Below are 113,376 nucleotides of genomic sequence, written 5' to 3' on the forward strand. Positions count from 1 at the left end.
CGGTTCCGAGGGTAAGCCCGCTGATGATCCCGATGGCGTTCTCGTCCCACCACGGTGCGCCCAGTCCAGCGAAGGCGGGCACGAGGTCGACCGTTGCCGGGGAAGCGTTCTCCGCGAGGCGGAAGATTTCGGCCGCGTCAGTCCCCAGCAGTTCGGCGAGCCACATCGTTGTGCCGCCGGTCGAGAGAATGTTGCCTTCGAACGCGTGGGCGATCCGGCCGGCACGAGACCAGGCAATCGTGTCGGTCAGCCCGCTGACGATGCTTCGACTGCCGAGACCCATGACGGATGATCCGGTGCCGTAGGTGACTTTCACGGAGCCTTCTTCGCGGACGCCGTGGCCAAAGAGCGCCGCGTGCGAGTCGCCGAAAACGCCCAGGACGGCTGCACCGCCAAGGTCGAGCGCACGCAGAGGTCCGCTCGTTGCGTCCGAATCTACGACGGTCGGAAGCGCCGCGAGGGGAACGCCGAAGGCGTCAAGGAGGATCTCGCTCCATTCCCCGCTGCGGTGGTCGAGCAGCTGGGTGCGGCTGGCGTTGCCGCGCTCAATGCTCCGACCGCCGGTAAGACGGTGGATGAGCCAGGCGTCGACGGTGCCCAGCGTGATCTCACCGGCGTTTGCGCGACGACGGTCCGGGTCGATGCGGTCGAGGATCCAAGCGAATTTGAGCGCGGAGAACATCGGATCGACTGGAAGCCCTGAGATGTCCCGGATCTCCTGCCCGATCATCGAGGCTTTGAGGCGCTCCGCTGCTGGCGCGGTTCGGCGGTCTTGCCAGCCGAGGACCGGACTCAGCGGTCGGCCGGTCGCCGTGTCCCAGACGACCGCAGACTCACGTTGTGTGCTCAACCCCACGCCAGCCACCGGCCGGTCGATCTGGGAGCGAAGCGATCCGAGCACAGATTGGACGGAGCGCGCGATATGCTCGGCGTCCTGCTCGACCCATCCAGCCTGCGGGTGGCTCAGGCCGAGGGGGACGCTTGCGGTGGCGAGGATCCGGCCTGAGGAGTCGAGTGCGAGCCCCTTGGTCGACCCCGTGCCCTGGTCGACGCTGAGGATCACGCCGTCGCGGATGGTGTTCATCGTGACAATGCTCGCAGGGCGGCGGCCCGGATGTCAGGAGCGGTCAGGCCGGCGTTCTCCAGCAGGAAGTTCACGCTTCCGGTGGGAGCGAATTCGCGGAACCCCAGGATCTCAACGGGCACGAGCTCTGGTCCGCCCGCAACGCTGGCTGCCACGGCCGCGCCGAGACCGCCGGCCACGTTCGCCTCTTCAACGGTGACGATCGCGCGTGTCTCATGCGCCGCCTCTGCGATCGCCTCCGCGTCGAACGGGGAGAGGTAGACGGCGTTCAGGACGCGGACCGAGGTGCCCTCCGACTCCAGGGAGTCGGCCGCGCGCAAAGCCCGCGGCACCATCGTTCCGGCGGCCACAATGGTCACATCTGTGCCCGGGCGTAGCTGCTGGAAGCGACCCCGCTCCAGCGTGGTCGTCTCGAAGGCCAGGTCGGGGACCTTGAACCGGCCGACGCGGATGTAGGTCGGTCGGGGATTCTCGGCGGCCTGGCGGATCGCAGTCCGGGTCTGGCTGCGATCGGCGGGGATGACGATGTCCAAGCCAGGCAAAGCGCGCAGCCAGGAGAAGTCCTCGATCGAATGATGTGTCGGGCCGAGTTCGCCGTACGCAACGCCCGGGCTCATTCCGCAGAGGATAACCGGCAGTTGGCTGTACGCAACGTCGGCTTTGACCTGTTCGAGGGCACGTCCGGTGAGGAACGGGCCGGCGCCGCAGACGAACGGGACGAGCCCGGCATTCGCGAGGCCGGCGCCAACACCCACCATGTTCTGCTCGGCGATGCCGACATTGATCAGGCGGTCGGGGAAGCGCTCCCGGAATCCGCCGAGGTTGCTGGAACCCACGGAGTCGTTGCACACGGCGACGACGCGCTCGTCCTTCTCCGCGAGGGCGATGAGCTCCTCGGCGAAAGCGACGCGGTTGTCGAACGTCTCGATCGAGGTGTCGGTGGTGGTGGTCATGCCAGTTCCTCCAATGCCTGCTGGACCTGCTCAACGGAGGGCACCTTGTGGTGCCACTCGACGCGGTCCTCGATGAACGAGACACCTTTGCCCTTGATGGTGTTCGCGATGACGGCGACGGGCTTGCCGGTCGTCGACGGGCCGAACGCTTCCAACAGCTGCGAGTAGTCGTGGCCGTCGATCTCCCGCACCTCCCAGCCGAACGCGTCGAGTTTCGCATCGAGCGGGTCGAGGCGGTTCGTCTCTTCGGTGCGGGCGCCCTGTTGGAGTCGGTTGCGGTCGACGACGACGGTGAGGTTGTCCAAACCGAAGTGCGCGGCCGACATGAAGGCCTCCCAGTTGGAGCCCTCCTGCAATTCGCCGTCGCCGGTGACCACGATCACGCGGCTGCCGTCCTTCTTCAGCTTCGCTCCGATGGCGGCGCCCACACCGACGGGGAGGCCGTGACCCAGCGGACCGGTGTTCGTTTCCACACCGGGGACCTTGTTCCGGTTCGGGTGTCCGTTCAGCGGCGAGAGCGGCTCCATGAAGGAGGAAAGCCGGTCAGCGGAGAAGAACCCGGCGTACGCGAGCGTCGAATAGAGAGCAGCGGAGCAATGGCCCTTGGAGAGGATGAGCCGGTCTCGGGCAGCCGCGGTCGGGTCCGCGGGGTCGACATTCAGCACTGCGAGGTAGGCGACGGTCAGAATGTCGGTGACCGAGAAATCGCCGCCGATGTGGCCGAGTTGCGCCCGGTCTATCATCGTCACGATCGAGCGTCGGATGCCCTGCGCCCACGCGTGCAGCAGCTCCCCGCGCGCATCTGGGTCAGCGCCGGCGATCGCGTTTCGGGCGGCGAACCAGCGTCTGCGAGCGTCTTGATCGACCACGAGAGGTGGAGGGGTCGGCACGGTGGTCATCGTTCTTCTTTCCGGGCGTGAGCGGTGATCTTCGCGAACATGTCCTCGAGCAGGTAGCGCACATCGACGCTGTCGGCGACGCGCACCGATCGCCCTTCAACGGGGATGTTCGTCATTCGGGCGCGTTCGTCGAACACGCGAACAGGATGGTCTCGCCAGACCGCGCCCAGCGGGTTGAGCACGACGCTGACGGCAGGAGAGTCGCCCAGCGACCGATATTCGATCTCGGGGTCGACGTACTTCGCGTTGAACTCCTTCAGTTGACGTACGAGGTACGCCCCGAGCTCGCCCGCGGGCGCGACCCTCTCGTCGAGCTCGGCATAGCCGACGGAGACCATCTGGTAGACGTTCATCGGGATCTGCCAGACCCTCAGCCGCGACTGGAAGACCACGTTCGCAGCGGCAATGTCGTTGGAGAGATTGAACTCGCCATGCTCGCCGCCGACGATGTCGTCATACGGGGTGCCGCCGATCCAGACCACGGTCAGTTCGGGGTTGTCGGCAATCGAGGGCTCGAGCAGAAGGGCGGAGGCCATGTCCGTCAGCGGGCCCAGGAAGATGACGAAGAGCGGGCCAGGCTGGGCAGCGGCGTCGATGATCAAGCGAGCGCCGGCAGAGTCCTGCGGTGTCGAACTGTCCGCGAGCGCACGCTCAGCACCGTTCGCCACCACGGGAGGGTTGTCGAGTGCCAGCAACTCGAGCAGAAGCTCGATCTCGTCGCGGCTCTCCTGGGTGCTGCGCGTCGTGCGTCCTTCACCGAAGTGCGCCGCGATCACCCCGTCGATCTGAAGGGACGGGGACAGAAGCGCGTGGACAATGGCGAACTGGTCGTCCGCCTCGTTCTTGGCGTCTGTGTTGATGATCAGGCGGCGTTTCACTGCGGCTCCGAAATGAATGAATAGCTATTCACGGACAAGATTTCATTCATACTGGCATGGATCGATCCCCTCCGGGGAAGAAGTGGACCTTGTTGCGCAAAATGTTTCTAGTGGAGTGTCTTCGGGCTTAGTCTCGCCGAGACCTCCTTTTCAGACGGACGAGACCATGTTCATGTACTTCCCCGCGTCGACGCCAAAGCCGTTTTGCGCGCGCATCGTTAGCGAGTCCGCTCGTTATCACTGGAGACCCACAGTTGTGGTCTCCAGTGACGACGCTGCCGCAGCGCTGCGAGAGGGCAGCGGCGTGGACATTGCGATCTGGAACCTGATGGCACTCGGGGAGGCCCCCGGGGCCAGCACATCGACGGCGTTCACGCGGCTACTCTGCAGCCTGGTGGAAGAGCACACACTCCGACTCTTTGAACTGGAACTGTGCTGCATCGACGACCTCGCGCTGCAACTGTGCGAGGCGGCGAAGCCAGCTATCGCCGCGAGCCTCGCGACCGTGAGGTCGCAGATTCAGGTCAACGTCGTCCGCGCCGCCGAGAGTGAATACTCAAACGCGCTTGTACCCGCATAGCGCAACGTGCTCGGCAAGGACCTGCCTATTGATCCACCCCATATGGTCTCTACACAGAGACCCGAGATTCACATGAGTAAGGAGACGCGACGGTGCGCACGTTCGACCAGTACGCCAGATTCGGGGACGCCCTGGACAACCCGGAAGCGGGCGCCCTTCTGCAGCGCACCATCCCCGAAATCCTGAACTCGTCACTTGCGACGGCGCTCCGGGACTTCCCACTTGGCGGTTTCCTCCGCTTCGCTCTTGCGCCTGACACTGAGAAGGTCAACTCGCTTTTGGAGCAGCTCGCGGTGATCGAAGACCGCACTCCGCTTCCCGAGGAGACCCCCGCGATTCATCCGCGCGCGGACTACGAGACTGCCGACACCCCTCAGGCAAGCGCGGTGGTCACTCTCCCGACGACCGCGTTCGTCAACAAAGCGGCCGAGATCATCATCGACGGCCCCTCCCACAGAAACCCGTTCGTGGATGTCGAGTTCTCGGCACAGTTCACGTCCGCCGACGAGAGTCTGACCGTCGGAGGCTTCTACGACGGGGACGGCAGCTACGTCCTCCGATTCCTTCCGCCAGTGGCTGGCACCTGGGCGTTCACCACCATGTCGAATGCGCGTTCGCTCGACGGCATCTCTGCCACGCTCGCCGTGGCACCCAGCGATGCGCCGGGTCCAGTGCGTGTGGGGGATCAATACGGCTTCGCCTACCGCGATGGCACACCGTTCACCCCGATCGGGACCACCGCCTACGCCTGGACGCACCAGCCTGAGGCGCTTCAGAATCGCACCGTCGAGACGCTCGCGGACGCGCCGTTCAACAAGCTGCGGATGGGCCTGTTCCCGAAACACTTCATGTACAACTCGAACGAGCCCGCCGACTTCGTCTTCCCGAAGAACCCAGACGGGTCGTGGGACACGGAACGCTTCGACGTCGCCCATTTCGCGAAGCTCGAGGCCCGGATCCGCCAACTGGACGAGCTCGGTATCCAAGCCGACATCATCCTCTTCCACCCCTACGACCGGTGGGGATTCGCCACGCTCGGCAAGTCAGTCGACGACCGCTACATCCGTTACGTCGTCCGGCGCCTCTCCGCTTTCCCGAATGTGTGGTGGTCGATGGCCAACGAGTACGAGCTCCTTGTCCACAAGCGCCCCGAGGATTGGGATCGACTCGCCGAGCTGGTACGCACCGAGGATCACGCCGACCACCTCCTCTCCATCCACAACTGGTCCGACCTGTTCGACTACTCCGCCCCCTGGGCAACGCATGCCAGCATCCAACGCGGCGACGCCGAAATGGGCAAGCGCATCGACGAATGGCGATACACCTGGGGCAAACCCGTAATCGTGGACGAGTTCGGATACGACGGCGACCTCGACGCCGGCTGGGGCAACCTCACCTCGGAGGAAGTCGTCGACCGGTTCTGGTCCGGAATGGTGCGCGGCGGCTACCTCACTCACGGAGAAACGTTCTACCGCGACGCCGAGGAGATCTGGTGGTCCAAGGGCGGCACCCTCATCGGCGACAGCGTCGCCCGCATCTCCTTCCTGCGCCGCATCGTCGAAGAGTCGCCAACCGGGCGGATCGAACCGCTTCCGTCGGACTGGGACGCGGCATGGGGTGGCGTAAAAGACCAGTACGCCCTCATCTACTTTGGTCGCCACCGTCCGCGCTTCCGAGATGTGACGATCCCGGAGGGTATGAAGGCGAGGATCGAAGTGATCGACGCATGGAACATGACGATCGACACTCTCGACGGTATCCATGAAGGGACTGTGCGAGTCGACCTTCCCGCCCGGCCGCTAACTGCCATCCGCCTTCGATCGGCCTGAACCTCCAGCCGAGTCGACCCCCTCAATGAGTCGACGCACCTCCCGAAGAGGCGACCAGTGCAGTTCTGCTGGTCGCCTCTTCGATGGGGCAGCACGGCAGCCACCTGATCATCACTCAACATGCAGTGCGCGTTCTAATCGGTCTCGTTCTTTGCCGATTTCGCTCCGCGAGCATACGCACGCCTGCTCCTCCGACCGATGAACCCGTCACCGTGGCGTCCCGCATGTGGCAGGGGAAGGTGCTCCGCACCTGCGATCCTCAATCCTCGTAGTATCCGGTGCCGGAACCCCCGCCCTCCGGGTCAGCCGCACGTCGGCGCACTGCGCCGAAATCGGCGAAAGAACGATGAGGGAGGTAGGGATCATGGGCGGCAAGGTCAGCACCCGAAGCGCGGAGGAACGACAGCACGAAGCGGAGGCACTGCACGCGTCGATCGTGGAGCAGGTCCAACAACTCGTCGACAGCGGTCAGTGGCGTGTGTTCTTGGAGTTCGCCCGCTCCTTCCACAACTACAGCCTGAATAACCTCCTTCTGATCTTGTCGCAGGACCCGGACGCCACGATGGTGGCCGGGTTCCGGCAGTGGCAGGCTAACGGTCGACAGGTACGCAAAGGCGAGAAGTCGATCAAGATCTTCGGGTACCGAGAACGGAAGACCAGCGGTGATCACGAGATCGACGAAGCCCGCGCGAGCGACCAGCGGGTGGTGCGGTACTTCCCGACGCTGTCGGTGTTCGACATCGCCCAGACCGACCCAATCGACGGGGCGCAGCCGCTGCCCGAGGATCCGACTCGACGACTGATCGGAGACGACGACCACGGCGTGATCGCTCCCCTGACGTCTCACCTCGAGGCGACCGGATGGAGCATCCACAGGGCAGCACTAGCCAGCGCGAGTGGATACGCCGATCCCGGTTTGCACCGGGTGACACTCGCCGAGAACCTCGCGATCGAGCAGGCCGCGAAGACCCTCATCCACGAGACCGCACACATTGAGCTCCACCACATCGACGACGTCGACGAGTACCGCACCCACCGCGGCCGCATGGAAGTCGAAGCCGAGTCAGTTGCCTTCGTCGTCGCAGGCCTGTCCGGTTTCGACACCAGCGCGTACAGCGTCGGCTACATCACCGGATGGGCCGAGAATGACGTCACGGTCATCCGGGACACTGCGTCGCGCGTGTTGAAGACGGCTCACGCGATCGCGCGGATCATCGAGCAGTACGAGTAGTCGGCCTGAATAGATCAAGAACCCCAACCCATCTTGGGCTGGGGTTCTTCTCTGTCCGGATGAGCGCGGGCGGCGACGATACACGCGATTGGAACAGGGATGTGGGAGAACAGCGAGGAAGGAGGAAGCGAGACAAAGTCAGACAGAAATGAATAAGCGGAGGAACGAAAGCGAAGAAGAGACGAAGGAAGGGATAAGCACAAAAGGATGAAGAGGACAAAGAGAAAGAGCGAATGCACGTAGGCACTCTTCGAGATGTGCGCGCCGAGCGCGCGCCAAAATGAGCGCGCAACCGGAACGTGTAAGTGTGAGAGGTGGAGTGGCGCGCTGGAAGCGCGGGCAGGCGGCCCAAGGGGTCAAGCAGGCGGTGCGCTATGCCTTCGGCGGTGTCTGTGACGCGACCTTGACTGCCAAGACCGCCGACGGCGCTCTTGCCGCCGCGGGGTATGCGGATGCGGTGATGAGCCGGCACATCGTCGAGAACGCCGCCATCCGCGACGATCTGCTCACCCGGTCCCAGTTGAAGGATTGGGTCGACGGTGTCGACCCGCTCACCGGTCAGCGGCGGGGCCGGGATCTGGAGTCGCCGGTCGCGGATCTGATTCTGGATGCGACGATCAACGCACCGAAATCGTTCTCGATCGCAGCGATGCTGGACCAAGAACTAGCGGCCGCGTACGAGGATCTGCAGGACCGGTTGCGGGACCGGATCATCAAGCTGTGGCAGACCGAACTAAACGCCCGACGCGGCAAGCAAGGGGCCGTCCGCGAAGGGCTCGCCCGTATCGAGGTCGTCGAGCTTCGGCATGAGCGGTCGCGCTCGTTGGACCCGCACAAGCACCGCCACCTCTGGCTGAATGTCAAGGTTCAAGGTCTCGACGGGAAGTGGTCGAACGTCGACACTCGCGTCGCTCTCCGGTTCCAGAACGTGGTCAACGCTGAAGGTGACCTCGCCTCCCGGACTGACCCTGTCTGGATGGCAGCGCTCGCCGCGAAGGGGTTCACGCTGGACTCGGATGGGGAGATCGCGCAGCTGCAGCATCTGGTCCGGCCGCTGTCGAAACGGTCGACTCAGATTGAGGCGAACAAGGCGAGCCACCTGCGTGCGTGGAGGGAACAGCACCCCGACGAGGAGCCGTCCTTTTCGGTGCTGACCCAGATTGATCAATGGGCCTGGGCGGCCGGGCGGCCGAACAAGCCGGGGCAGCTGAACGAGGGCGATTGGGAGTCAATAGTGATCGCCGAGCTCCTGCACGCCGACCCGGAGCTTGGTCGACCAAGGAGCGACGTGGCGTTACGATCAGTCGTCATTGATGACCTCGACGTTGAGCTCCTAGCGGCTAAGGCAATCGTGGACGCCGATGCCCGGTCGACAGGCACAGGTGGTCGGTTCAGTGACATGGATATCCACGCCGGAGCGATCCGAGCGATCTCCTCGAGTGGCGTGATTGCCGATCGGTCGCAGCTCGCTGACCTGGTCGACGAGGTGGTCTCCCTCGCCGCCCGGACTCACACGGTCACGCTCCTGTCGGAGTCAGATGTTCCCGCGCACGTCAAGCGGCGAATGGCGACCTCGACGGCGTCACTTAAGGCCACCGTCGCTCATCGAACTGAGTCGCTGGCTGTACCGGGCGAGGTGCTGCCAACTGGCGAGATCATCGCGGTTGCAATCGCGATCGAACCTGAACGCAAGCTCGACCAAGGGCAGGCTCGAGGCGCCTCTTCGATTGCAGGATCGGACCGGATCGTAGCAGTCTCGGGCGCGGCCGGAAGTGGTAAGACGACAATGCTCAAGGTGGCGGGCGCTGCTCTTCGTCGTCGCGGCCGGCACATGATCATCGTCGCACCCACAAAAAAGGCGTCCGCTGTCGCGGGTCGCGAAGCGGAGAGCGCATCGTCATCTCTCCACCAGCTGCTCCACGACTACGGCTGGCGGTGGATCAGAAATCGAGCCGGGGCAACTGAGTGGTCCTGCTTGCGCGTCGGCGAGATCGATCCGACAACCGGGGCTCAGTATGCGGGCCCCCGGATCGCAATCCGTGGTGGCGATCGAATCGTCGTGGATGAAGCCGGAATGCTCGACCTCGAAGCCGCTAACGCACTTCTGGACATTGTGTCTCGAACAGGCGCAGGCGTCGCACTAGTTGGAGACCAATATCAAGCCCTCCCGGTTGGGCATTCGGGCGCGATGGCGCTCTTCTGGCGTCGCGCAACTCGTCAGGTCCAGCTCGACACGATTCACCGCTTCAAGGACCCGGCGTGGGCGGACCTGAGCCTCAGATTCCGCAACCCGGACAGCCGTGACGCCACGGAGGTTGCCGAAGAGCTCGTTCGAACCGGCCACGTCGTCGTCGCACACAATGACTTCGAAGCCCGTAGTTCGATGGTCGCAGCGTGGTTCGAGGCCGCCCGCGCGCGACAGAGCATTGCGCTGGTAACCGCGACACATGCCGAAGCACAGTCCGTCAACGAGGACATCCAGAGCCTCCGCATCGCCGACGGGTCAGTCGACACGACGAGTCGAACGTTTGGACAAGCGGCGCAACCGGTATTCGTTGGTGACATCGTCCAGACGCGACGAAACGACAGCGCAACGGATGTGCAGAATCGCCAGAACTGGGTTGTTAGGAGTGTCACAGCCGACCACGTAATGCTCGCGTCAGACCGGGATTCGACCGATTTGCGAAAGATCACTCACGAGTACGCCGCCTCGCACCTCCACCTCGCCTATGCCACAACCGTCTACGGCGTCCAGGGCGAGACAACGGACAGATCGTTCGTAGGTCCGGGTGTCGATGCTGCGGGTTTCTACGTTGGGCTGACGCGAGGCAAGCAGAACAACGTTGCAGCGGTCGTTGCGACCACCCGAGCGTCGGCCGTCTCTGAACTCGTCGAGACGATGCAGCGGCGCCCTGTCGAAGAGACTGTTGAAATGTCGCGAGCAGCGGCACGGACGGAACTCCTCCGCGCTGCTCGGCTCCAAAGCGATCCCGTCAGCGCCGCCGCGACGGAACGGACCACAGGCCCGGCGCTGCGATGAATCGATCGGCTAGTTGACGGCCAGCCCGCTTAGTCGTAGTTGCCGGCCAACGCGGTTCGCACCATCAAGGTTGCCTCCCTGCGCGTCGAACCGGAGGAGGGCTAAGCCGAGAACGTCTGCACGGTCCTGAGCCTCCGGCAGAATACCCCCAGATAAGAAGAGCAATGGGTAGCGCCCATCGGCAGATGCCGTGGCCGCGGCCTTTTCAACCGCGTCAAGCCCAAGGTTCCCGCGTCGATTGTCCACCCAAGCAAGAAACCGGCTGCTGTAGAGATCGCAGATCGGTTTGACGGGGTCGGAAGCAACGACAACATCGGGTGCCCCCAAGTAGGTCATCCACTTGCGACAGAGCTCGACAGCTTCTTGATCCGAAGCTCTCCAAGGTAATGGCTGTGGCAGGTCAAGCATGCACCCAGTGTGCACCCAACCGCCGCGCTAGACGTCGCGAGCCAGTGGCGCTTTCTACGCCGACCCCTGCCACCCGGCAACGACGTCGTCAATATGTTTCGGGAGACGTTCCAAGTTATGGGGGTCAGTCCAGCTCGACATGAAATCGGGGTCGTTGCTCTTTGGCGGAACGAGAACGTCCCGGATTCGCACAGCTGCAGGGACCCCTACGCTTACGCCGGTTACCAGCGCGTGTTGCTGAGCGAGTCCGGGCAGCTGATCGAGCAGTGCCCGCGAGCTCAGCGCTGTCGCGTGACGGAGAAGAGCCTGGTCAGCCTCATGGGTGAGCCGATGAGCGATGACCGTCCCGCATTGGGCGACTACGGTTTCGCTGAGCTCACTTGGCCGTTGACTCGCGAGAAGCAGGGACAATCCGAACTTCCGCCCCTCCTTCGCGATTCGCTCGAAGACCGAGGTTGAGCGACTTCCTGCTCCGCCAACCTCTCGTCGCGCGGGAATGAAGCGATGCGCCTCTTCTAATACAAGCAAGACCGGATGAGCAGCGCGTGGCTCACTTCTCACCGCGAAGTCGAAAAGTATGCGGCCCAAAAGCGCCGTGACGTTCTCTAAGACATCGCTGGCAACAAGGCTTAGGTCGAAGATCGTGACTGAAGCGCCTTCGCCGTGCTGCGATGCTTGGTGCCGGTAGTTCGCCGCTGCGGGCCAGTCCGAAGCTTCCTCGCCCTGGGTGGGATCTTCGCCCATAAGGATCCGGAGGTACGAGCCAAGAGGGTCGGAGTGCTTCTCGATCCGAGTCATGAAGTCATAGCGGCCGTCTGCGAGCAATCGACTAAGTCGCATTTGCAGAGTGGCCACATAGCCAGCGATCTTGTTGTCGTTCGCCTGTTCCAACTGGACGCGGTTGGGTAGGAAGTAGTCGCAAAGCTGTTGTAGATCGTAGTAAATCGGTGCATCGAAATCCGCACCGGCAGCCCCACTCCCTAGCCCAAGATCATTGAGCGCTGCGCCTACTTCCGTTTTGAGCTTGCGTGCAAGCTCTCCAATAACTTCTCTGTGCTTTGGAGTTAGAGGGGCCCATTTGGGGTTGTCGGTAAGCCCGGAGTTTGTCAGGGCTGATGACACGAGTTGAGCCATGGCTTGCCATCTCGCTTGAATTGGCGAGCTCTGCTTCGCCTGAAACTGGATTAGTCGGTCCAGGTCGGCGAGTTGTCTGAATGTCGGCCCCTCTGCGTCCTTGGTGTTGGTGAAGTTGGATTCGACTATGGCGATTGTGCTGCGCACGTTGTCGAGTCGATCGGCCTCCACCTGTGACGTTGCGCCGGAGACCCTCGCATCTGCGACGGCCCTCTGCAGCACAGGCGCTTGAACACCTTCACTTGCTCTAAACAGGGCCAGATGTTCTTCGTTGTTCATGAACCAATGCGGCAGAAACAACGCAGAGTCGGTTCCGGGCGCTGGACCCAGCACGACGGTCCTAGTCCTTCTACCACGCGGCGTATCTGCGGCAAACGACTGCGCGTACTCACCGTTGATGTCGAATACGACGATGTGGCCGCTCGGTATGTCCTTTTCGAGCAGGCTATCTACCAAGGCGGTGACCGTGCAGGACTTGCCGGATCCGGTAGAGCCGACAACTGCGCAATGATGTCCCAAAAGAAGGTTAGCGTCGAGAAACACATCCTGTTCCGCTGCAATCGCAGCTGAACCCAGGCGCAACGACGCGGTCTTGTTGGGCAAGAAGATGTTTCTAACCTCCGCCGGCGTCGCCGTTCGAACGGGCGCGTGAAGCGACGGATACGCCGTAAGCCCGGACTTGAACTCGTCACCCTCGAAACGACCCACTACCGCGGCTTCCAGCTCGTAGGCGGCTTGATCGTCTTCGCTTAGGAGGCTCCGAGTTCCGTTCGATTCATTTCGGCTGACGATGGAAACGCCGGTCACGATCGCGACGACACGATGAGCACCCGCAGGTGCCGTGACGTAGGAATTCACGACTCCAACCGTCTGAAGGCCGTCGGGACCAACCTTGGTGAAGCCCTTCGCGCCAATATCGAGCGACACACGGAGTATCGCGCTTTGCACGGCCGTCACTCGACCGATGACCCCTACATCACTCATTCCTCGTCGCCACCGTCATCATCTGATGTCCCAGCGGTGCCGCTAGCAGACGTGATCTTTTCAAGCGACTCGACGAGTGTCATGATCGCGGCTGGCGCATTTACCTGCAAGTCAAGGCCCGGCTCTGGCAACAAATCGACGAGATTAACAAACTCGCCGGCGGGTCCAGTGAGCACTGCAATTCTCGAATCATCCGCTCTTGCCAGGGCTCCGAGCGGGGTCTCACGCGTCGGAAGAGCCCTCCCTTCAAGGGTGCTACCAACCAAATCGTCATCCAGAACTGCCTTGGCAAGGTCCGTCTTTTCCAGAATCGCATAAGGGTCAACCGCAAGTACGTTGATCGCTGGGTTGATCGCCAAGCTTCTAAGGAGAATGCGATTGATGTGAGGGTCGCCAAACCCGTACCCGACTGTGAGAACTGCCGTGTCGTTCTGTTGCACGGCATCGCTAAGAAGCCGCATTAGGTCTGAGTAAGGGTATGAGAGCGAGTCACCCTCTTTTGCCGTCGTTGGGTAGATAAGTACTGGTTCCTCGACCGAAGCTGTCCCCGCTTCCACCTGGACAACCTCCAGAGTCGTGACACCGGCGGTATCTCCGATCTTCGTCTTCCAGTTCACGCTTCCGTGGATCTTGTGGAGATAGAGAGCACTTTCAGCACGTGCCACTACCTGCTGCGATGTGGTCTCCACCCGATGAAAATCGAGACCGTAGTAGGCGAGATTCAATCGGCGATCAACGGTCCCACTGAATCCATCGATGTACGGGTAACCAAGTTCATCCAGCGCGCGCTCGATAACCAGGTCGTAATTCGTCGTGAAAATCTTTGGTCGCGGGAGGTTGGCGCGACGGCTCCTTACAATCCGCGACAAGAACTGCCGATGGGCAGCGAGCGGGTCGGGTATGCCGCAGTTCGAACTCGGAATGATGCACGCGTTGGCGAATGCCACGTTGATCTTGCCCTTGAGGCGACCGATTTCCTCTTTGGTGAAGCCCTTTGCGTCTTCGCCGGTACCGAATGTCACCTCGGCGAGGCCAGCTTGGTCGGCTAGTGAGGCGGCGAGCTGCAGACCGTTCAGCAACTTTTCCAGATCGCCGCTATCAGTCGGATTTAGGAAGGCCAAGAGTTCGGCATCGCTGCTGTCTAGCGCTTGACCCGCTTGGCCGATGAGCTCTTCCACAGCCGAGTTGTCCAGATTTCTCGTTTGCGGTGACCCCAGATGAAACGACGCCCCTGACCCCACAAGGACAACTAGATTTTGAACCTGGAGCAAAGAAGCGATGTGGTCTTTCGCTACGTGGCTGTCCTGCGGGCTCAAACGAGACTTGACTACGCCACCAACCAGGAAGAGTCCCGGCGCCGCATTCCCGCAAGTTGGATCAGTCACGTTGCCCCCATCAATGGCGCAACGAACAGAGCGCCGAAAGCCAAGCTATCGGTTGAGTCGCCGATCCTCCGGTTCTCGACCCGTCTCGGCAGACGTGTCGTGGGTTAGTCCGATTTGAAGTGAGACGGACTTGAATACGCGTGGGGTGGGACCAGCGAAACGGTCCCACCCCACGCGCGAAACCCTTACGCCCGCGAGGCGCCCTGAGTTTGTGACGCTCGAGCAAGAGCCGGCCCCGTTGCTGACACCACGGGGCCGTCAGCTTTTGGGGCGCGGCGGGTGACCTCTGCGGTCGTGTAGCGCAGGGACGGGCCGACGCTGTCGGCGACGACTTCGGTGGCGGCGCGGGGTTCGCCGGTGGCCTGGTCGGTCCAGTGGCGGAACTCGAGGTTGCCGTTGACGATGACAGTGTCGCCCTTGGCGAGGCTGGCGCGGACGTTCTCGGCGGTGCGGCCGAAGACGGTGGTGCGGTGGTACTGGGTGTCGCCGTCGACCCATTTTCCGTCTTCGAGCTTGCGGTCGGTGACGGCGACGGTGAACTTGGCGAACTTGGTGCCGTTCTGTGATTCGCCGTAATCGGGGTCGGCGACGAGGTTGCCTTCGATGCTGATCGGGACTCGTGTGCTCATCGTTCTGTTCCTTTCAATTCCGCGGCCACTCCTTGGGTCGCCTTCACTTACACGTTCCGGTTCGAGAGGAAAAGATGCGCGCAAATGGCGCGCAATCTGGGACGCACGACCTACCCTCCGGCGTGGCTGCGGCCGATCCAGTCGGCCCACTCTGTCGGGACGGCGTCGTCGCCGGTTTGTGGGAGTTCGGTGTGACCGTTGTGGCATTCGCCGTTGTACCAACTTGCCAGCCGCGGAATGGCGACGGCGAGGCGTTCGTGCCAGCCGATGGGTCCGTAGCCGGCGTCGAGGCTGTCGTAGGAGACGAGCCAGGCGGTGTGTAGTGCGGAGAGTTCTTCGACGAGGGCGCCGTGCTTGAACCAGCACGGCGGGATCTTCCGCGAGGCGAGGTTGTAGCGGTGGGTGAACCAGACCACCCATTCCCGGAGGTCGGTCCAGACCTCCGGGGCGTCCGCGTTTCCGAGGGTGCGCCAGTTGATGACGCGGATACCAAGCATCCCCGGCGACTGCCGAGGTGCTTGGTCCCACCCCTCGGCCAGTGTCGCGACGAGTACGTCCTGGGGGATGCCGTCGTCGTCGGTCATTGCTGTTCCAGCGACGCTTCGATGTAGTGGGCGATCTTGGCCTGCAGCCTTGCGATGGCCTGCAGGGACGCGGTGCGGCGGGAGACGAACCCGGAGAACACACGGTCGCGGTCGATGAGCTGGTGCACGTATTCGTGGCAGCGCGGGTGGAGCGCCGTCAGGTCCTCGTGCTGCTCCTTGGCGGTCCAGCCATGTGGCGTCTCGGTGACGCCACGGTAGTCAAGGTGGTGCAGCTCGAGGGAGTGGGAGCCACCTGCGCCGAGGCAGAGGGCGCAGCGGATCGTGCCGTTGCGGTGTTCTTCCTCGAGGAACCAGTGGTCGCGGCGCGCGAACCACGCTCCGGAGCGTAGGTAGTTGGTGCGGTAGGTGTTGTCCCGGGCGGGACGGCGACGGTTGGACATCAGTTTCCCTCTCCCGCTGATCCTCGGCGATCGAGCGCGGCTTGGTACTGTTCGGCGAACACGACCTGCTGGTCAAGCTCGGTGAGCTTCTTCCCCGTGCTTACCTGGCGGGCGTCGTCACGGTCGGTCCAGCCGCGCAGGTCGAGGAGGATGCCTCGCCTGTTGCGGTAGGCGAGCAGTCCGACGGTCTCGGGCATGCGGCGGATCTCGTCGATCGTCATCACCGGGACCTTCTCGTTCTGCACGTTCGTGGACGATCCGTTGTCGTTGTACGAGTGGCCGGTGTTCCGGATCCGCCGGTTCCCGAGAAGAGATTCGATGTCCCGTAGGTGGTCGACGTCAGATGCGCCGCCGAGCAGGAGCTTGGCGGTGGCGGCCGACCAGATCGTGTCGGCCTCGGACCGAGACCAGGCGGTCTCAGCCTGCGACAACGCCTGCAGAACAACGATCGTGGATATCCCGATGCCGCCACCATCTGCCATGATCCGCGGCAGTGCGGGCCAGGAGAACATGTTCGCGATCTCGTCCAAGATCAGTGCGAGCGGGAGATCCAGCCGCGACCCGGGCGAGGCGAGGGCTTTGCGGCGTGCGGTTTCGACGATGTCGTCGAGGATCGCGCCGAGGAACCCGCCGACGGAGCCGGCGCCGGCGCCGGTGCCGATGAGGTAGAGGCTGTTGGAGCCGGCGAGGAACGCGTCGAGGTCGAACTGCTCCCCCGGTCCGGGCGTCATCGCCTTCCGGATCGACGGGATGGAGAGGGGGCGGAGGGCGCCGAAGACTCCGAACCAGGAGTTCGCCAGGAGCTTCTCATCGCCGTTGATGATCGCGTCCAAGTCTTCCGACCAGCCGGGCGACCCCTGGTTGGCAAGCACGCTCACGGCTTCGCGTGCGAGCCGCGGGTTGGAGCCCCACCGCGCCAAAGCATCGGTGCCACGCTCCGATACTGCTGCAGCGTGGAGCAGTCGGGAGAGCACCGAGGAGGACACTTGAGCCCATTCCTGGTTGGTCTTCGACGCACCAAGGGCGGTGCCGGCGATGATCGCCTGCCCTCGCTGGTCCGCCACGAGAGGGTCCTCGCACCCTGCGACCGGCGAGATCCGGAGCGCGGAGCGGACGCCGGTGAGCTCTTGGGGATCGAACACGGTGACCTCGCCGACGCGGGCGCGTTCACGCATGGTGGCAGAGAGGTTGTCGTTGCGGGTAGAGGTGGTGATGAGCGGGCCGTCCCAGTCGAGAATGGCGTTGATGATGAACCGGTAGCCCTTTCCCGAGCGGGGCGCGCCTTCCACGACGATCGAGTCTTCGATCGACACGTAGACGTCCTGCCCGTGAGCGCTGCCGACCTTCCACCCCGCGGCGGACGGCTCAGGGTTCACCAACGATGGGCGCAGGTTCTTGGCGCGGTGGAGGGCGGTCCGGGCGGAGGTGTGCTTGCGGACCTCGCCGGGCTTGGCGAGTCCGTCACGGCCGCGGAGCTCGTGGATGAAGTGCCGGTCGGACTGTCGGTACCGAAGCCACCAGACAAGCGCTGCAGCCACGACACTCAGAAGCAGGAAGACCGCGAGGATGTCGAGCACCCGGACCAAGGTGACCGGCGCTTCGCAACCGGGAACGATAGCGAATCCACTGGGGTCGCCACCCATGGCCAGTTGGAGGCCGGCGAAGACGCTGCCGGGCTGGCCTCCCCCGCCGCAGGTTGCGATGATGGTTGCGCTGGCAATGCCGGTGGTGAGGGCGCCGGCGGCGACGATGGCGAAGAGGCAGTAGAGCGCGAGCTGGGTCCAGGACGAGCCGTGAGTTCTCATGCTCGCTCACCGCCCATGGCGTCAGTGCGGAAGATCCCGAGTTCGTAGTCGGTACAGATGTTGCGCACCTTCGCGACCCGGTCTTGACCGATCTGCCAGAGCCCTTCGCCTTTGTGGAGTTTGCGGACCAGGTCGGCCTGGGTGTCGTTCCAGCCGAGAATCTCCCGCGACCGGGCGATCTCCCCCGAGTGCTGCGCATACGAGATCCGGGTCTCACAGTCCGCCAAGAGGCCGAGCGCGCGGGAGTGGAGGGCGCTGTTGCGATCGCCTAAGGCGTCAAGGTCCGCGACACGGTGCAGCAGGTACCAGTTGGAGGTGCCGAGGTGGCGTGCGACCTTCTCGTCCTCGACCCGGTCGGCGAGGCCGTCGCCGCCGGAGACGTCGTTGAGGAGTTCGACCGCAGCCTCTTCATGGATGATGACCCGCGCCTGCCGGTTCGCACCCAGGCTGGAGCGGCGGATCCAGTTCGCCGTCGCCAGCCGGGCCAGCGCCTGCGCTTCGGGGGACGCGCCCTTCAGCGCGGAGGTGTCGACGACCATCATCGGTGCGTCGGCGTCGAACCGGACGGTGGAAGGGCCGTCGAAGAACCCGGTGAGATCCCCGGACACCATCCGGCGCAGGGAGTGTGCGAGCCGGTGGCCGGCCTCCGCCACCTCGACCGGGAGCGCCTGGTCGGGGTCGACGAGTCGGTTGTAGACGTGGGTGATGGTAACCGTTGACTGGCCGCGGAGAGCGTCGAGTGCGACGTCGAGGGCGGTGTGCTCGACCGGCTCCAGGTTCCCGCCTTCCCGGAGCCGGCGGATGATCGTCTTCACCGTCGCCCTACGGTACTGGAGCACGTTCTGGTTCCAGTCCTCATCCGAGAACGAGAGGTCCCGAGGCCCCTCATCAAGCAAGTTGATCCGGGCGGCTTTACCGGGCCCGACGGAGATGGAGGTGCCGCCGACGTAGGCGGCGACGCGCACCCACTCCCCGTTCGGGTCGTGCGGGACCGCGACCTTCCGCCCCAGCCGGGCCAGCCGGGAGGACCAGGACTTCGCGAGCATCGACTTTCCGGTGCCCTTCACCCCGAGGATGGCAACCGAGTGGGAGCGGACGGCCTCAGCCGAGTAGGCGTCCCAGGGGTCGAAGCAGAACGGGGCCCGGGAGAGCAGGTTCTCGCCGATGTACGCCCCGGTGAGGATGTCGCCGGTCTCGGCCAGGAACGGGTACGCGCCGCCGAGAACCTTGGAGCTGCAGCGGTGTGCGGGTGGGGTGGCGCGCAGTGGGCCACGCAGGTTGTGCGGCCGCTTCCACCCCCACGCCGGCATCTTCGACGCCGGCAACTCCGTGCTCTGAAGCTTCCACGACGAGTCCTTGTCCGTCGTGGCGGTCTGGCGGTGGCGGCCGTTGGCTCCGGGCTTCTCGTTCGCTGGGATGCGGCCGATGACCGTGTTCGGCTTCATCGCACTCACTCCCCTTCCAGCGGAACAGGCAACGCCGCGGTCACGAACCCGGCAGCCTGTTGCCCCGACATCGACGCCAACACCAGCCGTGCCGGGTGCGACGCCTGCTCAATGTCCGTGCGGGCCTTGGCGAGGGCGTCCTTGGACTCGGCGGAGATGGTGACGAACCCGCGGTACTGGACGTCGCCGAAGCCGTCGACGAGGTCGTGCTCCCGAACCGCCAGGTCCTCCTCCTCGCGGAGGTGGGTGAGCGGGATCCGGGACGACAGCTTCATCCGGATCGTCGCGGCGGTCTCCATGTCGGACTGGGCCCGGTTCAGCTGGGCCAGCGCCTTGTGCGTCGCCACCGGCCGCACCTGCAGGGTGATCACCCGGGTCGCGTCGCCTGCGTAGAGGAGCGGTTCGAGGAACCCGGTGCGCACGTCGGTGCGGGGCCATTCGGCGACCCAGAACGTCTGGTGCCAGGACTCATCGACCCGCAGCGCATCCCAGCCCTCGTCGATCCCCATCACCGGCGACGGCGCAGATACAACACTTGAGTCCTGTTCACGCCGTGTGGCCGCCGCCACGGGGTCAGCGGAGAGCGCGTTGAGCTCGTCGAGCTCATCGGAGGTGAGCCAGCCGGCCGGGGTGAGCCGGGCGTGCTCCATGGCGGTCTCGATCCCGGCCACCCGCTCCTTGAGTACAGCGGCGAGCCCGGTCAGCCCCTTTCCGGCGTCGCGGATGGCACCGTTGAGGGCCGCGGTGTCGAAGGTGAGCGTGATGTAGTTGGTGAACCCCATCGACCGCTTCGACGCCGCCTGGGTCAACGCCCAATACTCGCAACGCAGCTCGGCGGTGACTTGCGGGTCGTGCTCGTTCTCCCGGACGACGAGGTAGTCGCGGAGCTCGTTCGAGGAGGCTCGGTCGACGCGGATCCGGATGGTGGTCTCGCGAACGCCGGGGAGGTTTTCCAGGGAGCTGAGCCATTCGACGAACCCGTCGTAGGCGGCTTCTTGGGTGCCTTTGTCGCGGAGCGCCCATGCCTTGGACCCGACGCGGACGGTGACGGAGGCGAGACGGCCGCGGGCGTTGTAGATGAACCCGCCTGCGCCGGGGATCTGGACGATCTGCACGTCCCCGAGCGCACCCGGCAGCAGGAACTTGGAGGTCACGACCGGGGTCGCGGCGGCGACCTTGGCGTGGCCAACGTTGAGGGAGGCGATGGTGACACGGAACCAGACATCTCGACGGAACACGGTCTGCCCCGCCATGCTCCGCAGCAGGTAACGGGTGGCTTGGGCGACGATCACGATGACCGGTTCGCGCCGGTAGGTGGCGAGGGCGAAGAACACCACGACGGCGACGATCGGCAGCATCACCCAGATGGCGTTGCTGTCGATGAAGAGAGTGGAGAGCAGGATCGCGATGGCCGCGCCGATCACGACCAGCTGCATGAAAGTGAGGCCGAGGAAGATCCCGCGGCGTTCCCGTGCGGCGAAGCGAACCCGGGGGGCGCCTTCCTCGGTGATGATCTGGTCGGCGGTGAGGGTGGTCATGCGTTATCTCCCAACCTTGATGACCCGTGCCGCGGTGCGGACGGGCGCGGAAGCGGTGCTGGCACGCGAGAACTGGTCCCGGACCGAGAAGCGGTGATGGAGGGCGGTGCCGACCTCGGCGCCGGCGAAGGAGACGAGCTTGGTCGCCCACAAGGGGCTGAAGGCGGCGGCGATCACCGCGCCAGCGGCCACCAGGATCACGCCGATGCTCAGGCTCGTCTTGGTCAGCTCAACCGCGAGGAGCACGACCCCTGCAGCGAGTGGTTTAGCGATCAGGAGGCCTACGGAGAGGTTCATCCAGCGTTGCGCCCAGGCGGTGAGCTTGGGTTGGCCGATCATCATCAGTCCGACCGGCGCCATCGCCGCCAGGGCGAGGAGCCCGAATTCGCGGATGGACATGGCGATGAACAAGAACAGGGAGGCGATCATCATCAGCCCCACGACCATCAACGCGATGACGTATTCGCCGACCGCGTCGGGGCCATGCGCGCCCTGGGCGGCCATCGTGAAGATGACGCCGTCTTGGGTGAACCGGGAGCTGTGCATGACGGCGTTGGAGGTCCGGTTGGGCAAGTCGAGTAGGCCGATCACTCGCAACAGCCCGTCGCCGAGGTTGCCACCCTGGGCGGCAGTGGTGAGGCTGCTGGTGATGTCGTCGGTGATCCCGGAAGCCTTCTGCATCCCCCACACGCAAATCGCGCTGAACGGGATGGCCAACGCGGCGCCGGCTGCGGTCCGCCCGATGCGTGACCAGTCCTGAAGGATCATCGCGATCCCGATCTGAACGAGGGCGACGATCAGGATGACCGGGGCGGTGACGGCGATCCAGAAGAGGAACTGCGAGTGCGCGATGTTCCAGCTGCCCTGGTCGATGTTCGTGTTGAACGATCCGGCGATCATCGTGGCGATGAAGTCGCCGAGGTTCTTGATCGTCGAGCCCATGAACTGCGCGAGGGTCTGGGAGGCTTGGCAGCCGAAGTCGGAGAGGAAGCATCCGTAGTTCGGCGCGAACGGATCCGGCGGGGCGGCAGCGGCGAGGATGATCATGATATTTACGCCACGTGCAGCGACTGGCCCCAGTTGATCAGCCCCGCGATGCTGCCGGCGACCGCGACGCCGGCGACGCAGCTGAGCAGGCCGATGATGCCGGCCTTCTGCACCCGGCCGTTGCTGGAGACGTGGCCGACGACGATGAAACCGGCGGCGATCAGCCCGCCGATGATGGCCAGGATGAGCACGATCGCGAACACGACGTTGGCGATCGCCTGCAACGCTCCGACGCCGGGACCGGAGAAGTCCGGACTCGGGTTCGGGACCCCGGAGACTGCGATTCGGGAGTGGACGGTGACGAGGGCTTCGTTGAGTGCGTTCATGATTCTTGGTTCCTTTCCGTGGGGTCGGTCGATGGTTCGGGTTCATTCGTCTCGCTCATCCGCCGAGCGGCGAGGTAGCCGGAGGCGGCGATGCCGAGCAGGACGACGCAGATGAGGCCGAGCAGGCCGAGCAGGTTCAGGACGAGATCCATGACCGTCACTCCCCGCTCGCGTTTGCGGCGCTCGTCGCTGACGTGGGCAGCGGGACGACAAGCTGAAGGGGCTTGCCTTCGGAGGGAATGTCGACCGTGAGCACCAGCCGGTCGACGCCGGCGGGGAGATACCAGGCCGCGCCGAAGGACCGCTCCTTGTTGTTCGGGATGGTCCAGTCGCGCGTGGACCCGAATAGGCCCTGCGGAAGCCACGGGAGGCGTGCGGCCTTCGCGGCAGCAGGTCCGTCGGCGGTGTCCAGGACCGCCGGTTCCGGACGGCCGTCAAACTGGGTCCCCTTGAGCGTCATGCCGGTGACGTCCTGGTGGGCCTGAGCCCCCTGCGAGGGCTTCCACTCGCCGATCATGGTCACCTTCATGAAGACCACGGGAGCGCCTGCCGGGAAGAGCTCCTGTGCCGAGTTCGGGAGAGTGCAGCGGCAGCCCTGCTTCGACTTGAACGTGTGGCCGGGGAAGACCTCGACGTAGACGGAATCGACGATCCCGTCCGCTGCAGGCGTTGCATCGTTCGTCGGCGTCGGCGACGGCTTGGCCGGCGCGATTGTCGAGAACGAGGGGTTCCGAACAGGGGCGGCCGCGACGCAGCCAGCGAGAGCCAGGCAAGGCAGGAGGGCAGCGATTGCGATCAGCTTCTTGTTCATCTCAATTCACCTCGGTTTCGTATCCGCCCTTCACTTTCACGTTCCGGTTGGGGGCGGGTTTTGGCGCGCATTTCGGAAGTTCGTTTCTCAGGGCACCTGAATGTGCTGGTGGTTGCAGGTATCGGGAAAGTCGCCGGTGAAGTTCAACAGCACACCGAGCGACACATGCGCACGGGACCTGCAGTCGCTTTGACCGACCGCTGACCCGTGCGGGGCGTACGGGTCCAGGACATGGATCAGTTGGACCGAGAGATCATCCGCTCCAGTGAGGGACTGGTGATTCAGGGCGTAGAAGTCGACGGCCTTGCCCTTCCAGTGCGCGGAGGCCGTGCCTGCCCCCGGAGTCATCCCGGTGCACCGCCGATTGAGGTCGCTCACCCCGACCTGCTGGAACGACTGAACGGCGACGACGATCAGCTGGAGCACGTGAGCGTCGATCGCGCAATCCGGTGTCGCGGTCCCGTTCGCCACGTTGATCACCTGCTCCTGGTACCGCGGCTCCAGGAAGTTCAGCTTCTTCGCCTGGATCGCGCCGACCAGGATCCCGGCGGCCGCATGTGCGTCCGCCGGCACCTGGCACGCACCCGCGCTCGCTCCAGTAAGAGCGGCGAGGACCTGCTCCGCTGGCGTCCAGAACGGGGCATAGTGATTCGGGTCCGCATTGATCTGCACCGCATGAGCCACCAGCGTTGGCGCGAGAGTCTGCCAGTCCGGGACATGCAGCATTCGCGTGTAGAACGCGGCGGCCGCGGACGCCGGATCCATCCGCTGCGCGGGTGTGCCATAGCCGGCACCCTGCTGGAAGACACCGATCGTGGAGTTGTCTACCGCGTCACCGTGGTCCAGGTTGCGGAGCCCGGACTCGCCGATCGCCACCATCAGCGCGAGGGTCTGCCCGCGTGGGGGAACGCTCATCTGCTGCCCGACGGTGATGATCGTCGCGGCGATCTTCAACTCGCCCGGCCCGTACCCATCGACGGTGGTGCCCGCCTCCACCGAAGGAGCCGATCCACCGCACGCACCCCCGCCGCCACCGAACCCATTGGCTCCCATCGCGATCACCAAGGTCACCGGCACGGCAACGAGCGCGACGGGAACGATGAGTATGAGGACAGCAGCGATGATGAGCAGGTTCCGCGTCGTCTTCGGATGCGACACCGCCTGCCCGACCGCCGCACCAATGCCGATCATGCCGCCACCTCCTGCTCGAGGACGGCTCGTGCGATCATCAGCAACCGCTTCGCGGTGGCAGTCCGCGCTCGCGCGGAGCCGGGATGGATGTGCAGGGTGGCGGCGATGGTGTTGGTGTCGCAGTCGATCATTTCCGCGACCTCCCGAAACCCACCGGTCTCAGGCACGCACGACACGATCATGGACCCCGTTACCGGCAGCCCCGCGTCCGCAGCCGCCAGCGCAGCGAGGACAGTCTGCGCCGTCTGGCACACCCGGTCTCTGACCGTGCGGAGGCCCCGCTTCGACAGCTGATGTGCGGTGGCGACGCGCTCAGCGTCGCCGTCCGACAGGCTGAGGTCGCTCATGACGTGCCAGTCGGATGCCCCCACGTACTCCGCAACCAGGACCATCCACCGATGAGCGTCGAACCGACTGATCATCGCGTCCAGAGGGTCGACATCCGAGTTGGACTCGATGTCAGCGGGCACGTCTTCCATCGGGACGTACTTGCGCTCGAGTTCGCGGAGAACGACGTGGCGGGTAATGCCGAACACGAAGTAATTCGGCGACCCCCGCTCCGGGTCGTAGGAGGCAGATCGGTGCCAAACCGTTTCGCGGATGCTTTGCAGAACTGCGTCAACTTCATTCGGTCGGCCCCGCATTCGGAACCGGACGAACGAGCGCATGGTGTCGACTTCACGGAGTAGCTCTGTGAGCCGGGCGTCCGCTTGAGGGCGGACTTGGGTTCCTCCAGCCACGAGATCACAACCTTCCTTGCATGGAGGTGGCTAATGCGAAGGATCGGGTTCGAGCCGGGTCGGCTCGTCAGAGATGCGCTGCTTCAGCGCGCGTGGGCGCGCGGGAGCCCTCGTAGGAAGGAACGTGGGGTGTTCTGAGCTGCGCCGGAGGTGTGGGGCGTTAGGGCGGCGCGCCCGGATTCGATGGTTGAGTGGCGACTTCGACTCTGAAGTTCGGGAGTCTCAGCCACGATGCGTCACCGTCGCCCTGACTCGAATCGCGAGCCAGGAGCTCCGGCAATCGGGGTAAGAAACAGCCGCTCCATCTGGTGCCGCACGCTACCCCCGAATGGGGGTAGTCGACAGCGGCCACGCCGACGTGAACGAGCTGTTCTACTGGCAGCCATCGCAGTGCAGGTCATCCATCGGATCGACCGGCACCAGATAGCCGTCCACGAAGTCCTGGATGACGCCGGGCTGCGTCTTGAACGGCTCGGTTACGCCAGGGCCGAGGTCGCGGTCTGGATTCCGGTCTCCAGCCATGCGATCACCTCCGCGCGCTTGTAGTACACGCGATGTGATGTGGGCTTGTAGAAGCGCGGACCTTGGTGTCGGTAGCGCAGTTGCGCGAGCGCTGCCAGCGACAGTCCGGTCAGTTCGGCCGCATCGATCGGCCGGATGTAGTCTCCTGTCATTTTGTTCTTCCTCCGTTTCGACAACTCAAATGTCGTTCGGTTGTTGTCAGAACCATACCAGGGATTCCGCGACATGACAACAGAATGCGCGCTAGGCTGTTGTAATGGCAGACTTTCGATCGGAGACCAATGTCGGCGCACGCATCAGATTGGCGCGCCGAGAACGCGGATTTCGCACGACGGCCGAGTTGGCCAGCGCCATCCCGGGCGGAAATATCACCGAGTCGATTTTGGAGAACATCGAGTCAGGCAGGAAGGCGGACTTCAGCGTCAGTCAGCTTCTGAACATCGCCCGCGGACTCGATGTCCCACTGTCGATGATCCTGGCGCCCATCAGCCGACCCGACTCGACACTCGACCTTCCGAATCTCAGTGACGACCTCGCCGGCATGACGGCGGCAGAGTTCGACTGCTGGCTATCATCGACACCCGCCAGCGCGTATCGGCCACGAAGCGCTGCCGAACGCGAAGACATTGGGACGTTGAGCTCGCTCCGCGAACTTGGAACGCTCTCGCGCGAGATCGAGCGTCTTCGCATCGTCCTCGAGGTCCAGGCAGGATCCGGCGATCCCGAACTGACTGAGGCCAGCTCGGAGATTCGCGGCCGGGTCGACCGACTGGCGGAGGAGGCCTCCCGCATCTCAGCCCTATTAGCCAGTAGCGGCGTGACCAACATCAGCGACTCGTCAGGAAACACCGAGGGCTGAGTGTATGTGAACACCGGAAGGTGCCCTCATCCACCCTCGATGAGGCGTTTCGGGCGTGGTGGCGGCGTGCCTCGAGCACGGGATCGTCCCATCAAAGCACTGCGCAAATCGACCGGCTCGGTTCGAGCGAGCCTAAGACTCCCCTTGGAGGATCGGGCATTCCGCGATCTATTTCCCGGCCAGTACACCAATCAGAAGACTGGCTCCCACGCCGGCTGCAAACGAGATAAACGCAACAACTATTTGAAATCCCCGATCGGCGCGACCGTTCTTCCGGAGTGCTTCGTTCAGCTCCGATCTCACAAGAGATTGCGCCGATAGGAGTGCGGGTCGGCTAATTGCTGCGATGTTCTCTGCGTTTTCAGCTTCCGTTTTCAGCCTGTCGACCTCTGCGAGTCGAATTCTGAACTCGTCGGTAACTTCGGAACTTAGTTGGCTTAGTTGTTCGCTGAGACGGGACAACTCGCGGATCTTCATATCCAGTGACCAGTTCCCAGGGCCGCCCGCATTTTGGCGACCACGAGGAGGCTTCAGGGTCCCATCCTCGAACAGCACACTGCTGGCGCCTTGTTTGACCTGGCGTTGTAGTTGCGCCCGCCGAGCGATAGCACCCAAGGATGTAACGGCAATGGAGACAATTGCGCCCACGATAGCGAAGGCGACCGACGCGAGAAACGTATCCACCTGAGAAGCCTCCCAATTGAAGTCGCTCGATTTTAGGACCGCAACAAGTCGAACGCGCCCGCTGAAGTGCCCCTGAACTGGGCGCTCGACCGATAAGCGTCGATGCGCCGCAGACCACTAGGCCGGCGCAATAGCCGCTAACTGATGCCGCTGTCCCTGAGCGCCAAAGCCCTTGGCGGTGTGATGTGGCAGAACTCTTCCGATGGCCTCGGGACATCACGATACGGCCGTTACCCAGTCTCACTCCGTGCCCACACTTTGCCCACAAGATTCTGAGATCCAGGTAACTCAACGAGATAACAAGAGATGCCACTTACGCGTAATTCCGCGGAAGTTGCCCTCTTTTCCAGGCGCCCTGGGGCCTCGATGGGGGTTCGAATCCCCCATTCTCCGCCACTTGTTCAGCGCGCACGAAGACCGTCGAGGATCAGTGCAAGCATCCGGGGCGAGCGGTCGTCCGGGCCGGGCGCCGCACGCCAGAGTGCGCCGGTGAGCTGGAGGAAGTCGCCCGCATCGGCGTCCGCACGGATGCTCCCGTCCGCTTTTCCCGCCGCAAGCATCGAGTCGATGGTGGAGACGACGGGCCCGTAGGTCTGCTCGTTGATGGCCTGGTGGGCACCGGGGCTGAGTGCGTCGCCGAGGCCGTGCTTGCGGCGCATTGCTTCGACGAGTTCCGTCGTCCACCGTCGGAGCGCCTCCAGAGGGGCCAGGTCGGCGAGCAGGGCCGGGGCTGTGCCGACGATCCGGGACACCTCGTCCTGGTAGACGGCCAGGACCAGCGCCTCCCTGGTGGGGAAGTTGCGGTAGAGCGTGCCCGCGCCGACGCCGGCGCGCTGGGCGACCTGGTTCATGGAGGTGGCGCCGTCCTCGGCGAAGGCCTCCCGCGCCGCCGTGAGGATGCGGGCGCGGTTCTCGCGGGCGTCTGAGCGGACCACTGCGTATCTCCCCTTGCTATCTGGAGAACTCTCCATTACCGTATCTGGAGAATTCTCCACATACTCTAGAGGAGCCCCATGCAGTACATCAAGCTCGGCACGACCGGCCTGGACGTGTCCCCCATCGCGATCGGCGCGATGACCTACGGCGAACCCGACCGCGGGCACCCGGTCTGGTCGAAGGGCGAGGACGAGGCCCGGCCGCTGATCCGGCACGCCCTCGACAAGGGGATCAACTTCTTCGACACCGCGAACCTGTACTCGCTCGGTTCGAGCGAGGAGATCCTCGGGCGGGCGCTGAACGAGTTCGCGAACCGCGACGAGGTCGTCATCGCCACCAAGCTGCGCCACCCGATGCGCCTCGGCCCGAACGGCCGCGGGCTCTCGCGGAAGGCGATCATGCAGGAGGTCGACCACTCGCTGCGACGACTCGGCACGGACTACATCGACCTGTATCAGATCCACCGCAACGACCACACGACCCCGTGGGAGGAGACCCTCGAAGCCCTCCACGACCTCGTCAAAGCTGGCAAGGTCCGCTACCTCGGGGCGTCCTCGATGCACGCCTGGGAGTTCGCGAAGGCGTTGCACCTGCAGAAGCTGAACGGGTGGGCGCGGTTCGCGACCATGCAGGACCACTACAACCTCCTCGCCCGTGAGGAGGAGCGCGAGATGATCCCGCTCGCCCTGGACAACGGCGTCGGAACGATCGTCTGGAGCCCGCTGGCACGCGGCCGCCTCGCCCGCGGGTGGGACGACGCCCGCTCCACCACGCGCTCGAAGACGGACGGCGCCTACGCCGACACCCTCTACTCCCCCGAGCAGGAGGAGTCCAACCACGCCATCATCGACGCGGTCGGCCGGGTCGCCGACGCGCACGGCGTCAGCCGCGCGCAGATCGCCCTGGCCTGGCTGCGCCGCCAGCCCGTCGTCACCGCACCCCTGGTCGGCGCAGGGTCCATCCGGCAGATCGACGACGCGGTCGCGTCCGTGGACGTCGAACTCGGCGAGGACGACGTGCACGCGCTCGAATCCCCCTACACGCCCCGCTACGACTGGCAGGGCATCTCCGACGAGGCAGAGCTGGAGGCCATCCGCCGTCGCGTCCCCGGGATGGCCCTGTGATGCGCGCACACTAGAGTGAGCCTCCCCACGACCGAAGGGGCGGACATGACCGACGGGATCGACCCCAGCGCGCCGCCGAGCGGCACCGGCTGCGTCGAATGCGAGGCCGAGGGCGGCTGGTGGGTGCACCTGCGCCGCTGCGCCGCGTGCGGGCACGTCGGCTGCTGCGACGACTCGCTCTCGCGGCACGCCCGCGCGCACGCCGCGGCGACCGGGCACCCCTACATCCAGAGCTTCGAGCCGGGTGAGGACTGGTACTGGGACTTCCGCACCGACCAGTACGCGGAGGGCCCGGAGTTGGCTCCCGCGACGAGCCACCCGGAGGATCAGGGCGTTCCCGGACCGGCGAGCCGGCTGCCCGCCGACTGGCGCACCCTCCTCCAGCGGCGGGCGGACGCCGAGTGACGCCCTACCTGGACAAGTCGGCGCCGGAGGCCTGGCAGGCCGCACGAGCGTGGTCCGTCGTCGTAGCGGAGGGCGCGCTCGCCCACGGGCTGACGGCGCAGGAGGTCGAGCTCCTCAAGGTGCGGGCCTCCCAGCTCAACGCCTGCGCCTACTGCCTCGACCTGCACTCACGGGAGGCCAGGGCGGCGGGCGTCCCCCAGCAGAAACTCGACATGCTCCCCGCCTGGCGGGACGCGGAGCTCTACGACGAGCGGGACAGGGCGGTGCTGGCCATCGCGGAGGCGGCGACGCTCCTGCCGCTGACCGAGGACGCCCGCGCGGACCTCGTCGGGGCGCGTGCGGTGCTCGGGGAGGCCGCGTACGTCGCGGCCGAGTGGATCGCGGTGGCGATCAACGCTTTCAACCGCATCTCGATCCTCAGCGGGCACCGGGTGAACCCGCGGGACGGGGAGGGGCGGCTGGTCCGCTGACGCCTCGGGAGGTCGCCGCCCACCCGAGCGAAGGAGTCGTGCCGCGACACGCGCGAGAGACTCCTTCGAAGCGCCGTTGGGCAGGAGATCTCAGGGAAATCTCCTGCCCAAGCCACGCGCCTGCCTCAGCCCCCGTACTCCGTCACGGTCTCCGGCCCCTGGTGCGTCGGCGTCACCGGATTGCCGGTGTCGTTGACCACGTGGTCGATCGTCCCGGCCTTGTTCAGCGACACCGTGCTCAGGTCGTGCAGCCGCACGCCCGGCGTCAGCGGCACCTCGAACGCGCGGCTCGCGTGGAGGGTCGGGTCGACGTTCGTGTAGATGTAGCTGCCCGCGCCCCAGAGCTCGTGCGTCTTCACCGTGTCGGCCACCTTGTACGCGGCGTAGCCGAGCGTCCCGTCGTGCTGCCAGGCGGCCTGGTCGGGCGCGTCGTACGGCAGCTCGTTCTGGAAGAACACGGTCCGGCCATTCTCGCCGTTCCAGATCACGTTGTACTTCTGGAAGTGCTCCACGAACAGGCCGGTGGCGGTGACGTCGTCGCCGTTCACGATCAGGCCGGTGTCGGAGGTGTTCTGCGTCCAGCCCACCCCGGTTCCGTGGTCGGCGCGCCAGAGCCACAGGTCATCGAGGAGCACATGGTCGCTGTCTACCTGGACCCCGACTGTCGCCTTTCCGGCGTGCGGGCCGCCGACGCGCAGGAAGACGTCCTGCAGCGAGATCGGGTCGGCGGCGGTCGAGCCGCCCTGGCCGCGCTGGTGCTTCGTGCCGACCTGGACCAGGACGTCGGAATTCACCGGCCCGGCGTCCACAGTGAGCCCGGCGACGTCGACGCCGGGGACGTCGTCCACGACCAGCGGCGTCGAGCCGTTCTCCGCGGTGAGCGTCGCGAGGCCGAGGCCCAGCACGACGGTGCCCGCCCGCTTGATGTGGATCGACCGGTCGACGGAGTACACCCCGGGCGTCAGCAGAAGGTTCTTGCCTCCGGCGAGCGCCGCGTTGATCCGGGCGATCGAGTCGCCCGGCTTGGCCACGTAGAAGTCGGACAGCGGGATGGTGCGCCCGGCGGAGCCCGCCGACGTCCAGCTCGGGCCGCTCGAACCCGACGTCGCGGGCGGCACGACGACGGAGAGGCCGCCGGCGCCCTGCACGAGGTATGGCTTCTCGCGGGAGGCCGGCGTGCTCGCGAGGCTGGTGTACGGCGGCGTCGGGAAGCTCTGCGCGGGCGCGCCCTGCACGCCGGAGAAGACCTGGTTCCACACCGCGTTCGACCAGCCTCCGATCGACGAGTCACGCACGTAGAACTGCTGCTGGCTGCCGTTGACGATGGTCGCGCTGACCTTCGAGTCGGCGAGGAAGCCGCCGCTGGCGTACTGGGGACCTGCGGTGCAGTAGTCCATCAGCGACATGCCGCCTCCGGTGATGTCCATCCGCCGCATCGGAGCGGCCTGCGACACCGCCCAGAACTCGGTGTTCGTCTGGCAGCCCGAACCGCCGGCGACGGCGATGTGGAGGTTGGAGATCGACCGCCAGAAGTTGTCGAGCGCGATGCACCCGCTCCCGTCGGTGAAGCAGCGGTTGTACACGTCGACGGAGCCGTTGATCGTCACATCGTCGGGCGACGCGCCGAGGCCGGCGACCTCGGTGTAGTAGCCGACCTGGAACCGCAGCGGGTTCGCCGGGGTGCCGTAGGTGCCGGGGGCGAACAGCAGGGCGTACCGACCGGTGCCCATCTCGTCGTTCACCTGCTGGGCGGCGATCGCGTCGACCTTCGCCTGGATCTGCGACTGCGGCATGTCCGGCGTGAACACGATGACGTTCGGGCCGAGGTCGGGACCGGGCGGGGCCGGGGACGCGACGGCGCCCTGAGCGGTGGCGAAGACGCCGAGGACGACGGCGGCAGCTGCGGCTATCGCTGCGATGCGATAGCCGCGGCGCCGGCCGGTTGCGTGTTGTGACGATGTGGGCACCGATGAACCTTCTTCCCTGGAAAAAGACGATGCGGCGCCCCCGAAGCCCGAGTGTCGGTCCCCCGACGGACGCCGCTGACCGTCGAGAGTGCAACGCCCAGCACTGTAGAACCGGCTGGCCGGTATGTCGAGACCCGAATCCCCGCCCGGCTCACCGCACCTCGAACCCGGCCGCCAGGAGGTCGGCGTCCCGGGACGACGGGCCGACCAGGAGATCGAAGGCGCCGGGCTCGACCTTCCGGTCGCCGGCGGCGTCCACGATGGTGCACTCGGCCACCGGCAGCGTCAGGCGCACCCGCGCCGACTCGCCCGGCGCCAGCTCCACCTGGCAGTACGTCTTCAGCTCCTTGTCGGCCCAGCTGACGCTGGTGACCTGGTCGCGGACGTAGACCTGCACCGTCTCGCGCACCGGGCGGTCGCCGGTGTTCGTCACCGTCACCGACGCTTCGATGACGTCGCCACGACCGAGCGAGCCGGCGGCGAGCGTCAGGTCCGCATACGTCACCGTCGTGTACGACAGGCCCTGGCCGAACGCCCACGCGGGCGCCTGGGTCAGGTCCGCGTAGCGGTCGCCGTGCTGGCCGCGGAGCTGGTTGTAGTAGGTCGGCTGCTGGCCGACGTGGCGGGCGAACGAGATCGGGAGGCGGCCCGAGGGCTCGACCCGTCCGGCGATGAGCTCCGCCAGGGCCTGGCCGCCCTTCATGCCCGGGTTCGCCGCCCACAGCACCGCGGCGGCGCGCGACACCGACGGCGGCAGCACCAGCGGCTTGGAGGCCAGGAGCACGACCACGACGGGCTTGCCGGTCGCGATCATCGCGTCGAGCAGCGCGTTCTGGCCGCCGATCAGCTCCAGCGTCGCGGTGGAGCGGCCCTCGCCGACGAGCTCGATGCGGTCGCCGACGACGGCCACCACGACATCCGACGACGCAGCGGCAGCCACCGCCTCGGCGATCAGGTCCTCATCCGGCGCGCACGGCACGACCACGGGAGGCCGCGGCTGCCCGTCTTGGAAGGTCGCACCGCGGGGGTCGTCCTCCAGTGTCAGGATGTCGGCGCCGCGCGCGTGCGTCACGGTCCAGCCGTCGATCGCGCTCAGCCCGTCGAGCACGGTGGTGATCATCTCGCGCGGCTGCCCGTCCAGCCATCCGGCCTGGCCGGAGCCGCCGGCCCAGTCGCCGAGCTGGGTCTGCGCGTCGTCGGCCAGCGGGCCGACCAGGGCGACGCGCAGCGGCGAGGACGACGCGAGCGGCAGCGTCCCGTCGTTCTCCAGCAGCACGATCGAGCGACGGGCGATCTCCAGGTTCAGCTCCGCGTGCTCTGCACTGCCGACCACCTCATCCAGCGTGGGCGACGGGAGGCGAGGGTCCTCGAACAGGCCGAGGTCGAACTTCAGCGTCAGGATGCGGGCGACGGCGGCGTCGAAGGCGTCCTCCGCGAGCAGTCCCTGCGCGACGGCCTCCAGCGCTCCCTCGTAGAAGCCCGGGGTCGTCATCACCATGTCGTTGCCGGCCTTCACCGCGGCGGCCGCGGCGTGGGCGTAGTCGGGCTGGACCTTCTGCTCCCAGACCATCCGGCCGACGTTGTCCCAGTCGGTGATGAGCGTGCCGGTGTAGCCCCACTCGCCGCGCAGCACCTCGCTGAGCAGCCAGTCGTTCACGGTGATCGGCACGCCGTCGGTGCTCTGGTAGCCGAGCATGAACGTCCGGCAGCCCTCGCGGGCGACCCGCTCGAACGGCGGCAGGAACCAGCTCCGCAGCTTGCGCCGCGAGATGTCGGCCTCGCTCGCGTCCCGGCCGCCCTGCGTCTCCGAGTAGCCGGCGAAGTGCTTGGCGGTCGCGAGGATCGCGGTCGGGTCGTCCAGGCCGTCGCCCTGATAGCCGCGGACCATCGCACTGGCGAGCTCGCCGATGAGGTACGGGTCCTCGCCGAACGTCTCGCTGATGCGTCCCCAGCGGAGGTCGCGGGCGATGCAGAGCACCGGGGAGAAGGTCCAGTGCACGCCCGTCACGGCGACCTCCTCCGCGCTGGCGCGGGCGACGCGCTCGATCAGCTCCGCGTCCCACGACGCGGCCATGCCGAGCTGCGTCGGGTAGATCGTCGCGCCGGGCCAGAACGAGTGGCCGTGGATGCAGTCCTCGCCGACGAGCAGCGGGATCCGCAGCCGGGTCTGCGCGGTGAGCCGGTTGGCCTCCAGGATGCGCTCCGGGGAGGTGTGCAGGATCGAGCCGACGTGACGGCGCAGGACGTGGTCCGCCAGGTCGTCGCGCGCGTCGAGCTGCAGCATCTGGCCGACCTTCTCCTCCACCGTCATCCGGTCGAGGAGGTCGCGCACGCGCTCGGCGGTCGTCAGCGACGGGTCCTGGTACGGGAGTGCCTCCTCTGCGGGAACGGTGGTGGTGGACGGGAGGATCGAGGTCATGCCGTGCTTTCCGGGGTCGCTGCGGCCGAGGCCGCGGTGGTGGTCGTGCGCACCTGCGTGACGGCGGCGTTGACGTTCATGCCCTTGCGCTTCATGGCACGGGCACGCTCCCCCGCCGAACGCAGGCGCGGGTTGACGTACTCGTCGATGCCGAAGTTGATGAGGGCGAGGGAGACGCCGAGCAGCGCGATGCACAAGCCGGCGGGGACGTACCACCACCAGTAGTCCGGGAACGCGTTGTTCTGCTGCGCCCAGAACAGGATGGTCCCCCAGTTCAGGTTCGACACCGGGATGACGCCGATGAACGCGAGCGTGGTCAGGCCAAGCACCGCGGCCGTCATAGTGCCGACGAAGCTGGAGGCGATGATCGCCAGCAGGTTCGGCAGCATCTCCACCAGGATCACCCGATGCAGCGGCTCACCGTTCGCCCGCGCGGCCTGGATGAAGTCCCGGTTGCGCAGCGACATGGTCTGCGCGCGCAGCACGCGGGCGCCCCACGCCCAGCCGGTCAGGCCGAGCACAGCGGCGATGAGCGGCAGCGGCGGGTCCTGAAACTGCGAGGCGACGATGATCATCAGCGGCAGGCCCGGGATGACGAGGAACACGTTTGAGAGCGCCGATAGTGACTCGCTCTTCCAGCCGCGCAGGTAGCCGGCGGTCACGCCGACGACGATCGCCACGACCGTGGCCATGATCGTCGCCAGGAAGCCGACGACCAGCACGCCGCGGGTCCCGTAGACGAGCTGGCTGAAGACGTCCTGGCCGATGTGCGTCGTGCCGAGGAGGTGCGTGAGCGACGGCGGCTGCAGCGTCTCCTTCAGGTTCTGCGCCTCCGGGTCGTACGGGGCGAGCAGCGGGGCGAAGATCGCGACGAGCACGAACACGCCGAGGATGATCAGGCCGGCGGCCGACTTCGGGTTGCTGAACATGGCCAGGGAGGCCCTGAGCTGCGACCAGAAGGTGGTCTTCTTCGGCGCAGGCGGCTCGGGGGTCACCGCCTGCATGAAAGCGGTCTGGGGCATCGACATGATCAGGCCTCCGTCTGGCGAGTGCGCGGGTCGAGGATGGCGTACGCGATATCGGCGATGATGTTCGCGATCAGGACGGCGAGCACGAGCACCAGGAAGATGCCCTGCATGAGCGCGTAGTCCTTGGCGTTGGTCGCGTTGAGCAGCAGCAGGCCGATGCCGGGATAGGAGAACACCATCTCCATCACGATCGTGCCGCTGACGATGAAGCCGAGCGCGAGCGCGAAGCTCTGGATCTGCGGCAGCACGGCGTTGCGGGCGGCGTAGCGCCACAGCACGCGCCGGTCGGGCATGCCCTTCGCCTGCGCGACGGTGATGTAGTCCTCGTCGAGCACGGTGAGCATCATGTTGCGCATCCCGAGCACCCAGCCGCCGATCGAGACCACCACGATGGTGGCCATCGGGAGGGCGCCGTGCGAGAGCACCTGGCCGATGAAGTCGGCGTTCCAGCCCGGGTCCACGCCGAGCTCGTAGGCGTGCCCCGCGGGGAACCAGCCGAGCGTGGTGGAGAAGATCGCGATGAAGATCAGGCCGAGCCAGAAGTACGGGATCGTGCCGAGGAACGTCGTGATCGGGATGAAGACCTCCAGCTTGCCGCCGCGCCGCCAGCCGATCACCGCGCCGAGGCCGGTGCCGATCAGGAAGGAGACCACCGTGGCGAAGCCGACCAGGCCGAGCGTCCACGGCAGGGCGGAGGCGATCGCGTCGCCCACCGGCGCCATGCCGGTCGAGATGGAGACGCCGAGGTTGCCGTGCAGCAGCATGTTCCAGTAGTCGAGGTACTGCTGCCAGAGCGGCACCGACTTGTCGACGCCGAACAGGAGTCGCAGCGCCTTCTCGGCGTCCGGGGTGAGCTGGCCCTGGCTGCGCGCCATATAGGAGGAGACGGCGTCGCCCTTCATCAGGCGGGGGATGAAGAAGTTGATCGTGATCGCCGCCCAGAGGGTGAACACGTAGAAGGCCACGCGGCCTCCGATGAACCGCCACGGGACGCGGACGCCGCGGCGCTCCGCCCGGGTGGCGGTCGTGCCGACGAGGGTCGGGTCGAGAGTCTCTGCACTCACAAGGCACCTCCTGCAGTCTGTGCGCTGAGGGCACCGAAGTGCTTCTCGGGGTCGGGGGACGCGGCGCGGAGCTCGCGGGTGTACGGGTCCTGCGGACGGAGGATGACGTCGTCGGCGGGGCCGTGCTCGACGATCCTGCCCTGGTTGAGGACGATGATCTCGTCGCTGAAGTGGCGCGCGGTGGCCAGGTCGTGCGTGATGTAGAGCACGCCGAGGCCCTCCTCGCGCTGCAGGTCGGCGAGCAGGTTCAGGACGCCGACGCGCAGCGACACGTCGAGCATCGACACCGGCTCGTCGGCGACCAGCAGGGTCGGCCGGGAGGCCAGCGCCCGGGCGATGGCCACGCGCTGCCGCTGCCCGCCGGACAGCTCGTGCGGGCGGCGGTCGATCACGGCGTCCGCGTCGAGCTGGACGCGGCGCAGCAGGCGCCGCACCTCGTCGTCCACCTCGCCCTTCGGGACCACGTGGTCCAGCCGGAGCGGGCGCTCGATGTGGTGCCGGATCGTGTGCGAGGGGTTCAGGGAGGCGAACGGGTCCTGGAAGACCATCCGCAGCTGCTGGCGGTACTGCCGCAGCCGCTTGCCCGACTTCGGGATCGGGGCGCCGTCAAGCAGCACCTCGCCGCGGGTCGGTGTCTCCAGCTGGGTGAGGATCTTCGCGATCGTGGACTTGCCGCTGCCGGACTGGCCGACCAGGCCGATCGTCTGGCGCTGGCCCAGCGTGAAGCTGACGTCGTCCAGGGCCTTGAGCTGCCCGGAGCCGCGGACGTTGTAGATCTTGGTGACGTTTCTGAACTCGAGCGTCGTCATCGGACGACCACCCCTCTCTCGCCGGTGAGGCGCGGGAACGACTGCAGCAGCTTCTGCGTGTACTCGTGCTGCGGGTTCGTCCAGATCTGCTCGGCGGTGGCGAGCTCCACGATCTCGCCGTCGCGCATGATCGCGATCCGGTCGCTGATCTCCAGCAGCAGCGGGAGGTCGTGCGTGATGAAGACGACCGAGAAGCCGAAGTCGTGGCGGAGCTGGGAGATCTGCTTGAGGATCTCGCGCTGGACGAGCACGTCCAGCGCGGTCGTCGGCTCGTCCATGACCATGAGCTGCGGACGGAGGGCGAGGGCCATCGCGATCATCACGCGCTGGCGCATGCCGCCCGAGAGCTCGTGCGGGTAGGAGCGCACCCGCTGGCCGCCCACCTTGACGATCTCCAGGAGCTCCACGACGGCCGCGCGGCGCTCGGCCTTGCTCATCTCCGGCCGGTGAACCTGGAACACGTCGTCGAGCTGCGATCCGATGGTGGCCACCGGGTTGAGGGCGTTCATCGCCCCCTGGAAGACCATCGAGGTCTTGTCCCAGCGGAAGCGGCGCATCTGCTCCGCGTCGAGGGCGTTGATGTCGATGTCCTCGCCGCCCTCGTCGTGGAAGACGACGCTGCCGCTGGTGATGACCGCCGGCGGCTTCAGGAGGCGCTGCACCCCGTAGGCGAGGGTGGTCTTGCCGCAGCCGCTCTCGCCGGCGAGGCCGACGATCTCGCCGCGCTTGATGTCGAGGGAGACGTTCTTGACCGCCGCGACCGGCGGGTCGACGTCGTACACGACCGAGAAGTCGCGCACGGAGAGAAGGGAGTCTGTCATGGCGTCGCTTTCATGCTGTCCGCGGATCGCCCAGGGCGGACGGCGGCACGAGGCCGCCGCCCACCCCGAGCGGGTTGGGTGAGGTCGCTCCGAGCGACTACTTGCCCGCGGGCTTCAGGTTCATCAGCACCTGGACGGCCGACGGCTGGGTCGGGTCGGCGGTCGCGTACTGGTCCTTCTCGCTCGGCCAGCCGACGAACTTCCGGGTGTTGTACTCGGCGAGCTGCGGGTGGGTGCCGATCGGGATCGCCGGGACGTCGTCCACGAAGATCTTCTGCAGCTTGTCCAGCGCGGCGGTGCGGGCGCTGTCGTCGGACGCCTGGGCGTACTCCTTCAGCAGGGCGGTGGCCTCCGGGTTGCTGTAGCGCCCGAAGTTGTCCGAGACCTTGCCGTCGGCGGCCTGGTCGAGGTAGCTGGAGTTCATCACGTCGTCGTAGATGTGCCACGGGTTCGAGCCGGAGCCCGTCCAGTGCAGCACGGCGTCGAAGTTGCCGGAGGCGACGTTGGCGAACCAGGTGTCGGCGTCCGGAGTCGCGACCTTCGCGTCGATGCCGAGCGTGGTCTTGAGCTGCGTGGCGACGAGCTGGATGCCCGTGACGTAGTCGTTCCAGCCCTGCGGGTCCTGCAGGGTGAAGGAGACCGCCTTGCCGGACGGGTCGGTGAGCGCGCCGGACTTCCAGGTGTAGCCGGCGTCGGTCAGGACCTTCTTGGCGCCGTCGACGTCGATCTTGAAGGTCTGGTCCTTGTAGTCGGACGCGATGTACTGGTCACCGGTCGGCTGCGGGATGCCCGTGACGTTGGTCAGCTCGGGACCGGCGTTGCTGCGCGCCGTCGTCGCGTGCGCCTTGCGGTCGATGACCATGTTGACGGCCTTGCGGAGTGCCACGTCGTTGAACGGGGCCTTCGCCGTATTGACCACGATCATGTCCGGGCTCAGGACGTTGGCGCCCCAGAACACGTTGTGCTTCGGGTCCTTGTCCACGTAGTTCTTCTGGTAGTCCGTGATGAAGATCTGCGCCCAGTCGGTCTCGCCGCTCTGCAGCGCGCGGAGGAGGCCGGTGTTGTCGTTGTACTCCAGATACTTGAGCTGGGCCACCGGGACGGTGCCGCCCCAGTAGTCCTTGCGCGCCTGGAGGACGACGCCCTGCGACGAGAAGGTCTTGATCGTGTACGGGCCGGTGCCGACCGCGTTCGTCACGGGGTCCTTCGTCGCGTCGGAGACGGACTTCCACTGGTGCTCGGGGACGATCGGGACCTGCAGCACGTCGCCCTGCTTGACGAACTTCGACTCGCTGAAGTTCAGGACCACGTTGTCGCCGTCCTTCTTGACGTCGGTCAGCTTGAGGCCGCCGAGGTCGAGAGCCGGAGTGTTCTTGATCAGGTTGTAGGTGAAGACGATGTCGTCGGCGGTGAACGCCTTGCCGTCGCTCCACTTGACGTTCTTGCGCGGGGTGACGGTGAGCTGGGTGTAGTCCGCGTTCCACTGCACCTTCGAGGCGAGCCACGGGGTGGTCTCGTTCTTGCCGACCGGGTTGACGATCGCGAGGGGCTCGTAGATCATCCGGTCGTAGCCGAGCGACATGCCCGAGCCGGTGGTGATGAACGGGTTGTTGATCTGGGTCGCCAGGATGGCCGCGCCATCCGGCTTGGCGACGGTGAGCGAGCCGGTGCTGGCGGTGCTCGCCCCGGACTTTCCGTCGGACGAGCAGCCGGTGAGCGCGAGTGCGCCGACGGCGGCGATCGCCGATGCCGTGATCAGGTACTTCCTAAGCCTCATTGCTTCTCCTTCGTGGCGGGCACATCCGTTGTGCCCTGGTGCTGCGGAATGTCGGCTGACGATAACTTGCTTACTGGTCAGAAAGCAAGTTGGTTGAGGTGAGGTTACTGGCTGGTAAGCTCGGCCGCAACCAGCACGGCAGGAGGGACGGCCATGGCCATCAACGGCAGCACCACCGGCACCCGTCCGGAGACCGAGCAGAAGCGCATCGACATCCTGCGCGCGGCGATCGAGACGTTCGGGGCCAAGGGGTCCACCAACGGCACGCTCGCCGACATCGCCGAGCAGGTCGGGATGACGCACGCCGGCGTCCTGCACCACTTCGGGTCGAAGAACAACCTCCTGCTGGAGGTGCTGGAGTTCCGCGACAGGGACGACGTCGCCCACCTCGCCGACCAGCACATCCCCGGTGGCCCAGCGCTGTTCGCGCACCTCGTCGCCACCGCGCAGCGCAACGCGCTTCGGCCGGGAATCGTCCAGGTGTTCACCGTGCTGTCGGCGGAGTCGGTCACCGAGGGACACCCGGCGACGGCCTACTTCCAGGAGCGCTACCGCAACCTCCGGGCCGAGATCGACGCCGCCTTCCGCGCGCTCTGCGCCCAGGAGGGCGTGACCGATCCGGACACGATCGACCGGGCCGCGGCGTCCATCCTCGCCGTGATGGACGGCCTCCAGTTGCAGTGGCTGCTCGATCCGGCGTCGGTGGACCTCGCGGGGGCCAGCGAGTTCGCCATCGAGGCGATCGTGAACGGGGTGCTGCGGCCGGGGCCCGGGCTGACCACGTACGTGCGGGGCGCCTGAGCGGCACCCCTCTCAACCCAGCAGGATCTCCGTCCACGACACGGCGGGGAGCTCGATCCGCAGAAGGTCGCCGTCCCTGGTGTGGGCGAGGTCCGCCAACGCGACGCGCTCGGGGTCGTCATGCGTGTTGGCGGCGTCGATGTCGGCGTCGCTGAGCGTGCGGACCGACACCGCGAGCCCGTCCGCCGCGGCGCCGAGGGCGGTGAGGTCGATGACGAGCTCGGTGGCGGTGTCGACGGCGCGGTTGACCGCGTAGACGGCGTAGCGCCCCGTCGCCTCGTCGAAGGCGGCGACGGCGTCCACCAGCGCGACCTCGCCGAAGCGCTCGGTCCGGTAGGTGTCGGAGGCGACGGCCACGTCCAGGGCGACACCGCGGGCGTGCGCGGAGGTGGCGGCGAACGGGAAGAAGGTCGTCTGCTTCCAGGACGCGCCGCCCGGCTCGGTCATGATCGGAGCGATCACGTTGACGAGCTGGGCGAGTGAGGCGCTGGTCACCCGGTCGGCGTGCTTCAGCATGGTGATCAGGAGGCTGCCGAACACCACCGCGTCGGCGACGGTGTAGGTGTCCTCGAGCAGCCGCGGCGCGATCGGCCAGTTGTCGACGCCGGTGATCCGGTCGACGTTCTCGAACCGCGTGTTGTACCAGATGTTCCACTCGTCGAACGAGATGTCGATGCTCTTGTCACTGCCCCGGACGGCCTTCACGTGGTCGGCCGTGGCGATGACGCTGCGGATGAAGTAATCCATGTCGACGCCGGAGGCCAGGAAGCTGCCGAGGTCGCCCGTGTTCTCGTAGTAGGCGTGGCAGGAGATGTAGTCGACGTGCTCGTAGGTCTCGGTGAGCGTGACGCGCTCCCACTCGCCGAAGGTCGGCATCGACGAGCTCGAGGAGCCGCAGACCACCAGCTCGAGGTCCGGGTCGTACGCCTTCATCGCGCCGGCGGTCTTGGCGGCCAGCCGGCCGTACTCCTCCGCGGAGCTGTGGCCCAGCTGCCACGGCCCGTCCATCTCATTGCCGAGGCACCAGATGCGGACGTCGAGCGGTTCGGTCCGGCCGTTGGCGATGCGCCGGTCCGAGAACGCGGTGCCACCACGGTGGTTGGCGTACTCGAGCAGGTCGAGCGCCTCCTGCACCCCTCGGGTGCCGAGGTTCACGGCCAGCATGAGCTCGCTGCCGACCTTGTCGAGCCAACTCTGGAACTCGTGCAGGCCGACCTCGTTCGTCTCGGTCGTGTGCCACGCGAGGTCGAGCCGCCGTGGCCTCAGTTCGCGCGGTCCCACCGAGTCCTCCCACCGGAAGCCGGACACGAAATTGCCTCCGGGATAGCGGATCGTCGAGACGCCCAGCTCCTTGACCAGCTCGATCACGTCGGTGCGGAAGCCGTCGGAGTCCGCCGTCGGATGCCCGGGCTCGTATATCCCGTCGTAGACCGCCCGGCCCAGGTGCTCGAGGAAAGAGCCGTATAGCCGGGGGTTGATCGCCCCGATCGTCGCGGCGGGCTGGAGGGTGAGGCGTGCAGTGTGCATGTGTTTCTTCCGGTGATCGTGTTTCGGTCAGTGTGCGGCCGGCGCGGCGAGCCGACTTGCGTGCTCTCGGTAGCGGTGGGCGACGGGGTTGGCGACGCGGAGCAGCCCCGTCGGCGACTCCACCAGGTCGTGGAGGCCCATCGTCAGGAGGTGGTCGGCGCGTGGGCGCTGGGTGTGGCGCCAGGTCCACTCGTACATGTCGAAGAGCGGCCACCAGGTGAACCCCACGATGTCCGCGCCCGAGGCACGCATGTCCTCCACCAGGGCGAGTGACGCGTCGAGCCAGTCGAGGCGTTCCCGCACGGTGCCGGTGACGCACGTCTCGGTGACCATGACGGGCGCTCCGTAGCGCGCGCCGAAGGACGTGAGCGCCTCGCGCAGGCCGTCGGTTCCGCGGTCAACGCTGGGTCGCGGGTCGGCGAACCCGCCGCTGTGGCGGACCCCCGGCTCGAACAGCTCGGTGGAGTGCCGCGGGTAGTAGTTGACGCCCATCACGTCCGGCTCCACCGCGTTGTCGCGGAACCACTGCAGTTCGCCGTCGGGGATGGCCGGGGCGATCCGGTCGAGCATCGGATGCCGGGCGTCGACCCGGCCGGTGACCAGATCCTCGACCAGGTGCACCTGATGCCGCAGGCGTTCCGCCTCGTCGCGGTGCTCGGGAGCGCTGTCGTCGCCGACGAAACTCATGGCGGCGTCGACGTGCACGAACGTCGCTGCCGCGCCGACGCGCTCGGCGAGCGCGCGCTGGCTGCGCACGAATCCGCGAGCCAGGTTGGCGGCGATCGCCGCGAAGCCCGCCGCGCCGGTGAGGTAGGGCGGCCAGTAACCGTACTCCCCGCAGAAGAGCGCGTGGATGACCGGCTCGTTGACCGGCGTGTAGTCGAAGACCCGGTCGCCGTAGCGTTCGCCGAAACGTGCGGCGTACTCCTCGACATGCTGCGGGTAGTCGGCGTTCGCGAACTGGTCGTCCAGCCAGACCGGCGTCCCGTAGTGGAGCAGGTCGATCACAGGACGCAGGCCGGCGGCCAGCTGTGCGTCGACAGCCCTGTCGGTCCAGTCCCAGTCCCATCGGCCGGGCTCCGGCGCCACGCGGTACCACGGGACACCCCAGCGCAGCAGCTCCGCGCCGACGCCCGCGGCGAGCGCGAAGTCGCCGGCGAACCTCTCGTAGTGCTCGGTGAGCTCGTACTCGTCGATGGCCCGCTCCTCCGGCCGGGACTGCGGGACGAAGGTGTCCTCGATCCCGAGGCCGAGGCGCAGGCGGCCGTCTTCGAACCAGCGCGGCGCCATCACTTGAGCCCCGTGGTCGCGACGCTCTCGATGAAGCGGCGCTGCATGATCAGGAACATGACGGCGAGCGGCAGGACCGCGATCAGCGACCCGGCCATCATGGTCCCGTAGGGGATGATGCCGCTCGGGCCGGTCAGCAGCGTGAGGCCGGAGGTGATCGTCCCCATCTCCGGAGACGTCGTGAACACCAGCGGCCAGAGCAGGTCGTTCCAGTTGTTCACGAAGGTGAAGATCGCGAGCGTCAGCAGCGCGGGCACCGCGTTCGGCAGCACGATGCTGCGGAAGATCCGGAACTCGCTCGCGCCGTCGATCCGCGCGGCGTTGTCGAGATCGCGGGGCAGGGCGATGAAGAACTGCCGGAGGAAGAAGATCCCGAACGCGTCCGCCGCGCGCGGGATGATCAGCCCGGCGAACGTGTTGACCCAGCCGAGCTGCGCCACGAGCTGGTAGACGGGGATCAGCGTCGCCTGGAACGGGATCATCAGGCTGGCGACGATGACGATCAGGAGCACCTTGCTGCCCCGGAAGTCGATACGCGCCAGGGCGTAGGCGGCCAGGGAGTCGAACACCAGCGCGAAGAGGGTGACGCCTCCGGCGAAGACCACGCTGTTGAGGAAGAGCCTGGCGAACGGCAGGTCGTTGAAGATCTTGGCGAAGTTGTCGAGCGTCCAGGCGCCGGGCCAAAGCGTCGGCGGGAAGGCGTTGATCTCGGCGGCCGGCTTGAAGGCGGTCAGCACGATGACGATCACCGGCAGGAGGACGATCAGCGTCAGGACGAGCACGGCGGCGAACAGCAGCCAGCGCTCCGCCCTGCGACCCAAGCGCGGCCGGGGCGATCGGGGCGTCGTCCGCGCCGGAGCGGAGGCGCGCTGTGCAGTGGTCGACGTCATGCGATGTCCTTCTCGCGTCGTCCGAAGAACCGGAACTGGATGAGGCTGAGGATGAGGGTGGCGGCCAGCAGCACGTACGAGAGGGCCGTCGCGAGACCGAGGTCGAGCTTCTTGAAGCCCTCCTGGTAGATCTCCATCACGACGGTCTGCGTCGTGCGGTACGGGCCGCCTCCGGTCATCACGTAGATCTGGTCGAAGGCCTGCAGCGCGGCGATCATCGCGAACACGACGACGAACGCCAGCGTGTTGCTGAGCTGCGGGAGGGTCACGCTGATGAATCGGCGCCAGGCGCCCGCGCCGTCGATCTTCGCCGCCTCGTAGAGCGACTCCGGGATCTCCTGCAGTCCGGCGATGAAGATGACCATGTAGAAGCCGAAGTTCTTCCAGATCGCGACCAGCACGACGGTCGGCGTCGCGAGCACGGGGTCCTGGAGCACGTTGCCGAGCTGGATCCCCGCGCTGCGCAGCCAGAAGTTCAGCAGACCGACCTGCGGGTCGAGCAGGTAGCTCCACGCGAACGCGGCGACGGCGAGGGAGACGATGAACGGCAGGAAGAGGGCCGTGCGGAAGAAGCCCCGCGCGAGCAGCCGCTTGTTGGTGAGCAGGAGCGCGAGCAGGAGGGCCGCGATGAGCGCCGTCGGCGTGAACATGACCGTGTAGACGGCCGTGTTGCCGAGGGTCGCGAGGATCTGCGGGTCGGTGAAGATCCGCACGTAGTTGTCGAACCCGACCCAGTTCTCCGCGCCGAACCCGCTCGCGTTCGTGAAGGAGAGCCGGAGCGCCGAGAGCATCGGCCAGCCCACGAAGGCGATGAGGATCACGAGCGCGGGGAGCAGGAACAGCAGCGCCGTCCTTGCCCTGCCGCGTCCGGTGCCGCGGCGGCCGCCGAGCGGCGCCGGCGGCCGGTAGGGGCGCCGCGTGCGGGTGCGGGTGAGACTGGTCATGGTGACTTCCGTGGAGCTGTCGTCGGGAGTGCGGGCCGTCGTCCCCGGGCGAGGGGCGACGGCCCGCGGGTGGGTCACTTGCCGAGGGCCTGTTGAGCCTTGGCGGAGGCGTCCTTCAGCAGGGAGGCCGGGTCGCCTCCGGTCAGCGCCTTCTGGGTGGCCTCGTCGACCGCCGAGAGCACGTCGGTGCTGTTCGCGATGCCCGGCAGGAGCGGGCGCGCGCTGCCGGCGATCTTCGTCAGCGACTCGACGACCGGGTTGGACGAGACCGCGGAGGCGGGGATGTCGGTCCGCAGCGGCGGCCAGCCGGAGCCGAGCGACCACTTCGTCGCGACCTCCTTGGTGAAGAAATAGTCGAAGAACTTCTTCGCCGCGGCCTGCTTGGTCGGGTCGGCCTGCGCGGTGACCGCGGCCGAGATGCCGATGGCCGAGGAGGCGGAGGCCTTCGGGCCGGCCGGGATCCCGGCGATCCCGTAGTCGATGTTGTTGGACTGGGCGACGCCGGCCATCCACGGGCCGCCGATCTCCATCGCGGCCTTGCCGGACGAGAACAGCTTGTCGGACCCGACACCGTCGAGGCCGGTCGGCGAGATCTTGTCCTGGATGACGGCCTTCGACCAGTAGCTCAGCGTCTCCTGGTTGGCCGCCGAGTCGACGACCGACTTCGAGCCGTTCACCAGCTCGCCGCCGTTGCCGTAGAACAGGCTGGCCCAGACTCCATTGCCCACCGTGGCGTGATCGGGGAGGGCGAGGCCGTACTGCCCGGTCGTCGGGTCGGTGAGCTTCTTGGCGTCGGCGACCCACTCGTCCCACGTGGTCGGGAAGGTGGCGATCCCAGCCTTCTGGAAGAGCGTCTTGTTGTAGATCACCGAGAGCGGGACAAAGCCGGTCGGGACGCCGTAGTACGCCCCGGCGACCTTCTCCATTTCCACCGCGCGCGGGTTGAGGCTGGCGTTCTTGACGTCACCGGCGTAGAAGTCGTCGAGCTTCGCGAAGGCGCCCTTGCTCGCGTAGACCGGCAGGGTCTCGGCCGGGACGGCCACGATGTCGGGGCCCTTCTTCGCCGAGAGGGCGGGGAGCAGGGTGTCTCCGATGACGGCCCACGTCTTGGTGGTGGTCGTGATGGTGATGTTCTTCTGCGACTTGTTGAAGTCGGCGACGATCTGATCCAGGACCTTGCCGTCGGCCTCGGTGTAGCCGTGCCAGAAGGTGAGGTCGACGTGACTGTCGGACGACGCCGCGCCCGTGCCCGAGCAGCCCGCCAAGGCCACTGCCGCACCGGCCGCGAGCGCGACGGCTGCGATGAGTTTCTTCATTGAATGCCTCTCAGGTCGACCGGCGACGGGCCGATCTCCGGGTTTACAACGTTGAATTTTCAACGTTGTATCGGATTATAGGAGCATCCCTTTCGAGATGTCAATCGAGTTCAGAGAGCGGGGATCGCTGCGGTCGAGAGTGACGATTCGCGGACGACCGTCGCGAAGGGGACTTCGATCTTGCGCGGTCCGCCGACCCTCCCTCCGCGGTCGCCGATGCGCTCGATCAGCGCGTCGACGGCGCGCTGGGCGATGTCCGGCCGACCGGGATCGATGGTGCTGAGACTCGGCATGGCGAACTGCCCCTCGATCAGATTGTCGAAGCCGATGACCGCGACCTCATCGGGCACCCGGACGCCCTCCTGATTGAGCACGCGCAGGGCGCCCAGCGCCAGCTCGTCGTTCAGCGCGAAGATCGCGTCGAACGCGACGCCGGACTCCAGCAGCTGCCGGGTGGCCGCCGCCCCGTCCGTGCGATGCCAGCCTTCGCGGAACACGACCAGCTCGTCCGCGGCGTCGATGCCGCGGTCCTTCAGCGCGGCGTAATACCCCTCCAGGCGCAACGCGGCCGAGCCCACCCGCTCGGCGACGTGGGCGCCGAGCACGGCGATGCGCCGGCGACCGATGTCGATGAGGTGCTCCGTCGCGGCGTACCCGCCTTCCACGTTCTGCATCACCACGTGATCGGTGGGGCCGCCGAAGATGCGCTCGCCGAGGAGCACCAGCGGATAGTCGACGTTCAGGGAGTCCACGTCGTCCATCGACACCCCCAGCGGCGAGAACATCAGGCCGTCCAGCATCGACAGCCGCGAGCCGCGCAGCAGTTCCAGCTCCGCGTCCCGGTCTCCCCCGGTCTGCTCGATCAGGGTCACGAAGCCGAGCTTCCTGGAGGCCTCGAGCACAGCGTCGGCGAGCTCGGCGAAGTAGCTGAAGCTGAGCGACGGGACGGCGAGGCCGATCACCCCGGTGCGCCCCGCCCGCAGGTTGCGAGCGGCGAGATTCGGCTGGTAGCCGAGCTCGTCGATCGCGGCGAGCACCCGCTCCCGCGTCGCCGCCTTCACGAATTCGTAGCCGTTGACCACGTTGGAGACTGTCTTCACCGAGACGCCGGCGGCGCCGGCCACGTCCTTCAGTGTCGCGACCATCGGATGATCCCCCTCGCTTTCGAAATGCGTTGGTAGTCAATTTACAACGTTGATAGCATTCGGCGATGCTTGAGACCACCATCACCCTCGACCGCTCCGCCCACGTCGCCACCATCGACCGGCGCATCTTCGGCTCGTTCGTGGAGCACCTCGGCCGCTGCGTCTACGACGGCATCTACGAGCCCGGGCACCCGACCGCGAACGAGGACGGCTTCCGCCTCGACGTGGTCGAGCTGGTGAAGGAGCTCGGCGCGACCACCATCCGCTACCCCGGCGGCAACTTCGTCTCCGGCTTCCGCTGGGAGGACAGCGTCGGGCCGCGCGACCAGCGTCCCGTGCGCCGCGACCTCGCCTGGCACTCCCTGGAGACCAACCAGGTCGGCCTGGACGAGTTCTCGCGCTGGCTGAAGCTGACCGGCTCGGAGCTGATGCTCGCGGTCAACCTCGGCACCCGTGGCATCGAGGAGGCGCTCGGCCTCCTGGAGTACGCCAACCACCCGTCCGGCACCGCCCTCAGCGACCAGCGGATCGCGAACGGAACGGTCAAGCCGCACGGCATCCGGATGTGGTGCCTCGGCAACGAGATGGACGGCCCCTGGCAGACCGGCTACATGACCGCCGACGACTACGGCAAGCTCGCCGCCCGCACCGCCCAGGCGATGAAGGCGGCCGACCGGCACCTCGAACTCGTCGCGTGCGGTTCCTCCGGCTCCGGGATGCCGACCTTCGGCGACTGGGAGCGCACCGTCCTGGAGCACGCCTACGACAACGTCGACTTCATCTCGGCGCACGCCTACTACCAGGAGCGCGGCGGCGACCTCGGGTCGTTCCTGGCCTCCTCCGTGGACATGCAGTACTTCATCGACACGGTCGTCGCGGCGGCGGACCACGTCGGCAGCAAGCGCAAGAGCGCCAAGAGGATCGCCATCTCGTTCGACGAGTGGAACGTCTGGTACCTGGACGAGCACCAGGCGTCCCAGGAGGTCAACGACGAGTGGCGCATCGCCCCGCGGCAGCTGGAGGACGTCTACTCGGTCGCCGACGCGGTGGTCGTGGGCAACCTCCTGATCACGCTGCTGAAGAACCACGACCGGGTCCGCAGCGCCTCCCTCGCCCAGCTCGTGAACGTGATCGCGCCGATCATGACCGAGCCCGGCGGCGCGGCCTGGCGGCAGACCACGTTCTTCCCGTTCTCGGTGACGAGCCGGCTCGCGCGCGGCGAAGTGCTGCGCCCGGCCGTCCGCACCGGCAGCTACGAGACCGCGGTGCACGGCTCCGCGGACGTGGTGGACGCGGTCGCGACGCACGACGCCGCGACCGGCGAGTCCGCGGTCTTCCTGGTGAACCGCAGCCTCACCGAGACCGAGACGGTGACCATCGACGTCCGCGACCTGGGCGCGACCGCGGTGCGGGAGGCGCTCAGCCTGTTCGACGACGACGTGTACGCGAAGAACACGCTGGCCGAGCCGGAGCGCGTCGGGCTGAGCGCGAACGGCACGGCGAGGGTCGCGGACGGCGTGCTGACGGTGGAGCTGCCCCCGGTCTCCTGGACGGCGGTCGCGCTGGGCTGACCGCTCGGCGGATTTGGCGCGACGGCCGTCCTGCATGTTAGATATGGGAGTGACCGGCAAGATGCTCTCCCAGCTCTGCGCCACCGTGGCGCTCGCGGCGGTGACGCTGTTGATCGGCCGCTCGATGCACGATCTCGCCACGGTGATCCTGTTCGCCGTGGGTGTGCTGGCGACCATCCTGTCCGCCTTCCGGGTGCGTTCGCTGCGCGTGAAGCACCTCGCCGAGGCCGAACGCCGTGTCCCCCAAAATGCCGCTACAAACGACCCCGGGAATCCGTCAGACTCGACCCGATGAGCAACCATCAGGGGGTCGGCACGAACGTGTCGAGGGGGACTGTACTCCGCCCGCATCGCGACCTGTTCGCGCGCGGGCTCACCGCCGTGCTCGCGCTGACCACGCCGGTGTTCGCTGTGCTGTACTGGCTCACCATCCCGAACGGCGAGTGGAGGTACGTCCTCTTCGCCCACGTGCTGGTCGTGCTGGCGACGATCCTCGGCGTGTACGCGTTCCTCAGCGCGACGATCACGATCCAGGCGGACGGCATCCGGGAGCGCGGCTTCTTCGGCCGGACCCGGTTCGTGCGGTCCGTCGACGTCGGCTCCGTCCTGATCGTGCGCCTCTACGACGGCAGCACACTGGACACACTCCCCCAGCTCTTCATCACCGGGCGCGACGGCCGCGTGCTCATCCGGATGCGCGGGCAGTTCTGGTCGGTGGACGACATGGAGCGGGTCGCCGAGGAGCTCGACGTGCCGGTGACACGGCCGGAGGACTTCCTGACCATGACGCAGCTCCGGCGCCGGTCGCCCGAGCTGCTGTACTGGTTCGAGCGGATGCCGCGGTTCCGCTAGGGCGGGTCAGACGTCCGCGTCCGTCGCGATCGCCAGCGCGGGCGCGTCGGTGCGGCTGGAGGGCAGCTCCTCGAAGCCGAGCCGGCGGTAGAACGCCATCGCGCCGGTGTTCGTCGGCGACATCCGGAGGAACACGCCCGGCACGCCGCGATCGTTCAGCGCGCCCAGGAGCTCCCGGATGAGCCGGCGCCCGAAGCCCTGGCCCTGCAGCTCGGGCAGCAGGTCGATGTGCAGGTGCGCGGGGTACCGGTCGGCCTCCGGGACGATCGCCTCATGCTGGTCGAGCCCGAACCCGATCGCCTCCCGCTCCTTGGCGGACGGCGCCGCGTCCACCGGGTAGCGCTCGCGGAACCCGGGGAGCCAGTGCTCGTCGTACCAGTCGGCGAACGCGTGGCTGTCCGCCACAGCTATCACGTATCCGGCGACCCGGTCGCCGGTGTCGACCACGAACGCGAGGTCGGGCTGGTACTCCACATAGGGCCCGGCGAAGACGTCGGGCAGGAGGTCGTCGCTGGAGTAGAGCCCGCGCGCGTCGGCACCGCTCGCCCCGGTCCTGACGCAGATGTCGTAGACGTCCGCGCGGTCGGCCGGACGGTACGGTCGGATCGAAGTCACCGTGAAAGTATGGCAGCGTGACCTCGTCCACCGTCGCAGGGCCGCTGAGCAAGGGCCGGCTCACCCCTGGAGCCGCCGACGCTGTGCCTGTCCGGATCGAGCGGCGCGCTCCGGGTGAGGCGGCCGCCGCGTTCGTGCGGCACTACTGGCTGCCGCGGTGGTCCCTCCCCGCCGGCGCGAGCGTGCGCGAGGCGGTGCTGGAGTATCCGACCGCGAACCTGGTGATCGAGGCGGACACTGCGGCGCTGTACCGGGCGAGCCGCGGGCTGTCCGGGAGGACGCTGACCGGCGACGGCTGGGCGTTCGGCGCGCTGCTGCGACCCGGCGTGGCGCGGGAGTGGGTGGGCGGCTCTTTGCGTGGAGCTCCCGCGGTGATCCCGCTCGACGCGCTCTCGGTACGGACGCTCACCGACGCGGTCGGCGCGGTGCGCGAACGGCTCGCCGACGACGACGCGGAGGGCGCGATCGCGGTCGTCGAGGCCGCGCTGGGCGGCCTCCCGGCCCCCGACGCCGACGCGCGGCTGGTGGACGCGATCGTCGCCGCGGTCGAGTCGGACCGCGAGCTACGCCGGGTGGAGCAGCTCGCCGACCGGTTCGCGATCGGCGTGCGCCGCCTGCAGCGGCTCGTGGCCGGGCACGTCGGATTCGGGCCGAAGTGGCTGATCCAGCGCTACCGGCTGCAGGAGGCCGCCGCAGCCCTGCGCGAGCCGGAGCCTCCCGCGCTCGCGCAGCTCGCGGCCGAGCTGGGCTACGCGGATCAGGCGCACTTCAACCGGGAGTTCAAGGCCGTGGTCGGCCTGACGCCCGGCGCGTACGCGGCCGAGAGCCGGCGCACGTGACGCAGCGCGATCCCGACGCCCTGCTCGCCCCGTGGCGGGCGCGCTGGGCGCTGACGCCGGACGGTGCGGCCTTCGCCACACCGTCGAGCGTGCTGCAGCCGGTGGTGCGGGAGGGCAGGGCGGCGTTCCTCAAGCTGGCGACGCACCCCGAGGAGGCCGCGGGCGGGCGCGTGCTCCGCTGGTGGGACGGCCGCGGTGCGGCGCCGGTGCTCGCCGCGGAGGGCGACGCGCTCGTGCTCGCGCGCGCGACGGGCGGCCGCTCGCTGGAGTCGCTGACGGCCTCCGGCGCGGATGGGGACGACGAGGCGACCCGCATCCTCTGCCGGGCGGCGCTGCGCCTGCACACGGTGACCGACCGGCCGCGACCGGAGGGCCTGGTCGACCTCCCGCGCTGGTTCGCCGAGCTCTTCCAGCACGCCGCCGACCGACCGCATGCCCACGACGGAATGTTCGCCAGCGCGGCGGCCGAAGCCCGGGCGCTGCTCGCCTCACCGGACGGCGACGTGGTGCTGCACGGCGACATCCACCACGGCAACGTGCTCGACTTCGCGGGCGACGGCTGGCTCGCGATCGACCCCAAGCACATCCACGGCGATCCGGGCTTCGACCTCGCGAACATCCTGTGCAACCCGTCGGCGGAGGTCGCGCTCGCGCCGGGACGGCTGGAGCGCACCGTGGCGGTGATAGCGGACGAGACCGGGATCGCGCGGCGGCGGATGCTGCGCTGGGCGCTCGCCTGGGCCGGGCTGTCGGCGGCGTGGTCGGAGCGCAGTGCCGGTGACGCGACGATCGCGATGGGCATCGGGATCGCGGCGATGCGGGCGCTGGACGCGCCTCCGGCTACGTCTTCGCCCGGGCCGCCGCGCTGAGGAAGAACGGGTGCGGCCGGGCGCTCTCCTCCGCCAGCTTGTACGCCAGCGGCGCCCAGACGATGACCGCGACGCCGGCTCCGAGCAGGAGGCCACCGATCGTGTCGCTCAGCCAGTGCGCGCCGAGGTAGGTGCGGCTGATCGCCATCAGGATCGCCCACGCGCCGCCGACGCACCACACCCAGACGCGCGGGAACAGGATGCCGAACACGACCGCCATCGTCGCCGCGTTCGCCGTATGCCCGGACGGGAATGAACCCGGATCGGCGACCACCAGGATCTCCGACGGGCGCGCCCGGCCGACCGTGTGCTTGAGGACCTGCACGCAGACCACCGACACGACGCTCGCGATGGCGAAGAAGCCCGCGCCCCACGGCCTCCGGAAGGCCAGCAGCAGCAGGAAGATCACGACGGGGATCACCACCGAGCCGACGATCCCGCCGCCGACCCAGTCGAAGAACAGGGCCGGGACGGTCCACACCGGCGACCGGTGCTCGACCACTTCGGCCATCCACTCCAGGTCGACGACGAACGGCTCGGTCGGCCGGAACGCGATGATCGCACCCATCACCAGCACGAGGCCGATCGCCACCGACGCCGAGATCAGCGGCCAGCGGCGCTGGATGCGCGCGGCGGTGTGGAGGGGAGGCGACGCGGTCATGGGATCACGCTAGCGCGGCCCGCCGCCTCAGTGCCCGAGCGCCGGCACCGTCCGCGGCCGCACGACCAGCCACAGCGACCCGATGGACACCGCAGCGCAGATCGCCATCATCGCGCCCATCGGCCCTGCGCTCCCGGTGCCGAGCAGGCCGACGATCGGAGAGAACACGCCCGCCGCGCCGAAGTTGAGCGCGCCGAGCAGGCTCGCCGCCGTCCCGGCCTCGTGACCGTGGTTGTTCAGCGCCAGCACCTGCACGCACGGGAAGCCGAAACCGCAGGCCGCGATGAAGAACCACAGCGGGATCGCCACGCCCCACAGCCCGGCGTGGGCCTGGTCGAGCACGACGATCGCGACCGACGCCACGAACATCACCGCCGTCGAGACGGCGAGGATCCACTGCGGCCCGAAATACTTGGTCAGGCGCGACGCCGACTGCACGCCGATGATGATGCCGATCGAGTTGACCGCGAACAGGAGGCCGTACTCCTGGGGCGTGAAGGCGTAGAGGCCCTGAAAGATGAACGGGCTCGCCGACAGGTACGAGAACAGGCCGGTGAAGTTCGCGGCTCCCACGATCGCGATGCCGACGAAGACCCGGTCGCTCAGCACCGAGCGGTACCGCTGGCCGACCGTCGAGTGGCCGGCGTCGTGCCGGCGCGCCTTGGGGAGGGTCTCGGTGATCCACAGCGACACGCACGTGATCACGAAAACGCCGTAGCAGGCGAGCACGACGAAGATGCCCCGCCACGGCATGACCAGAAGCAGCCACGACCCGATGACAGGGGCCAGGACGGGCGCGAGCCCGTTGACGAGCGCGAGCCGGCTCAGCATCCGCACGAGCGGACGCCCGCCGAACAGGTCGCGGACCATCGCCATCGCGACCACACCGCCGGCGGCGGCGCCGATGCCCATCAGCGCGCGGGCGATGCCGAGCAGCTCGACGTTGGGCGCGACCGCCGCTGCGAGGCACGCGAAGATGTGGACGCCGGTGGCCGCGATGAGCGGGATGCGGCGGCCGATCTTGTCCGACCACGGGCCGACCAGGAGCTGGCCCAGGCCGAAGCCGATCGTGGTCGCCGTCAGCGTGAGCTGGATCATCGCGGTGGAGACGTGGAAGTCGGACTCCAGCGTCGGCAGCGCGGGCAGGTACATGTCGATCGTGAACGGCCCGAGTGCGGTGAGCGCGCCGAGGATCAGGATGTACGCCAGGCGCTGGCGGCCGGTGAGCGAGTCGCCGGGATGCACGACGGTGGTCACGAAAAGAGTCCTTCTGCTGGAGGGCGTGTGGGGAGGGGCACGCGTCCGGCACTGGACGCAAAACGACAGCACCGCGACGGGATCGCGGTGCTGGGAGCCGCCCGTTCGAATCGATTCGATCGCGGGCGCGTGTCCATACTAGCGCGTTCCGGGCCAGAATGTGAACGTGCGCATTGCGGCGTTTCCGCGGCGCCGACGGAAGACGACACAGAGAGCGAGTGACATGACCTTCTCCATCGCCATGATCGGCGCCGGCCAGTTCGCCGGGCAGTTCGCGAAGCTGTTCGCGCTGCACCCCGGCGTGAGCGCGGTGTACGCCACCGACCTGCTGCCGGAGCGCGCGGAGCGGCTGGTCGCCGAGTACGGCCTCGACGGCGCCCTCCCCTCGTTCGAGGCCGCGCTCGAGGACCCGCGCGTGGACGCCGTCGCGATCTTCACCCAGCGCTGGACGCACGGCCCGCTCGTCGTGCGCGCCCTGGAGGCCGGCAAGCACGTCTACTCGGCCGTCCCGATGGCGATCAGCGCCGACGAGATCGCCGCGATCATCGACGCCGTGCGCCGCACCGGCCTCACCTACATGATGGGCGAGACCAGCCACTACAACCCGGCCACCGTCTACGCGCGGTCGCAGATCGCGGAGGGCGCCTTCGGCCGCGTCTTCTACGCCGAGGGCGACTACGTGCACGACATGGACCTCGGCTTCTACGACGCCTACCGGTACTCCGGCGGCGAGGCCTGGAAGGCGACGGCCAGCTATCCGCCCCTGCTCTACCCCACGCACTCGATCGGCGGCATCCTCGGCGCGTGGGACACGCACGCGGTCAGCGTCTCGGCGATCGGCGTCACCGACGACCGCGGCGACGGTGTCTTCGACCGCGAGGTGAGCATGTTCGGCAACGACTTCTCGAACGCGACCGCGCTGTTCGAGGTCGCGGGCGGCGGGTCGTTCCGGACGAACGAGTTCCGCCGGGTCGGCTATCCGTCGCACATCCGGGAGTCGCGCTTCCGCTTCTTCGGCACGGACGGCAGCTTCGAGCAGCTCGCGACGGTCTCGCACCGCACCGACAAGGAGGGCGTGACGGACCTCACCGAGTTGCTGCAGCCGAAGCCGACGCTGTCGCCGGACGACCCGTCGCTCGCGCACGTCTCGCCCGCGCTGCGCGACGCGTTCACGTCGGGCAGCGCGCCCATCCACGACCGCACGCGGCTGCCGCGCGAGTTCGACCACGTGACGAACGGGCACGAAGGCAGCCACCACTTCCTCGCCGACGACTTCGTGCGCGCGGTGAACACGCGCACCCTCCCGCCGGTCAACGCCTGGCAGGCCGCCCGCTACACCCTCCCCGGCATCGTCGCCCACCAGAGCGCCCTCCAGAACGGCGCCCGCCTCCCCATCCCCGACCACGGAGACGCCCCCCAGTAACCATCCGTTCCGGAGTTGTGTACGCAACACGCCGGGCGCGGGCGTACACAACTCCGGAAGAGATTGAGGGGCTACGGGGCGGAGGGGGACGCGAGGAGCGGGGTGAAGGCGAGTTCGGCGGCGCCGATGAGGAGGATGTCGCTGCCGAGGGCGGCGCGCGTGATGGTGAGGGTCTCGGCGGAGGCGGCGAGCGCCTGCGCGGCGACGAGCGCGGGGAGCCGCTCGGGCGCGAGCTCGTGCAGCGCGCCCAGGAATCCGCCGAGCACGATCCGGTCCGGGTCGAAGACGTTGGTCGCGTTGCGCAGCGCGGTCGCGAGGAAACCGAGCTGGCGGTCCACCTCGGCGAGCACAGCCGCGTCGCCCGCCGCGACGGCCGCGCCGAGCGCCCACGAGAGCTCGTCCGGGTCGGCGGAGGCCAGCCCGAGCACCCGCAGCAGCGCCCGCTGGCTGACCTCGGTCTCCAGGCAGCCGATCGCGCCGCAGTGGCAGCGCACGCCCACCGAGTTCACCAGGGTGTGGCCGAGCTCGCCGGCGTAACCGCTGATGCCGGTCAGCGGCCTCCCGCCGACGATGACGCCCGCGCCGATGCCGGACGCGCCGCCGTTGACGTAGACGAGGTCGGCCGCGCCCTGCCCGGCGCCGAACAGCCGTTCGGCGTTCGCGCCCAGGCTGGCGTCGTTCGCGGCGGCGACGGGATAGCCGGTGGCCGCGGCGAGCTCGGCGGCGAAGGGCTCCTCCGCCCACTCCAGGTGCGGGGCGAGCCGGACGACGCCGTCCTCCTCCCGCACGAGTCCGGGCACCGCGACGCCGACGCCGACGACCCGGGAGGCCGCGGCCAGCTCGGGCCGCAGCCCGTCGATCACGGCGGCGGCGATGGCGGCGGCCTCCGCGGCGGTCGGCACGTGCCCGGTGGGATAGCGCACCCGGCGGTGCACCTGCGCGTCGAGCCCGACGACGCCGACGGTGACCGCGTCGACCTCGGGGTTCACGGCGAGCGCGACGACCCGGCCGTCGGCGGCGACGACCGGGGACGGCCTCCCGACCCGGTTGCTGGTCTCCGGCTCGCGCTCGCGCACCAGCCCGAACTCGGCCAGCTCGGCGACCAGCGCGCCGATGGTCGAGCGGTTGAGCCCGGTCGCCTGCGTGAGCGCGGAGCGCGCCAACGGCCCCTCGCGGTGCACCATCCCGAGCACGGCGGAGAGGTTGTGCCGCCGCACCGTGTCGAGGTTCGTCCCCGCCGTCGTCCTGCCGTTCATGGTCCCGGTCACTGTATTACAGGTCCGAGGGTGCGGCGGACCTCACCATGTTTCGGGTCGCGTCCCCACGGGCACCGCCTCCGGCCGCTCGACCGTGGAGGTCAGCGTGACGACCTCGTGCCGGCCGCCGGCGGCGAGCGCGGCCTCCATGATCTCCAGCACGTGGAAGGCCAGCTCACCGGAGGCGCGGTGCGGCCGGCCGGTCTCGATCGCGCGGGCCAGGTCGGCGAGGCCGTAGCCGCGGCCCGCGTCGGCGTAACCGCCCGCGACCTCCACCTCCCGGAACTCGCGGTCCTCCGCCGTCGCGACCGACACCGGGTCGGAGAAGTGGTTGGGGTCGGGCACGGCGAGGGTCCCCGCCGTCCCGTAGACCTCGAACAGCGGCACGCGGGAGGCCCACACCTCGAACGAGACGGTCACGGTCGAGACCACTCCGGAGGCGTGCTCCAGGATCGCCGTGACGTGCGTGTCCACGTCCACCGGCAGCGCGGCTCCCGCATTCGGCCCGGTGGCGACCGTGCGCACGCGGTCCGACCGCCGGGTCGCCCCGGACACCCGGACCACCGGCCCGAAGAACGTCACGAGCGACGTCAGGTAGTACGGCCCCATGTCGAACAGCGGGCCGCCGCCGGGCTGGTAGTAGAACGCGGGCGCCGGATGCCACAGCTCGTGACCGGGCGCCGTCCACGCCACGGCGGCGCCGAGCGGCACGCCGATCCTGCCCTCGTCGAGCACGGCGCGCGCGGTCTGGATGCCGGTGCCGAGCACGGTGTCCGGCGCGCAGCCCACCCGCAGCCCGCGCGCGGCCGCGTCCGCGAGGACCGGCGCCGCCTCCGCCGTCGTGAGCGCCAGCGGCTTCTCGCCGTAGACGTGCTTGCCCGCCGCGAGCGCGCGCAGCGCGATGTCCGCGTGGGCGAGCGGGATGGTCAGGTTGAGCACGACATCCACGTCGGGATGCGCGAGCAGACCGTCCACGGTCATCGCCTCGACGCCCTGCTCGGCCGCGACGGCACGCGCGCGTTCGAGGTCGAGGTCGGCGACCGCGCGCAGGCGCAGGTTCGGCAGTTTCGGGAACTCCGCGAAGTACTGCGCCGAGATGACGCCGACGCCGACGACCCCGACGTTCAGCGGGCGGCCCACAGCAGCCCCCGCTCGATGATCGTGCGCACCGGCAGGGACTCCACGATCTCCAGCCGGTGGCCGGGGGCGGAGACGAAGATGCGGCCCTTGCCCCACTGCCGCGTCCAGATCGCGGGCGCGGTGACCGGGCGGTTCCAGGCGTCCCACGGCCGCACCGTCTGCGTCGTCGTGGCCAGGACGTCGTTGTACTCGTCACTCAGCACCCAGTACTGCTCGGTCTCCAGGTCGAAGTCCGCGATGCCCGCCGTGATCGGGTGGGAGGCGCCGTACTCGGTGATGTTGACGGTGTACGGGATGTAATTGTCCGACTGCTCGCCGATGCGCTCCGCCGGGTCCTTGCCCGCGTGGTGGGCGAATTGGCCGCCGATCATGTGCAGGTAGTCGGCGTTGTTCCGGTACGCGTCGGCGATCCCGCCGTGCCAGCCGCCCATCCCGGTGCCGTTCAGGATCGCGCGCTGCAGGCCCGCGAACTCCGCCGGCTCGATGGTGCTCATGGTGTTGATCTGGAGGACGAGGTCGACCGTGTCCATGAACGCCTCGTCGGTGTAGACGGCGGGGCTCTCCTCCACCCGCACGGCGAAGCCGTTCTCCTCCAGGAACGGGATGAAGAGGTTCGTGGTCTCGACGGGCATGTGCCCGTCCCAGCCGCCGCGGACGACGAGGGCTTGTCTGGTCATGGTTGGTCCGTTCTGTCCGCCGAGGCGGCGGATAATCCGCCCAGTCGGCGCTTTTCGGGGTGGTTTGCGCCTTCTCGACGCGCGGGCGGGGGTCAGGAGGTGGGGGTCCAGGCGGAGGCTGCGGCGGCGGAGCGCTCGACGGCGTCGAGCACGCGTTGGATGTGCAGGCCGTCCGCGAAGGACGGCTCGGGGTCTGCGCCGCTGGTGATCGCGTCCACGAAGTCCGCGATCTGGTGGCTGAAGGCGTGCTCGTAGCCGATCGCGTGCCCGGTCGGCCACCAGTTCGCCATGTAGGGATGCTCCGGCTCGGTCACGATGATCCGGGTGAAGCCCTGCTCCCCCGCCGGGGCGGTGGCGTCGTAGAACTGGAGCTCGTTCATCGCCTCCAGGTCGAAGGCGATCGCGCCGCGGGAGCCGCTCAGCTCGATCCGCAGCGCGTTCTTGCGGCCCGTCGCGTAGCGGGTCGCCTCGAACGCGCCGATCGCGCCCGCCGCGGCACCGTCGCTGAGCCGCGCCGTGAACCAGGCGGCGTCGTCCACGGTCACCCGGCCGCGCTCGCTGGAGGCCGTGCCAGAGAGCCCGACCGTCTCGCCGAGCAGCGGCCGCTCCTCGACGAACGTGGCGAGTGTGCCGGAGACCGACTCCAGCCGGGAGCCGGTCAGGTGCTCGACCAGGTCGATCGCGTGCGCGCCGATGTCGCCGAGCGATCCGGAGCCGGCGGCCTCCTTGTCGAGCCGCCAGGTCATCGGGCCGTTCTCGTCGCTCAGCCAGTCCTGCAGGTAGAGGGCGCGCACCTGGCGAATCGCGCCGAGGCGGCCCTCCTGCACCAGGCGGCGCGCGTAGCCGATCGCGGGGACGCGACGGTAGCTGAAGCCGACCATCGAGCGGACGCCGCGCTCCGCCGCGCGCTTGGCGGCGGCGACCATCGCCTCCGCCTCGGCGACCGTGTTGGCGAGCGGCTTCTCGCAGAGGACGTGCTTGCCCGCCTCCAGTGCGGCGATGGCGATCTCGGCGTGCGAGGCGCCCGGCGAGCAGATGTCGATCACGTCGATGTCGGGGTCCTCGACCGCGCGCCGCCAGTCGGTCTCGGCGCGCTGCCAGCCGAGCTTCGCGCGGGCGGCCTCCACGCGTTCCCGGTCGCGGCCGACGATCGTGGACATGACCGGCTCGGCGGCGAGGTCGAAGAACCGCGGCGCGACCCGCCAGCCCTGGGAGTGGGCGGCGCCCATGAACCCGTAGCCGACCATCGCCACCCGCAGCTCGCGTGCCGCTGAAGTCATCCGTCCCGCTCCTTCGCATGTTGTCCTGGTGGACGCTAACGAACGGGATTTTCACCCCGCAAGTTTCTCGCCGAGCTTGGAAAACTTTCGTAGACGCGTCAGCGCGGCGCCGCGGTGGAGTCGCGCACGACGAGCGAGGTCGCGAGCTCCAGCCGGGTGTTCTCGACGGCCCCGGCACGCAGGCGCAGCGCGGTGCGCGTCGCGACCTCCGCCATCTCCTGCAGCGGCTGCCGGACCGTCGTCAGCGCCGGCCGCGCCCAGGAAGCCGGCGCGACGTCGTCGAAGCCGACGATCGACACGTCGCCCGGCACGTCCAGCCCCAGCGCGAACGCCGCGTCCATCGCCCCGAGCGCCTGCAGGTCGTTGCCGCAGACGATCGCGGTGGGACGGTCGGTCCGGCCGAGCAGGCGGCGCGCCTCGCGCTCCCCGTCCTCCCGGCGGAAGTCGCCGACACCGGCCAGCCGCGGGTCGAACGGGAGGCCGGCCTCCGCCAGCGCCGACTGGTACCCGGCGACCCGGGCGCGCGAGCACTCCAGGTCGGGCGGGCCGGAGACCACCGCGATCCGGGTGTGGCCGAGCCCCAGCAGGTGCCGCGTCGCCGCGACCCCGCCCGCCCAGTTGGTGGCGCCGATCGCGGGGACGTCCGGCGGCGGATCGCCCGCCGGGTCCACGACCACGAACGGGATGTTGCGGGTGCGCAGCTGCTGCCGGTGCTCGGCCGTCAGGTTCGAGAACTGCAGGATCACCGCGACCGGCTTCCGGCTGAGCACGCCGGTGATCCAGTCGCGTCCGGGTTCGAGATGGTCGCCGAGGGCGGAGAGCGCGAGCACGAAGCCGGCCTCGCGCGCGATCCGCTCGACGCCGCGGATGATCTCCACCGACCACTCGCTCAGCAGGTCGGCGACCACCAGCTCGACCAGTCCGCCGCGCTCCGGATCGGGGCCGCGGCGCGCGTAGCCGGAGTCGTGCAGCAGCTTCTCGACCCGCGCCCGGGTGGGCGCGGACACCCCCGGCCGGCCGTTCAGGACCTTCGACACCGTGGACAGCGACACCGCCGCCCGCTGCGCGATCGCCTCCAGCGTCGGACGGCTCGGCGCGGACGGTTGAGGCATGGAGACACTGTGCCACAATGTCGGCCAGGCTTTCGCGCCGTTCCCCGAAACGTTTCCGCCCTCCCGAGGAGAACCATGCCGCTCACCGACCTCACGCTCGCCGAACTGACCGACTTCCGCCCGGAGGTCGAGGAGCCCGCCGACTTCGACGCCTTCTGGGAGGCGACGCTCGCGGAGTCCCGCGCGGCCGGCGGCGAGGTGCTGCTCGCGCCCGCGACGACCCCCGTCACACAGCTCATCGTGGAGGATCTGACCTTCCCCGGCTTCGGAGGCGAGCCCGTGCGCGCCTGGGTCTCGCGCCCGCTGCACGCGGACGCACCCCTCCCGGCAGTCGTCCAGTACCAGGGCTACGGCGGCGGCCGCGGCCTCGCCGGCGAGAACGTCGACTGGGCGCTCGCGGGCTACGTGCACGTGTTCATGGACACCCGCGGCCAGGGCAGCGGCTGGGGCACGGGAGGCGGCACCGCCGACCCGCACGGCTCGGGCCCGGCGACCCCCGGCTTCATGACGCGCGGCATCCACGACCCGCGCGAGCACTACTACCGCCGCGTGTTCACCGACGCGGTGCGGGCGGTCGACGCGGCCCGCGCCCTGCCGTTCGTCGACCCGGCGCGGATCGCCGTGACCGGCGGCAGCCAGGGCGGCGGGATCGCCCTCGCCGCCGGCGCGCTGGCGGACGTGCAGGCGGTGCTGCCGGACGTCGCGTTCCTGTGCGCCTACCGGCGCGGCGCGGAGGTCGCGGTCGGCGGGCCGTTCCAGGAGCTGGCCACCTACCTGTCGGTGCACCGCGACGAGGTCGACGCGGCCTTCCGCACGCTGTCCTACCTCGACGGCGTGAACTTCGCCCGCCGCATCCACGCACCGTCGCTGTTCTCGGTGGCGCTGATGGACACGGTGGTGCCGCCGTCCACGACCTTCGCGGCCTACAACCACCTGGCGGCGGACGACCGGACGATCGAGGTGTACCCGTTCAACGACCACGAGGGCGGGCAGGCGGCGCACTGGCATCGGCAGGCGGCGTGGCTGGCGGCGCGGATCTGAGCGACTCGACGTGGCGCGGAGTGGCGCTCGGGCGTCGGGGCTGGTATAAGTTTATCGAAACAACAAATCACCGACGACGCTGAAGGAACCTTCCATGAGCCTCACCCCCACCCGCGCCGACAAGTTCTCGTTCGGTCTGTGGACCATCGGCTACAACGGCACCGACCCGTTCGGCGGCCCGACCCGGCCCCAGCTCGACGTGGTGGAGGCGGTGACCAAGCTCAGCGAGCTCGGCGCCTACGGCCTCACCTTCCACGACGACGACCTCTTCGCCTTCGGCTCGACCGACGCCGAGCGCCAGAAGCAGATCGACCGCCTCAAGCAGGTGCTCGCCGACACCGGCGTCATCGTGCCGATGGTCACCACCAACCTGTTCAGCGCGCCCGTCTTCAAGGACGGCGGCTTCACCTCCAACGACCGCGCCGTCCGCCGCTTCGCGCTGCGCAAGGTCCTCCGCAACCTCGACCTGGCCGCCGAGCTCGGCGCCAAGACGTTCGTGATGTGGGGCGGCCGCGAGGGCGCCGAGTACGACTCCGCCAAGAACATCCAGGCCGCACTCGAGCGCTACCGGGAGGCCGTCAACCTGCTCGGCGACTACGTCACGGACAAGGGCTACGACATCCGCTTCGCGATCGAGCCGAAGCCGAACGAGCCGCGCGGCGACATCCTGCTGCCGACCGTGGGCCACGCCCTCGCGTTCATCAACTCGCTGGAGCGCCCGGAGCTCGTCGGCCTCAACCCCGAGGTCGGCCACGAGCAGATGGCCGGACTGAACTTCGCCGCCGGCATCGCCCAGGCGCTGTACCACGGCAAGCTCTACCACATCGACCTCAACGGCCAGCGCGGCATCAAGTACGACCAGGACCTCGTGTTCGGCCACGGCGACCTCCAGAACGCCTTCGCGCTCGTCGACCTGCTGGAGAACGGCGGCCCGAACGGCGGCCAGGCCTACGACGGCCCGCGCCACTTCGACTACAAGCCGTCGCGCACCGAGGACATCACCGGCGTGTGGGACTCGGCCGCCGCGAACATGCGCACCTACCTGCTGCTGAAGGAGCGGGCGGCCGCGTTCCGCGCCGACCCCGAGGTGCAGGCGGCGCTGGAGGCCTCCCGCGTGACCGAGCTGTCCCAGCCGACGCTCGGCGCGGGCGAGAGCTACGACGACCTGCTCGCCGACCGCAGCGCGTACGAGGACTTCGACCCGAGCGCCTACTTCGGCGCCAAGGGCTTCGGCTTCGTCCGCCTGCAGCAGCTCGCCCTGGAGCACCTCATCGGAGCCCGCGGCTGACGCCACCCGTGTGATGCCGAGGGGCACGTCGTTGTCGCTTTTCCGCGTGGAAAGTGACAACGACGTGCCCCTCGGTGCCTGATTCTTGAGAAGTGAGGTGAGTTCGTGACGCTGGTCGCGGGAGTCGACTCGTCGACGCAGAGCTGCAAGGTGGTCGTGCGCGACCTGGAGACGGGCGCGCTGGTGCGAACCGGCCGGGCCACGCATCCCGAGGGCACGGAGGTCGACCCGGGCGCGTGGTGGAGCGCGCTGCGCTCGGCGCTGGAGGCCGCGGGCGGCCTCGCCGACGTGGCCGCGATCTCCATCGCCGGCCAGCAGCACGGCATGGTGGTGCTGGACGCGGAGGGCCGCGTCATCCGCGACGCCCTGCTCTGGAACGACACCCGCAGTGCGCAGGCCGCGCGCGACCTGATCGACGAGGTCGGCGCGGAGGCGTACGCGGCGCGGGTCGGAGTGGTGCCGGTGGCCTCCTTCACGGCGACCAAGCTGCGCTGGCTGCGGGACGCGGAGCCCGCCAACGCCGCGCGGGTGGCGGCCGTCGCGCTCCCCCACGACTGGCTGACCTGGCGGCTTCTCGGCTACGGCCCGGCGGACGAGAGCCCGCTGGGACCGGACCTGGAGGCGCTGACGACGGACCGGTCGGACGCGAGTGGGACGGCGTACTGGAGCGCCGGGACCGGGGCGTACGACTTCGAGCTGTTCGAGCGGGCGCTGGGGCGTGCGGGGCGGGAGGCCGGCGAGGCGGGCGCGGGTGTCATCCTCCCCCGCGTGCTCGGCCCGGCGAACTCCGCAGGCCGCACGCCGGACGGCGTCCTCGTCGGCCCCGGCGCCGGCGACAACGCGGGCGCCGCGCTCGGCCTCGGCGCCGCGGACGGCGACGTGGTCGTGTCCATCGGCACCAGCGGCACCGTCTTCGCCGTCACCGACGCCCCCATCGCGGACGCGACCGGGACCGTCGCCGGATTCGCCGACGCGAGCGGCCTCAGCCTCCCCCTCATCGCGACGCTCAACGCCGCCCGCGTCCTGAGCTCCATCGCCGACCTGCTCTCGGTGGACTTCGACGCCCTCGCCGACCTCGCCCTCTCGGTCGAGCCCGGCGCGGAGGGCGTGGTGCTCGTCCCGTACTTCGAGGGCGAGCGCACGCCGAACCTCCCGGACGCGAAGGCGAGCCTCCACGGGCTCACCATCGCGAGCACGCGCCCGGCGACGTTCGCGCGCGCGGCCATCGAGGGGATGCTGTGCGGCCTCGCCGACGGACTCGACGCCGTGCGGGCGGTCGGTGTGAGGGAGAAGCGCATCCTGCTGATCGGCGGGGCGGCGCAGAACCCCGCGGTCGCGGCCATCGCGGCGCAGGTGTTCGACGCGCCGGTCGTCGTGCCGGCGCCGGGCGAGTACGTCGCCGACGGCGGAGCCGTGCAGGCGGCGTGGGCGCTGACGGGCGAGCGCCCGTCGTGGACCGTGGAGTCTGCGCCGCCGCTGGCGGTCGACACGCGGCCGGTGATCCGGGAGCAGCGCGGGCAGTACCTCCCGTAGGCCTGCCCCTGACGGAGGGGATCCGAGCGCCAACCAATCGCGAGAGCAGTCAACGGAGGAGATCGGCGCACTAGACGGGCCGATCCCCTCCGTTGTGCTTGGCGCCGGTGATCCCAGAGCAGCACCGGCAGCCTCGCGCCCGCGGCTACCGGAGGACATCCCAGCCCCAACCAGTCCACAGAGCAGTCAACGGAGGAGATCGGCGTGCTAGCCGGGCCGATCTCCTCCGTTGCGCTTGGCGCCGGTGATCCCGGAGCAGCACCGGCAGCCTCGCGCCCGCGGCTACCGGAGGACATCCGAGTCCCAACCCGTCCACAGAGCAGTCAACGGAGGAGATCGGCGTGCTAGGCGGGCCGATCTCCTCCGTTGCATCTGGGGCGACCGGCGTGCTTCGGGTGGCGGTGCTGGGAGCGGAGGAGATGGGGAGGCCGGGCGGCCCGATCTCCTCCGTTGACTGTCGAGGAGGGGGTGGGGTGGCCCGATCTCCTCCGCTGCGTTCAAATGGGGCGATCCGGGAGCAGCGCGGCCAGTTCCTCCCGTTGGGCTGTCGCTAACGGAGGACATCCGGTGGCTGACCGGCGGAAACAGCAGTATACGGAGGTGACCGGCGCGCTAGGCGGGCCGATCTCCTCGGTTGCGTTCGGGGGCGGCCGGGCGTGCTCCGGGTGGCGGTGCTGGTAACGGAGGAGATGGAGCGGCTGGGAGGCCGGATCTCCTCCGTTGACTGTTGTGAGGGAGAGGCCGCGGGCCGTTGTCCTCCGTTGACTGTTGTGGGGCCCGTTCTCCTCCGTTGGCGGCTCAGATGCGGCGGGCGAGCTCCGCGCCGGCGGCCGCGGCCCAGCGGAGCGGGTCCGCGATGGCGGCCGCGGAGTCGCCCGCGAGCTCGCTGAGCGACACCGCGCCGGCGAGGCCGCGTGGCTCCGCCGCGATCGAGCCCGCCGCCAGCAGCGCCGGGATCCCGGCCGCGCGAGCCAGCCCCGCCACATACTCGGGGACCTTGCCCGCCGCCGACTGGTCGTCGTACCGGCCTTCGCCCGTGACGACGGCATCCGCACCGGCCACGATCGCCGGCAGCCCGAGCGCCTCCCCGACCGCCGCCGACCCCGGCGCGATCGTCGCGCCCCAGGCGAGCAGGCCGAAGCCGGTCCCGCCCGCCGCGCCGGCGCCCGGCGTCGCGGGGTCGACGGCGACCCCGGCTTCGCGGAGCACGTCCGCGAATCGCGCGAGTCCGGCCTCCAGCGCGGGCACATCCGCCCGAGCCGCGCCCTTCTGCGGCCCGAACACCGCAGCCGCGCCGGCCGGTCCGAGCAGCGCGCTGGTCACGTCGCTCAGGATGCGCGCCCCTCGCGCGGGAAGCGCGCGCAGACCGAGCTCGACGCGGTCGAGGCCGGCGAGGCCGCGATTCCCCGGGACGACGTCACCCCCGGACGCATCGAGCAGCCGCGCACCGAGCGCCGTCAGCATCCCCGCTCCCCCGTCCGTGGAGGCGCTGCCGCCGATCGCGAGCAGCAGTCCGGTCGCACCCGCGTCCAGCGCGGCCGCGATCGCCTGGCCGAAACCGGTGGTCTGGGCGTCGAAGGGGGCCAGCGCCGGCATCAGCCCGATCCCGCTGGTCTCGGCCAGCTCGACGACGGCGGTCCCGTCGGGCAGCAGGAGCCAGCTCGCGTCGCGCGGAACGCCGTCCGGTCCGGTCACGCGCACGGGCCGGCGGGTCGACCCGGGCACGGCCACCTCGAACGCGTCGAGCGTGCCCTCGCCGCCGTCCGCCATCGGCGCGAGGACGACGCGGTCGCCGGGACGCACCGACGACCATCCCGCGGCGAGCGCCGACGCCACCTCCGCCGCGGTCGCGGAGCCCTTGAAGGAGTCGGGGGCGAAGACGACGGTGCTCATCTGCACCACCCTGGCACAGTTCCGGGGACCGCCTCTGGCATCCCGCCGCCGAGAGGACGATGATGCTGCCCATGAACGCACCATCCGGTCCCCGGCCATGAACCCGTCACCCGGCCGGGTTCAGGCCGTCTACCTCACCCTGCTCCTCGGCAACACCCTGGCTGCGTCGTTCATCTGGGGCATCAACACCCTGTTCCTGCTCGACGCCGGGCTGACCAACTTCGAGGCGTTCGCCGCGAACGCGTTCTTCACGGCCGGGATGGTCATCTTCGAGATCCCGACCGGCGTTGTCGCCGACACCATCGGGCGCCGCGCCTCCTACCTGCTCGGCACGATCACCCTGTCGCTGTCGACGGCCTTCTACTGGCTGCTCTGGCTGTGGCATGCGCCGTTCGTCTGGTGGGCGCTGGCCTCCATGCTGCTCGGGCTCGGCTTCACCTTCTTCTCGGGCGCGGTCGACGCGTGGCTGGTGGATGCGCTCTCCGCGACCGGCTACACCGGCAGCCTGGAGACGGTGTTCGGGAGGGGGCTCGTCGTCACCGGCGTGGCGATGTTCGCCGGGTCCGTGCTGGGCGGCGTGATCGCGCAGGTGACGAACCTCGGCGTGCCGTTCCTGCTGCGGGCCGCCGTGCTCGTGCTGATGTTCGTCTTCGCGTTCGTCGCGATGCGCGACGTCGGCTTCACCCCCGACAAGTCGATGGGCCCGCTCAAGGCGACCAGGAACATCCTCACCCAGTCGATCGAGCACGGGATGCGGAAACGCTCGGTGCGCTACATCATCCTGTCGGCGCCGTTCGCGTCCGGGGTCGGGATCTACGCGTTCTACGCCCTCCAGCCGTACCTGCTCGAACTGTACGGCGACCCGAAGGCGTACTCGATCGCCGGGCTCGCGGCCGCCATCCTGTCGCTCGCGCAGGTGGCGGGCGGCATCCTGGCGCCGCGGCTCCGGCGCCTGTTCGCCAAGCGGACGACGACGATCATCGGCGCCTCGCTGTGCAGCATCGTCATCCTGGTGGCGATGGGACTGACGGCGTTCTTCTGGTTCGCGGTGGTGCTGCTGGTGATCTGGGGCTTCGTCTTCGCGGTGGCGGGCCCGGTTCGCCAGGCGTACCTGAACGACATGATCCCGTCGAAGCAGCGCGCAACCGTGCTGTCGTTCGACTCGCTGTTCGGGAGCCTCGGCGGCGTGGTCATCCAGCCGGCGCTCGGACGCGCGGCCGACCTGTGGGGGTACGGGACGTCGCTCGTCATCGGCGGGGCGATCGAGCTGATCGGGATCCCGTTCCTGCTGGCGAGCCGGCGTCAGGACGACCCGTCGGACTCGGCGGGGCTGCGCGGGGAGGCTGGTGCGGGCGAGGCCGGGGAGGCGGCGCCGAGCGTGCCGTGAGCGGGCAGTACCTCCTGTGGCGCCGTCGCTAACGGAGGACATCCGAGGCCCAGCGGGTCGAAAAGGCAGTCAGCGGAGGAGATCGGCGCGGTGGGGGTGGGGATCTCCTCCGTTGTTACGGCGCGCGGGCGGACGCGTTGCAGTCAGCGGAGGAGGTTGGCGCGGTGGGGGCGGGGATCTCCTCCGTTGTTACGGCGCGCGGGCGGACGCGTTGCAGTCAGCGGAGGAGATCGGCGCACTGGGGCCGGGGGTCTCCTCCGTTGCGTTCGCCGCGGCGCCCCTGGTCCGGTCAGCCCCGCACGATCCGGCCGCCGCACAGCCACGCGGCCAGGCAGAGCACGCCGTTCACGGCGAACACCCCCGCGAAGGCGGCGGGCGACGCGGCGCCGCCGAGCGCCGAGAACGCGATCGCCGTCGTGGCCAGGGCGATGGCGGAGCCGGTGGAGTCCGCGATCGACAGGGCCGAGCTGTTGAAGCCCTGGTCGGCAGGGGTCGAGTACTCCAGGGTGAGGACGCCGAGGCGCGGGTAGAGGACGCCCATTCCGGCGCCGGCGAACGCCCAGCCGACGACCACGATCACCGGGGAGGCACCGGTCAGCGCGGTCACCAGCAGCGATGCGATCGCGATGGTCAGGCCGAGGGCGCCCAGGCGGGCGGCGAGGCGGTGGCCGATCGCCGGGAACCGGCCCTGCGCCCAGGAGGCTGCGGCCCAGCTCAGGCCCGCGGCGGTGAGCGCGAGACCCGCGACGGCCGGGGACGCGCCATACTGCGTGACCATCAGCAGCGGGACGTAGACCTCCGCCGAGAAGAACGTCCCCGCGACGATCGCCCGCAGCAGGACCACGCTCGGGAGACCGCGGCGCGCCAGCAATGTCCCCGCCGGGATCAGCGGCCGCAACGCGGCGACCGCACCCGCCGCCGCGAACGCCGGGACCAGCCACTGGACGGGTCCGCGCGCCTCCGCGGCGAGCGTGAGCGCGAGGACGGCGACCGCCACGAGCGTGGCCAACCCCGCCCGCGCCAGCTCGCGCCGACCTCCTTCCGGTCGCTGGTCGGGACCGTGCAGGCCGCGCATCGCGGGCACGACCATGAGCATCGCGAGGACGACCAGGGCCACGACGCCGAGGAACACCCACCGCCAGCCGACCGTCTCGGCGACGGCGCCCGCGATCACCGGGCCGATCAGCGACGGGATGACCCACGCGGCGGCGAATCCGGCGAAGATGCGGGCGTGCAGCCGCGGCGGGTAGACGCGCGCGACGATCACGTAGAGCGCCACGGTGAGCGCGCCGCCGCCGAGCCCGTGCACGAGCCGTCCGGTGACGAACAGTCCCATCGTCGGCGCGAGGCCGGCCAGGATGAGGCCGGCCGCGAACAGCCCGACCGACGCGAACAGGACGGTGCGCGGGTTGCCGCGGTCGCACCACGTCCCGGCCACGACCATGCCGACCACGCCCACGGCGAGCGGCCCGGCGAACGCGAAGGCGTACAGCCCGGCGCCGTGGAGCTGATGGCTGACGCTGGGCATGATCGTCGTCACCGCGAGCGCCTCGAAGGCGGCCAGCGTGACGAGCAGGCACATGCCGATGCTCACCCAGCGGTAGCGCGGCGCGAGCACGCCCTCCGGCTTGGCGAGGCGCCCGGCCGTGGCGCGGTGGCGCTCTTCGGTGCTCATCCGCCCGGCCTCCCCGCGCTCCCGGGAGCCGCCGTCGACTCGCGGAGGATCAGCTCCGGCAGCAGGCTCGCGGGCCCCGGCACCGCGCCGCCCTCGATCTCGGCGACCAGGCGCTCCACGCTGCGGCGGCCGAGCTCGGTGAAGTCCTGCAGGACCGTGGTCAGCGGCGGCCAGAAGTGCGCCGCCTCCGGGATGTCGTCGAAGCCGACGACGCTCAGGTCCTCCGGGATGCGCCGGCCGGCCTCGCGGGCGGCGTGGTACACCCCGAGCGCCATCTGGTCATTCGACGCGAACACCGCGGTGGCGTCGGGGTCGCGCACGAAGGACTGCGCAGCGCGGTACCCCGACTCGGCGGACCAGTCGCCCTCCAGCAGCGTCGGCACCGGCAGCCCCGCGGACTCCAGCTCGTGGGCGTAGCCGGCGACGCGCGCCTGCGCCTCGAACCATCCGAGCGGACCGGTGAGGTGGAGGATGCGGCGGTGGCCGAGCCCGATCAGGTGCGCGGTCGCGGCGCGCGCCCCGGCCTCCTGGTCGACCGTCAGCTCGCGCTCGACGTACTCCGACCCGCCCTGGAGCGTGACGTACGGGACGCCGATGCGAGCGGTCGAGATGTGCTCCAGCACCAGGTCCTGCGGCGCGATGACGATGATGCCCTCCACCGCCTGCGCCAGCAGATGGTCGAGCGCGGCGGCGATCCCGGCGTCGGTCAGCTCGGGGATCTGGGCGACCGCGAGGTAGTACCCGGCGTCGCGGGCGGCGCCCTGGACGGCGTTGATGCTCGACACCGGCCCGTAGAGGGCCGCAGCGGTGGTGGAGAGGACGCCGAGGGTGCGCGACCGCGCGGTGACGAGCGCCCGCGCCGCCCGGTTGGGGCGGTACTGGAGCTGCTCCATCGCGTCGAGGACGCGCTGCCGGGTGGAGTCCCGGATGCTCGGGTGGTCGTTGATGACCCGGGACACAGTCTGGTGCGAGACGCCGGCGAGCAGCGCGACGTCGCGGATGCTCGCGGCGCGGACCGCAGGATCGTGGGGCACGGCCCCATTATCCGGGACATCGTGGTGCTCCGGCGCGTCCGCGCGACCCGCAGCCCCGCGGATGGCGAGGCCGGCCACCTGCGACACCAGGGAGTCGGCTGTCACGACCACGACCACTGACGACTCACCCGCGGCGGCGCTTCCTCCGGCGCGCGACCACCCCGACGAGCACCGCGATCACCGCGATCCCGGCCGGGAACACGAGGTGCCAGCCGGCCAGCACGAGCAGCCCCGCCGCGAACACGACCGACAGCACCGCCATCCACCACCCCGGCGAGCGGGTCGGCAGCAGGACGATCGCGCTCGCCACGCCCAGGCCGTAGACCGCCGCCGCGATGCTGGTGTGCACGAGGATGAACGGCTGGAGGTCGCCGCTGGCCAGCACCACGACCGAGTACAGCGCCATGACCACCGCGGACAGCAGGAGCCCTCGGCGCGCGACGGCGCCGTTCTCCGCGCCGCGGCCGAACCAGGCCGGGAGGTCGCCGTCGCGGCCCATCGCGGCGCCGAGCTTGCTGAAGGCCGCGAGGTAGGCGTTGAAGACGCCCGTGACGACGATCGCGGCGATGACCGCGACGACCACGCCGCCGCCGGAGCCGGTCGCGACCGAGACGAGGTCGAGCAGCGGAACGGCCGACGTGGCGGCGTGGCCGCCCAGCACCGCGACGGTGACGGTCTGGATCGCGAGGTACGCGACCGACACGATCACCAGCGCCAGCGCGGTCGCGCGCGGGATGTCGCGCCGCGGGTTGCGGAACTCGCCGCCGATGCCGGCCACGGCCTCCCACCCGGCGAACGCCCAGATGTAGAGGCTCATCGCGAGGCCGACGCCCGACCAGCCGTGCGGGAGCAGCGGCTGGAGGTTCTCGGCTCGCGCGTGCGGAGCCGCGGCGGCGAGGACGAACACGAGCACGGCGACGAGCGCCCCGGAGAGCACGAGCTGGACGGACGCGGCGAACCGGACGCCGAACGCCGTCACCGCGACGGGCACGACCATCAGGGCGATCGCGATGACGACGGTCTGCACGGCGTCCCCGCCGATCACCGCCACGACGTACCGCGCGGTCATCAGGGCGGCGATGGGGGCGCCGATCGGGGTGCCGAAGAAGAACCAGTAGCTGACGATCCGCGCGGAGGTCGGACCGAAAGCGCGGCGGGCGAACGTCGCGACACCGCCCGCGTCCGGGTGGCGGCGGGCCAGCGCGGCGAACGTCGCGGCCAGCGGGACGGAGATCAGCGCGAGGGCGGCGACCGCGAGGATGGCGCCCGGTCCGGCCGCGGCGGCGGCGAGCGCGGGGAGGACGAGGATGCCCGTGCCGAGGACCGCCGCGACGTAGAGCGCCGTGCCGCCGGCGACGCCGAGGTGCCCGCGGTGCTCGACGGGCTCCGCCGTGGGCACGCGTGTGGCGGAGGGAGCGCTATCGGTCACCGGACCATCCTGCCGCGGACCACCGACATCCGCCGTTCATCCGCGGCCACGTCGCGGCGATCCCCGGCCAATCGCGCCGAGGTCCCGCCGAGGGGCACGTAAACGCCCCCAAAACGGCGTTTCAGGGGCGTCTACGTGCCCTTCGGCGACTGGTCACTTCGTCAGGTCGTAGAGGGTGGTGCCTCCCACTGTCGTCGCGGTGAAGTTCTTCTCGACCCAGGAGGCGATGGCGCTGGAGGCGCTGCTCCCGCCGTTGGCCTGGCCCACCCCGCCGGCGATGAAGTAGTGGATCTTCCCTTCCTTCACGTACTGCTCGAACTGCGCCAGTGTGGGCGACGGGTCGGAGCCGTTGAAGCCGCCGATCGGCATCACGGCCTCCTGGGTCGCCAGCTGGTAGCCCGCAGCGGAGTTGGAGCCGATCGCCGCCGCCACCCAGGTGTAGGAGGAGGCGTCCGCCTTCAGGAGGGCGCTGAGCTGGGAGCTGACGGTGCTGGAGCCGAGGAGACCGCCCATCCCGCCGCCGCCGGCCGCGCCGGTCGCGCCGCCCGGTCCGCCCAGGGTGCCCGTGGCCCCGCCGGCAGTGCCGCCGCCGCCCGTGGTCCCGCCGGTCGCGCCACCGGCCCCGCCGGCCGTACCGTTCGCGCCCGGGAATCCGCCCTGCCCGAACCCACCTGGCGCCCCCTGCCCGCCACCGTTCGGCGCCCCGCCGAACCCGCGGCCGCCACCCGGCCCGCCCATCGCCCCCGCCACGGTCGGCCCCGCGGTCACGATCGACCCGCTGTGCCCCGTGGTCACGGTCTGCAGCGTGTACGCGGTCGGCGCGAGCAGCGCCGCCACCAGCGTCGCGGCGATGGTCGCGCCCGACAGCGCCCGGCTGCGCGGGGGAAGGAGCAGCAGCACGGACGCCGCGAGCGCGACGAGGAGGACGACCACCTTCAGCCACGGGAGCCAGGAGGTCGCGCGGTCCAGCAGCACCCACGCCCACACCGCCGTGCCGAGCATGGTCACGGCCGAGAGGATGCGCACCCACAGCCGGTCCCGCGCTCCCCAGGCCGCGGAGGCGCCGATCGCGACGACGCCGGCGAGCGCCGGGGCCAGGGCGACCGTGTAGTAGGCGTGGAAGATGCCCGCCATGAACGAGAACGCCACCGCGGTCACGATCAGCCAGCCGCCGAAGAGCAGGAGGGTCGCGCGGCGGGCGTCGGTGCGGGCCATCCGGCGGCCGAGCACGAGCGCCACGACGAACAGCACCAGCGCCGCAGGGAGCAGCCAGGTGATCTGGCCGCCGATCTCGTTCTCGAACAGACGCAGGATGCCGGTGGCTCCCCACATACCGCCTCCCGTCGCGCCGCCGCGGCCGCCGGTGACGCTGCCAGTCTCGTTGCCGGTGAGGCGGCCGAGCCCGTTGTAGCCGAAGGTCAGCTCCAGGAAGCTGTTGGTCTGCGAGCCGCCGATGTAGGGCCGCAGCGAGGCGGGGACGAGCTCGACGATCGCGACCCACCAGCCGGCCGCGACGACCACCGCGCCGAGCGCGGCGAACAGGTGGCCGAACCGCTTCGCCCAAGAGACCCGCGCCGCCGCCAGGTAGACGCCGGCGAGCACCGGGAGGATCAGGAACGCCTGGAGCTGCTTGGTCAGGAACCCGAAGCCGACGGCGACGCCCGCCCAGATCACCCAGCGGATGCGGCCGGACTCGATGCCGCGCAGGGTCAGGTAGGTCGCCAGCGTCAGCAGCAGCACGAGCAGCGCGTCCGGATTGTTGAACCGGAACATCAGCGCCGCCACCGGGGTCACCGCCAGCACGCCGCCCGCGAGCAGCGCGGTCCGCGCGCTGAAGTTGCGCCGAACGGTCAGGTACACAAGCCACACGGTCGCGACGCCCATCAGCGCCTCCGGCACGAGGATGCTCCACGAGCTGAGGCCGAAGACCCGCACCGAGAGCGCCATGATCCAGAGGCTCGCCGGCGGCTTGTCGACCGTGATCGAGTTCGCGGCGTCGCTGGAGCCGTAGAACAACGCCTCCCAGTTCACCGAGCCCGCCTGCACCGCAGCCGAGTAGAAGGAGTTGGCCCAGCCGCTGGCGGCGAGGTCCCAGAGGTAGAGGAGAGCGGTGACGGCCAGGAGGCCGAGCAGCGCCGGGCGCTCCCAGGCGGCGGCGTCCTCCCGGCCGCGCACGAGGCGGCGCAGGCGGGCGCCGAGGCCGCGGCGCGGCGGGGTGGAGGCGGCGGGAGGAGCCGGCGGGCTGGAGGTGGTCGGGCTGGGGGTGGTCAGGACGGACATGATCAGTTCTCCCTTTCGGTCGGGACGAGGATGAGGTCGGTGGGAGGAACTGCCGGAGGCACAGGGCTTGCGGCAGCCGCCTCGGCGACCGCCTCCCGCCTCCCCGCCCGGAACACCCACAGCCGCAACAGGACGAACCGCACGAGCGTCGCGAACAGGTTCGCCGCCGTGAGCACGATCAGCTCGACCCGGGCGGGCGCGCCCGGCGCCGTGGCGTGCAGCACCGCGAGCGACCCGCTGGTGAGCGCCCAGGCGATCCCGAACACGACCAGCCCCTGGAACTGGTGCCGCACCATCCCCGGCCGCCCGCGCACGCCGAACGTGAAGCGCCGGTTGGCCCAGGTGTTGGCGACCGCCGTCAGCAGCAGGGCGGCGAAGTTGGCCGCCTGGCCGCCGAGCACGCCGGACAGCAGCAGGTACAGCAGCGCGTACGCCGCGGTCGAGAGCACCCCGACGATCGCGAACCGCACGACCTGCCCGACGAAGCTCGGCGGCGTCGGCGGCGCGAACGGCCGCCTCCCGAGCTCGGCGTAGACGGCCTCGATCGGGATGCGGCCGCGTGCGATGTTCGTGCCGACGCGCAGCATCCCCTTGAGGTCCTCGCGGGCGGTTCGCACGATGTCCACCGAGCTGTGCGGGTCGTCCACCCAGTCGACAGGGATCTCGTGGATGCGCAGCCCTGCCCGCTCGGCGAGGATCAGCAGCTCGGTGTCGAAGAACCAGCCGTCGTCCTCCACGAGCGGGAGGAGGCGCCGGGCGACGTCCCGGCGGATGGCCTTGAAGCCGCACTGCGCGTCGGAGAATCCGACCGACATCGTGCGGCGCAGCAGCAGGTTGTAGCTGCGGGAGATGAACTCGCGCCTGCCGCCGCGGGTGACGCGCGCGCTCCTGCCCAGCCGGGTGCCGATCGCGAGGTCGGAGTGGCCGGAGAGCAGCGGCGCCACCAGCGGCGGGAGGGCGGCGAGGTCGGTGGAGAGGTCCTCGTCCAGGTAGACGAGGACCTCGGCGGGCGAGGAGCCCCACACCGCTTTGAGGGCGCGTCCGCGTCCTTTCAGCGGGAGGTGCACGGCGACGACCCCGCTCAGCTCCGCGGCGAGCGCGTCCGCGAGGGCGGGCGTGGCGTCGGTGCTGGCGTTGTCGGCGATCGTGATCCGCCAGCTCGCCTGCACCGTGTCGGTCAGGTAGGCGTGCAGCCGGCGGAGGGACGTGTCGAGCGTCGCCTGCTCGTTGAACACGGGCACGACGATGTCGAGCGAGAGTGGCGTTGGCTGGGACATGGGAGCAACCCTGCCGCCGTTACCTCCTCGTGACCTTTCGCGGGGTTATGGCCGGTCGATGGAGGTTCTGAGGGGTTCCTATGCCGCGCCGATCAGCACGCCGCGCCGATCAGCCGGCTGCGGCCTCCCAGGCGAAGCCGTCCGGGTCGGTCGCCGCGCTGTCCCCGCCGATGACGATCCGGTGCGAGCCCGAGCCGTCCTCCGCCACGCCCGCGTCCTTGGCGAGCGCGCGCCGCTTGTAGAGGCCGAGCTGCACCGGGCTGTCCTTCAGGTCGAACTGCACGTAGGAGCCGAAGCTCTTGCCGACCGGGAGGCCGCGGGCCGCGTAGAACTGCTTGCTCGCGCTCACGTCGTCGACGCCGAGCAGCAGCACGACCGACTCGGGCTCGCGCTTGGCCGGGCCGGAGTCCTTCTTCTCGGAGGTCGCGATCTTCCAGATCGCGCCGTCCGGCGCCTGCACGGTGCCGCCGACGCCCCAGAAGGTCTTGGTGACCGGCTTGATCGTCGTGGCGCCCGCGGCGAGCGCGGACTCCACGTAGGCGTTCACGTCGGCCGGCTGCGCGACCGTGATGGACATCGTGTAGCCGCGGAAGCCGGTGGAGGGTGTGGCGGATGGCGGGCAGGGAATGTCCCAGACCGGCGTACCGTTGCACTCACCATGGCTACCGTCGAGCTCACCGCTCAGAACATCGAGTCCCAGATCACCGAGAACGACATCGTCTTCGTCGACTTCTGGGCGGAATGGTGCGGCCCGTGCCGCATGTTCGGCCCGGTCTTCGAGAAGGCGTCGCAGGAGCACACCGACGTCGTGTTCGGCAAGGTCGACACCGAGGCGGAACAGGCGCTCGCCGCGTCCGCCGGCATCACCTCCATCCCGACGCTGATGGCGTTCCGGGACGGCATCCTGGTCTTCTCGCAGCCGGGCGCGCTGCCCGCACCGACCTTCCAGGACCTGATCACCCAGGTCAAGGCCCTCGACATGGACGCCGTGCGCGCCTCGATCGCCGAGGCCAAGGCCGGGGAGTCCGCGCCCGAGGCGTGACGCTCAGAATCCAGTCGGCATCGTGACGGTGTAGGGGGCTTCGAGGGCGCGCACCTCCTCCTCCGTCAGCTCCAGGTGCAGGGCGGCGACAGCGTCGGGCAGGTGGTTCGGCTTGGTCGCGCCGACGATCGGCGCGTCCACGACCGGGTTGCGCAGCACCCACGCCAGAGCGACCTGCGCCATCGGGACGCCGCGCGCCTCCGCCACCCGCTGCACGGCCTCCGCGATCGGCTTGTCGTGCTCCTCGGAGTACCGCGCCTGGAGCGGGTCGGTCTCGCCGCGCAGCGTCTGCTCGCCCCACGGCCGCGTCAGCCGGCCCTTCGCGAGCGGGCTCCACGGGAGGCTGCCGACGCCCTGGTCCGCCAGCAGCGGGAACATCTCGCGCTCCTCCTCGCGCATCATCAGGCTGTACTGGTCCTGCATGGTCACGAACCGGGTCCAGCCGCCGAGGTCGGCCGCGTGCTGGAGTTTGGCGAACTGCCACGCCCACATCGAGGACGCACCGATGTAGCGGGCCTTGCCCGCCTTGACCACGTCGTGCAGCGCCTCCATCGTCTCCTCGACCGGGGTCAGCGGGTCGAAGCGGTGGATCTGGTACAGGTCCACGAAGTCGGTGTTCAGGCGGGTCAGCGACGCGTCGATCTGCTCCAGGATCGCCCGGCGCGACAGGCCGGAGCCGCCGGGGCCGTCGTGCATAGGGAAGTTCAGCTTGGTCGCCAGCACGACGTCCTCACGCGTGGTGTACTCGCGGATGGCGCGGCCGACGATCTCCTCCGAGCTGCCGAAGCCGTAGACGTTGGCGGTGTCCCAGAAGGTGATGCCTGCCTCCACGGCCTGGCGGAAGATCGGTGCGGCGCCCTCGTCGTCCAGCGCCCACTCGTTGAAACCGCGCGACCTGTCGCCGAAGCTCATGCAGCCCAGTGCGAGGCGGCTGACCGTCAGGCCGGTCGACCCCAGTCGGGTGTACTCCATAGTGTCGTTCTCCTCTCGCCGTCGACGTTACGCGCCGCCGCGGCACAAGAGGGAGGTACTGCGAGTACCGCGATCGGCCTACCATCGCGGCATGACCGATGCGAAAGAGAACTGGCCGGAGACGCCCTCCGGCGAGCCCATCGACACCGACGCCCTCGCGGAGGGCGAAGGCGGTGGCCCGTACGACGCCGACGGCGTGTTCGAGCCCGAGGACGACGCGGCCGCGGACGACGAGGACGACCCCGGAATCTGAACCGACCACGAGCTGTCCCCTCCCGTTCACCCTGCCCCTCTTGTCCCCCGGCCTTGTACCCCACTAGGGTGTGGTCCAGGAGCCAGTCCCGAGCTGGCGGAGGGGCGGCCTCGTCGCGCCTTCACCGGGGAAGGACCGGCTGCACAACTGGGGAGGGGTGCAGCGTGACGACCTACGAGACGCCGATCGGGAACGCGCCGAAACCGGGACAGGACATCCATCTGGTGAGATGGATCCGGTCCGCGGACGGCTGGAGCAGCGAGACCGTGCTCTGCACGTATCTGGCGGGGACGCCCTCGCATTGGGTGGTGGAACGGCACGGCGAGCGCGTGAGCCTCGACCGGGCCGAGTGGGCGCAGTTCGCGTTCTGACCCGCCTCTAGACGCCCTCTCGCGTTCCACGTTACTTTCCCGCCATCGGCCGGACCGACCGGCCACGGGGAGGACGTGCGATGCCGATCGAGGGAGTGCCGGGAGCGGGGTTCACCCCGGAGCAGATGCGGGAGGCGCTGGAGCGCATCTCCACGCCCGACGAGCTGGCGACGGCTTTCGGGACATTCGAGTTCGTCGACGGCGTGCCGCGCAGCGGGTCGGTCGCGGCGATCTACGACGCGCTCGACGTCATGCGCGCCGCGGAGGCGTTCCTGGTCGGGATCCCCGGCGCCTCGCTCGTGGCGATGCGCGCCGGCCTGCGCAGCGCGGGCGTCACCTCGCCGGACCTGATCGGGTACACCGATCCGCGCGCGAACTCCGGCGGCTACTACCTCACGCCCAACACCGAGACGACGTACGGGACCACCTTCCTCGACCTCCGGGCCTGGGGGCCGACGGTGATCGAGGCGCCGCCGCAGTCGCTGTGCGTCATCGACGACTTCTGGTTCCGCTACGTCACGGACATGGGCATCCCCGGACCGGATCGGGGCGAGGGCGGTTCGTATCTGTTCCTGCCGCCCGGGTACGACGGCGACGCGCCGGAGGGCTACTTCGTGTCGCGGCCGGCCACCTTCACGAACTGGGTGGTGCTGCGGACGCTCGGCGGCGTCCCGACGATGAAGACGACCCGCATCTACCCGCTCTCCGAGGCCGGCTCGCCGCGCGAGAACACCTTCGTGAACATCGCGGACGTGCCGCAGAACTCGGTGCACTCGAACGACCTCGACTTCTTCCGGGAGATCGACCAGCTCATCCAAGAGGAGCCGCCCGAGGCGCTCGACCCGGAGCGCGCGGGGATCTTCGCCGCGCTCGGCCTGGTGCGCGGGAGGCCGTTCGCGCCGGACGAGCACCGCGCGCGTCTCCTGGACGCCGGGGCGCGGCTGGGGGCGGCGATCGCGCGCGCCATCGTGTTCGCCCCGCGCGACCCCGCCGCGTTCTTCTGGGAGGGGAGGTCGTGGAAGAACGCCTTCGTCGGCGGCAGCTCCGAGTTCCTCCGCGACGGTGTGCGGCTCCTGGACGCGCGGACGCAGTTCCACTACTTCGCCACGGTGATCACTCCGGCGATGGCCCACGCCCAGGTCGGCGCGGGCTCGGCGTACGCGTACACCGCGGAAGACGGCGACGGCCGCACGCTCGACGGCGGCGCCACCTACACCCTCCGCATCCCGGCGGACCCGCCCGCGAAGAACTTCTGGTCGATCGACCTCTACGACACGCAGACGCGTTCGCTGCTCCAGCTCCCGGACAACCCGCACCCGGCGCTGTCCAGTCTCGCGGGCACGCTCCAGCAGGAGCACGACGGCTCGTTCCTGCTCTGGTTCGGTCCGCACGCTCCCGCGGGGCGCGAGTCGAACTGGGTGGGAACCGTGCCGGGCAAGTCGTGGTTCCCGATGTTCCGCCTCTACGGGCCGCTCGCGCCGTGGTTCGACGGCAGCTGGCGGCTCCCGGAGCTCGAACGTGTGACCGAGCCGATCGACTAGCTGCTCACAGCCCCGCCCGCGCCGCCAGCAGCTCCACCGCCACCCGCCAGTCCCGCGCCGGGATGCCGTCGCCGGTCTCCTCCTCGCCGGGCGGCCGCGCCACGAACGACGGCCACGGGTCGCCGGGGATGTGCGACTCCTCGACCAGGCCGAGGTAGTCGCCGCCGAAGTACACCTCCCATGCCGCCGTCGCGGTCGGGCTGTACATGAGCGTGAGCGGGAGCGTGCCGTAGGTGTACACGGCGTGCTGGTGGGCCAGTTCCTTCCCGGTCATGTCCGCCTCCACGTCCTGGCCCTCCATCTCCTGTTCGAAGCGTAAGCGCGTCGGGCGTCCGGCGGAAGGGATTGCTACGCCACGAAGCGGCCGTCGCCCTCGACGCCCTCGTCGTGGGTCACCGCGACCGCCTCGGCGACGACGTCGCGCATCCGTCCGCGCCGGGCGAGGGCGCTCCGCTGCCGGCCGGCGCCGCCTCCGCTGCGCAGGATCCGGTCCACCCCGCTGCGCACCAGCTCCAGGTCGCCGTAGCTGTCCAGCGCGCGCGCCGTGTGGGTGAGCAGGGCGTCGAGGGCCGCGATCGCCGTTCCCTCGCGACCGGTCACGGGATGCGGCAGTTTGCCGCCGACCCCGGTCAGCGCCGCCTGCCACTCGGCCAGCCGCAGGGCGGCGGAGGGCGTCGCGAGCGGCGCGACGCCCGAGCGCCACTCGCCGACGGCGGTGTCGACGAGGGCGCGCACCAGCGCGGCCAGCACGACCGTGTCGCGGGCGTCGAGGCAGACGTCGGCGACCCGGATCTCCACGGTCGGCTGCTTGTGCGAGACCCGGGCGTCCAGGTAGAGCATCGCCTTGTCGAGGATGACCCCGGTCTCCACGAGCAGCCGCTCGAACCGGTCGTAGGCCTCCACCGACCCGAACACGTCGGTGGGACCGGCGCTCTGCCACTGGTGCCAGGCCACGAACCGGTAGCTGGCGTGCCCGGTGTCGACGCCGCCGACGAACGGCGAGTTGGCGGTGAGCGCCAGCAGCGCAGGCAGCCAGGTGCGGATGCGGTCGAGGACGGCGACGCCCTCCTCGCGGGAGTGGATCACGACGTGCACATGGCAGCCGCAGACCAGCGTGCCCTTCGCCGTGAGCCCGTACCTGGCCATCATCTGGTCGTAGCGCGGGTCCGGTGTGGCGTGCGGGCGCAGCGGCAGCGGCGACATCGCGACCGCCACCGCCCTGGCGCCGTGCCGGCGGGCGAGCGTGTCGGCGAGCGTGCGGCCCTCCACGATGTCCGCGTACAGGTCGTGCGTGGTCAGCCGCGGGAGCGTCTGGGTCTCGATCATCTCCTGCTGGATCTCGGCGCCGAGCCGGAGCTCGGTCCCGGCGGGGGCGTCCGCCAGCGCGTACGGGGCGACCGGAGTCGCGATCCCGCGTTCATCGACCAGGAGGAGCTCTTCCTCCACCCCGAAAGTCCTCACGGAACCACTATCGGTGAGGGGTCCTCAGGGAGCAATACCCCGAATCCCGTGAATCCGCCCAGCGCGGCTCAGACCGGGAGGGCGACCCGCCGCTCCAGCACCTGCCCCGGCCAGTCCCCCACCAGGAACGGGTCGGTGCGCGTGTACCCGCACGACTCGTACCAGCGCACCAGGTCGCCGGTCCCGCCCGCGTAGCAGTCGACCCGCAGTTTCCCGACCCCCGCGGCGAGCGCCTCCTGGTGGGCGAAGTCCAGCAGTGCCCGGCCGGTCCCTTTGGCGCGGGGGTCGCGGGAGCCGATCAGGACGCGCACGTACAGCTCCGGCTCGGTGGCGGCCGGCACGTACTCGGTCGCCGCCCCGAGCGCGAGGAAGCCCACGACGCCCGCCTCCGGGTGCTCGGCGATCCACGTCCCCGGCTCGGCGACCCAGCCCTGCACGCGCGTCACCTGCTCCGGCCGCTCCGAGAACGGCTGCGTGCCCCACTGACCGGTGTTCCCGATGGTGACGAACCAGGCGATCGCGTCGTCGAACAGGCGCAGCACGGCGTCGGCGTCGGCGGGCCGCGCCGGGCGGATGGAGGTCATGCTCCCATCCTGCTGCATCGCTGCCTACACTCGCGGCATGACGGATGACGACCTGAGCGCCGGGTGGACCCTGGCGCTGTCCGGCGAGCGCGCGCCGATCGAGCGCGCTCTGGCGGCGGGCAGCCGCCTGCCGGGACCCCGGGCGAACCTCGAACTGGCGGGACGCTTCGCGGAGACCGTCGCGGAGGCGCCGGGCGACCGCGCCGCCGCGATCGTGGTGCTGGCGGGCTGGCTAGCCGCGCCGCCGCGCCTGGCCGCGCCCCTCCCCGCCGGGACGGAGGAGTTCCTGCCGGCGTGCGCGGCGCTCGCGGCCGGTGCCGTGGCCGCGCGTGCGGTGGCGGACGGCGGAACGCTCCCCGACGACGCGGTCGGCCTCCTCACGACCGCGGCCGGCGACGACCGCTGGCGCGTCCGCGAGCTCGCCGCGACCGGCCTGCAGCGCGTCCTCGCCGCCGACTGGACCGCCGGCCTGCGACAGGCCGAGGTGTGGCTGCGCTCCGCCGACCCGCTGCGGATGCGTGCAGCGGTCGCCGCCGTCGCCGAGCCTCCCCTGCTCCGCGACCCGCGGCACGCCGCGGACGCCGCCACCGTGGTGACCGCGGCCTGCGACGCTCTGCTCGCCCTCCCTGCCCCGCAGCGGCGCGCCGACGACGTGCGCGTCCTGCGCAAGGCGCTCGGCTACGCGATCAGCGTGGTCGCGGCCGCCGACCCGGAGGCCGGCCTTCCGCTGCTGCAGCGCCTCGCGGCCTCCGCCGACCCCGACGCCCGCTGGCTCGCCCGCGAGAACCTCGCGAAGGCGCGCCTGAAGCCGTTCGCCGACCGTCTCGCGGCGGCGCGGGAGGCCGTCGGCTAGCGGGCCAGCGCCTGCTCGACGTCGGCGAGCAGGTCCGCGACGTCCTCGATCCCGACCGACAGCCGGATGACGTTGTCCGGGACCTCCAGCTCGGTGCCGCGCACCGACGCGTGCGTCATCTCCGACGGGTAGCCGATCAGCGACTCCACGCCGCCGAGCGACTCCGCGAGCTGGAACACCTCGGTCGACTCCGCGAACCGCCTGGCCGCCGCCGCTCCCCCGCTCAGCGCGACCGACAGCATGCCGCCGAAGCCGCTCATCTGCCGGGCGGCGAGGTCGTGGCCGGGGTGATCCGGGAGGCCCGGGTAGTACACCGTGTCGATCCCCGGACGGCCGACCAGCGCCTCCGCGATGGCCTGCGCGTTCTCGCTGTGCCGCTTCATCCGCACGTCGAGCGTCTTGATGCCGCGGACCGTCAGCCAGGCGTCCATCGGCGCCGAGACCGCTCCCGCGGCGAACTGGATGAACTGCGCCTTCTCGGCGAGCTCGGCGTCCGCGAACACCAGCGCGCCGCCGATCACGTCGGAGTGGCCGCCGAGGTACTTCGTGGTGGAGTGCACCACCACGTCCGCGCCGAACGACAGCGGCTGCTGGAGGGCGGGCGACGCGAACGTGTTGTCCACGACGACCAGCGCCCCCGCGGCGTGACCCAGCTCGACCAGCGCGGCGAGGTCGCTGACCTTCATCAGCGGGTTGCTCGGGGTCTCGATCCACAGCACGCGGGTCCGGTCGGTCCCGAGCGCGGCCCGGACGGCGTCCAGGTCGCCGAGGTCGACGGTCGTGTTGCGCACGTCCCAGGCCCCGTGGATGCGGTTGATGAGCCGGTGCGTGCCGCCGTAGACGTCGTTGCCGAGCACGACGTGGTCGCCCGGGCGCAACACGGCGCGCAGCAGCGCGTCCTCCGCCGCCAGGCCGGAGGCGAACGACAGCGCGCTCACGCCGCCCTCCAGGGAGGCCAGCAGCGACTCCAGCGACGTGCGCGTCGGGTTGCCCGCGCGCCCGTACTCGTAGCCGCCGCGGAGGCCGCCGACGCCGTCCTGGACGAACGTCGAGGTCTGGTAGATCGGCGGGATGATCGCGCCCGTGGTCGGGTCGAACTCCTGGCCGACGTGGATGGCGCGCGTGGCGAAACCGTGGGTCATCGGGATCCTTACGTCGATGCGGTGGTCTGGGGTGCGAGCTATTCGCTCAGGTAGGTGAGGAGGTCCTGCCGGGTGAGCACGGCGACGGGCTTGCCGTCCTCCGTGACCAGCAGCGCGTTCGCGACGGCGAGCGCGGCCCGCGCCGCGGTGACCGGCTCGTTGACGCCGATCAGCGGCAGCGGCTCGCCCAGGTGCGCCCCGACCGGGTCGCTCATCCTGGCGCGCCCGCCGAACACGGCGTCGACCAGCGAGCGCTCGTCGAGCGCCCCGGCGACCTCGCCCATGACGACCGGCGGCTCCGCCGTCAGCACGGGGAGCTGCGAGACGCCGTACGTGTTCATGATCTCGATGGCGTCGTGCACGGTGTCGGACGGGTGCGCGTGCACGAGGTCCGGCAGGTCGCCGCGCTTGGTGCGGATGACGTCGTGCACGGTCGCCTCGTCGGGCACCTCGCTGAAGCCGTAGGAGCGCATCCACTTGTCGTTGAAGATCTTCGCCAGGTAGCCGCGGCCGCCGTCCGGGAGGATGACCACCACGATGTCGTCGGCGGTGAGGTCCTTCGCGGCGCGGAGGGCGGCGACCACGGCCATGCCGCTGGAGCCGCCGACGAGGATGCCCTCCTCGCGGGCGAGCCGCCTGGTCATGTGGAACGACTCGGCGTCGCTGACCGGGATGACCTCGTCCACCACGCTGGGGTCGTAGGCGCCGGGCCAGAAGTCCTCGCCCACGCCCTCCACGAGGTACGGCCGGCCGGTGCCGCCGGAGTAGACCGAGCCCTCCGGGTCGGCGCCGACGATGCGGACGCGGCCGTCGGAGACCTCCTTGAGGTAGCGCCCGGTCCCGGTGATGGTGCCGCCGGTGCCGACGCCCGCCACCAGGTGGGTGATGCGGCCGTCGGTGTCGCGCCAGATCTCCGGACCGGTGGTCTCGTAGTGGCTGCGCGGCCCGTTCGGGTTGAAGTACTGGTTGGGCTTGAACGCCCCGGGGATCTCCGCCGCCAGCCGGTCGGACACCGAGTAGTAGGAGTCGGGATCCTCCGGAGCCACGGAGGTGGGCGTCACCACGATCTCCGCGCCGTAGGCGGTGAGCACGTTGCGCTTGTCCTCGCCCACCTTGTCGGGCAGCACGAACACGCAGCGGTAGCCGCGCTGCTGGGCGACGAGCGCGAGGCCCACGCCGGTGTTGCCGCTCGTCGGCTCCACGATGGTCCCGCCGGGCTTCAGCAGCCCCTCGGCCTCCGCCGCGTCGAGGATGCGGGAGGCGATGCGGTCCTTCGACGAACCTCCGGGGTTCAGGTACTCGAGTTTGACGAGCACCGTCGCCGCGATTCCGTCGGTCAGCCTGTTGAGCTTCACGAGCGGAGTGTCGCCGACCAAGTCGATGATGGTCTCTGCGTACTTCACGCGGTCCACCGTAACAGGGCGGTTGCGGGGTTGCCGGTGTATTACCCCGCTCCTTCGCGCCCGCTCTCGACCGGCTAGTCTGAAATCATGCGTATCACTGGCGTGGATCTGGCACGCGGCTTCGCCCTCCTCGGTGTGTTCGTCGCACACACGGCCCCGATAGGACCGGGCAGCCCGCCAACACTCCGCTGGCTCACCATCGCGGATCACGCCACCACACCGCTGTTCACCGTGCTGCTCGGCGTCTCCGCCGGCCTGGCGACGCGGCGCGTTCTGGAGACACCGGGCGGGGTGAGGATCGCAGTGCGACGCGCCTTCTCGATCCGCGGTGTTCTCTTGGTCGTGCTCGGATTGCTGGCCGGTCTGGCAGGGGCGATGGTCATTCCGATCGTCCACTACCTCGGCGCGGTCACGCTTCTCCTCGTTCCCGCCCTCTTCCTGCGCACGCGCTGGCTGGTCCTCCTGTCAGGGGCCTGTCTCATCCTGAGTGCGTTCGCTATCGGACCCGCCACCACCCTCCGGGCCGCGCTCGTGAGGGAGGCCGCGCTCGCGGACTCGTGGGGTCTCGATCTGGCCCAGACCCTGGTCGGCTTCTTCGCCACGGACTACGGCTATCGAGTGAGCACCCTCCTCGTCTGGGCGTTGGCCGGGCTGGCGATCTCCAGGGTCGCGCTCACGGGCCGACGTCGCCTTCTCGCACTCGGTTCGACCGGCGTAGTTCTCCTCTGCGCCGCCGTCGCCGCCTCGACCATGACCCTCGGGACGCTCGAACCGCACAGCGGCTCGGCCCCCGAGCTCCTGAAGGGCCTCGGCCTGGCCTGCCTCGCTATCACCGTCTGCTGCGGCCTGGCCTCGACGCCCGTCATCCGCGCCCTGACACCCGTGACCGCGCTGGGCAGCATGACCTTGACGTTCTACCTCGCCCACATCGCCGCGCTCGGCCTGTGGACACGACTGACCGGGATGTCGGACGACAAATGGTCGATCCTCTTGGCGTTGAGCGTCGGCTCGCTCCTCGCCGCCTGGCTCATCCGGCGTCGCTGGCGTCGCGGCCCGATGGAATGGCTGATCGCCCTGGCCGCCTCACCGCGACTCGGCCGGCGCCCGGCCCCCGCCTAGACTTTCCCCCATGCCCGTGTCCGATCTCTCCCCCGTCGCTCAGGACTACCTGAAGCTGATCTGGTCGGCGACCGAGTGGTCGGGCGACCCCATCACCGTCAAGCAGCTCTCGGAGCGGATGGGCGTGCGCGCCGCGACGGTGTCCGACGGCATCCGCCGGCTCGCCGACCAGGGCCTGGTCGTGCACGAGCCGTACGGCGCGATCGAGCTCACCGACGACGGCCGCCGCGGAGCGGTCGCGATGGTGCGCAGGCACCGGCTGATCGAGACGTTCCTGGTGGAGGAGCTCGGCTACGGCTGGGACGAGGTGCACGACGAGGCCGAGGTGCTGGAGCACGCCGTCTCGGACGAGCTCGTCGCCCGCATCGACCGCCGGCTCGGCTTCCCGGCCCGCGACCCGCACGGCGACCCCATCCCGACCGCGGACGGCACGCCGCGGCGGCCGGACGCCGTCCCGCTGCTGACCGCGCCCACGGGCGTCCCGCTCACCGTCGCGCGCATCTCCGATGCCGACCCCGCCGTCCTCCGCTACCTCGGCGAGCGCGGCATCGGCCTGGACGCCGAGCTGACCGTGGACGAGCACCGCGCCTTCGCGGGCGACGTGACGGTGCACCTCGGGGACGCCGCGGTCGTCCTCGGCGCGACGGCCGCCGCGGCCGTCTGGGTCGCCGGAGCCTGACCGCTCACTGCGGCAGCAGCGTCAATGCCACCAGTGCGAGGTTGAGCACCACGACGAGCCCCGCGACGCCCCAGCCGACGACCCGCACCCAGCCGGAGTCCGCCCGCTCCCCCATCACCGCGCGCGACCCGGTCAGCCGCAGCAGCGGGATCATCGCGAACGGGATGCCGAGGCTCAGGAACACCTGCGACAGCACCAGCGCCCAGGTCGGGTCGGCGCCGAGCCACAGGATGACGACGGCCGGGATGAGCGTGACGATCCGCCGGGCGAGCAGCGGCACCCGGACCCGCAGCAGGCCGCTCATGATGGTGGCGCCCGCGTAGCTCCCGACCGAGGTCGACGCCAGGCCGGACGCCAGCAGCCCGACCGCGAAGATCACGCCGATCGCCGGCCCGAGCGCCGCGCTGATCGCGGCGTGCGCTCCCTCGATCGTGTCGGTCCCCGCGACCCCGGGCAGCGCCGCCGCGGCGAGCAGCAGCATCGCGAGGTTGACCGCACCGGCCAGCACCAGCGCGAGCACGACGTCCAGCCGGGTGGCCCGGAGCAGCGTGCGGGTCCGCCCCTCGTCGCCTCCTTCGCCGTGCCGGTCGCGGGCGAGCGCCGAGTGCAGGTAGATCGCGTGCGGCATGACTGTCGCGCCGAGCATGCTCGCGGCCAGCAGCACGGTCGGCGCTCCGTCGAAGCGCGGCACCAGCCCGGATGCCGCCGCCCTCCAGTCCACCGGGCTCACGACCAGCCCGGCCAGGAAGCCCACCGCGATCACGCCGAGCAGCACCAGGACGACCGCCTCGAACGGCCGCTGCCCGCCATGCGTCTGCACGGCGAGCAGGGCGATGGCGGCGACGCCGACGATGAGGCCGCCGACCGGGAGCGGGAGCCCGAACAGGAGGTTCAGCGCGATGGCCCCGCCGATCACCTCGGCGATGTCGGTGGCGGCGGCGACCAGCTCGGCCTGCGCCCAGTACGCCCGCCGCGCCCCCGTGCCCAACCGGGCGCCGAGGAGTTCGGGGAGGCTGCGGCCGGTGACGATGCCGAGCTTCGCGGACTGGTACTGCACGAAGACCGCGATCCCGTTCGCCGCGACGAGCACCCAGACCAGGAGGTAGCCGTAGCGCGCGCCCGCGGTGAGGTTGGCCGCGACGTTGCCCGGGTCGACGTACGCGATCGCGGCGACGAAGGCCGGGCCGAGCAGGAACCACAGGCGCAGGCGGGACCGCGCGGGCCGCTCGACGACCTCCAGCGCCACGGTGACCCTCCCCGCCCTCACTCCATTGTTAGCCCAGCCTAACAACGATCGAAGGGCACGTAAACGCCCCTAAGAACGCGTTTTAGGGGCGTTTACGTGCCCCTCGGCGGTGGGAGTGCCCGTCAGTCGCGGTCGAGGATGGCGGTCTCGGTCTGCTCGCGGTACAGGCGGGCATAGACGCCGCCGACCTCCAGCAGCTCGCGGTGCGTCCCGCGCTCGACCACCTGCCCGTGGTCGATCACGAAGATGACGTCCGCGGCGACGATCGTGGACAGCCGGTGCGCGATCGCGATGGTCGTGCGCCCGCGGGAAGCCGTGTCCAGCGCCTGCTGCACCACCCGCTCCGAGATGGTGTCGAGCGCGCTCGTCGCCTCGTCGAGGATGAGCACCTCGGGGTCCTTCAGCAGCACCCGCGCGATCGCGATGCGCTGCTTCTCGCCGCCCGACAGCCGGTAGCCGCGCTCCCCCACGATCGTGTCGTAGCCGTCGGGGAAGCTCACGATCGTCTCGTGGATGTTCGCCCGCCTCGCCGCGGCCTCCAGCTCCTCCTGCGTCGCGTCCGGCCGCGCATAGCGGAGGTTCTCGGCGATGCTCGCGTGGAAGAGGTACGTCTCCTGGCTGACCACGCCGATGTGGGAGACCAGCGAGTCCTGCTGCAGCTCGCGCAGGTCGGTGTCCCCGAATAGGATGCGCCCGGATGTCGTGTCGTAGAACCGCGGGATGAGGTAGCTCACCGTGGTCTTGCCCGCGCCGCTCGGCCCGACGAACGCGGCGAACTCGCCCGGCTCGATCGTGAACGACACGTCGTCCAGGGTGTTGCGCTCCCCCGGCCGGGCGTCCGGGTAGCGGAACACCACATGGTCGAACTCGATGCGCCCCAGGTCGCGGCCCGGGTCGACCGGCACGGCGTCCGGCCGGTCGGCGATGGCCGGCTTCAGGTCGAGGTACTCGAAGATCCGGGCGAACAGGGCGCCGGAGGTCTGCAGGTCGAGCGCCACCCGCATGAGCGCGAGCAGCGGGAACAGCAGCCGCGCCTGCACCGTCGTGAACGCGACGATCGTGCCGGCGGTGATGTCCGTCGCCCCGCCGAGGATCAGCCAGCCCGAGACCAGGTAGACGATCGCCGGGATGGACGACAGGAAGATGTTCACCATCGCGAAGAACCACTGCCCGCTCATCGACTGCGACACCTGCAGCCGGATCTGGGTGCGGTTCTCGTCCGAGTAGCGCTCGATCTCCGCCTGCTGCCGGTTGAAGCTCTTCGAGAGCAGGATGCCGGACACGCTCAGCGTCTCCTGCGTGATCGCCGTCATGTCCGACAGCGACTCCTGCGTCCGGGTCGCGATCCGCGCGCGCACCTGGCCGACCCGGCGCTGGGCGATCACCAGGATGGGCATCAGGATGACCGCCACGATGGTGAGCTGCCAGTTCAGCAGCAGCATCGCCACCAGCGCCGCGATCACCGTCACGGTGTTGCCGAGGATGCTCGACATCGTGTTGGTGAGCACGTTCGCGACGCCGCCCACGTCGTTCTGCAGCCGCGACTGGATGATGCCGGTCTTGGTCTTGGTGAAGAAGCTCAGCTCCATCGACTGCAGGTGCGAGAACAGCCGCACCCGCAGCGCGCCCATCACCTTGTTGCCGACCGACGAGGTCAGGTAGGTCTGCCAGACGCCGAGCAGCGCCGAGCCGACGAAGACCACGATCATCACCACGACGATCTCGATCAGCACCGGCATGTCCGGCGTTCCGGACTTCGGGAACAGCCCGTGGTCGAAGGCGCGCTGGGTGAGCAACGGCGGGACGACCGACAGCGCCGCGCCGATGAGCACCAGCACCATCGTCGTGATGATGGCGGCCTTGTGCGCGGCGAACAGCGACACGATCCGGCGGAACAGGTGCGGGATGCGCGGGGCTTCCGCGTTCAGCGCTCGCTGTGCGGCCGCGTCGCCGCCGCTGACCCGTGAGCGTATGGGGCCGCCGCCTCCGCCCATGCCACGCATTCCGCTCACACCGAAAGCCTACGTCGGCGCTGTGGGCGCGGCTGCCGGGCGCGTTACGCCGTCGGAGGAACGCCCCGGGACGAGGTGGAGGCGGGCGGCAGGCCCCATGCACTGCCACCCGCCTCCGGTCTGTGTCGGCCCTCAGGCCGTGGGGAGCGTCGCCTCCTCCGCGAGGCGCGCCCTCCGCACCCACTGGGAGCGGAGCAGGAACAGGCCGGCGACGACGGCCACGGCGGCGATCACCAGCGGCGTCACGCTGTCGAAGCCCGTGGAGGCCAGCGCGCCGCCGCCCAGCAGGGCGCCACCGCCGCCGAGCGGGCCGAAGGGGTTTCCGTTTCCATACATGCGTCGAAGCTTTCGGTCGTGGGTGGTCGGGACTAGGCCGCGTGGGCCGGCGGAAGGGCCGAGTCGTCTGCGAGCCGGACGGCCCCCGCGGCGATCAGCTCGCCCGCGCGTCCGTCTCCGTAGGGCGACGGGGTCGCGGCCAGCCGGTCGGCGAGCCCCGGCTCGGCGAGGACCTCCGCCGCCGCGGCGGCGATGTCCTCCCCCGGGACGACCAGCCGCGCGAAGCCGGCGTCGACCGACTCCGGGCGCTCGGTGGACCGGCGGACCACCAGGAGCGGCTTCTTCAGGACCGTGACCTCCTCCTGCACGCCGCCGGAGTCAGAGACGATCAGGTCGGCGGTGCGGGCGATGGCCAGGAAGTCGCCGTGGCCGAGCCCGCGCCGCACGTCGAACACGTCGAGCAGGCCGGCGAGCCCGAAGCGGATGGCGGCCGCCTCGGTGCGCGGGTGCAGCGAGAGGATCACGTCGGCGTCGATGCGGCGCAGCCCGTCGAGGACGCGGCGCAGCGCCTCCGGGTCGTCGGTGTTCTCCGGACGGTGGATGGTGGCGAGGACGACCGGCCGGCCCGACGCCGTGCGCTCTGCCGGCGCCGCGTGGGCGAGCGAGTCGAGCGTGGCCTCCACGACGGTGTTCCCGGTGAGTGCGATCCGCTCGGCGGGCACGCCCTCCCGGAGGAGGTTGTCCCGGTTGTCGGTCGTTGCGGCGCAGTGCAGCTCGGCGAGCGCGCAGACCACCAGGCGGTTGAGCTCCTCCGGCATGGCCCGGTCGTAGGAGCGCAGCCCCGCCTCCACGTGCACCACGGGGATGTCGAGGTAGCTGGCGGCCTGCGCCCCGACGGAGGTCGAGTTGGTGTCGCCCTGCACGATCACCGCGGCCGGGCGATGGGCACGGAAGTGGGCCGTGAGCTCGGCGATGCCCTCCGCGATCTGCTCGGCGCGCCCCTTGCCGCTCATGGCGGTGAGCCGCACGTCCGGCTCCCCGATGCCGAGGCCGGAGAAGAACTGGCCGGCCATGCTGTCGTCCCAGTGCTGCCCGGTGTGGATGACCCGGGCGCGGGGGCCGAGCGCCCGGACGACGCTCGCGAGCTTGATGATCTCGGGACGGGTGCCGAGCACGACGGCGATGTCGCCGAGCGAGGTGGGGCGGGTGGACTGCGGACGGGTGGACCGGGGCATGGTGTGCTCCTTCACGGGTGGGTGGTGCGCGGGTGGCGCCGGATGCGATGGTGTCGACTTCCGGGGTCGACACTGCAATTCTTTCGGCCGGTGTTTCAGATTGCGGGTCGGGGCGGGAGCCCTGAGCGGCCGGTGAGTGGCCAGGACCGGCGACGCGAGTGGCGGCACGCGGGGGGCCCCGGCCGTCGAGGGAGGTCGACTGCCGGGGCGGTCCTGCGGCGTGGGGCGCTTACTTCTTCGCGGCCCGCGTGCGGCGACCGATCACCGCACCGGTCGCGCCGAGCAGGCCGAACCCGGCGAGACCCAGCAGCACCGGGACCTCCTGCGCGGCGATGATGACCGTCACGGCGGCGGTCTCGCCGCCCGAGGTGACCGTCAGGTCGTTCTGGCCCTCGGCGAGGCCGGTCGCGGTCAGCGTCCAGGTGCCGTCGGCGCCCACCGTGGTGGTCTCCGGACCGGTCGGAGTGGTCACCTCGACCGTGGCGCCGGGGGTGCCGGTGCCGGAGAACACCGCGGACTTCGCGGCGTCGTCCTTGGAGTCCACCTGCGCCGTGAGCGGGGTCGCCGGGGCCGGCGCGTCGATGGTCACCGGGAGCTGGACCTTCGAGGTGATGGTCGCGCCCTTCTCGTCCTTCACCGGCTGCGACACCGTGACGTCGTTGCTCCCCTCGGCGAGGCCGTCCACCGTGAGCGACCAGGTGCCGTCCGAGCCGACCGTCGCGGTCTTCGCGCCGCCCGGAGCGTCCACGGTCACCGTCGATCCCGGCTCGCCCTTACCGCCGATCGTCACCGTCTTGGCGTCGTCGTCCTTCGCCGTGACGGCCGCGGTGACGGGCTGGATCTCACGGGAGAGGCTGAGGAGGGCTCCCGCCTTCTGCGGAGTCATCGGAGTCGAGTTCGCCGGCCCCGCGGTCTTGACCGCCTTGTAAACGTAGTCGACCTTCACCGAGGAGACGGAACCGGGGAGCTGGACGTCCGCTCCGATGCCCACGTTGTCGTTCGAGCCGACCAGCCGGGAGGCATCCATCGTGAGAGTGTTGGCCTGGAAGCCGGCGCCGACGCCCGTGACAGCGCCGATGAGGGACACCGCGGGAGCGGCCTTGCCGTTGATCTCCTGGATGCGCGGCTCGAGGTAGCCCTTCACCTGCGCACCGGCGCCGTCCTGGAACCCCCAGCCGAAGCTGTAGAGCTTGACGATCGGCTCGGTCACTGCAGAGTCGAAGACGAGGGTCTCGCTGAGGGTGTCGCAGGTCTTGACCGTGCCGAGCGGCGCGAAAGCCGGGATGCAGCCGTCTGCAACCGTGCCCTCCACCATGTGGGAGGTGCCCGCTCCCGAGATCGCGAGTCCCTGCGAGCCGCCGCTCGCGGTGACCTTTCCGGAGTACGGAGCGAGCAGCGGCGCGGAGGTGGCGGAGAAGTTGCCGGTGAGGGCGACCGTGCCGTTGGCGGCCGGGTCCGCCGCCTGGGCGGCGATCGGGTTCAGGAAAGTGACGGCCGCAGTGGCGACGATCGCGCCGGTGCCGGCGAAGAGCGTGCGGGTGGTACGCATGGGTGGTTCCTTTCAAGGCGGGTGGAGCCCGGCGGGTGACCGGGAGCTTCCGGATGAGTGCCGCTCCCTGGGGTGCGGTGATTCGAGTCTTTCGGCTGATATCTGGCGTTGCGGGTGTGGGATGCGGCGATGAGTAGTGGTTGAGCGGCCGGCGTGCACACCGTCCGCGGGCATGAAGAAGCCCCGGCCGTCGTACCCGTGGACGATCGACCGGGGCTTCCCGGGTCGGCCCCCCCACCCGAGGGGGCCGGTGCCGGCGGCGGCACCCGGAGCACGCCGCCGGAACTCTGTCAGCTCGTGCGCGACACGAGCTGTCCTGCCTCGACCGTCTCCGCGTTGCGGATGGTCTTGGCCCAGCCGGTCTGCCGGCGGACGAGCTGGATGACGGCCCGCCAGGCGACCACGTAGATCAGGTAGACGTAGACGAGGTAGCCGAGCCCCCAGCCGGCGGCGGTGCGGAGGTCGGCCTCCCGCTCGCAGCGCAGCCGGTAGAGGAAGCCCCAGATCGCGAACTCGCCGACGCCGATCACGACGTAGACCGCCAGCAGCCAGGCGCCGCCGTGGGCGAGGTAGTCCATCCGTGACCGCGTTGACGATCATCGCGATGACCGGGATCGGGTAGAAGATCGTGCCGAGCACCTGCACCCACGGCTGCAGGAGGAAGTAGGTCAGCTCCATCGCGCCGAGGTTGCCGAGCCGCGAGCTGCCCCAGATCTTCGGGATGTAGCGGAAGCACTGCATGGTGCCCTGCGACCAGCGGGCGCGCTGGACGATGTAGCGGCGGAGCGAGTAGAGCGCCTCCTGGTCGACCCAGGCCGCGGTCGTGTACGCGTTCTTCCAGCCGCCGAGCAGGAAGTGCAGGCCGAGCTCGAAGTCCTCCAGGAGCGAGCCGCGCCAGGGACCCTCGCCCTCGGCGATGGCGTCCAGCGCGGAGAGCCGGGTGAGCTGGCCGTTGCCGCCGACGTTGACGGTGCCGGTGTAGCGGCGGCTCATCTGGATGGCGGAGATCGGGCCGCGGAACTCCAGGTCCTGCATCCGCACGAAGGTGCGGGCGACGAGGTTGGCGAACCGGCCACGGCCCTCCAGCGGCTCCATCACGACGCGGTTGGACATCCGCACCTCGACCTGCACGGCGCCGATCTCGTCGGAGCCGAACAACTCGGGGCCGGCGGCGACCTCCAGCAGGTTGGCGGAGGGCCGGCCGTCCGCGTCCACGACGGCCAGGACGGTCGTCGCGCGGCGCTCGGCGGGGATCGTCTCCCGGATGATCGACCAAGCGTGGTTGAGGGCGTGGGCCTTGCCGGTGCGGGCGTTCGGCCGGCGGCGCTGGATGAGCTCCACGCCGCCCAGGTCGGAGGCGGCACGGCGCACGATGTCGGCGGTGGCGTCCTCGGAGTCGTCGTCGATGACCCAGACGGTCGCCTCCGGGAAGGTCTCGCGGAGGTAGCCGACGGTCTCGCCGATCACGGCCTCCTCGTCGCGGCAGGGCACCACGAAGTGCCACTCGAACGCGGCGGGGTCGCCGTGCTCGTCGGGCGTGCGGCGCACGAAGGGGAGGATGATCGTCACGACGTAGCCGAGGAAGACCGTGCCGGCGACCAGCGAGAAGATGATCGAGATGTCGAGGAGGAGCTGGTGGCTCACGCGGTCACCGCCTGTCCCCGGCGACCGCGGGCGGCGATCCAGAGCATGCCGACCGTGGTCAGCAGCAGGCCGCCGAGCACGATGACCGAGCCGACCAGGGTGTGGCCCCAGCCGAACCCGCTGACGCCGTCGCCGAGGGTCAGCGCGGCGATCACGACCACGCGGACGGTGTTCACAGCCTCCAGCAGCACGGCTCCGACCGTGACGGCGAACAGTGCCCGCGGCACGCTGATCCGGCCGGCCGACAGCAGCGCCGCGGCGATGAGGAGGAACGGGACGAGCAGCAGCACGATGCTGCAGGCGAGGCCGACGGTCATCGAGAAGAGCATCGGGCCGCCGGCGCCGATGGTGAGGGTGGCGTGGTCGCCGAGGACGGCGGAGGCGCCGAGCAGGGCCGGGATGGCGTGCGCGAAGAGGTGCGCCTCCAGCTGGACGGCGCGGTCGAGCAGGACGACGAGCGCGACGGCCGCGCCGGCGAGCAGGGCCGCGAGGACGAGCTGAGGGACGGACGCGCGCCGGCGGCGGCTCGGTGGGATGACGGGTGCGGATGGGCTGTCTGACATTTCGTGCTCCTGCCGGGTGGCTTCCTCCCGCCGGGTGAGCGGGAGTACTTCGATGCAACCAGCCGGAATGCCAGGGTGCGGGGGCCGCTGCCCGGATTGAGTGCCGGGTGAGCGTGCCCGCTCAGGAGTTCAGAGGTCGGGGTTCCACTCGTCTCTGAGCTGTCGCCGGTTGGAGTAGCCCAGCTTCTTCAGGAGGCGGTGCATGTGGTTCTCGACCGTCCGCACGCTCACGAACAGCCGGTGCGCCATGTCGCGGTTGCTGAGGCCGGCCTTCGCGAGGATGGCGACCTCCCGCTCCCGGTCGGAGAGGAGGTCCCCGCCGCGGTCCAGGTCGACGTGCGATCGGTGCTCGCCGATCAGCTGCGCCCGGCCGTCGTCGTCCAGCGGCTCCGCGCCGGACTCCGCGCGCAGCCGGTCGATGACGTCGACCGCCGCGGCGGCGAGCTGCGGGGCGATCAGCTCGCCCGAGCGGTCGAGGGCGGTGACGATCTGCCGCTCGTCGCCCGTCCCCATCGCCACTTTCACGTCGAACACCGCGTGGTGGAGCGGGCTGTCGATGCGGTCCATCACGGCGGAGATCTCGGCGGCCTGCTCCAGGTTCACCGTGGTCAGGTCGGTCCAGAACATGCACGCCGTCGCCAGGTGGCCGAGCGCGGCCGCGGCGGCCCCGGCCTCCCACAGCAGCTCGTCGCTGCCGGCGGGGTCGCCCTCGGCGCGCATGATCGCGGCGCGCGCGAGCTCCACGCGCGAGGGGTGCGGCGGCAGGTGGAGGGTGCCGGCCCGCTCGCCCTCGGCCAGCAGCGCCGCGGCCAGCTCCCGATCGCCGAGCTGCGCCTGGATGATCGCGCCGAGCACGAGCAGCGGCGGCTGCGGGATGGCGAAGGGGCCTCCGCTGCCGAGCCGCAGCCCCGTGCTCAGGGCACGCCAGCCGGCCTCGAACCGTCCGCGCTGGACGAGCGTCTGCGCGACGCCGAGCGCGTGGAACTGGAAGCCGAGCGGGCTCAGCTGGTCGTAGGCGTGCTCCGCGCAGCGCCGGGACCACTCCTCCGCGTCCTCCAGCCGGCCGAGCGCGAGCAGCGCCTCCGTGCGGAGGAAGTCGAGGTGGATGGAGGCGAGGGTGCCCTCCTCCAGTCCGTTGCGGGTGTCGATCCGCTCCAGCGCGTCCTCGGGGCTGCCGGCCTCCAGCAGCAGCGCGACGGCGAGGAGGGTCGACCAGGTGTGCTCGTAGTCGCTCGTGCCCGGCGCGCTCAGCCGTGCGATGAGCTCGGGGGTGAGCGGCACGGCGTCGCGGTGCAGGTTGATCGTGTCGCGCACCTTCCGCACGAAGACCGCCTTCGCGCCGAGGCGCGGGCCGAGGCCGTCCAGCCAGTGGTCGACGCTGTCGGCCTCCCCGCTCCAGATCAGCCACTGCAGCTCGAACAGCGAGAACTGGAGACGGGCGGTGACCGAGTCCCTGTCGCCGAATCGCGTCTCGGCGAAGATCCTCCCGAGCGTGTCGGCCGGGCGCCGCACGGTCAGCGTGCGGAAGTACGCGCAGGCGTTCTCGACCGTCGGGAGCTCGCTCCACAGCGCGCGTGCGGCCGCCTCCCGCACGGCCACCCGCTCCTTCACCTGTCCCGCGAACTCCGCGGACCAGCGCCAGTAGTCGTCGCTGTCGAGCCCGCTCACGACGAACGGGTCGATGGAGGTGTGCTCCCGGTCCGGCACGAAGTCGGCTCCGAAGGTGCGCTCCACGGTCTCGACCAGGCGATGGCGCCGCTCGGGCGTGAGCTGCTCGCGCAGGCCGCGGGACAGCGCGGGAGGGCTGACCCTGGCGTCGTGGCCGACCTCCGCGTAGCTCCACGAGAGGCGCCCGCGCTGGTTCAGGCTCAGCAGGATCCCGGGGTCCACGAGCCGGTCGAGCTCGCGCGGCGGCAGCGGGCCGGCCCAGGCGAGCAGCTCCAGGGCGCTCTGCTCCGCCGGGCTGAGCCGACCGGTGAGCGCATGGACGACGGAGGCGGCGGACGCCTCCTCCAGCGAGCCCACCTCCGACCAGAGCCCGTCGCGCTGCCCGATCGCGCCGGACGCGACCGCGACGTCGAGCAGGGCGGCGGCGACGCGCGGATTGCTGCCGGAGTGCGCGCTCAGCGAGACGATCAGCTCGGCGTCGGGCCGGCCGCGCAGCCGGGCGGCGACGAACCGCGACATCGCCTCGAACGACAACGGGGGCACGGCGACGTCCGCCGGCGCCCGCTCGGCCAGCAGCGCCGCGAACGGGCGCGGCGCCCCGCCGATCGCGACCGAGCAGCGTCCGACCGTGGCCACGAGCCGGGCGCCGGTGCGGTCGAGGACGGCGCGCAGCGCTGCGATGGCCGGCGCCTCCAACTCGTCGAGGTCGTCCACCAGGAGCCGGCTCCTCGGCCCGTTCAGCTCCTCGGCGAACGCGGCGACGAGCCGCTCGCCCACCGCACCGCCTCCCTCGAGCGGCACCGTCGTGGCCCCGAACGGCGCCAAGGGATCGGCGGCGGACCCGAGCCGTCCCGGCACCAGCACCGCGTCGTTCCCGCGCTTGCGAAGCGCACCGGCGAGTTGCGCGAGGCACCAGCTCTTGCCCGATCCGTCGTCGCCGACGAGGAGGACGTCCCTGCCCTGCGCGAGCAGCGTCAGCGCGGCGTCGATCGTGGATTCCGGCATGGAGCACCCCGTTTCATTCCTGCGCATGATACTCCACGGTCAGGCGTCGTGCTCTACACATCACGATCCCACCGGCCGCTCCCCCGCACGCGGGTAGAAACCGCCGTGACCTAATCGCAATGCAAGCGCTTGACGTAAACGCTTGCACAGATTTACCGGCGGGAGTACGTTGAGCCCGGGCGCACCCGCGCCTGCACCAAGAGCACCATGCTCGACACGAGCACCAAATAGCTCAACGAGGAGTGAAATGAAAGCAGCACGTCTCTCCGTGATCGCAGGAGTCGCCCTCGCCGGCCTCGCACTTGCGGGATGCACCGGCGGCGGTTCAGGAGGCAGTAGCGCGGGCGGAGACGCCGGCGCCAACCTCGACAGCAAGGGCCCCATCACCTACGTGCAGGGCAAGGACAACTCCAACGTCGTCCGCCCCCTGATCGACAAGTGGAACGCGGCACACCCCAGCGAGAAGGTCACCTTCAAGGAGCAGACCGACCAGGCCGACCAGCAGCACGACGACCTCGTGCAGCACTTCCAGGCGAAGGACCCGAACTACGACGTGGTCGATGTCGACGTCGTGTGGACGGGTGAGTTCGCTGCGAAGGGCTGGCTGCAGCCTCTCACCGGCAGCCTGAAGATGGACAACTCGAAGCTGCTCGCGCCGACGGTCAAGTCGGGCACGTACAACGGCACGCAGTACGCGGCGCCGCAGACGTCCGACGGCGGCATCCTGTACTACCGCAAGGACCTCGTCTCCACCCCGCCCAAGACGTGGGATGAGATGCTGAAGGACTGCGACGTCGCCAAGGCGAAGGGCATCGGCTGCTACGCCGGTCAGTTCGCCCAGTACGAGGGCCTGACGGTGAACGTGGCCGAGGCCATCAACACCAACGGCGGCACCATCGTCGGCGACGACGGCAAGACCGTCACCGTCGACAGCTCGCAGGCCAACGCGGGTCTGACCCGCCTGGTGGACGGCTTCAAGAACGGCCAGATCCCGGCCGAGGCCATCACCTACCAGGAGGAGCAGGGCCGCCAGGCGTTCGAGGCCGGCAAGCTGATGTTCCTGCGCAACTGGCCGTACGTCTACAACCTGGCCAAGACCGACGGATCGTCCACGGTGAAGGACACCTTCGGCATCGCACCGCTGCCGGGCATCTCGGCCGACAAGCCGGGCGTCTCCAGCCTCGGTGGCCACAACGCCGCGATCAGCGTCTACAGCAAGCACAAGGCGACCGCCTTCGAGTTCCTCAAGTTCCTGCAGAGCGAAGAGACCCAGAAGTTCTTCGTGACCCAGGGCTCGCTCGCACCGGTCCTCTCCTCGCTGTACGACGACGCCGGCCTGAACAGCCAGCTGCCCTACCTGTCCACCCTGAAGACGTCGATCGAGAACGCGGTCCCGCGTCCCGTCTCGCCGTTCTACCCGGCCATCACCAAGGCCGTTCAGGACAACGCCTACGCCGCCCTGAAGGGCGACAAGTCGGTCGACCAGGCGCTGAAGGACATGTCCGCGGCCATCAAGACCGCGAGCGCGGGCCAGTAGGTCCCACTACGGTCGCCGGGCGGCGGGGCCCCGCCCCCCCCCCGGCACCCCCCCCTACCGCCTTTCCTCCCGGAGGCTGCACATGTCAACGTCGAACGTCGTCGCCCCCTCATCCACGAAGAACAGGCCGCCTGAACAGCGCGCCGGAGTCAAGCACAACCGCCGCCAGCAGAGCCGCTGGGCCCTTTACCTCATCCTCCCCACACTGATCCTCCTGGCCATCGTCATCGGCTACCCGATCGTCAGCGCCGTGGTGATGTCCTTCCAGAAGGACGCCGGGCTCGACCCGGCGACCGGCCTGTTCGTCCAGGGCGGTTTCGCCGGCTTCCAGAACTACGCCCACTGGCTGTTCCAGCAGTGCCAGGGGCCGAACGGCACGACCGTCTCGTGCCCGCCGGGCAACCTGGGCTCCACCTTCTGGAGCGCCGTCGGGGTGACCTTCTTCTTCACGATCACGACCGTGATCCTGGAGACCGTCCTCGGCCTCTGGTTCGCGCTCATCATGAACCGGGCCTTCCGCGGCCGCGGCTTCGTCCGCGCGGCCATCCTGATCCCGTGGGCGATCCCCACCGCCGTCACCGCGAAGCTGTGGTTCTTCATCTTCTCGGTCGCCGGCGTCGCCAACGCCGTGCTCAACGCGCACATCCTCTGGACGAGCGACGAATGGGCGTCCCGGTTCGCGGTCATCATCGCGGACACCTGGAAGACGACGCCGTTCATGGCGCTGCTCATCCTGGCCGGCCTCCAGATCATCCCGGAGGACGTCTACGAGGCGGCGAAGATGGACGGCGCGAGCACCTGGCAGCGCTTCTGGCGCGTCACGATGCCGCTGCTGAAGCCGGCGCTGATGGTCGCGGTCCTGTTCCGCGTGCTCGACGCGCTCCGCATCTACGACCTGCCGCAGATCCTGACAGGCGGCGGCGGAGGCACAGGCCATGCGACGACGACGCTGTCCATCCTCGTGGTCGATCAGATCAGGCAGGGCTTCAACAGCGCTGCCGCCCTCTCCACCATCACGTTCATCCTGATCTTCCTGGTCGCGTTCATCTTCGTGCGGTTCCTCGGCACGAACGTGGTGCGAACGCAGGAGACGCAAGCGAAGGGAGCGAAGGGATGACCACCGTCGCCGGCCCCGCATCGGCCACCGCGGAGGCGAACGCCCTCCCCCGGACCCGCTCGAAGAACCGCACCAAGTCCCGCAACCGCAACCAGAACGTCCGCACCATCGTGCAGGCGCTGGTCATCGTGCTGTGGTGCCTGCTGCCGTTCTACTGGATGGTCGTGACGTCGTTCCGCGACGTCGGCTACACGAGCGACAACACGCCGTGGTTCACGCACATCACGTTCGACAACTACGTGACGGCGCTGTCGACCAACCTGGGCAACCACCTCGGCCAGGCGCTGCTGAACTCGCTGTTCATCGGCATCTGCGTCACCGTGATCTCCCTGGTCGTCGGCATCTTCGCCTCGTACGCGCTCGCCCGCCTGGAGTTCCTGGGCAAGGGCATCGTGCTCGGCATCATCCTCGCCGCGTCGATGTTCCCGGGCGTCGCGCTCATCACCCCGCTGTTCCAGCTGTTCACGAACATCGGGTGGATGGGCACCTACCAGGCGCTGATCATCCCGGAGATCTCGTTCGCGCTCCCGCTGACGGTCTACACGCTCGTCTCGTTCTTCCGCGAGATGCCGTGGGACCTGGAGGAGGCCGCACGGATCGACGGGTGCACCCAGGCGCAGGCGTTCCGCAAGATCATCCTTCCGCTGGCGGCGCCTGCCGTGTTCACGACCGCGATCCTGGCGTTCATCTCGTCCTGGAACGAGTTCCTGATCTCCAGCCAGCTCTCGAGCGACGCGACGCAGCCGGTGACGGTCGCCATCGCCTCGTTCACCGGGAGCCAGCCGCACCAGGAGCCGTACACCGCCATCATGGCGGCCGGTACGATCGTGACCGTCCCGCTCATCATCCTGGTGCTGATCTTCCAGCGCCGGATCGTCGCGGGCCTGACCGCAGGTGGAGTGAAGGGCTGAACCGATGCGCGTGACCGACCCGAAGGAGCTCGTCGACATCGGCCTCGGCTTCGTCGGCTTCTTCGGGGCGGCCTTCGCGATCATCACAGCCGTCTGCGAGCTGACCGGTCAACCCGCGCTGACGTGGGCGCTGATCTCGCTCGTGCTCGTCGTGATCTTCATCGCTCTGCTGCAGGCGCGCCACCGCATCGTGGCGGCGCGCCTGCGGGCGGAGGAGGCACGAGCGGGCCAGGACTCCTGACGGGGGGATCATGGCAGGAATCGAGGAGGTCGCGCGCGCGACAGGGGTTTCGACCGCGACGGTCTCGCGCGCGCTACGGGGGCTCCCCAACGTTTCCGACACGACGCGCGCCGCGGTGCGGCGTGCCGCCGACGAGCTCGGCTACGTCGCGTCGTCCAGCGCGTCGGGACTCGCCAGCGGGCGCACCCTCGCGCTCGGCGTGGTCGTCCCCTCGGTCAGCCGCTGGTTCTACACCCAGGTGCTGGAGGGGGTCGACGCGGAGCTGCGCTCGGCCAGCTACGACATGATCCTGTTCAACCTGGGCGGCCATCGCGGCGACCGGGAGCGGGTCTTCCACCGCAGCATCCTGCGCAAGCGCACGGACGCGCTGCTGGCGCTGTGCCTCGACTTCACGCCGGACGAGCGCGAGCAGCTGGCGTCGCTCGGCCACCCGACCATCGTGGTCGGCGGCCCGGTCAAGGGGCTGCGCAGCGTCGGGATCGACGAGAAGGCCACCGCCAAGGAGGCCACCAACCACCTGATCGGCCTCGGCCACACCGAGATCGCCCATCTCGGCGGCGAGGACGAGGAAGGCCTGAACAGCAACGTCCCGGTCGGCCGGCTGCGCGGCTTCGAGAAGGCCATGCGCTCGGCGCACCTCCCCGTGCGGCCGGAGTGGGTCATCCCCGGCGGCTTCTCCCTCCCCGAGGGACGCGCGGCGATGAACCGGCTGCTCGACCGCCCCGGCCCGCGGCCGACGGCGGTGTTCGCGGGCTCGGACGAGATGGCGATGGGCGCCATCCTCGCCGCGGGCGACCACGGGTTGCGCGTGCCGGAGGACCTCTCCGTCATCGGCATCGACAACCACGACTTCGCAGAGTGCTTCGGGCTCACCACGATGGCGCAGAGCCCGTTCGAGCAGGGCGCGGTGGCGACGCGCATCCTCCTGGACGAGCTGGGCGGCGGCGAGCCGCGCGCCGGGTCGGTGCGCTCATCCGCGCACCTGGTGGTGCGCACCTCGACCGCGCCGCCGCGCTGAGTCCTGCGAGTCCGTACACGCGCCGGGTGAATCGTTGCGGATTTGCACGAATTCGTCCGGATATGAACGATCAGCGTCCCGTGATCTGAAACAATAGGTCATGCGGCCGTTGGCCGATCGCGCCTTTCGGGTAGGCACGATCGACCGCCGACTGTCCGTCCGTACCGACGCTTCGGCGCGTACGGGAAGAGCCGCCCTGACTAGGACAGGGCGGCTCTTCGCCTTCTCTTGAACCGGTTCAGGTCAGTCCGCGTCGGCCAGGGCCAGGATCTCCGCCTCCTGCTCCCGCGTCTCCTGCGGGGCGTCGACACGCTTGAGGTGCTTGTGCCCGAGCATGACCAGGGCGGCGGCTATCAGCACCGACACGGCGCCGGCGTAGAACGGCGTGGACCGGGCGAACAGGCTCGCCAGCAGGGTGGCCGCCGGCGGGGCGATCGCGCCGCCGAGGAACCGGACGCCGGAGTACGCGCTCGACGCGACCGCGCGCGGCAGGTCGGTGGCCTCCATCACGCACTCGGTCAGCACGGTGTTCAGGACGCCGAGCAGCAGTCCGCCGACGATCACGCAGACGATCAGCGCGACCAGCGAGCCCACCAGGAGGCCGGCGGCGGCGAGGTCGAGGGCCAGCAGCGGCATGATCAGCCACAGCACGCGCGTCCGCGGCAGCCGCGCGGTGAGGAGCGGCGCCACCCAGACCGAGGTGATCGCGAGCGCGACGCCCCAGCCGAAGAAGATCAGGCCGAGCGTGATCGCATCCTTGACGCCGAGGTCGGCCAGCGCGAACGGTGTGTACGCCAGCAGCACGAAGAAGCCGATGTTGTACAACAGCGCGGCGGCGGCCAGGAAGCCGAGCGCGGGACGGCCGAGCGCGCGGAACGGGGCGGAGAGCTTCGTCGGGACGGGCTTCTCCGGGTTCTTCTTGAGCATGACCACGATCGCGATGAAGCCGATGGCCATCAGGGTGGCGGTGCCGAAGAACGGCCCGCGCCAGCTCCAGCTTCCGAGCAGGCCGCCGAGCAGCGGGCCGATGGCGATGCCGAGGCCCAGGGCGGCCTCGTAGAGGATGATCGCCGCCGACGTCCCGCCCGCCGCCGCTCCGACGATGGTCGCGAGCGCCGTGGAGATGAAGAGCGCGTTGCCGAGGCCCCAGCCGGCGCGGAAGCCGATGATCGTCCACACGTTCTGCGACAGCCCGGCGGCCAGCGCGAACACCACGATCAGCGCGAGGCCGATCAGCAGGGTGCGCTTGGCGCCGATGCGGCTGGAGATCCAGCTCGTGAAGAACATCGCCACACCCGTTATCAGCAGGTAGCTCGTGAAGAGCATCTCGGTCTGCGTCGGGGTCGCCTGCAGGCTGGCGGCGATGGCGGGGAGGATCGGGTCCACGAGGCCGATGCCCATGAAGGCGATGACCGACGCGAACGCGACGGCCCAGACGGCGGTCGGCTGCTTGAGGATGTTGTCCGGCTTCTGATGGGACATGGACGGGTGAGGCCTCCTAGGTCTGCAGAGAGTGAAGAGTGAACGGTGAGGTGAATGTCTCAGCGGCCGTCGACGGCTGCCGACGCCGCGGTGGACAGGTCGACGCGCGACGCGATGATCTCGACGGTGGCCCGCATGGCGGCCAGCTCGTCGTCGCGGAGGTCGGCGAACATCGGCACCAGGGCCTCCGCCAGCGTGTCGCGCCAGTCCTGGAGCGCGGCCGCGCCCTTCGAGGTGATCGCGATCTGCCAGGCGCGGGCGTCGTCCACATCAGCGATGCGCTTGACCCACTCCGCCTCGACCAGGTTGCGCACAAGCTTGGTCATCGTCGGCTGGGACACGCGGCTCTGGGCGGCGAGCTCGCCGAGGCGCATCGCGCCGACCGTCTGCAGCACGCTGAGCGTCCGCCAGGTCGCCGGGGACTCGGTGCTGCCGGTGACACGCGCGGCCAGCCGGGCGAGCCGGTGGCTCGCGACGACGAGGTCGCCGATGGTGGTGCGGAGCTGGGCGGTGTCGGTGATGGTCTCGGTCACGACAGCCATTTTATATAGCTAGCCTATATAAATCAAGTCGGCCCCCTCCTGGTTGAATCTCCGGATGACCTCCACCGACCCGGCCGGCGACGGCTCGTATCACAAGGGCCTCAAGCGACGGCACATCCAGATGATCGCGATCGGCGGCGCGATCGGGACCGGCCTCTTCCTCGGCGCCGGCGGCCGCCTCGCCTCCGGCGGCCCCGGTCTGCTCATCGTCTACGCGGTGTGCGGCGTGTTCGCGTACCTCATCCTCCGTGCGCTCGGCGAGCTGATCCTGCACCGCCCGGACTCCGGCTCGTTCGTCTCGTACGCCCGCGAGTTCTACGGCGAGAAGCTCGCCTTCGTGACCGGCTGGATGTACTGGATGTACTGGGGCATGATCGGCATCGTCGATGTGACGGCGGTCGCGCTCTACATGCACTTCTTCGGCAAGTACGTGCCCGTGCTCGCGGAGATCCCGCAGTGGGTGTTCGCCCTGGTCGCCCTGGCTGTCGTGCTCCTGCTCAACCTGCTGTCGGTGAAGGTGTTCGGCGAGCTGGAGTTCTGGTTCGCCCTGATCAAGGTGGTCGCGCTGGTCGCCTTCCTCGTGATCGGCATCGCCTTCGTGATCTTCGGCACCCCCGTCGACGGGCACACGCCCGGCTTCGCGCTGCTCGCGGACAACGGCGGCCTCTTCCCCAAGGGATTGCTTCCGCTCATCCTCGTGGTCCAGGGCGTCGTCTTCGCCTACGGGGCGATCGAGCTCATCGGCACGGCCGCTGGCGAGACCGAGAACCCGGAGAAGACGATGCCGCGCGCGATCAACACGATCCTGGTGCGGATCGGGCTGTTCTACGTCGGGTCCGTACTGCTGCTCTCCCTGCTCCTCCCGTACACGGCCTACAAGAAGGACGAGAGCCCGTTCGTGACGTTCTTCTCCTCCATCGGCGTCGACGGTGCGGACGCGATCATGAACCTCGTCGTGCTGACCGCCGCACTCTCCTCGCTCAACGCGGGCTTCTACTCGACCGGACGGATCGCCCGGTCGCTGGCCCTCCGCGGCGCAGCCCCTCGGTTCGCGCTGCGGATGAACCGGGCCGGCGTGCCCTACGGCGGCATCGTCATCACCGGCGTCGTCGCGCTGGTCGGCGTCGGCCTGAACCTGGTCATGCCGGGCGAGGCGTTCGAGGTCGGGATCAACCTGACCTCGATCGGGCTGCTCTGGGCCTGGGCGATCATCGTGGTCTGCCAGCTCAAACTGCAGTCCTTCGCCAAGGAGGGGCGGCTCACCCGGCCGGCGTTCCACATGCCGGGGGCGCCGTTCACGAGCTACCTGACGCTCGCCTTCCTCGCGGCGGTCGCGGTGCTGATCCTGTTCGACTGGCCGACGGGCACGCTCACGATCGGCACGGCCGTCGTCATCATCCCGCCTCTGCTCGTCGCGGGCTGGTACCTCGTGCGCGGCCGGGTGCGCGAACATGCGGCTCAGGAGGCGGCCGCGGCCTCCGAGGCGGAGTCGGCGCTGCGCTGAGCCAGCAGGAACGCCTGCCGCGACTTCTCGGGAGCCATCGGCCCGCGGACCAGCTCCGCCCGCACCGCGAAGCCGGCCTCTGCCAGCCGCTCCTTCACGCGGCCGGGCGACTGGCGACGGGTGCGCAGGTCGAGCTCGTGCCCGTACGCCTGTCGCAGGTGCACGACGTCCTCGTCGCCCTGCTCGCTCACCTGGAAGCCGAGCAGCAACCGGCCGCCCGGCCGGATCACTCGGGCGAACTCGGCGAACACGGTGTGCTGCCCCTCCTGCGGGATGTGGATGATCGAGTACCAGGCCAGCGCGCCGGCGAGCTCGCCGTCCCGGTACGGGAGGGCGGCCATCGACGCGACCTCGAACGGGATGCCGGGGTGGTCGCGCCGCGCGACCGCGATCATCCCGGGCGACAGGTCGACGCCGCGGACGTCCGCCCCGATGCCGGCGAGGAACGCGGACACCCGGCCGGGGCCGCAGCCGATGTCGGCCACCGCTCCCCCGCCGTCCGCCGCGACCTGCTCGGCGAACGCGGTCAGCATCGCCCGCTCGATCGGCAGCTTCTCGAGCTCGCCCTCCAGCAGCGCCGCGTAGTCCTCGGCCACGAGGTCGTACGCCACCCGAGCCTCGCGCTCGCTCTCGCCATCCACCCCGCCAACCTACAAGCACGAGGGGCACGTCGTTGTCACTTTTCCGCGTGGAAAGCGACAACGACGTGCCCCTCGATGGTCGGGTTACCGCAGGTACCGGTCGTACAGGAGGGTCCTGCGGTAGAGATCCGGCGGGTGGGCGCCGCTGTCGCGGTCGTCACCGTGCAGGAGCGCGGCCCCGAGTCCGCGCAGGGTGGAGGCGAACGTGCGCCAGGTATTCATCGTGGTTTCTTCTTCCGGTTGTGCGTCCTTGCACACCGATGCACGCGGGCAGGCGCGATCGGACGCTCTGGTGGGGTCGAGCGTCCGCGCTGCGGCCGGCCTTCGCGGTTAAACCACGAAGGGCGTCACCCCCGTCACGGGGGCGACGCCCTCCACAACGCGGAACACTCTGTTACAGAAGGAGTCCGCGTCGCGTGGCTGTGTCAGCCTGCGGTAGAAGAAGCCCCGATGGGGCGTCGACTACTTGAGGTTGACGGTGGCGCCAGCCTCTTCGAGCTGAGCCTTCGCCTTCTCGGCGGTCTCCTTGTTGGCGCCCTCGAGCACGGTGCTCGGTGCGCCGTCAACGAGGGCCTTCGCCTCACCGAGGCCGAGGCTGGTGAGGGCGCGCACCTCCTTGATGACCTGGATCTTCTTGTCACCGGCGGCCTCGAGGACGACGTCGAACGAGTCCTTCTCCTCGACCTCTTCGGCAGCGGCGCCCGCACCACCGGCGGCCGGGGCGGCCACGGCGACGGGGGCGGCGGCGGTGACCTCGAAGGTCTCCTCGAACTTCTTCACGAACTCGCTGAGCTCAATGAGCGTGAGCTCCTTGAACGCGTCGAGCAGCTCCTCAGTCGACAGCTTTGCCATGATTTTCTCCTTAGTGTGTGTGGTTACTCACCGCTTGTAGGTCCGGAAGGACTTACGCAGCGGACTCCTGCTTCTCACGCAGCGCGTCGACCGTGCGAACGGCCTTCGACAGCGGTGCGTTGAACAGATATGCGGCTCCGAACAGCGAGGCCTTGAAGGCGCCGGCCAGCTTGGCCAGCAGAACCTCACGGGACTCGAGGTCGGCGAGCTTGCCTACCTCTTCTGCGGTCAGCGGGTTACCGTCGAAGTAACCGCCCTTGACCACCAGCAGAGGGTTTGCCTTGGTGAAGTCGCGCAGAGCCTTCGCGACGGCGACGGGGTCGCCGTGCACGAACGCGATCGCGGACGGCCCGACCAGCTCGTCGTCGAACGACGAGATCCCCTGGTTGTTGGCCGCGATCTTGGTCAGCGTGTTCTTCACCACGGCGTACGTCGCGTGCTCACTGATGGACTTGCGCAGCGTCTTGAGCTGAGCAACAGTGAGACCGCGGTACTCGGTCAGCAGAACGGCGGTCGAGCTCTCGAACAGTCCTTCGAGCTCGGCGACCGTGGCTTCCTTGTTCGCCATGGCTACTCCTCGGTTGTCTTCTCGCACACCGCGGGAGCGGCGTGCGCCTCGACCGCGGGCAAAGAAAAAAGCTCCGGCGCAAGGGCACGGAGCTCGACACGCAGAGAACTGCGGGAATCACTTCACACACCTGCGCGGGCCCCACCTGAGTGAATCTTCGGACGTGCACGCACGTCAACCAGCGGTCTTTGGCTTCGTCAAGGGTACGGGATGGGGCGGGTCGCACGCAAATCCGGCGCTCCGCGGTGGGCTCGAAGGAAGTCCCCGACATCCCGCCCGAACCGCGGATGCAGCGCGACACCGGCGTGGGAGCGGTTCAGGTACACGACGTGCGAGGCGCGTGGGAGCCCACGGACCGTCTCCGCGGCGAGCTGCAGCGGATAGAAGAAGTCGCGGCCGCCGGAGACGACCAGCGCGGGCGCGGAGACGCGCGACAGCCGGTCGCGGACGTCGAAGCGCTCCTCAGCCTCCACGAGGGCGCGCAGCCCGTCCGGGTCGGCCGGGCCGGGCAGCAGCCGGGTGACCAGCTTGACTGCGGGGGCCAGCAGCGGGGCGTCCATCGTCGCGAGCGCGAGCTCGGAGGTCGCTCCGGGGTCGCCGGCGCCGAGGAGGTCGGCGTAGCGGCGCTGGGCGGCCCTGCCGTTCGCGCCGAGCGTCGCGGCTCCGGCCGCGACCACGAGCGAGCTCACCAGGTCGGGGTGGTCGACGGCGAGCTGGAGGGCGATGCTGGCTCCCGTCGAGACCCCCATGATCGCCGCGGGGGTGCGGAACCGGCCGCGCAGCATCGTCGCGTAGAGGTCGGCGACCTCCGCCATCGAGGCGCCTGGCTCCAGGCGAGCCGGGCGGCCGACGGCGTGCACGCGGTGGGTGCGCGCCGGGCCGCTGACGATGACGCGCTCGGTCAGCGCGTCCAGGCCGCGGGCGCGACCGGGCGCGGACGGCAGGCCGCGCAGGAACACCAGCGGCGGGGCGGCGGGGTCGCCGTACGCGACCGTGGGCAGGACGGTTCCGGTCACTCCCGGTCCGCTCCCTCTGGCTCGGCCTCGGGTGCGGGTCCGGGCGCGGGCGCGGGGTCCACCGCATCCTCGGGCTCGACCGCGTTCTCGGGCTCGACCATCGCCTCCTCCACCGCCGCGGAGGAGACCTCGCCCACCAGCGGCAGCCGCACCGTGAACACCGTGCTGCCCGGCTCGCTGGCCACCGTGACCGTGCCGCCGTGCGCCTCCACCACCGCGGAGACGATCGCGAGGCCGAGTCCCGTCGAGCCGGTCGCCCGGTTGCGGCTGCTGTCGCCGCGGGCGAAGCGCTCGAACAGCGTGTCCCGCAACTCCTCCGGGATGCCGGGGCCGTCGTCCGACACGGTGACCACGGCCTCCCGCGTCGCCGCGTCCACGGCGAGCGCCGCCACCACGCGGGTCCCCTCCGGCGTGTGCACGCGGGCGTTCGCGAGGAGGTTCACGACCACCTGGTGCAGCCGCGGCGCGTCGCCCAGCACCTCCACCGGCTCCTCCGGCAGGTCGATGTGCCAGACATGGTCGGGTCCGGCCGCGTGCGCGTCGCTGAGGGCGTCGATCAGCAGCAGGGAGAGGTCCACCGGGTCGCGGTCGAGCTCCCTGCCCTCGTCGAGGCGGGCGAGCAGCAGGAGGTCCTCCACCAGCGAGGTCATCCTGGTCGCCTCCGACTCGATGCGGCCCAGCGAGCGGGTGACGTCCTGCGGCAGCTCGTGCGGCGAGCGCCGGGTGAGCTCGGCGTAGCCGCGGATGGAGGCGAGCGGGGTGCGCAGCTCGTGGCTGGCGTCGGCGACGAACTGGCGGACCTTCTGCTCGCTCGCCTGCCGGGCGGTCAGCGCGGAGGCGACGTGGCCGAGCATCCGGTTGAGCGCCGAGCCGACCTTGCCGACCTCCGTGTGCGGGTCGGTGTCCTCCTCGGGGACGCGCACCGACAGCGCGACGTCGCCGCGGTCGAGCGGCATGTGCGCCACCTGCTCGGCCGTCTCCGTGACCCGGGCGAGCGGCTTCATGGCGAGCCGCACGACGAAGCTGGCGATCAGGAAGGCGAAGACGAGCCCGGCGAGGGTCACGAGCCCGATGACGAGGGTGAGCTGCTGGGTCGTCGCGGTCACCTCGCTGAGCGGGAGCCCGATGATGACGCTGTCCCCGTTGTCGAGCTGCGCCGCCGCGATGCGGTACGAGCCGAGGGCGGAGCCGAGGTCCACGGTCCTGGGCTGGGAGTCCGCGGGCACCGAGAGCAGGGCGAGGCCGTTGATCGTGACCTGCTTGGGCCCGAGCGGCTGGTCGGTCGACGGGGTGGACGGCCGGTCGGAGAGGATGACCGGCGGGAAGAGCAGGCCGCCGTTCGCGCTGCGCACCGCGCCGAGGGTGCCGGTCGGCTGGCCGGGTGTCGTCACGACACTCTGCGCCTCCGGGACGGTCGGGCCGCCGCCGTTGACCCGGTCGGCGGTGTGCTGGCCGCGCTCCAGCGCGCTCGTGAGCTGCTGGTCGAGCCGGTCCATCAGGTAGTTCTGCAGCGCGAGCACGCTCACCGTCCCGATCACCGCGCCCAGCACCGCGAGCATGGCGACCACGACGAGCACGACGCGGCTGCGCAGCGTCCAGGAGCGGAACGGACGGAGGCCGAAGCGCCGGGCGCGCTCACGGCCGGGGGTCGGGGCGCCCGCAGTGCGGGCAGCGGTCATTGCGCGGCCTTCACCATGTAGCCGGCGCCGCGCACCGTGTGGATCATCGCGGGGCGGCCTGCGTCGATCTTCTTGCGCAGGTAGGAGATGTAGAGCTCGACCACGCTGGAGGAGCCGCCGAAGTCATAGGACCAGACCCGGTCCAGGATCTGCGCCTTGCTGAGCACGCGGCGCGGGTTGCGCATCAGGAACCGCAGCAGCTCGAACTCTGTCGCGGTGAGCTGGATGGGGTCGCCGTCGCGGTGCACCTCGTAGCTGTCCTCGTCCAGCACGAGGTCGCCGACGATGAGCACCGGGTCGTCCTGGTCGGCGACGGCTGCGCGTGACCGGCGCAGCAGGCCGCGGAGCCGGGCGACGAGCTCCTCCAGGCTGAACGGCTTGGTGACGTAGTCGTCGCCGCCGGCGGTGAGCCCGGCGATGCGGTCGTCCAGGGAGTCCTTGGCGGTGAGGAACAGCACGGGCGCCTCGTTGCCGTCCGCCCGCATCCGCGAGAGGACCTGGAGGCCGTCGATGTCCGGCAGCATGATGTCCAGCACGACCACGTCCGGCTTGAACTCGCGCGAGAGCTGCAGAGCCTGCTGCCCGTTGGACGCGGTCTTCACCTCCCAGTCCTCGTAGTGCAGCGCCATGGCGAGCAGATCGGTGAGCGTGGCCTCGTCATCGACGACGAGCACGCGGATCGAGCTGCCGTCCGCACGGCGCAGGAGGGTACGGGGCTGGCTGGAGGCGCCGGAGGCGGCACGGGCGTTGATAGTCACCTTTCCCATTATGAGGAGGGGGATTGATGGTGTCTTTGTGAAAGCTATGGAGCTTCTGAGAACCGGTGCATCGACGTCGCTGCGCCGCATGTGAGCACCCTAAGCGGCACACGGCAGATCCATAGCTTCGCCATAGTGCTCGGCAATCCCCCGACCCTAGCTTCACGATGAATCACTTTTCCGACCCAGAGATATGGAAGCCAATGTTCGGGACATATCTGCGGCGCGAGCTCCTCAATCGCCGTAAGCAGACGATCATCATCGCGATCGGCATGGCGCTCGCGATCGCGCTCGTCATCATCGTCAACGCGGTCTCCGCCGGTGTGAAGGACGCGCAGGCGAGCGTGCTGCAGTCCGTCTACGGCGTCGGCACCGACATCACCATCACGCAGCCGGCCACCGCCCAGAGCGCGAGCGCCCAGCAGGGCGCCGGCGGCGGCCCGCGGTTCGACTTCGGCGCCAACTCCGGCACCGACACCGGCTCCGGCCGTCAGGTGAACACGTCCCGGCTGGAGCCCACCCGCGGCGCGACCGTGATGGATGCCGCCACGCTGACGACCGCCAAGAAGGTCCAGAACGTGCAGTCCGCGGCCGCGGTGCTGTCGCTCACCAACACCAGCTTCAGCGGCACCCTCCCCAACTTCCAGCAGCTGCGCGAGCAGCGGCAGGCCGGCGGCGGCTCCACCGCCTCCACTCCCCCGCCCACCGGCGGCGCGGACGGTGCGGGCGGCAGCTCGTTCACGGTCGACTCGTTCTCGGTGATGGGCCTCGACCCGGCCGGCA

At 69.5% G+C, this 113,376-nt stretch carries 106 protein-coding genes (2 of these 106 running past the window's edge); 33 read left to right on the forward strand and 73 right to left on the reverse strand.

Annotation, left to right across the window (positions count from 1 at the left end; genetic code table 11):
* The 4 genes in view from ABCS02_RS17835 to ABCS02_RS17850 are tightly spaced (each overlapping or abutting the next) and all read right to left on the reverse strand, a layout consistent with a single transcriptional unit that may run on beyond the window.
* Positions 1-1,084, reverse strand: partial view of an FGGY family carbohydrate kinase gene (locus ABCS02_RS17835; RefSeq protein WP_345837009.1) — the 5' portion only. It extends 419 nt beyond the left edge of the window; 1,084 of the gene's 1,503 nt are visible here — the first part of the coding sequence; it begins with the start codon at positions 1,082-1,084; its stop codon lies beyond the left edge, outside the window.
* Entirely contained in the window at positions 1,081-2,037 is a 957-nt protein-coding gene (locus tag ABCS02_RS17840) for a transketolase C-terminal domain-containing protein (protein ID WP_345837010.1), read from the reverse strand. Before ABCS02_RS17840 ends, ABCS02_RS17835 begins: the two co-directional genes overlap by 4 nt.
* Positions 2,034-2,936, reverse strand: a complete 903-nt coding sequence (locus ABCS02_RS17845) for a transketolase (RefSeq protein ID WP_345837011.1) — start codon at positions 2,934-2,936, stop codon at positions 2,034-2,036. Before ABCS02_RS17845 ends, ABCS02_RS17840 begins: the two co-directional genes overlap by 4 nt.
* Entirely contained in the window at positions 2,933-3,814 is an 882-nt protein-coding gene (locus ABCS02_RS17850) for a nucleoside hydrolase (protein ID WP_345837012.1), read from the reverse strand. The genes ABCS02_RS17845 and ABCS02_RS17850 overlap by 4 nt, the downstream gene beginning before the upstream one ends.
* Before the next feature lie 166 nt (positions 3,815-3,980).
* On the opposite strand from ABCS02_RS17850, the gene ABCS02_RS17855 reads away from it, so the two are divergent.
* The 4 genes from ABCS02_RS17855 to ABCS02_RS17870 all read left to right on the forward strand — a co-directional run bounded on the left by ABCS02_RS17855 (position 3,981) and on the right by ABCS02_RS17870 (position 10,494).
* Entirely contained in the window at positions 3,981-4,394 is a 414-nt protein-coding gene (locus ABCS02_RS17855; RefSeq protein WP_345837013.1) for a hypothetical protein, read from the forward strand.
* Positions 4,395-4,486: 92 nt separating this feature from the next.
* Complete coding sequence (locus ABCS02_RS17860) at positions 4,487-6,223, forward strand: DUF5605 domain-containing protein (RefSeq protein WP_345837014.1); 1,737 nt, start codon at positions 4,487-4,489, stop codon at positions 6,221-6,223.
* A gap of 364 nt (positions 6,224-6,587) precedes the next feature.
* Positions 6,588-7,454 (forward strand): ArdC-like ssDNA-binding domain-containing protein, encoded by an 867-nt coding sequence (locus ABCS02_RS17865; protein WP_345837015.1) that lies wholly within the window; start codon positions 6,588-6,590, stop codon positions 7,452-7,454.
* A 319-nt stretch (positions 7,455-7,773) separates the two neighbouring features.
* On the forward strand, positions 7,774-10,494 hold the full coding sequence (locus ABCS02_RS17870) for an AAA family ATPase (protein ID WP_345837016.1): 2,721 nt from the start codon (positions 7,774-7,776) through the stop codon (positions 10,492-10,494).
* Positions 10,495-10,503: 9 nt separating this feature from the next.
* On the opposite strand, the gene ABCS02_RS17875 is transcribed toward ABCS02_RS17870, so the two are convergent.
* The 16 genes from ABCS02_RS17875 to ABCS02_RS17950 form a co-directional block, all read right to left on the reverse strand.
* The gene (locus ABCS02_RS17875) at positions 10,504-10,902 is read right to left on the reverse strand and encodes a hypothetical protein (protein WP_345837017.1); all 399 of its coding nucleotides are present in this window, start codon (positions 10,900-10,902) and stop codon (positions 10,504-10,506) included.
* Positions 10,903-10,956: 54 nt separating this feature from the next.
* On the reverse strand, positions 10,957-12,993 hold the full coding sequence (locus tag ABCS02_RS17880; protein WP_345837018.1) for a DUF87 domain-containing protein: 2,037 nt from the start codon (positions 12,991-12,993) through the stop codon (positions 10,957-10,959).
* A gap of 23 nt (positions 12,994-13,016) precedes the next feature.
* A complete protein-coding gene (locus ABCS02_RS17885) occupies positions 13,017-14,198 on the reverse strand; it encodes an SIR2 family protein (protein WP_345837019.1) in 1,182 nt (393 codons plus the stop codon).
* Between the two features lie 392 nt (positions 14,199-14,590).
* Positions 14,591-15,034 (reverse strand): single-stranded DNA-binding protein, encoded by a 444-nt coding sequence (locus ABCS02_RS17890; protein ID WP_345837020.1) that lies wholly within the window; start codon positions 15,032-15,034, stop codon positions 14,591-14,593.
* 110 nt (positions 15,035-15,144) lie between these two features.
* Positions 15,145-15,618 carry a hypothetical protein gene (locus ABCS02_RS17895; RefSeq protein WP_345837021.1) on the reverse strand — a complete coding sequence of 158 codons (474 nt, stop codon included), beginning with the start codon at positions 15,616-15,618 and terminating at the stop codon, positions 15,145-15,147.
* Complete coding sequence (locus ABCS02_RS17900; protein WP_345837022.1) at positions 15,615-16,019, reverse strand: hypothetical protein; 405 nt, start codon at positions 16,017-16,019, stop codon at positions 15,615-15,617. Before ABCS02_RS17900 ends, ABCS02_RS17895 begins: the two co-directional genes overlap by 4 nt.
* Complete coding sequence (locus ABCS02_RS17905; RefSeq protein WP_345837023.1) at positions 16,019-17,824, reverse strand: TraM recognition domain-containing protein; 1,806 nt, start codon at positions 17,822-17,824, stop codon at positions 16,019-16,021. The genes ABCS02_RS17900 and ABCS02_RS17905 overlap by 1 nt, the downstream gene beginning before the upstream one ends.
* Complete coding sequence (locus ABCS02_RS17910; protein WP_345837024.1) at positions 17,821-19,269, reverse strand: ATP-binding protein; 1,449 nt, start codon at positions 19,267-19,269, stop codon at positions 17,821-17,823. The genes ABCS02_RS17905 and ABCS02_RS17910 overlap by 4 nt, the downstream gene beginning before the upstream one ends.
* Positions 19,270-19,274: 5 nt before the next feature.
* Positions 19,275-20,807 (reverse strand): SCO6880 family protein, encoded by a 1,533-nt coding sequence (locus ABCS02_RS17915; RefSeq protein ID WP_345837025.1) that lies wholly within the window; start codon positions 20,805-20,807, stop codon positions 19,275-19,277.
* 3 nt (positions 20,808-20,810) lie between these two features.
* Positions 20,811-21,854 (reverse strand): hypothetical protein, encoded by a 1,044-nt coding sequence (locus ABCS02_RS17920; RefSeq protein ID WP_345837026.1) that lies wholly within the window; start codon positions 21,852-21,854, stop codon positions 20,811-20,813.
* Positions 21,855-21,859: 5 nt separating this feature from the next.
* Positions 21,860-22,180: a hypothetical protein gene (locus ABCS02_RS17925; protein WP_345837027.1), complete on the reverse strand. Its 321-nt coding sequence runs from the start codon at positions 22,178-22,180 to the stop codon at positions 21,860-21,862.
* Positions 22,177-22,332 carry a hypothetical protein gene (locus tag ABCS02_RS17930; RefSeq protein WP_345837028.1) on the reverse strand — a complete coding sequence of 52 codons (156 nt, stop codon included), beginning with the start codon at positions 22,330-22,332 and terminating at the stop codon, positions 22,177-22,179. The genes ABCS02_RS17925 and ABCS02_RS17930 overlap by 4 nt, the downstream gene beginning before the upstream one ends.
* Before the next feature lie 5 nt (positions 22,333-22,337).
* On the reverse strand, positions 22,338-22,991 hold the full coding sequence (locus tag ABCS02_RS17935; protein WP_345837029.1) for a hypothetical protein: 654 nt from the start codon (positions 22,989-22,991) through the stop codon (positions 22,338-22,340).
* Positions 22,992-23,078: 87 nt separating this feature from the next.
* Complete coding sequence (locus ABCS02_RS17940) at positions 23,079-24,182, reverse strand: hypothetical protein (protein WP_345837030.1); 1,104 nt, start codon at positions 24,180-24,182, stop codon at positions 23,079-23,081.
* A complete protein-coding gene (locus tag ABCS02_RS17945) occupies positions 24,179-24,718 on the reverse strand; it encodes a hypothetical protein (RefSeq protein WP_345837031.1) in 540 nt (179 codons plus the stop codon). Before ABCS02_RS17945 ends, ABCS02_RS17940 begins: the two co-directional genes overlap by 4 nt.
* 680 nt (positions 24,719-25,398) lie before the next feature.
* Entirely contained in the window at positions 25,399-25,596 is a 198-nt protein-coding gene (locus ABCS02_RS17950; protein ID WP_290473096.1) for a hypothetical protein, read from the reverse strand.
* A 104-nt stretch (positions 25,597-25,700) separates the two neighbouring features.
* Between ABCS02_RS17950 and ABCS02_RS17955 the strand changes: the two genes are divergently transcribed.
* On the forward strand, positions 25,701-26,303 hold the full coding sequence (locus ABCS02_RS17955) for a hypothetical protein (protein WP_345837032.1): 603 nt from the start codon (positions 25,701-25,703) through the stop codon (positions 26,301-26,303).
* A 168-nt stretch (positions 26,304-26,471) separates the two neighbouring features.
* On the opposite strand, the gene ABCS02_RS17960 is transcribed toward ABCS02_RS17955, so the two are convergent.
* Together ABCS02_RS17960 and ABCS02_RS17965 are read right to left on the reverse strand one after the other, a co-directional pair.
* Positions 26,472-26,987 carry a hypothetical protein gene (locus tag ABCS02_RS17960; RefSeq protein WP_345837033.1) on the reverse strand — a complete coding sequence of 172 codons (516 nt, stop codon included), beginning with the start codon at positions 26,985-26,987 and terminating at the stop codon, positions 26,472-26,474.
* 401 nt (positions 26,988-27,388) lie between these two features.
* Positions 27,389-27,922 (reverse strand): helix-turn-helix domain-containing protein, encoded by a 534-nt coding sequence (locus ABCS02_RS17965; protein ID WP_345837034.1) that lies wholly within the window; start codon positions 27,920-27,922, stop codon positions 27,389-27,391.
* Positions 27,923-28,000: 78 nt separating this feature from the next.
* Here ABCS02_RS17965 and ABCS02_RS17970 point away from each other — a divergent pair, with 78 nt between their 5' ends.
* Genes ABCS02_RS17970 through ABCS02_RS17980 form a run of 3 tightly spaced genes read left to right on the forward strand, consistent with a single transcriptional unit; the run spans position 28,001 to position 29,922 of the window.
* Positions 28,001-29,047 carry an aldo/keto reductase gene (locus ABCS02_RS17970; protein WP_345837035.1) on the forward strand — a complete coding sequence of 349 codons (1,047 nt, stop codon included), beginning with the start codon at positions 28,001-28,003 and terminating at the stop codon, positions 29,045-29,047.
* A 45-nt stretch (positions 29,048-29,092) separates the two neighbouring features.
* On the forward strand, positions 29,093-29,452 hold the full coding sequence (locus ABCS02_RS17975; protein WP_345837036.1) for a UBP-type zinc finger domain-containing protein: 360 nt from the start codon (positions 29,093-29,095) through the stop codon (positions 29,450-29,452).
* A complete protein-coding gene (locus tag ABCS02_RS17980) occupies positions 29,449-29,922 on the forward strand; it encodes a carboxymuconolactone decarboxylase family protein (RefSeq protein WP_345837037.1) in 474 nt (157 codons plus the stop codon). The genes ABCS02_RS17975 and ABCS02_RS17980 overlap by 4 nt, the downstream gene beginning before the upstream one ends.
* A 125-nt stretch (positions 29,923-30,047) precedes the next feature.
* Here ABCS02_RS17980 and ABCS02_RS17985 read toward each other — a convergent pair whose 3' ends face one another.
* The 7 genes from ABCS02_RS17985 to ABCS02_RS18015 all read right to left on the reverse strand — a co-directional run bounded on the left by ABCS02_RS17985 (position 30,048) and on the right by ABCS02_RS18015 (position 39,807).
* On the reverse strand, positions 30,048-31,889 hold the full coding sequence (locus ABCS02_RS17985) for an adenylyl cyclase (RefSeq protein ID WP_345837038.1): 1,842 nt from the start codon (positions 31,887-31,889) through the stop codon (positions 30,048-30,050).
* Positions 31,890-32,040: 151 nt separating this feature from the next.
* Positions 32,041-34,308, reverse strand: coding sequence for a glycoside hydrolase family 3 N-terminal domain-containing protein (locus ABCS02_RS17990; protein WP_345837039.1), 2,268 nt, complete (start codon positions 34,306-34,308; stop codon positions 32,041-32,043).
* Positions 34,305-35,330, reverse strand: coding sequence for an ABC transporter permease (locus tag ABCS02_RS17995; RefSeq protein ID WP_345837336.1), 1,026 nt, complete (start codon positions 35,328-35,330; stop codon positions 34,305-34,307). The genes ABCS02_RS17990 and ABCS02_RS17995 overlap by 4 nt, the downstream gene beginning before the upstream one ends.
* Before the next feature lie 8 nt (positions 35,331-35,338).
* Complete coding sequence (locus ABCS02_RS18000; protein ID WP_345837040.1) at positions 35,339-36,400, reverse strand: ABC transporter permease; 1,062 nt, start codon at positions 36,398-36,400, stop codon at positions 35,339-35,341.
* A complete protein-coding gene (locus ABCS02_RS18005) occupies positions 36,397-37,209 on the reverse strand; it encodes an ATP-binding cassette domain-containing protein (protein ID WP_345837041.1) in 813 nt (270 codons plus the stop codon). The genes ABCS02_RS18000 and ABCS02_RS18005 overlap by 4 nt, the downstream gene beginning before the upstream one ends.
* Entirely contained in the window at positions 37,206-38,030 is an 825-nt protein-coding gene (locus ABCS02_RS18010) for an ABC transporter ATP-binding protein (RefSeq protein ID WP_345837042.1), read from the reverse strand. Before ABCS02_RS18010 ends, ABCS02_RS18005 begins: the two co-directional genes overlap by 4 nt.
* 97 nt (positions 38,031-38,127) lie before the next feature.
* The gene (locus ABCS02_RS18015; RefSeq protein WP_345837043.1) at positions 38,128-39,807 is read right to left on the reverse strand and encodes an ABC transporter substrate-binding protein; all 1,680 of its coding nucleotides are present in this window, start codon (positions 39,805-39,807) and stop codon (positions 38,128-38,130) included.
* 153 nt (positions 39,808-39,960) lie between these two features.
* Between ABCS02_RS18015 and ABCS02_RS18020 the strand changes: the two genes are divergently transcribed.
* On the forward strand, positions 39,961-40,608 hold the full coding sequence (locus ABCS02_RS18020; RefSeq protein ID WP_345837044.1) for a TetR/AcrR family transcriptional regulator: 648 nt from the start codon (positions 39,961-39,963) through the stop codon (positions 40,606-40,608).
* Positions 40,609-40,620: 12 nt separating this feature from the next.
* Here ABCS02_RS18020 and ABCS02_RS18025 read toward each other — a convergent pair whose 3' ends face one another.
* The 6 genes from ABCS02_RS18025 to ABCS02_RS18050 all read right to left on the reverse strand — a co-directional run bounded on the left by ABCS02_RS18025 (position 40,621) and on the right by ABCS02_RS18050 (position 47,720).
* Positions 40,621-42,135, reverse strand: coding sequence for an alpha-N-arabinofuranosidase (locus ABCS02_RS18025; RefSeq protein ID WP_345837045.1), 1,515 nt, complete (start codon positions 42,133-42,135; stop codon positions 40,621-40,623).
* 27 nt (positions 42,136-42,162) lie between these two features.
* A complete protein-coding gene (locus tag ABCS02_RS18030) occupies positions 42,163-43,425 on the reverse strand; it encodes a family 1 glycosylhydrolase (protein ID WP_345837046.1) in 1,263 nt (420 codons plus the stop codon).
* On the reverse strand, positions 43,425-44,315 hold the full coding sequence (locus ABCS02_RS18035) for a carbohydrate ABC transporter permease (protein WP_345837047.1): 891 nt from the start codon (positions 44,313-44,315) through the stop codon (positions 43,425-43,427). The genes ABCS02_RS18030 and ABCS02_RS18035 overlap by 1 nt, the downstream gene beginning before the upstream one ends.
* A complete protein-coding gene (locus tag ABCS02_RS18040; RefSeq protein WP_345837048.1) occupies positions 44,312-45,259 on the reverse strand; it encodes a sugar ABC transporter permease in 948 nt (315 codons plus the stop codon). The genes ABCS02_RS18035 and ABCS02_RS18040 overlap by 4 nt, the downstream gene beginning before the upstream one ends.
* 74 nt (positions 45,260-45,333) lie before the next feature.
* Positions 45,334-46,575, reverse strand: a complete 1,242-nt coding sequence (locus ABCS02_RS18045) for an ABC transporter substrate-binding protein (RefSeq protein ID WP_345837049.1) — start codon at positions 46,573-46,575, stop codon at positions 45,334-45,336.
* Positions 46,576-46,685: 110 nt separating this feature from the next.
* Positions 46,686-47,720, reverse strand: coding sequence for a LacI family DNA-binding transcriptional regulator (locus ABCS02_RS18050; protein WP_345837050.1), 1,035 nt, complete (start codon positions 47,718-47,720; stop codon positions 46,686-46,688).
* A gap of 65 nt (positions 47,721-47,785) precedes the next feature.
* Between ABCS02_RS18050 and ABCS02_RS18055 the strand changes: the two genes are divergently transcribed.
* From ABCS02_RS18055 to ABCS02_RS18065, 3 genes are read left to right on the forward strand one after another with little or no spacing between them, the layout of a single operon-like run.
* Positions 47,786-49,291 (forward strand): alpha-N-arabinofuranosidase, encoded by a 1,506-nt coding sequence (locus ABCS02_RS18055; RefSeq protein ID WP_345837051.1) that lies wholly within the window; start codon positions 47,786-47,788, stop codon positions 49,289-49,291.
* Between the two features lie 49 nt (positions 49,292-49,340).
* Entirely contained in the window at positions 49,341-49,586 is a 246-nt protein-coding gene (locus ABCS02_RS18060; RefSeq protein WP_345837052.1) for a hypothetical protein, read from the forward strand.
* A complete protein-coding gene (locus tag ABCS02_RS18065; RefSeq protein ID WP_345837053.1) occupies positions 49,583-50,143 on the forward strand; it encodes a hypothetical protein in 561 nt (186 codons plus the stop codon). The genes ABCS02_RS18060 and ABCS02_RS18065 overlap by 4 nt, the downstream gene beginning before the upstream one ends.
* A 6-nt stretch (positions 50,144-50,149) precedes the next feature.
* Here the strand turns inward: ABCS02_RS18065 and ABCS02_RS18070 are convergent, their stop codons facing one another.
* The gene (locus ABCS02_RS18070) at positions 50,150-50,758 is read right to left on the reverse strand and encodes an N-acetyltransferase (RefSeq protein ID WP_345837054.1); all 609 of its coding nucleotides are present in this window, start codon (positions 50,756-50,758) and stop codon (positions 50,150-50,152) included.
* Positions 50,759-50,775: 17 nt separating this feature from the next.
* On the opposite strand from ABCS02_RS18070, the gene ABCS02_RS18075 reads away from it, so the two are divergent.
* A complete protein-coding gene (locus ABCS02_RS18075) occupies positions 50,776-51,597 on the forward strand; it encodes an AraC family transcriptional regulator (RefSeq protein WP_345837055.1) in 822 nt (273 codons plus the stop codon).
* Positions 51,594-52,466 carry an aminoglycoside phosphotransferase family protein gene (locus ABCS02_RS18080; protein WP_345837056.1) on the forward strand — a complete coding sequence of 291 codons (873 nt, stop codon included), beginning with the start codon at positions 51,594-51,596 and terminating at the stop codon, positions 52,464-52,466. The genes ABCS02_RS18075 and ABCS02_RS18080 overlap by 4 nt, the downstream gene beginning before the upstream one ends.
* On the opposite strand, the gene ABCS02_RS18085 is transcribed toward ABCS02_RS18080, so the two are convergent.
* Both ABCS02_RS18085 and ABCS02_RS18090 read right to left on the reverse strand, forming a co-directional pair.
* Positions 52,438-53,127: a phosphatase PAP2 family protein gene (locus ABCS02_RS18085; RefSeq protein WP_345837057.1), complete on the reverse strand. Its 690-nt coding sequence runs from the start codon at positions 53,125-53,127 to the stop codon at positions 52,438-52,440. The genes ABCS02_RS18080 and ABCS02_RS18085 overlap by 29 nt on opposite strands.
* 27 nt (positions 53,128-53,154) lie before the next feature.
* The gene (locus ABCS02_RS18090; RefSeq protein WP_345837058.1) at positions 53,155-54,384 is read right to left on the reverse strand and encodes a multidrug effflux MFS transporter; all 1,230 of its coding nucleotides are present in this window, start codon (positions 54,382-54,384) and stop codon (positions 53,155-53,157) included.
* A 223-nt stretch (positions 54,385-54,607) separates the two neighbouring features.
* Between ABCS02_RS18090 and ABCS02_RS18095 the strand changes: the two genes are divergently transcribed.
* Positions 54,608-55,807 carry a Gfo/Idh/MocA family oxidoreductase gene (locus ABCS02_RS18095; RefSeq protein WP_345837059.1) on the forward strand — a complete coding sequence of 400 codons (1,200 nt, stop codon included), beginning with the start codon at positions 54,608-54,610 and terminating at the stop codon, positions 55,805-55,807.
* A gap of 71 nt (positions 55,808-55,878) precedes the next feature.
* Here the strand turns inward: ABCS02_RS18095 and ABCS02_RS18100 are convergent, their stop codons facing one another.
* From ABCS02_RS18100 to ABCS02_RS18120, 5 genes are all read right to left on the reverse strand, one after another.
* Positions 55,879-57,063: an ROK family protein gene (locus tag ABCS02_RS18100; RefSeq protein WP_345837060.1), complete on the reverse strand. Its 1,185-nt coding sequence runs from the start codon at positions 57,061-57,063 to the stop codon at positions 55,879-55,881.
* Between the two features lie 42 nt (positions 57,064-57,105).
* Positions 57,106-58,203, reverse strand: a complete 1,098-nt coding sequence (locus ABCS02_RS18105; RefSeq protein WP_345837061.1) for a Gfo/Idh/MocA family oxidoreductase — start codon at positions 58,201-58,203, stop codon at positions 57,106-57,108.
* Positions 58,188-58,880, reverse strand: a complete 693-nt coding sequence (locus ABCS02_RS18110; RefSeq protein ID WP_345837062.1) for a ThuA domain-containing protein — start codon at positions 58,878-58,880, stop codon at positions 58,188-58,190. The genes ABCS02_RS18105 and ABCS02_RS18110 overlap by 16 nt, the downstream gene beginning before the upstream one ends.
* Before the next feature lie 92 nt (positions 58,881-58,972).
* Positions 58,973-60,160: a Gfo/Idh/MocA family oxidoreductase gene (locus ABCS02_RS18115; protein ID WP_345837063.1), complete on the reverse strand. Its 1,188-nt coding sequence runs from the start codon at positions 60,158-60,160 to the stop codon at positions 58,973-58,975.
* A 98-nt stretch (positions 60,161-60,258) separates the two neighbouring features.
* Positions 60,259-61,272: a LacI family DNA-binding transcriptional regulator gene (locus ABCS02_RS18120; RefSeq protein WP_345837064.1), complete on the reverse strand. Its 1,014-nt coding sequence runs from the start codon at positions 61,270-61,272 to the stop codon at positions 60,259-60,261.
* Positions 61,273-61,347: 75 nt separating this feature from the next.
* Between ABCS02_RS18120 and ABCS02_RS18125 the strand changes: the two genes are divergently transcribed.
* The 3 genes from ABCS02_RS18125 to xylB all read left to right on the forward strand — a co-directional run bounded on the left by ABCS02_RS18125 (position 61,348) and on the right by xylB (position 65,134).
* Positions 61,348-62,313, forward strand: a complete 966-nt coding sequence (locus ABCS02_RS18125) for an acetylxylan esterase (protein ID WP_345837065.1) — start codon at positions 61,348-61,350, stop codon at positions 62,311-62,313.
* A 94-nt stretch (positions 62,314-62,407) separates the two neighbouring features.
* Positions 62,408-63,601 (forward strand): xylose isomerase, encoded by a 1,194-nt coding sequence (xylA, locus tag ABCS02_RS18130; RefSeq protein ID WP_345837066.1) that lies wholly within the window; start codon positions 62,408-62,410, stop codon positions 63,599-63,601.
* 105 nt (positions 63,602-63,706) lie between these two features.
* Positions 63,707-65,134, forward strand: a complete 1,428-nt coding sequence (gene xylB, locus ABCS02_RS18135) for a xylulokinase (protein WP_345837067.1) — start codon at positions 63,707-63,709, stop codon at positions 65,132-65,134.
* A 798-nt stretch (positions 65,135-65,932) separates the two neighbouring features.
* Here xylB and ABCS02_RS18140 read toward each other — a convergent pair.
* Positions 65,933-67,027, reverse strand: a complete 1,095-nt coding sequence (locus tag ABCS02_RS18140) for a glycerate kinase (protein ID WP_345837068.1) — start codon at positions 67,025-67,027, stop codon at positions 65,933-65,935.
* 97 nt (positions 67,028-67,124) lie between these two features.
* On the opposite strand from ABCS02_RS18140, the gene ABCS02_RS18145 reads away from it, so the two are divergent.
* Entirely contained in the window at positions 67,125-68,414 is a 1,290-nt protein-coding gene (locus ABCS02_RS18145) for an MFS transporter (RefSeq protein WP_345837069.1), read from the forward strand.
* A 289-nt stretch (positions 68,415-68,703) separates the two neighbouring features.
* Here ABCS02_RS18145 and ABCS02_RS18150 read toward each other — a convergent pair whose 3' ends face one another.
* The 6 genes from ABCS02_RS18150 to ABCS02_RS18175 form a co-directional block, all read right to left on the reverse strand.
* Entirely contained in the window at positions 68,704-70,089 is a 1,386-nt protein-coding gene (locus tag ABCS02_RS18150; RefSeq protein WP_345837070.1) for an MFS transporter, read from the reverse strand.
* Complete coding sequence (locus tag ABCS02_RS18155; RefSeq protein WP_345837337.1) at positions 70,086-71,123, reverse strand: LacI family DNA-binding transcriptional regulator; 1,038 nt, start codon at positions 71,121-71,123, stop codon at positions 70,086-70,088. Before ABCS02_RS18155 ends, ABCS02_RS18150 begins: the two co-directional genes overlap by 4 nt.
* A 124-nt stretch (positions 71,124-71,247) precedes the next feature.
* On the reverse strand, positions 71,248-72,552 hold the full coding sequence (locus ABCS02_RS18160) for an amino acid permease (RefSeq protein ID WP_345837071.1): 1,305 nt from the start codon (positions 72,550-72,552) through the stop codon (positions 71,248-71,250).
* Between the two features lie 153 nt (positions 72,553-72,705).
* Positions 72,706-74,832, reverse strand: a complete 2,127-nt coding sequence (locus ABCS02_RS18165; protein ID WP_345837072.1) for a glycosyltransferase family 39 protein — start codon at positions 74,830-74,832, stop codon at positions 72,706-72,708.
* Between the two features lie 2 nt (positions 74,833-74,834).
* On the reverse strand, positions 74,835-76,109 hold the full coding sequence (locus tag ABCS02_RS18170; RefSeq protein ID WP_345837073.1) for a glycosyltransferase: 1,275 nt from the start codon (positions 76,107-76,109) through the stop codon (positions 74,835-74,837).
* A gap of 109 nt (positions 76,110-76,218) precedes the next feature.
* Positions 76,219-76,686 carry a glyoxalase gene (locus ABCS02_RS18175; protein WP_345837074.1) on the reverse strand — a complete coding sequence of 156 codons (468 nt, stop codon included), beginning with the start codon at positions 76,684-76,686 and terminating at the stop codon, positions 76,219-76,221.
* Between the two features lie 81 nt (positions 76,687-76,767).
* On the opposite strand from ABCS02_RS18175, the gene trxA reads away from it, so the two are divergent.
* Positions 76,768-77,151, forward strand: a complete 384-nt coding sequence (trxA, locus tag ABCS02_RS18180; protein ID WP_345837075.1) for a thioredoxin — start codon at positions 76,768-76,770, stop codon at positions 77,149-77,151.
* A 3-nt stretch (positions 77,152-77,154) separates the two neighbouring features.
* Here the strand turns inward: trxA and ABCS02_RS18185 are convergent, their stop codons facing one another.
* Positions 77,155-78,123, reverse strand: coding sequence for an aldo/keto reductase (locus ABCS02_RS18185; protein WP_345837076.1), 969 nt, complete (start codon positions 78,121-78,123; stop codon positions 77,155-77,157).
* Between the two features lie 91 nt (positions 78,124-78,214).
* Here ABCS02_RS18185 and ABCS02_RS18190 point away from each other — a divergent pair, with 91 nt between their 5' ends.
* The 3 genes from ABCS02_RS18190 (at position 78,215) to ABCS02_RS18200 (ending at position 80,288) form a co-directional block, all read left to right on the forward strand.
* Entirely contained in the window at positions 78,215-78,376 is a 162-nt protein-coding gene (locus ABCS02_RS18190) for a hypothetical protein (protein WP_345837077.1), read from the forward strand.
* Positions 78,377-78,540: 164 nt separating this feature from the next.
* A complete protein-coding gene (locus ABCS02_RS18195) occupies positions 78,541-78,747 on the forward strand; it encodes a hypothetical protein (protein WP_179607925.1) in 207 nt (68 codons plus the stop codon).
* Positions 78,748-78,827: 80 nt separating this feature from the next.
* Positions 78,828-80,288: a DUF1254 domain-containing protein gene (locus ABCS02_RS18200; RefSeq protein WP_345837078.1), complete on the forward strand. Its 1,461-nt coding sequence runs from the start codon at positions 78,828-78,830 to the stop codon at positions 80,286-80,288.
* Between the two features lie 4 nt (positions 80,289-80,292).
* Here ABCS02_RS18200 and ABCS02_RS18205 read toward each other — a convergent pair whose 3' ends face one another.
* The 3 genes from ABCS02_RS18205 to ABCS02_RS18215 form a co-directional block, all read right to left on the reverse strand.
* Positions 80,293-80,562: a hypothetical protein gene (locus ABCS02_RS18205; RefSeq protein WP_185278434.1), complete on the reverse strand. Its 270-nt coding sequence runs from the start codon at positions 80,560-80,562 to the stop codon at positions 80,293-80,295.
* Between the two features lie 74 nt (positions 80,563-80,636).
* Positions 80,637-81,749 carry a glutamate--cysteine ligase gene (locus ABCS02_RS18210; RefSeq protein WP_345837079.1) on the reverse strand — a complete coding sequence of 371 codons (1,113 nt, stop codon included), beginning with the start codon at positions 81,747-81,749 and terminating at the stop codon, positions 80,637-80,639.
* 68 nt (positions 81,750-81,817) lie between these two features.
* A complete protein-coding gene (locus tag ABCS02_RS18215; RefSeq protein ID WP_345837080.1) occupies positions 81,818-82,333 on the reverse strand; it encodes a GNAT family N-acetyltransferase in 516 nt (171 codons plus the stop codon).
* A 37-nt stretch (positions 82,334-82,370) separates the two neighbouring features.
* On the opposite strand from ABCS02_RS18215, the gene ABCS02_RS18220 reads away from it, so the two are divergent.
* Positions 82,371-83,186 (forward strand): hypothetical protein, encoded by an 816-nt coding sequence (locus ABCS02_RS18220; RefSeq protein WP_345837081.1) that lies wholly within the window; start codon positions 82,371-82,373, stop codon positions 83,184-83,186.
* On the opposite strand, the gene ABCS02_RS18225 is transcribed toward ABCS02_RS18220, so the two are convergent.
* Positions 83,183-84,328, reverse strand: a complete 1,146-nt coding sequence (locus ABCS02_RS18225) for a cystathionine gamma-synthase (protein WP_345837082.1) — start codon at positions 84,326-84,328, stop codon at positions 83,183-83,185. The two genes, ABCS02_RS18220 and ABCS02_RS18225, sit on opposite strands and share 4 nt — an antisense overlap.
* 38 nt (positions 84,329-84,366) lie before the next feature.
* Positions 84,367-85,731 carry a cystathionine beta-synthase gene (locus ABCS02_RS18230; RefSeq protein WP_345837083.1) on the reverse strand — a complete coding sequence of 455 codons (1,365 nt, stop codon included), beginning with the start codon at positions 85,729-85,731 and terminating at the stop codon, positions 84,367-84,369.
* Positions 85,732-85,818: 87 nt separating this feature from the next.
* On the opposite strand from ABCS02_RS18230, the gene ABCS02_RS18235 reads away from it, so the two are divergent.
* The gene (locus ABCS02_RS18235) at positions 85,819-86,850 is read left to right on the forward strand and encodes an acyltransferase family protein (protein WP_345837084.1); all 1,032 of its coding nucleotides are present in this window, start codon (positions 85,819-85,821) and stop codon (positions 86,848-86,850) included.
* A 10-nt stretch (positions 86,851-86,860) separates the two neighbouring features.
* Positions 86,861-87,529 (forward strand): metal-dependent transcriptional regulator, encoded by a 669-nt coding sequence (locus tag ABCS02_RS18240; RefSeq protein ID WP_345837085.1) that lies wholly within the window; start codon positions 86,861-86,863, stop codon positions 87,527-87,529.
* Positions 87,530-87,533: 4 nt separating this feature from the next.
* On the opposite strand, the gene ABCS02_RS18245 is transcribed toward ABCS02_RS18240, so the two are convergent.
* The 8 genes from ABCS02_RS18245 to ABCS02_RS18280 form a co-directional block, all read right to left on the reverse strand.
* On the reverse strand, positions 87,534-88,775 hold the full coding sequence (locus tag ABCS02_RS18245; protein WP_345837086.1) for an Nramp family divalent metal transporter: 1,242 nt from the start codon (positions 88,773-88,775) through the stop codon (positions 87,534-87,536).
* Between the two features lie 122 nt (positions 88,776-88,897).
* Positions 88,898-90,778 (reverse strand): ABC transporter ATP-binding protein, encoded by a 1,881-nt coding sequence (locus ABCS02_RS18250; protein WP_345837338.1) that lies wholly within the window; start codon positions 90,776-90,778, stop codon positions 88,898-88,900.
* A 141-nt stretch (positions 90,779-90,919) separates the two neighbouring features.
* Complete coding sequence (locus tag ABCS02_RS18255) at positions 90,920-91,123, reverse strand: hypothetical protein (RefSeq protein ID WP_345837087.1); 204 nt, start codon at positions 91,121-91,123, stop codon at positions 90,920-90,922.
* 32 nt (positions 91,124-91,155) lie between these two features.
* Entirely contained in the window at positions 91,156-92,298 is a 1,143-nt protein-coding gene (gene wecB, locus ABCS02_RS18260) for a UDP-N-acetylglucosamine 2-epimerase (non-hydrolyzing) (protein WP_345837088.1), read from the reverse strand.
* Positions 92,299-92,527: 229 nt separating this feature from the next.
* Positions 92,528-93,847, reverse strand: a complete 1,320-nt coding sequence (locus ABCS02_RS18265) for a hypothetical protein (protein WP_345837089.1) — start codon at positions 93,845-93,847, stop codon at positions 92,528-92,530.
* 12 nt (positions 93,848-93,859) lie between these two features.
* Complete coding sequence (locus tag ABCS02_RS18270) at positions 93,860-95,491, reverse strand: glycosyltransferase (protein ID WP_345837090.1); 1,632 nt, start codon at positions 95,489-95,491, stop codon at positions 93,860-93,862.
* Complete coding sequence (locus ABCS02_RS18275; protein WP_345837091.1) at positions 95,488-96,054, reverse strand: hypothetical protein; 567 nt, start codon at positions 96,052-96,054, stop codon at positions 95,488-95,490. The genes ABCS02_RS18270 and ABCS02_RS18275 overlap by 4 nt, the downstream gene beginning before the upstream one ends.
* A 129-nt stretch (positions 96,055-96,183) precedes the next feature.
* Positions 96,184-98,727 (reverse strand): LuxR C-terminal-related transcriptional regulator, encoded by a 2,544-nt coding sequence (locus ABCS02_RS18280; protein ID WP_345837092.1) that lies wholly within the window; start codon positions 98,725-98,727, stop codon positions 96,184-96,186.
* Positions 98,728-98,974: 247 nt separating this feature from the next.
* Here ABCS02_RS18280 and ABCS02_RS18285 point away from each other — a divergent pair, with 247 nt between their 5' ends.
* The 5 genes from ABCS02_RS18285 (at position 98,975) to ABCS02_RS18305 (ending at position 103,551) form a co-directional block, all read left to right on the forward strand.
* On the forward strand, positions 98,975-100,264 hold the full coding sequence (locus tag ABCS02_RS18285) for an ABC transporter substrate-binding protein (RefSeq protein ID WP_345837093.1): 1,290 nt from the start codon (positions 98,975-98,977) through the stop codon (positions 100,262-100,264).
* A gap of 82 nt (positions 100,265-100,346) precedes the next feature.
* Positions 100,347-101,381, forward strand: coding sequence for a sugar ABC transporter permease (locus ABCS02_RS18290; RefSeq protein WP_345837094.1), 1,035 nt, complete (start codon positions 100,347-100,349; stop codon positions 101,379-101,381).
* Positions 101,378-102,292, forward strand: coding sequence for a carbohydrate ABC transporter permease (locus ABCS02_RS18295; RefSeq protein WP_345837095.1), 915 nt, complete (start codon positions 101,378-101,380; stop codon positions 102,290-102,292). The genes ABCS02_RS18290 and ABCS02_RS18295 overlap by 4 nt, the downstream gene beginning before the upstream one ends.
* A gap of 4 nt (positions 102,293-102,296) precedes the next feature.
* On the forward strand, positions 102,297-102,533 hold the full coding sequence (locus ABCS02_RS18300) for a hypothetical protein (RefSeq protein ID WP_345837096.1): 237 nt from the start codon (positions 102,297-102,299) through the stop codon (positions 102,531-102,533).
* Between the two features lie 10 nt (positions 102,534-102,543).
* On the forward strand, positions 102,544-103,551 hold the full coding sequence (locus tag ABCS02_RS18305; RefSeq protein ID WP_345837097.1) for a LacI family DNA-binding transcriptional regulator: 1,008 nt from the start codon (positions 102,544-102,546) through the stop codon (positions 103,549-103,551).
* Positions 103,552-103,794: 243 nt separating this feature from the next.
* Here ABCS02_RS18305 and ABCS02_RS18310 read toward each other — a convergent pair whose 3' ends face one another.
* Together ABCS02_RS18310 and ABCS02_RS18315 are read right to left on the reverse strand one after the other, a co-directional pair.
* Positions 103,795-105,033 (reverse strand): MFS transporter, encoded by a 1,239-nt coding sequence (locus tag ABCS02_RS18310; RefSeq protein ID WP_345837098.1) that lies wholly within the window; start codon positions 105,031-105,033, stop codon positions 103,795-103,797.
* A 59-nt stretch (positions 105,034-105,092) separates the two neighbouring features.
* Positions 105,093-105,566, reverse strand: a complete 474-nt coding sequence (locus tag ABCS02_RS18315) for a MarR family transcriptional regulator (RefSeq protein ID WP_345837099.1) — start codon at positions 105,564-105,566, stop codon at positions 105,093-105,095.
* A 64-nt stretch (positions 105,567-105,630) separates the two neighbouring features.
* Between ABCS02_RS18315 and ABCS02_RS18320 the strand changes: the two genes are divergently transcribed.
* Positions 105,631-107,079, forward strand: a complete 1,449-nt coding sequence (locus ABCS02_RS18320; RefSeq protein WP_345837100.1) for an amino acid permease — start codon at positions 105,631-105,633, stop codon at positions 107,077-107,079.
* On the opposite strand, the gene ABCS02_RS18325 is transcribed toward ABCS02_RS18320, so the two are convergent.
* The 7 genes from ABCS02_RS18325 to ABCS02_RS18355 form a co-directional block, all read right to left on the reverse strand.
* Entirely contained in the window at positions 107,034-107,720 is a 687-nt protein-coding gene (locus ABCS02_RS18325) for a methyltransferase domain-containing protein (RefSeq protein WP_345837101.1), read from the reverse strand. The two genes, ABCS02_RS18320 and ABCS02_RS18325, sit on opposite strands and share 46 nt — an antisense overlap.
* Before the next feature lie 84 nt (positions 107,721-107,804).
* The gene (locus tag ABCS02_RS18330) at positions 107,805-107,942 is read right to left on the reverse strand and encodes a hypothetical protein (protein ID WP_179607953.1); all 138 of its coding nucleotides are present in this window, start codon (positions 107,940-107,942) and stop codon (positions 107,805-107,807) included.
* 240 nt (positions 107,943-108,182) lie between these two features.
* Positions 108,183-108,572: a 50S ribosomal protein L7/L12 gene (gene rplL / locus ABCS02_RS18335; RefSeq protein ID WP_055917685.1), complete on the reverse strand. Its 390-nt coding sequence runs from the start codon at positions 108,570-108,572 to the stop codon at positions 108,183-108,185.
* 52 nt (positions 108,573-108,624) lie between these two features.
* Complete coding sequence (gene rplJ, locus ABCS02_RS18340) at positions 108,625-109,140, reverse strand: 50S ribosomal protein L10 (RefSeq protein WP_055917683.1); 516 nt, start codon at positions 109,138-109,140, stop codon at positions 108,625-108,627.
* Positions 109,141-109,337: 197 nt separating this feature from the next.
* Positions 109,338-110,156, reverse strand: coding sequence for an alpha/beta hydrolase (locus ABCS02_RS18345; protein WP_345837102.1), 819 nt, complete (start codon positions 110,154-110,156; stop codon positions 109,338-109,340).
* Positions 110,153-111,835, reverse strand: coding sequence for a HAMP domain-containing sensor histidine kinase (locus tag ABCS02_RS18350; protein ID WP_345837103.1), 1,683 nt, complete (start codon positions 111,833-111,835; stop codon positions 110,153-110,155). Before ABCS02_RS18350 ends, ABCS02_RS18345 begins: the two co-directional genes overlap by 4 nt.
* Positions 111,832-112,602 carry a response regulator transcription factor gene (locus tag ABCS02_RS18355; RefSeq protein WP_345837104.1) on the reverse strand — a complete coding sequence of 257 codons (771 nt, stop codon included), beginning with the start codon at positions 112,600-112,602 and terminating at the stop codon, positions 111,832-111,834. The genes ABCS02_RS18350 and ABCS02_RS18355 overlap by 4 nt, the downstream gene beginning before the upstream one ends.
* A 194-nt stretch (positions 112,603-112,796) precedes the next feature.
* Between ABCS02_RS18355 and ABCS02_RS18360 the strand changes: the two genes are divergently transcribed.
* Positions 112,797-113,376, forward strand: the 5' portion of a protein-coding gene (locus ABCS02_RS18360) for an ABC transporter permease (RefSeq protein ID WP_345837105.1). It continues 989 nt past the right edge of the window; only the first 580 of its 1,569 coding nucleotides appear in the window; it begins with the start codon at positions 112,797-112,799; the stop codon falls past the right edge of the window.

The organism is Microbacterium sp. X-17, from assembly GCF_039615055.1.

Coding starts and splice junctions, on each gene's coding strand:
- ABCS02_RS17840 (WP_345837010.1), bottom strand. CDS start 2,037: ATGACCACCACCACCGACACCTCGATCGAGACGTTCGACAACCGCGTC.
- ABCS02_RS17845 (WP_345837011.1), bottom strand. CDS start 2,936: ATGACCACCGTGCCGACCCCTCCACCTCTCGTGGTCGATCAAGACGCT.
- ABCS02_RS17855 (WP_345837013.1), top strand. CDS start 3,981: ATGTTCATGTACTTCCCCGCGTCGACGCCAAAGCCGTTTTGCGCGCGC.
- ABCS02_RS17865 (WP_345837015.1), top strand. CDS start 6,588: ATGGGCGGCAAGGTCAGCACCCGAAGCGCGGAGGAACGACAGCACGAA.
- ABCS02_RS17875 (WP_345837017.1), bottom strand. CDS start 10,902: ATGCTTGACCTGCCACAGCCATTACCTTGGAGAGCTTCGGATCAAGAA.
- ABCS02_RS17890 (WP_345837020.1), bottom strand. CDS start 15,034: ATGAGCACACGAGTCCCGATCAGCATCGAAGGCAACCTCGTCGCCGAC.
- ABCS02_RS17895 (WP_345837021.1), bottom strand. CDS start 15,618: ATGACCGACGACGACGGCATCCCCCAGGACGTACTCGTCGCGACACTG.
- ABCS02_RS17900 (WP_345837022.1), bottom strand. CDS start 16,019: ATGTCCAACCGTCGCCGTCCCGCCCGGGACAACACCTACCGCACCAAC.
- ABCS02_RS17905 (WP_345837023.1), bottom strand. CDS start 17,824: ATGAGAACTCACGGCTCGTCCTGGACCCAGCTCGCGCTCTACTGCCTC.
- ABCS02_RS17910 (WP_345837024.1), bottom strand. CDS start 19,269: ATGAAGCCGAACACGGTCATCGGCCGCATCCCAGCGAACGAGAAGCCC.
- ABCS02_RS17915 (WP_345837025.1), bottom strand. CDS start 20,807: ATGACCACCCTCACCGCCGACCAGATCATCACCGAGGAAGGCGCCCCC.
- ABCS02_RS17920 (WP_345837026.1), bottom strand. CDS start 21,854: ATGATCATCCTCGCCGCTGCCGCCCCGCCGGATCCGTTCGCGCCGAAC.
- ABCS02_RS17925 (WP_345837027.1), bottom strand. CDS start 22,180: ATGAACGCACTCAACGAAGCCCTCGTCACCGTCCACTCCCGAATCGCA.
- ABCS02_RS17930 (WP_345837028.1), bottom strand. CDS start 22,332: ATGGATCTCGTCCTGAACCTGCTCGGCCTGCTCGGCCTCATCTGCGTC.
- ABCS02_RS17935 (WP_345837029.1), bottom strand. CDS start 22,991: ATGAACAAGAAGCTGATCGCAATCGCTGCCCTCCTGCCTTGCCTGGCT.
- ABCS02_RS17940 (WP_345837030.1), bottom strand. CDS start 24,182: ATGATCGGCATTGGTGCGGCGGTCGGGCAGGCGGTGTCGCATCCGAAG.
- ABCS02_RS17950 (WP_290473096.1), bottom strand. CDS start 25,596: ATGACAGGAGACTACATCCGGCCGATCGATGCGGCCGAACTGACCGGA.
- ABCS02_RS17955 (WP_345837032.1), top strand. CDS start 25,701: ATGGCAGACTTTCGATCGGAGACCAATGTCGGCGCACGCATCAGATTG.
- ABCS02_RS17970 (WP_345837035.1), top strand. CDS start 28,001: ATGCAGTACATCAAGCTCGGCACGACCGGCCTGGACGTGTCCCCCATC.
- ABCS02_RS17975 (WP_345837036.1), top strand. CDS start 29,093: ATGACCGACGGGATCGACCCCAGCGCGCCGCCGAGCGGCACCGGCTGC.
- ABCS02_RS17990 (WP_345837039.1), bottom strand. CDS start 34,308: ATGACCTCGATCCTCCCGTCCACCACCACCGTTCCCGCAGAGGAGGCA.
- ABCS02_RS17995 (WP_345837336.1), bottom strand. CDS start 35,330: ATGCCCCAGACCGCTTTCATGCAGGCGGTGACCCCCGAGCCGCCTGCG.
- ABCS02_RS18005 (WP_345837041.1), bottom strand. CDS start 37,209: ATGACGACGCTCGAGTTCAGAAACGTCACCAAGATCTACAACGTCCGC.
- ABCS02_RS18010 (WP_345837042.1), bottom strand. CDS start 38,030: ATGACAGACTCCCTTCTCTCCGTGCGCGACTTCTCGGTCGTGTACGAC.
- ABCS02_RS18015 (WP_345837043.1), bottom strand. CDS start 39,807: ATGAGGCTTAGGAAGTACCTGATCACGGCATCGGCGATCGCCGCCGTC.
- ABCS02_RS18020 (WP_345837044.1), top strand. CDS start 39,961: ATGGCCATCAACGGCAGCACCACCGGCACCCGTCCGGAGACCGAGCAG.
- ABCS02_RS18025 (WP_345837045.1), bottom strand. CDS start 42,135: ATGCACACTGCACGCCTCACCCTCCAGCCCGCCGCGACGATCGGGGCG.
- ABCS02_RS18030 (WP_345837046.1), bottom strand. CDS start 43,425: ATGGCGCCGCGCTGGTTCGAAGACGGCCGCCTGCGCCTCGGCCTCGGG.
- ABCS02_RS18035 (WP_345837047.1), bottom strand. CDS start 44,315: ATGACGTCGACCACTGCACAGCGCGCCTCCGCTCCGGCGCGGACGACG.
- ABCS02_RS18040 (WP_345837048.1), bottom strand. CDS start 45,259: ATGACCAGTCTCACCCGCACCCGCACGCGGCGCCCCTACCGGCCGCCG.
- ABCS02_RS18045 (WP_345837049.1), bottom strand. CDS start 46,575: ATGAAGAAACTCATCGCAGCCGTCGCGCTCGCGGCCGGTGCGGCAGTG.
- ABCS02_RS18050 (WP_345837050.1), bottom strand. CDS start 47,720: ATGGTCGCGACACTGAAGGACGTGGCCGGCGCCGCCGGCGTCTCGGTG.
- ABCS02_RS18055 (WP_345837051.1), top strand. CDS start 47,786: ATGCTTGAGACCACCATCACCCTCGACCGCTCCGCCCACGTCGCCACC.
- ABCS02_RS18065 (WP_345837053.1), top strand. CDS start 49,583: ATGAGCAACCATCAGGGGGTCGGCACGAACGTGTCGAGGGGGACTGTA.
- ABCS02_RS18085 (WP_345837057.1), bottom strand. CDS start 53,127: ATGACCGCGTCGCCTCCCCTCCACACCGCCGCGCGCATCCAGCGCCGC.
- ABCS02_RS18095 (WP_345837059.1), top strand. CDS start 54,608: ATGACCTTCTCCATCGCCATGATCGGCGCCGGCCAGTTCGCCGGGCAG.
- ABCS02_RS18100 (WP_345837060.1), bottom strand. CDS start 57,063: ATGAACGGCAGGACGACGGCGGGGACGAACCTCGACACGGTGCGGCGG.
- ABCS02_RS18110 (WP_345837062.1), bottom strand. CDS start 58,880: ATGACCAGACAAGCCCTCGTCGTCCGCGGCGGCTGGGACGGGCACATG.
- ABCS02_RS18115 (WP_345837063.1), bottom strand. CDS start 60,160: ATGACTTCAGCGGCACGCGAGCTGCGGGTGGCGATGGTCGGCTACGGG.
- ABCS02_RS18120 (WP_345837064.1), bottom strand. CDS start 61,272: ATGCCTCAACCGTCCGCGCCGAGCCGTCCGACGCTGGAGGCGATCGCG.
- ABCS02_RS18125 (WP_345837065.1), top strand. CDS start 61,348: ATGCCGCTCACCGACCTCACGCTCGCCGAACTGACCGACTTCCGCCCG.
- xylA (WP_345837066.1), top strand. CDS start 62,408: ATGAGCCTCACCCCCACCCGCGCCGACAAGTTCTCGTTCGGTCTGTGG.
- ABCS02_RS18140 (WP_345837068.1), bottom strand. CDS start 67,027: ATGAGCACCGTCGTCTTCGCCCCCGACTCCTTCAAGGGCTCCGCGACC.
- ABCS02_RS18145 (WP_345837069.1), top strand. CDS start 67,125: ATGAACCCGTCACCCGGCCGGGTTCAGGCCGTCTACCTCACCCTGCTC.
- ABCS02_RS18150 (WP_345837070.1), bottom strand. CDS start 70,089: ATGAGCACCGAAGAGCGCCACCGCGCCACGGCCGGGCGCCTCGCCAAG.
- ABCS02_RS18165 (WP_345837072.1), bottom strand. CDS start 74,832: ATGTCCGTCCTGACCACCCCCAGCCCGACCACCTCCAGCCCGCCGGCT.
- ABCS02_RS18170 (WP_345837073.1), bottom strand. CDS start 76,109: ATGTCCCAGCCAACGCCACTCTCGCTCGACATCGTCGTGCCCGTGTTC.
- ABCS02_RS18175 (WP_345837074.1), bottom strand. CDS start 76,686: ATGTCCATCACGGTCGCGCAGCCGGCCGACGTGAACGCCTACGTGGAG.
- trxA (WP_345837075.1), top strand. CDS start 76,768: ATGGCTACCGTCGAGCTCACCGCTCAGAACATCGAGTCCCAGATCACC.
- ABCS02_RS18185 (WP_345837076.1), bottom strand. CDS start 78,123: ATGGAGTACACCCGACTGGGGTCGACCGGCCTGACGGTCAGCCGCCTC.
- ABCS02_RS18190 (WP_345837077.1), top strand. CDS start 78,215: ATGACCGATGCGAAAGAGAACTGGCCGGAGACGCCCTCCGGCGAGCCC.
- ABCS02_RS18200 (WP_345837078.1), top strand. CDS start 78,828: ATGCCGATCGAGGGAGTGCCGGGAGCGGGGTTCACCCCGGAGCAGATG.
- ABCS02_RS18205 (WP_185278434.1), bottom strand. CDS start 80,562: ATGACCGGGAAGGAACTGGCCCACCAGCACGCCGTGTACACCTACGGC.
- ABCS02_RS18215 (WP_345837080.1), bottom strand. CDS start 82,333: ATGACCTCCATCCGCCCGGCGCGGCCCGCCGACGCCGACGCCGTGCTG.
- ABCS02_RS18220 (WP_345837081.1), top strand. CDS start 82,371: ATGACGGATGACGACCTGAGCGCCGGGTGGACCCTGGCGCTGTCCGGC.
- ABCS02_RS18225 (WP_345837082.1), bottom strand. CDS start 84,328: ATGACCCACGGTTTCGCCACGCGCGCCATCCACGTCGGCCAGGAGTTC.
- ABCS02_RS18235 (WP_345837084.1), top strand. CDS start 85,819: ATGCGTATCACTGGCGTGGATCTGGCACGCGGCTTCGCCCTCCTCGGT.
- ABCS02_RS18240 (WP_345837085.1), top strand. CDS start 86,861: ATGCCCGTGTCCGATCTCTCCCCCGTCGCTCAGGACTACCTGAAGCTG.
- ABCS02_RS18250 (WP_345837338.1), bottom strand. CDS start 90,778: ATGCGTGGCATGGGCGGAGGCGGCGGCCCCATACGCTCACGGGTCAGC.
- ABCS02_RS18255 (WP_345837087.1), bottom strand. CDS start 91,123: ATGTATGGAAACGGAAACCCCTTCGGCCCGCTCGGCGGCGGTGGCGCC.
- wecB (WP_345837088.1), bottom strand. CDS start 92,298: ATGCCCCGGTCCACCCGTCCGCAGTCCACCCGCCCCACCTCGCTCGGC.
- ABCS02_RS18265 (WP_345837089.1), bottom strand. CDS start 93,847: ATGCGTACCACCCGCACGCTCTTCGCCGGCACCGGCGCGATCGTCGCC.
- ABCS02_RS18275 (WP_345837091.1), bottom strand. CDS start 96,054: ATGTCAGACAGCCCATCCGCACCCGTCATCCCACCGAGCCGCCGCCGG.
- ABCS02_RS18280 (WP_345837092.1), bottom strand. CDS start 98,727: ATGCCGGAATCCACGATCGACGCCGCGCTGACGCTGCTCGCGCAGGGC.
- ABCS02_RS18285 (WP_345837093.1), top strand. CDS start 98,975: ATGAAAGCAGCACGTCTCTCCGTGATCGCAGGAGTCGCCCTCGCCGGC.
- ABCS02_RS18290 (WP_345837094.1), top strand. CDS start 100,347: ATGTCAACGTCGAACGTCGTCGCCCCCTCATCCACGAAGAACAGGCCG.
- ABCS02_RS18295 (WP_345837095.1), top strand. CDS start 101,378: ATGACCACCGTCGCCGGCCCCGCATCGGCCACCGCGGAGGCGAACGCC.
- ABCS02_RS18300 (WP_345837096.1), top strand. CDS start 102,297: ATGCGCGTGACCGACCCGAAGGAGCTCGTCGACATCGGCCTCGGCTTC.
- ABCS02_RS18305 (WP_345837097.1), top strand. CDS start 102,544: ATGGCAGGAATCGAGGAGGTCGCGCGCGCGACAGGGGTTTCGACCGCG.
- ABCS02_RS18310 (WP_345837098.1), bottom strand. CDS start 105,033: ATGTCCCATCAGAAGCCGGACAACATCCTCAAGCAGCCGACCGCCGTC.
- ABCS02_RS18320 (WP_345837100.1), top strand. CDS start 105,631: ATGACCTCCACCGACCCGGCCGGCGACGGCTCGTATCACAAGGGCCTC.
- ABCS02_RS18330 (WP_179607953.1), bottom strand. CDS start 107,942: ATGAATACCTGGCGCACGTTCGCCTCCACCCTGCGCGGACTCGGGGCC.
- rplL (WP_055917685.1), bottom strand. CDS start 108,572: ATGGCAAAGCTGTCGACTGAGGAGCTGCTCGACGCGTTCAAGGAGCTC.
- rplJ (WP_055917683.1), bottom strand. CDS start 109,140: ATGGCGAACAAGGAAGCCACGGTCGCCGAGCTCGAAGGACTGTTCGAG.
- ABCS02_RS18350 (WP_345837103.1), bottom strand. CDS start 111,835: ATGACCGCTGCCCGCACTGCGGGCGCCCCGACCCCCGGCCGTGAGCGC.
- ABCS02_RS18355 (WP_345837104.1), bottom strand. CDS start 112,602: ATGGGAAAGGTGACTATCAACGCCCGTGCCGCCTCCGGCGCCTCCAGC.